The following is a 114,743-nucleotide window of genomic DNA, read 5'->3' as shown; positions in this document are numbered from 1 at the left end:
CCGAAGACGACCTCTATTGGAAAGCCTATCTCAGCAGTCTCTGGATCGCGCTGGTTTCGACCGCGTTTACCCTGTTGTTCGGCTATCCGATTGCATATGGTATGGCGCGCGCGCCCGAAGAATGGCGTCCGACGCTGATGATGCTGGTGATCCTGCCCTTCTGGACCAGCTTTCTGATCCGGGTCTACGCCTGGATGGGGATCCTCAGCAACGAAGGGTTTCTGAACCAGTTGCTGTTGTGGCTGGGCATCGTCGACACACCCCTTACGATCCTGAACACCAACACAGCCGTCTATATCGGCATCGTCTACACCTATCTGCCTTTCATGATCCTGCCGATCTACGCTGCGCTGGACCGGCTGGACGGATCGCTGATCGAGGCCGCCGAGGATCTGGGATGCTCGCGTCTGCTGGCCTTCTGGCTGGTGACCATCCCGCTCAGCCGCAATGGGATCGTCGCCGGCTGCTTTCTTGTCTTTATTCCGGCCCTGGGGGAATTCGTGATTCCCTCGCTTCTGGGCGGATCGGGCACTCTGATGATCGGCAAGGTTCTGTGGGAAGAGTTCTTTTCCAACCGCGACTGGCCGGTCGCCTCGGCAGTGGCAGTCGTATTGCTGCTGATCCTGGTGATCCCAATCGTCCTCTTCCAGCGCAACCAGCAAAAGCAGGCGGAGGCCGAACAATGATACACCTCCACCGAACACGCAACGATATCCCCGCTGAGCCTTCCCTGATTCCGGCGACAAGAGGCAAACCATGCGCCTGAGTTGGTTCAATGTAGTTTCGCTGACCCTTGGGTTTGCCTTTCTGTACATTCCAATGGTCATCCTGGTGATATTCAGCTTCAATGAAAGCAAACTGGTGACCGTCTGGGCCGGCTTCTCGACCAAATGGTACGGTGAGTTGGTGCAAAACGAGGCATTTCTGAACGCTGCCTGGGTGACCGTAAAAGTCGCTGTTTTCTCTTCGACGCTTGCCACCGTTCTGGGCACCATGGCCGCCTATGTGCTGATCCGCGGAGGGCGCTTTTTGGGCCGTACGCTGTTTTCCGGCATGATCTATGCGCCGTTGGTGATGCCCGAAGTGATTACCGGCCTGTCACTCCTCTTGCTGTTCATTGGTCTGGGGCTGGACCGTGGCGTGCTGACAGTCGTGCTGGCGCATACCACATTTTCGATGTGCTACGTTTCGGTGGTCGTGTCGTCGCGGCTCGCCACGTTTGACAGATCGCTCGAAGAAGCCGCGTTGGATCTCGGTTGCTCCCCCATGGAAGCGTTTCGCCTTGTAACTCTGCCAATCATCGCTCCTGCGGTGATTTCAGGTTGGCTGCTGGCGTTTACCCTGTCTCTGGACGATCTTGTGATCGCGTCCTTTACCACCGGTCCTTCCGCAACCACATTGCCGATCAAGATATTCTCGGCCGTTCGCCTTGGCGTCAGCCCGGAAATCAATGCACTGTCGACAATCATGATTGCCATTGTCACCGTCGGCGTGATCACCGCCTCTCTGATTTCAAAGCGCAGCCTTGTACGTCAGAAGAAAGATGAGCAACAGGCCATACGTACGCAGTGAAACGGATCTTTGCAGAGTTTGCCTATGGCCCGGGCCCCCGCGCCGGTTGCTGGTGGGATGAAACCATTGCCGCACCAGCCTGGCCGGTTCTGCAAGGGGCAGTGCACGCGGATGTCGCGATCATCGGCGCCGGTTTTACCGGGCTATCGGCCGCACTGCATCTCGCCGAAGCGGGTGCCACGGTCGCCGTTCTCGAAGCCGGCCCTCCTGGTTGGGGTGCATCAGGTCGCAACGGCGGCTTTTGTTGTCTTGGCGGCGCGCGGATTGGCGCAACCGCCCTGACGCGTAAGTATGGCCATGACGCTGCGCGGAGTTATTTCCAGGCCGAAAAGGATGCCGTCGATCTGGTCGGCCAGCTGTTGAAGCGCCATAATATACAAGCAGACCTTCATTCCAATGGCGAAACCCAGATGGCCCATCGCGCCCGCGACATGAATGGGTTGCGCGCTGCGGCCGAAACACTTTGGCGCAACGGGGGTTCGGCCGAATTGATCGAAGCCGCAGATCTGCCCGCCGCTGGTATGGCCGGACCGTTTCATGGCGCTTTAACGACGAAAGTTGGCTTTGCATTGAATCCGCGCAAATATCTGTTCGGACTGTCCAGAGCCGCCCAGGCACATGGCGCGATCCTGCACCGGGACAGCCCCGCGCAGCGGATCGAGCGGCATGGGGCATCCTATCGGATCGCCACCCGTCAAGGGCACGTTTTGGCGCCAACTGTGCTCATTGCCACCAATGGGTATTCCAGCGAAGACCTGCCCACATGGTTGGCCGGACGCTACATGCCAAGCCAATCCAATGTCCTTGTAACCCGTCCGCTGACAGATGAAGAGATCGCCGCACAAGGCTGGAACAGCGATCAGATGGCATATGATACGCGCAATCTGCTGCACTATTTTCGCCTGATGCCCGATCGGCGCTTTCTGTTCGGCATGCGCGGTGGATTGATGTCTTCGCCCCGGGCAGAACGGCGCGCCCAATACGGCACGCGGCGCAATTTCGAACAGATGTTCCCGGCCTGGCGCGATGTCCCCTCACCCTGGCAATGGTCCGGTATGGTCTGCCTGTCCCGCCACCGTGTTCCGTACGTCGGTCCGGTTCCGGACCACCCGGGTATGTTTGCAGGACTGGCCTATCATGGCAACGGCATCGCCATGGGCAGCTATGCGGGACGCGTGCTGGCTGATCTCGCCCTGTCACGCGAACCTGCAACGCCCTGCCTGTCAGTAATCGCATCGCCAATGAAACGCTTTCCATTTGGCAGTTTACGCCGGGTATTGATGCCTGCGGCATACCTTTTTTACGGCTTGCACGATATCTGAATCCGGGGGTTCGGCATGTTGACAGGCCGGTTATCCTGCACCAAGGGTTCAAAGGGCTGGGCAAGAGGTTTGAGGCATGAAAATTGCGATGATTGGAACCGGATATGTCGGGCTGGTTTCCGGCGTGTGCTTATCGGATTTCGGTCATAATGTAGTCTGCGTGGACAGCGACGCCAGAAAAATCGCGCTGCTGCGGACGGGCAAAGTCCCAATCTATGAACCCGGATTGGACGATTTGATGGTCCGGAATGTCGAAGCGGGCCGCTTGTCCTTTTCCGACGACCTGAACGCCGCCGTGAACGGCGCCGCCGCTGTCTTTATTGCGGTCGGCACCCCAACCCGACGCGGCGATGGCCACGCGGACCTGACCTATGTGACCGCGGCAGCAAAAGAGATCGCCGCCGCCCTGACCGATTATGCGGTTGTGGTTACCAAGTCGACAGTACCTGTCGGCACAAACCGCATGGTCAAGCAGGTCATCACGGAATCCAATCCGGGCGCTGAATTCGACGTCGCTTCGAACCCCGAGTTTTTGCGTGAAGGGGCCGCAATTGACGATTTCATGCGCCCCGATCGCATCGTGGTCGGGGTTCAGAATCAACGCGCCGCTGAGGTGATGAATGACATCTACCGTCCGCTCTACCTGCGCGATTTTCCGATCCTGAACACCGATCTGGAAAGCGCCGAAATGATCAAATACGCCGCTAATGCGTTTCTGGCGACCAAAATAACCTTTATCAATGAAATCGCTGCGTTGTGCGAACGCACCGGGGCAGACATCAAATTCGTCAGCCAAGGCATGGGGTTGGACGGGCGTATTGGCAGCAAGTTCCTGCACGCCGGACCAGGATTTGGCGGCTCTTGCTTTCCTAAGGATACGAGGGCATTGGCTCGGATTGGTCAGGAATTCGGCCTGCCAATGCAGATTACGGAAACGGTGATCAAGGTAAATGAAGAACTGCGCCGCCGTATGGTCGGCAAGGTGATGGACATGTTGGACGGTCATGTTGCTGGCAAGACAATCGCGGTGCTGGGGGTGACGTTCAAACCCAACACCGACGATATGAGAGAGTCGCCCTCCCTGACGGTCATTCCCGCGTTGATCGGCGCCGGGGCCAAGGTGCGCGTGGTTGATCCCCAAGGCCAGCGGGAAGGTGTCGACCTGCTGCCCGGCGTGCACTGGTTTGCCGATGCCTACAAAGCCGCGAAAAATGCTGATGCTCTGGTGATTCTGACCGAGTGGAATGAATTCCGTGCGCTGGATCTAAAACGATTGGCAAAACGAATGGCATATCCGGCCCTGGCCGATTTGCGAAACATCTATTCGGCCCGTGACGCGCGACGCGCCGGATTTTCCCGCTATGTGTCCGTCGGGCGGGCAGATTATACCGCCGATACCTGAGCGACCGACGTCAGAGAGCTTTTGTTGGCTACGCGCCTCTCGCTACAACCGATTTTGCGCTGTCTCAAGGTTTGGTTCATCCTTCCGAAACGGTCGGGAATTTGACCACCAAAAGTTTTGACTGAACACCTAGCAAATCGCCTGCCGGGTAACGGTACGTGGCGCTCCCGTGACGAACTTGCCCCATGTCGCTTCCTTCCAGTCCTGAAAAAGGATCGCACCATCAAACCATGGGATCAAACGCCCAGCTGCCCCTTTCCCTGGCGGACTTGTCCCACGACCGTCTGTGACGGGTATTCCGGGTGCGGTGCAGCCGTTCTTAACGGCGATACGGACCTGGACCTCGAAAATCTGGCGTTCGAAGCCCCCGCCATGAGGCGCTGCCCCAGCAGTTTCATGCAGCGCATCTTCGTCTCGACCCTGCTTTGTCGGTGGTACCCGCTCCAGTTTCGCCAGTGCGCGCGACCAAGGCATTTCGTAGATCGCAGAGCCTCGTTTCTGGCCATCTCACCTGCAGTAATGGCTTTGAACGGGTTGGCATTTTGCGGGCGGGATAACGGCATTCGCACCCCTGTCGGCAATTGCATCGTGGCACTTGCGTGTGTCACAGGCACCGTCAGCGGTGACGGTGCGATCTCTTTGCCGGCTGGGGTCTGGCGGGGCAGATCGGCGAGAACCGGCGCGTCGCCAGTGTGGTCCCCCCCTGATCTCAAAGGCCCGAACCTCCAGTGTGCGCTCGTCGGTCCCGAGATGGATTTTGCGCCAAACGCGTCGTTTGGGACCGCCATGCTTGCCTGCGGTCCACTCGTCTTCAAGCCCCAGACTGTCAACGAGCCGCAGCACTCGAGCGCTTCAATATAGACCAGCCAGATCTTGGTCTTGTAGGTAGGGGGTGTTGGTCTGCTCATGTTTCCCAGCTACCGCACTGGATTGACGACAAGAATCCCTCCCGGGATTTATGCACAGGACCCACCATCAGCCGAAATTTATAGTCAATGGCCGAGAAGACATTCGCAGGCGACACAAAGCTAGATTTCAGACCTCGACACATCCCGATCTGACAGGATCAACTTGGTTCGCGCAATGCCGTTACCGAAGTGGAAGGAATGGCTTGGCCGCCGTCGAGAACCAATACAATTTCTCCATCCTGGATCTGCGCCTCGGTGATGCGACCATAGATTTCTGCTGGCTCAGATTGGATCATCTTGCCATTAGCGTAGCTTTCGACCGAAAAGCTGTAAGTTCCGTTCTTAAAAGGCGAGCCCCCATCATCCACGCCAGCCCATTGGACAGGAGCCGTAGTAGTGGGGATACTCAAACGCTGTACCTCCTTGCCCTGGACGTCGGACACAACCAAAAAGGCTTGATCGGCTGTCCGAGCGGGATTGGGTGCGATCGTAATCGGTTGCCCGCTGAATTCCATGGGTGTCTGCGCTCTGGCCTCCATTCCGACCCAACCTGCCACCGACGCCATACTTCCCGACCCTAGCTGCATAAGCAGAGCAGACAGATTGTCGTTGGTCTGAACTTGCTGTTCGACCATCGAGAATTGCGCCAGCTGAGCCGAGTATTCCGTCGAATCAATCGGCTCTAACGGGTCTTGATACTTGGCCTGCGCTGTCAGCATCTTGAGGAACGTTTCAAAATCCGAAGTCAAACCGCTTGCTTTTGGAGTAGCCGTCTTAGAGGGCGTTGCCCCCGCAGAGGGAGTGGACGCTGTCGAATTTGTGGAGTCAATCATGGATCACAGCCTCAGATCGAGCCCGGTTGAAACCGGGCGGGGATTGGATGCTGGTGCCAAGGCGCCAGCGGACGTTTCTTCGGCTACGACATAGGCCTCGCCTTCACGCCTGTGAGGCGCGTCGCCCGTGGCTTCCTCGCCGAACTGGAAATTGGTGCTCTCGTAACCTAGGTTGCGGAATTCCTGAGCCAACTGGTCTATGTTGCGGCGCATCAGATCCAGGGTTTCAGGGCGATCGGAAAGGATGACGACAGTCACGCCAACCTCTGTGGTCGACAGTGCCATTCGAACTTTTCCGAGTTCTTGTGGGTTCAAAGTGATTTCAACCGGCTTCCCCGGTTGGCGCACAAAGACCTCGACGGCCTGTGCTGCCGCGCTGCGAACCGTCTCTGCACGCTGCAAACCCAGTTCAGATGCGACCGAACCCGTTGCCACCGGACCCGTATCCGCGCGCCCGGGCAAGCCTTGGAACGTTTCGCGTCCCAAAGATCCGGGCCCAAATTGCGGTTCTGAATCCAATAGCGAAAAATGGGACATCCCAAGCGTACCGGCGTCTGTCATTTTAGGTGCAAGCCTGTGGGTCATGCGCTCGGCAGCTTCTGCCGCTACATGGTTTTTCTGACCCTCAAATAGTTCGGAAGTCCCGCGCGCAGATCTGACCTTTACGTTCTTATCCTGTGAGGCAAATTCACCAACTAATGCCGACCCGACCTGCTCTGGTATGCGTGCCCGGTTCTCATTGCCCTCACCCGACCTTTCCATATCTGCACTGGACCATTCGGTCCTAACCCACACACCCTGTTGTCTCGTCCCTCTGGCCACACCCGCCGGATCCGAATCGAGTGATTTCACACCATCGGCGCTATCCGACTTGCCATTAGAAACCGGTGTCGCGCAAACTTCACCAGCAATCTTTTCCCCTATGGCCCCCGCCACGGGGTCAGGCGATATGGCTTGCTGATTTTCTCCGACAAGCCAATCCGTGTCGGCCTCACCCGAATCGTTAAGGTCCGCATCAAACACGAGATCTGCGTCGTCTTCGGGTTCGGTGTGTATCTTCTGATCCCTCACCATCGGCGTTGCGTGGATTTCAGTGGGCAACACCTCGGCGTCGTCTGGTGCTTCACCACATGCTTCATCCGGGGCGGCGTCTGCGCTCGCCTCAATTGGCAACTCATCGTCAGACGTACTGTCAAACAAAGCACCGAATGTGGGAGTTTGCCTTCGCAATTCGCTCTTTGAACTGGCCGAGGCCATTTTTTCGTTTATTGAATCGCCCGTCGCTGGCGATGGCATGACACTGATATGCATGTTGCCCCGGAATTCTATCGCGTTGCCCACATTGTTATTCATACCGGTTACGTTTTTTTTAACCGGATCCGCCCCATGCTCAGAAGATCCGAGCAATTCGAGGCAAATCATGACTCCAATCTCACCAACGCCACCGACTACGCTGTCTGGGGTGGCACCCGCTAAAGATCCGCTGCGCCAAGCCGCAACCGACCTAGAGGCGGCCTTTCTGACTGAAATGCTGAAATCTGCCGGTTTGGGCAAGAGCCGTGACATCATGGGGGGAGGGGCCGGCGAAGATCAGTTCGGGTCGCTCCTTGTACGTGCACAGGCGGATCAAATCGCGCGCAGCGGGGGCATCGGCCTGGCCGAATCGCTTTTTAACGCCCTGAAGGAGGCAGAACATGACAACTGAAGACCCACGGGACCTGATTGACGAATTGGACAACGCACTGGATCGCGAGCGGAATGCGTTGCTGCAGGGAGATCTGGAGCAGATTGGCGAGCTGATGCTGGCCAAGGAGAGGTTGATCGAGAACATCAATGCATTGCAATCCATCGAACAACAGCAATTGGCAGCGGTCCAGAAAAAGGTAACGCGTAACCAGGCCCTTTTGGCCAGCGCACTAGACGGCATTCGGGCGGTCGCAAACCGCATGGCCGATCTGCGTCGGGTGCGCAGCGGGCTGGAAACCTATGACCATCAGGGCCAGAAGCAAAGTTTCGGTATGCAAACCCGACCAAATGTCGAGAAACGCGCCTGAATTCCAGATTTAGGAAAATGCGAAACAAGCACATTGCCGCCTTTAGGACTCCATTAGGACCTGCCGCTGCATGGTAACGATGCACTTCAAGACGAAGTGGCGCGAAACCGGATGATCGGTGGTCGCAGTAGTCAGAAAGACGTTTAGCCCGCCCAAACAGGGCGGAAATCAACCGGGCGGAACTTGCCCAAGTGACTAAAGGAAAGTGCTATGTCAAGCATTCTGACGAACAACAGTGCAATGGTTGCGCTGCAAACCCTGAAATCCATCAACTCGAACCTGGCGAAAACCCAGGATCAGATTGCCACGGGTAAAGATATCGTAGGCGCCAAGGACAACTCCGCCATCTGGGCAATCTCCAAGGTGATGGAATCGGACGTGAGCGGTTTCAACGCCGTTTCCGACAGCCTTGCGATTGGTGAGTCGACGGTTGCTGTTGCGTCCGCCGGGGCAGAAGAAATCGTCAACGTTCTGAAAGAAATGAAAGAGCTTGCAATTTCCGGAGCAAGTGAAACTGCCGATTTTGCCAAAATAGAAGCTGATATGGCGGAAAAGGAAGCCCAGATCACGGCGATCATCGGAGCTTCCCAATTCAACGGGGTGAACCTGTTGAAAACGGATGCGGATGGTAATGGCGGAACTCAGTTGACGGTGATCTCCTCGCTTGATCGCGCCGGGGCCAATACATCTGCCAACGGCAATGCGCCGACCATTTCGACGATCGATGTAGCGACTGCAGACTTCGAAGCGGGTCTGGCTGTCGCGGGACGGACTGCAGTTGCCGATGCGGCCGATGCACAAACAGCGCTGACTGAGATCGAAGGGTTTCTGCAAGTCGCCATTGAAGGCGCTGCTGCGCTGGGCGCTTCCGGCAAACGAATCAGCGACCAAAACTCGTTTGTTGGCAAGCTAACCGATGCCATGAAGGCCGGTATCGGGTCTCTGGTGGACGCTGATATGGAAGAAGCTTCAGCACGATTGCAAGCCCTGCAAACTCAGCAGCAGTTGGGTGTACAAGCCCTGTCGATCGCCAACCAGGCACCGCAGACCATTCTGTCGTTGTTCCGCTAACAGCGCTTGCCGGGGCGTATTGCGCCCCGGCTTCTCACCTCAATTACCCCTAATCGTGAGGACATGACTTGAACGCTCTTTCCCAAGCGCATCGTGCCTACTCCGCCGCTTCTACTCCAACGCGTACGACTCGTGGCACAGAATACGAAGCGGTTGCCCGCATCACAACTCGCATGAAATCATCCCATGAAATGGGTCCGGCAGGCTTCACGTCCTTGGCTGAAGCTTTGCATGACAACAGAAAACTATGGAATATCTTTGCAATCGATGTTGCCGATCCCGGCAACTCGCTGCCCAAAGACCTGAAAGCAAGATTGTTCTATCTCGCCGAGTTCACGAATCATCACACCAGCAAGGTCCTGGCGCGCCAAGCGTCGGTCGAGCCCTTGCTCGAAGTCAACACAGCCATCATGCGCGGCCTACGCAGCCGGGGCAGCCAGAGATGAGCGGGTTGGTTCTTAAGTTGGCTCCTAAGGAACGCGTCCTGGTCAATGGTGCCGTCATTGAAAATGGCGACCGCCGTAGTCGGCTCTCGATCGTGACGCCCGATGCCAAGATTCTCAGGTTGCGAGACGCGATTCACCCAGAAGAAGCGAACACACCGGTTCGTCGGGTCTGCTATGCGGCCCAACTCATTCTGACAGGTGACAGCGATCCGGAAACCGCCCGTTTCGCATTGCTACGCCGGATTGAAGAACTGAGTCAGATATTCACCGATCCCGATAGCCGGGCATGTCTCGCCCAGGCGACAGAATCCTTGATCCAGGAACATCACTACAAATGCCTTAAAGCGCTGCGCACGCTGCTACCGCGCGAAGACAGGCTGTTCGCGGCACGCCCGTCATGAGCTACCAGCCGGTAATACCAAGTACCGGACTGGTTGGCTGGCGGTTTCTGCAACGCACCCATGAAGCCCAATTCGAGGCGTTCAACGCATCGTCACAGATTCAACGAGAGATCGATTACTTTAATGAGAACATCGGCGATATGCGTTCTGCAGAAGACCTCGTAAAAAATCGCCGATTGCTAGGTGTCGCTCTTGGTGCCTTTGGGTTGCAGGACGACATAGACAACCGCTATTTCATTCAAAGAATACTCTCGGATGGAACTAGCAGCGACGATGCGCTTGCCAATAAGTTGACCGATGAACGGTACCGAAAACTGAGTGAAGCTTTCGGATTCGGCCCCGGCGCAGCCGTCACAACTGGCTTTTCCGAAAATATGAACGATATCGTAGCGCAGTACCAAACGCATTCGTTCGAAGTCTCCGTCGGCGAACAAGACGACACGATGCGAATAGCGCTGTATGCGCAACGTGAACTGGGCGAGTTGGCGGACAAGGATATCAGCGAGGATACCAAGTGGTTTTCATTGATGGGTCTTCCCCCATTGCGTTCCATGTTTGAAACCGCTCTGGGGCTTCCAAGTGCTTTTGGCCAAATCGATATTGATCAACAATTGAAAGTATTTCGCGAGAAAACTCGCGCTATTACTGGCGACGACACGGTTTCACAATTCTCGGACCCTGCAATGGTCGAAAAGTTTACGACATTGTACTTGGCGAGATCGCAGATTGCTGAAATGAATGTCGCTAACTCATCGAGCGCCAATGCCCTGACGTTGCTACAATCTAGCTGACTTTCTCCCCGAAATTTCCCGCGTTTTAGGTGTTCAGTCCCGGCATCTGGTGGATCGGGTCCCAGATGAATCTGTCTGGATCCGATGTCCAGTTTTGCAGATGTATTCACAGCGCGTGAGGCCGCCGAGGGTCTTCAGGCGGCGCGCGAAGCTGTAGGCGTCCACGACGTCGGCGAGATGCGCGCGCCGCCGATCATGGCTCTCGTAAAGGAAGCGTTTAACTGTCGCGCCCTGAATTGTTCGGTTCCGTTGCCCGGCAGGCGATTGCGCCGCAATCTGCCGAGAAGAGGGCGCTCGACCTGGCCGTTGGTCCAGGGGTGGCTCGGCGTCGTCAGCCGATGCCCAACTCCATTGGCTTCGCAGATCCTATCGAAGCGCATTGGTCTGGAGTAGGCAGTGTTCCGGTTCCGGGAGGGCTCGGCGAACTGGACGCCGATATCTGTCAGAAGAGTGTGAACCTGGTAAGGCACGGCTTCGAGCATGTGCTGGAGGAACTCTCAAGCAGTGCGCCGGTCGGCCTTTTCAACGAGCTGGGTCACAGCGAACTTGCTGGTGCGGTCGATACCGACGAGTAGATGTAGCTTACCTTCAGCCCTCTGAACTTCGGCGAGGTCCCCTCTCGTGCATGCAAACATGCACGGCCGGACAGTGGGTAGCCGAGATAGAAGACGCAGTGTTGCCGATCGAATATTGCAGGAGCTTATCCGCCCCCAATAAGCCCCCGCACCGGCTGCGGTTCATTTGGAAAGGTTCGGATCATAAGACGACTCTTCGCGTTAAAGCGATCCCGTCTGGGAGACAGGGAGATCAAAGCGTGGACTTTCAATTCCACAAAAGGTCCTTTGGGATAGGTGGTGTCAGTCCGGGCGGCCCAGATGCTCCGCACCGCGTGCGCGGGTCAGGCGGATCTGTTTCTGCCGCTCCCGAAACCGGTCTTTGTCCGATGCCGAAGTCTCGTGGATACAGTGATGGCAGGAGACGCCGAGTTCATATTCAGGCCGTGAGGTATCGCTGGGCAGCAGCGGGCGACGACACCCGTGGCACAACGCATGGGGACCTTCACGCAGCCCGTGCCCTACGCTGACCCGATTGTCGAAAACAAAACACTCGCCCTGCCAAACACTGTCTTCGGCTGGGATCTCTTCAAGGTATTTCAGAATTCCACCTCTAAGATGGAAAACGTCCGTCACGCCTTGCCCCAGCAGGTAGTTTGTGGATTTCTCGCACCGGATCCCGCCAGTACAGAACATCGCGATCCGCTTGTTGTGAAACCGCTCACGGTTGGCTTCCCACCAGGCCGGGAATTCGCCAAATGAGCGTGTTTGCGGATCAATGGCCCCATCAAACGTGCCAATCGCCACCTCATAATCGTTGCGTGTGTCGATCACTGCCACGTCCGGGCTTTGGATCAGGGCATTCCAATCCTGTGCTTCGACATAGTGCCCAACCCGCGCGCGCGGGTCGACATCCGGTTGCCCCATGGTCACGATCTCTTTCTTCAGACGCACCTTGATCCTGCCAAACGGGGGCTTGGCGCTGGTGGATTCTTTCCACTCCAGGGTGTCGCACCCCGGCAAACCGCGGATATGGGCGAGAACGGCATCAATGCCCGCGCGTGGCCCGGCGACGGTTCCATTTATTCCCTCTTGCGCCAGCAACAGGGTTCCTTTGACGGATTGGCTCTGGCACAGATCCAGCAAAGCCGGTTTCAGGTCGGCAGGAGAAGCAAACCGGGTGAAATGGTAGAGCGCGGCGATTGTGTACATGGACGACGATCTAGCCCCGCAAGTTGTCCCGATCAAGGCCCGCATTGACGCAGCGCAAGCGCAACCTTACCCATGTAGAGCAAAGCAAGGAAGACCCCCATGAGCCAGGCCCTGATCGTGATTGATGTGCAGAATGATTTCTGTCCCGGTGGTGCGCTGGCGGTGCCTGGCGGAAACGAAGTCGTGCCTATCATCAACGCGATGATCGAAAATTTCGACGCAGTCGTGCTGACGCAGGACTGGCATCCATTCGCGCACCGCTCGTTCGCATCATCCCATCCGGAGAAATCCGCTTACGAGGTTGCAGAAATGCCATATGGGCCGCAGGTTCTGTGGCCAGATCACTGTGTGCAAGGCAGCGTTGGTGCCGGTTTCCATCCGGATCTACGCACCGACGGAAACCTGATACTGCGCAAGGGCTTTCGCAGCGAAATCGACAGCTATTCGGCTTTCTTCGAGAATGACCGAACCACACCCACCGGGTTAGACGGATATCTGCGCTGCCGTGGAATCACGGATCTGACACTGGTCGGTTTGGCAACGGATTTTTGCGTTCATTTTTCTGCCGTCGATGCTGCGCGGTTGGGATATTCGGTAGCCGTGGATCTGTCGGCCTGCCGGGCAATCGACTTGGATGGATCGCTGGACCGGGCCCTGAAAGCGATGCGTTCGGCTGACGTCCGCCTGTAAGCCGGGCACGCCTGTTCTGGACATACGCACGCCCCCTTGATCTAACGGGGAAAACCGCAAGGAGCGCGCCGTGGACATCGCAACCCGCGTCTATAATCACAAGTGGAAGATCGACCCTATTGTGCGGTCGCTTATCGATACGGATTTTTACAAGCTGCTGATGTGCCAATCGGTATTTCGCAACAAACCCGATACCGAAGTCACGTTCTCGCTGATAAACCGATCCAAGGCTGTCCCTCTGGCGGATCTGATCGACGAAGGCGAGCTGCGCGAGCAACTCGATCACATCCGGTCTCTGTCCCTGTCCCGAGGTGAAAGCACATGGCTGCGCGGCAACACATTCTATGGCAAACGCCAGATGTTCCGGTCAGATTTCATGGAGTGGTTCGAAGGCTTGCGTCTGCCTGCCTATCATCTTGAACGGCGCGGCGATCAATACGAGCTGACATTCGAAGGCAGATGGCCCGAAGTCATGCTGTGGGAAATTCCGGCGCTGGCCGTACTGATGGAATTGCGGGGACGGGCGGTGTTGAACGTGATGGGCCGGTTCGAACTGCAAGTGCTGTATGCCCGCGCGATGACCCGGGTCTGGGAAAAGATCGAACGTCTGCGACCGCTGGAAGCGCTCGGCATCGCCGATTTCGGGACCCGCCGTCGCCATTCCTTCATGTGGCAGGACTGGTGCGTTCAGGCAATGCGCGAGGGGCTGGGGAAAAAATTTACCGGCACGTCGAACTGCTTGATCGCCATGCGCCGCGAAGTGGAAGCAATTGGCACCAACGCGCATGAACTGCCGATGGTCTATGCCGCGCTGGCCAAAGACGATGATGCCCTGGCCAAAGCGCCGTATGACGTTTTGTCGGATTGGCACGAAGAACACGAAGGCAACTTGCGGATCATCCTGCCGGATACATATGGCACCCAGGGCTTTCTGGACAACGCCCCCGACTGGCTGGCCGGCTGGACCGGAATGCGCATCGACAGCGGCGATCCCGCCAAAGGCGCCGAGATCGCAATTGACTGGTGGCGGTCGCGCGGCGAGGATCCGATGGCCAAGCGCGTGATCTTTTCCGACGGGCTGGACGTGGACAAGATCATCCAACTGCAACAACAGTTTTCCGGGCGCACCAACGTGTCTTTTGGCTGGGGGACACTGCTGACCAACGATTTTCGCGGGTTGGTGCCAGACGACGCGCTGGCACCCTTTTCGCTGGTTTGCAAGGCCGTCACCGCAAATGGCCACCCGACGGTCAAGCTTTCGGACAATCCGGAAAAGGCCATGGGACCGGCGGACGAGATTGCACGCTATAAGCGGGTCTTTGGCGTAGGCGAACAGGAACGGCTGAAAGTGGTTGTCTGACCCGGATCAGCTGGCGTCCTTGCGGTCGTCTTGGTGATCTGGCGGCATGTCACCGTCTTGGACATCGCCATCGCCCACTTGCGCATCGAACACGTCAATGTCCGACTCACTCTCAGGTTTTCCTACGATCAACGGCAGCATGTGAACTCCGGTCGCGCTGTTGATGTCGCTGGTCTGCGGGGTTTGCCAACTCAGCGTATCGAAGCTCTCGCAGTGTTCACAGACCGGTGCCCACGCCGTATGGAGGTGATGGCAAGACTCGCAGACCCATTGCGGGCCGCGCGGCGCATTCAATGCCTTGGCCAACCAACCCTGAACCACGGCGTCCGACGCACCTTCGCCACGTTCGATGGCCGCCATTAGCGTAAAGGCCCGCGCGTCACCGACCGTTTCGACAAGATCACCCAACGCGCGTCGCGCTTCGGGGAAATCTTCGGCAACGATATTCAGTTCCGCCAGAACCAAACGGGTTTCCGGGTCTTGCGGCTGAATCTTGGTCAGGACCGTGAAGCGCTTGAGCCGCTCGTCCGGGGTCTCATTGGGTTCGATCTCGGCGAAGGCTGCTGCCAGATCCGGGTGAGGCTGAACGCTCCATGCTTTCTTCAGAACCCGAACCGCATTGCGCGGTTTGCCTTTGGCGATATAAGAGCGCGCCGCCATGGCAGCGGCTGGAACCAGATCCGGCGACAGCCGATTGGCTTCGATTGCCCGTTCGCGGCTTTCGATGGTGGCGTCATCCGCAATCACATCCTGTGCCTCGGACAGGGCCAGGACCGCCTCGCGCCGGGTATAGACATCGCGCGGCAGGCTGCCGGACTTCAGCTTGGCGTTCAGGGTGTTGCGTGCCCCCGCCCAATCCCGCGCCTGAGCCTGCAGCTTGAGCAACACATCCTGCGTTTCTTCGTGCCGCGGCTTCAGCTCGAACGCCTTTTCAGCCAGTTTTCGCGCGGTTTTGGTATCGCCCTCGGCCAGCTTTTGTTTCATGATCCCGCGCACACCGACGAACCGCGTGGTATCGTTCTTGATCAGCTGCTTGTAAGTCTCTGTCGCCTTGCGGGTATCCCCGGTCAATTCAGCGGCCTGTGCAGTCAGCAGGTTCGTCAAGTCGGGTTTGTGCAGGTATTTTTCGGCCTTGGCCGCCTTGGACATGGCCACCTTGCCCTCGCCCGACGCCAGTGCCAGCAACCCATCCGACAGGGCCTGATAGCCTTTGCGTTCCCGATTGCGGTCGAAATACCGCGACAGGGCCGTTTCATCACCGTTCAGAAATTTCAGTGTGGCCACCAGCAGGCTCAGTAGTTTCAGCCCCAGCCAGACCAGAAAGACAAGGATCGCAGCAGCAATCACGGATTGCAGCGGGCCGAACGTGTATTCCGTACCGGCCAAGGTGATCTGAACCCCGCCTTCGGATTCCATAAGATACCCGGCCCCAATGGCGAGCAGCGCAACGATCGTAACAAAAATGAGGATCTTGATCAGTGACCACAGCATGGCACGTCCTTCAATTGGTATTCAGGCTTGCGGCCAGAGCATCGGCGGCCTTGACGGTGTCAACACGGGTCTGGGCGGTCGCGACCCAATCGGACATGGCGGCGCGGGCCGGTTCAGGCAGTTTGGCGATTTCCGCCAGTGCAGTCTGCAAATCGCCTTGGGCCACTGCCGCCTCGGCCCGCGATAGGACAGCGTCCGGGTCATCGCCATCGCGCGGCGCGACAGAACGCGCGCCCAGTTGTCGTTCCAGGAACGAGGTGATGCTGCGATCCGTATCATTCTGTGCCCGGGCCGCCGACAGGCCCGCCCGGGCGGCTGGTGGAAAGGCCACGCTGAGCGCGGTCAAAGTGGCGACACCGTCCTGTGCCGAACCAGCCAGCTCAGCGGGTATCTCAACCCCGCCCTCAGCCAACTCGGCCGTCCAATCGGCATAGGGCGCACCGGCGTCCAAAGCGGAGCGCAGATGTGCCATCGTCGCCTGGTTCGCCGCATGTTGAGCTGCGGCTGCGGCGTTTGCCTCGAGGTCCCGAGCTTCGGCCTTGATCTTGCGTGCATCCGCGATCAAACCCTCGACCTCGCTGCGCTGCTGGGCCATGGCTGCCTGTAGTTTGGCCAGTTCGTTTTCATAGGCCGCGATTGCGGCTTCTGAAACGCCCTCGGAAATCGGGCGCTTTTCAACGTCGGTCAGCCGCGTGTCCAGATCAGCCAAACGCGGCTCCAACTCAGACAGGGCGGATTGGACCGCGCTCAAATCGGTCTTGAGCGGGGCAATATCGGCTGACACCTGTGCCAGTTCCGCTTGCAACGGCACGATGTCAGGCACCTTTGTCGACGCAACCCTATCGGTCAGCGTGGTAAGGGATTTTGACTGTTCCGAAAATTGACTTTCCAGTTCGGCAATAGATTGCGCGTAATCGTCAGATTTCAGAAACTGCGGCAGCACCGGATCCAGTAAATCGGATCGCGCCGCCAGAAACCCGAGACAGGCCGCGATGACGCCGCCCAACAAGGCCGATCCGAACCCGCTCCGTTTTTCCACGACCTTTTCCACCCGCTCCACGACACGAGGCTCAGGCTCAGGCTCAGGCTCAGGCTCAGGCTCAGGCTCAGGCTCAGGCTCAGGCTCAGGCTCAGGCTCAGGAATTGAATCGACCTCGGCGTCGGTCAAGACAAGCGGTTCTTGCTGCGATTTCCGGTCGGAGGTCACTGTATCGGCGCTGTCAGGCTCTTGGGCGGGCTCCGTCACCTCTGACGACTCCTCGGGCATTTGCAGCTTGTTTTCGTGGTCGGCATCCATGTCCTTGCCGGACGTTTTCTTCGCAGCCACCTTGCAATACCCCTTCGATTCCCAGTTCAGTCAACGCCCGGACAGGGCAGATGTTACTGCGCGCCCCCGGCACTCTCAACCCGGCATAGCAGGTTCAACACGTTTTCGACCTCACGCTTCATGTTGTCCGTATCCGGGCGATTGCACAAGGTTACAGTCAAATTGGGCATGTTGGGCAGAGGTTTCGCTACCGCTGGGCTGAGTGCAATCACATGTAAACGTGCATCCTGGGGGCACTGCTCGAAAAAATGCCGCGCAGTTCTGGCCGAGAACATCGGAGCGATGATCCGCCCCCCTTCGTGAATCAGGACTTGGGCGGATTCGGTCAACTCCAGCAATTTCTGATCATAGACCACCAAGCGCCGCACAAGACAGCCCGCATTTGTCAGTTCACCCGCAATATCACCGCGCACATGTTGCCCGGAAAGATGCAGCAAAGGCCCCACCGCTCGTGACGCCAACATCGTATCGATCAACTCGCGAGCGGTTTCTCCCATCATTTTCGCAGACCACCCGGCCTGGGATGCGGCATCTGCGGTCGCCTTCCCGACGCAATACGCCACAAGACCACAGGGCTGTGTCAAACCCAGGGTTGACGATACCCCATTGACCGAAGTGAAAATGACCCCCTTCACCCTCGTCAGGTCAATCTCTGCATTGACCGGCAAAATTTCCAACAACGGCGAGTAACAGACGCTGACCCGGTGTTTTAGGGTTGCCGGCAAGGCCTGTATAAACCGTTCTGCGGCAACCCGGGGGCGGGTCATTAACAGGGTTACGTTTGCCATCAGGGTTCATCGCACCGGGATTGTTTGCAAAACAATAGGATGATACGCCACCGCAGAACAGGATGAAACGGTCGGCTTGATGTCGCAGACAGTCACTATTTTGGGCTTGGAAAGCAGTTGCGACGATACCGCCGCTGCCGTCGTGCGTCAGACTGTATCCGCAAGGGCAGAGATCCTGTCTTCGGTGGTGTTTGGGCAAACTGAACTGCACAGTCAATTTGGCGGCGTTGTTCCAGAGCTGGCGGCACGCGCCCATGCCGAAAAGCTGGACCAATGCGTGCGCCTGGCGCTGCAGAACGCCGCCCTGTCGCTGACAGATCTGGACGCCATTGCCGTGACAGCCGGCCCCGGTCTGATAGGCGGGGTGCTATCGGGTGTGATGTGCGCCAAGGGTCTGTCTGCCGCATGTGGCCTGCCGCTGATCGGTATCAACCATCTGGCAGGTCACGCTCTGACCCCACGTCTGACCGATGGCATCGATTTTCCCTATCTGATGTTGCTGGTGTCGGGTGGCCACTGCCAATACCTGATCGCGCGCGGGTCGGATGAATTTGTCCGTCTGGGGGGCACCATCGACGATGCCCCCGGCGAAGCATTCGACAAGACCGCGCGCCTATTGGGGCTGGCACAGCCCGGCGGCCCCTCGGTTCAGGCAGAGGCCCGCAACGGCGATCCGAACCGTTATCGCTTTCCCCGCCCGTTGCTGGACCGGCAGGATTGCAACCTGTCATTTTCCGGGTTGAAAACCGCGCTGATGCGCCAACGCGACCAGATTGTTACACAAAAGGGCGGGCTGACACGTCAGGATCGCGCCGACCTGTGCGCCGGCTTTCAACAGGCCGTGGTCGATGTTCTGGCGGAAAAGACCCGGCGGGCCCTTCGCCTGTATCTGCAAGAGGCGCCGACGCGTCCGACAGTCGCGGTTGCGGGGGGCGTCGCCGCAAACACCGAGATCCGCATGGCATTGCGGCTGGTCTGCGCCGAGGCTGGTGCCGAATTTATCGCGCCGCCGCTGGACCTGTGCACCGACAACGCGGCAATGATTGCCTATGCCGGGATCGAGAGGTTTCGGTCTGGCGCCCGCGACGGCATGGACATGACCGCCCGCCCGCGCTGGCCGCTGGATCGCATCAGCCCCACCTTGTTGGGTAGCGGACGAAAAGGTGCCAAGGCATGAATATAGGCATCTTGGGCGCGGGCGCATTTGGTACGGCGCTGGCGATTTCGCTGGCAGGAAATGGCCCAGTGACCCTGTGGGCACGCTCGCACACTCAGGCGGCAGCCATGCGGCTGAACCGCGAAAACGCACAGCATTTGCCTGGTGTGAGACTGCCGGACGCCCTGTCCGCCACCTCAGATGTCACGCATCTGGCCGATTGCGACACGCTGTTGCTGGCAGTGCCGATGCAGCAGTTGCGTGGTTTTCTGAACGACCACGCCCAGACCCTTGCAGATAGGGTGCTGGTGGCCTGCTGCAAGGGGATCGAACTGGACAGCGGGCATGGCCCGATCGATGTGATGGACTCTGCCCTTGCGCATCGGCGCAACACCCTGTTGACCGGCCCAAGTTTCGCCCATGACATCGCTAGGGGACTGCCAACCGCGCTGACGCTGGCCAGCGCGGATGACGATCTGGGCCGGATATTGCAGCAGGGCCTGACCACTGCCAATCTGCGGCTTTACCGCACCACGGACGTGACCGGAGCACAGCTGGGCGGGGCACTCAAGAACGTCATGGCTATCGCCTGTGGCGCAGTTATCGGCGCAGGGCTGGGCGACAGCGCCCGCGCCGCGCTGATGACACGCGGCAATGCCGAGATGCAGCGCATGGCAATTGCGTTGGGGGCGCGCGCCGAAACACTGGCCGGGCTGTCCGGTCTCGGCGATCTGGTGCTGACCTGCACGTCCGATCAATCCCGCAACTATCGTCTGGGCCTTTCGCTGGGCCGTGGTGAATCGTTTGATCCCACGGTCACAGTCGAAGGTGCGGCAACCGCCCGCGCCGTTGCCGCCCGGTGCGTGGATTGGAATCTGGACATGCCCATCACCAACGCGGTCGTGGCGATGCTGGACAATGACCTGACAATTCACGACGCAATGGCACAACTGTTGGCGCGCCCACTCAAGGAGGAATGACATGCTGATCGCCCTGACTGCCCGGGACAAGCCCGGTGCCCTGCAGACCCGCAAGGACAACCGCGCCGCCCATCTGGCCTATATCGAAGACACAGGTGTCGTGTCGCAGGCGGGCCCTCTGCTGGATGAAGCGGAGCAGATGATCGGATCGCTGGTGATCCTGGATGTGCCAAACATGCAGGCGGCGCAAGCATGGGCGGAAAACGACCCCTATGCCAAGGCGGGACTGTTCCAGTCGGTCGATCTGGTGGCATGGAAGAAGGTGATTGGCTGATGGCATATTGGCTGTTCAAGTCCGAAACCTCGACCTGGAGCTGGGACCAGCAGGTTGCCAGGGGCGACGCGGGGGAAGAATGGGATGGCGTGCGCAACTATCAGGCACGCAATTTCATGCGCGAAATGAAACTGGGTGATCGCGGGTTTTTCTATCTGTCGCAGAAAGATCGCAAAATTGTCGGCATTGTAGAAGTTTGCGCCGAGGCGCATTCTGACAGCACAACCGATGATGACCGCTGGGACTGCGTCGACATCAAGGCAGTACGATCGTTTGTGACCCCGGTGACGCTGGACCAAATCAAGGCGGATGAGCGGCTGACCGATATGGTTCTGGTCAAGAATTCACGCCTGTCCGTGCAGCCGGTCAGCGATTGCGAATGGCGGATCGTCTGTGAGATGGGACAGACAAACCCCGACTGATCGCCAATATCGGCAGGCGGCGGCAGCAAGGGGGGTTGTATGGAGGCTAATGAATGTGGCTGCGGCGGTGGCAGCATCTTTTGTCTTGCAGCTGTTGATGACTGCGCTGACGCTGTTCTGAAGCGTGTCGGCAAAAAAAACAGCGGGAGGGTCCGGACGTATCTGGACCCTCCCTCTCACCCCGCGTGCTCCCTACTCACCACACGCGTCTCGAAATCTCAGGTCACGACCGTCCTGGCCATAGGGAATAGCTATCCCATTTCCAGGTGATTCCGCAAACCCAAAGCCCAAAAGATACGTTTCAAATGCTAAACGCCCAGTCGCGGAACCGGGCGCTTTGCGACTGAATCGGCGGTCCGGCCTCAGCCGTAGACTGACTCTTTGCCGAAATGCTTGGTCAGCATATAGTAGACCACCGCGCGGTACTTGTTGCGCTCGGACTTGCCGTAAGTTTCAAGAACACTGTCTATCGCCGCCATCAATTCAGGACCATCGGCAAGACCCAGCTTTTTGATCAAGAAGTTGTTCTTGACCGTTTCCAGTTCCGATTTTTGCGATCCGGCGACAGTGGATGCATCCGCATCATAGATTGCAGGCCCGCAGCCAATCGTCACTTTGGTCAGCAAATCCATATCGGGCGTGACGCCACATTTGCCTTTTAAATCATCCGCATACTGCGCGATCAAGTCATCCCGCTTTCCCATATTACCTCCTAAAATTTGCAATCCGGAGCGTCCCGGCCCCATCAAAGGTTAGCCGTCTGCTCAACCGATAAAAAGGGAAAATGCAATTCGCATTCCCCATCGGCGAGTTGCGACTTGGGGTAAAGAAAGGTCACCATCAAACGCGCGCCCCAGCTGTCAGGCCCACCAGGTGCCGCGTTGTCCCAGTACCGCAGACCGCCGCCGATGCTGACGTGGTCCGATCCGATCCGCGTAGCCGTTGTGACCATGAAATTCAACGGAACGGAAGCCTCTTCGGTTTCCCGGCCATAGGAGGGTGCGGTATTCAAGGTAAAGCTCCGCGCCCTCGAAGTCGTGCAGGATACGAACGGCTGCAAATAGGCCGCGTTTATCTTGATCCCCGCATCCGAAGCGCCATCGGACCAGAGGCGATTGGCCAACGCCCCAGATGAGCCCGCCGACCGTAGGCATTTTGGGCGAAAAGAAAAAGCTCTGGGTAATGTCGCCAATGCCGGACTCGCTGTTTGCCGGGATGAATTCGCTCTGGCGGATCACCGGCAGAATTGTGCGCGATATCAGGCTCCAGTTGTCGCCCAGCGAAATCGGAACGACGGCCCGAATGGTCCCGAACGACCGTTTTCCATCGCCCGTGGCACCATAACTGTCATCATAGTTGAACTGGAATGGAACGCTGTTCAGAAGACTGCGCGGACAATAAAAAGCCGCGCCCTGAAACTGTCAGGGCGCGGCTTGTGAAAATCGGGGAATACGTAATGGTCAGTACCGGTAGTGTTCGGGCTTGAACGGCCCGTCGGGCGCAACCCCGATATAGGCCGCCTGTTCAGGACTGAGCGACGACAGTTTCACGCCGATCCGCGCCAGGTGCAGGCGAGCGACCTTTTCATCCAGATGCTTGGGCAGCACATAGACCTCGTTCTTGTACTGATCCCCCCGCGTCCATAGCTCGATCTGCGCCAGAGTCTGATTGGTAAAGCTGGCTGACATCACAAAGGACGGATGGCCGGTGGCATTGCCTAGGTTCAACAGGCGGCCCTCAGACAGCAAAATGATCCGGTTGCCCGTGGGCATCTCGATCATATCCACCTGTTCCTTGATGTTGGTCCACTTGTGGTTCTTCAGCGACGCGACCTGAATTTCGTTGTCGAAATGTCCGATATTGCCGACGATGGCCATATCCTTCATCTCGCGTAGATGCTCGATGCGGATAACATCCTTGTTGCCGGTAGTGGTGATGAAGATGTCGGCGGTCGAAACCGCATCCTCCAGCGTTACCACCTCGAAACCGTCCATTGCCGCCTGCAAGGCACAAATCGGATCGACCTCGGTCACCTTGACGCGTGCGCCTGCACCGCTGAGGCTGGCCGCCGAGCCCTTGCCGACATCGCCGTAGCCGCAGACCACGGCAACCTTGCCCGCCATCATCGTGTCGGTGGCGCGACGGATGCCGTCGACCAGCGATTCCTTACAGCCGTACTTGTTGTCGAATTTCGACTTGGTCACACTGTCGTTAACGTTAATCGCCGGGAACGGCAGGTGACCTTTCTCCATCATCTGATACAGGCGATGCACACCGGTGGTGGTTTCTTCGGTCACACCCTGGATCATGTGGCGCTGCTTTACGAACCAGCCCGGGCTGGCTGCGATACGTTTTCTGATCTGCGCAAAAAGGGCCTCTTCTTCCTCGCTGGTCGGCACGGCAATCAGATCTTCCTCACCCTCTTCGACCCGCGCGCCCATCAGGATGTACAACGTCGCGTCGCCGCCGTCGTCCAGGATCATGTTGGCTCCGCCCTCGGCGAAATCAAAGATCCGGTCGGCATAGTCCCAGTATTCCGGCAAGGTTTCGCCCTTGACCGCGAAAACCGGCGTACCGGTGGCCGCAATTGCCGCTGCTGCGTGATCCTGGGTGGAAAAAATATTGCAGGACGCCCACCGCACATCGGCCCCAAGATGCACAAGCGTTTCGATCAGCACCGCGGTCTGGATCGTCATGTGCAAACTGCCCGCAATCCGTGCGCCTTTCAGCGGTTTGCTTTCGCCGTATTCCTCGCGCAGCGCCATCAGGCCCGGCATTTCGGTTTCGGCAATATCCAGCTCCTTACGGCCATATTCCGCAAGGCCGATGTCTTTGACAATGTAATCCTGAGCCATTGGGCCACCCTTTGCTTCCTGTTGGCGCCCCCGTAGCAGGTTCAGGGTGCATTCTCAACGCCCGGCAAAAAACCGGTTTTCAGCAATGCCGCTTCGTGGGATGTACGGCGCGTCCACGACACGCCGATCGAAAAAGGAAGTGCTGCATGGCCAAACAACCCCGCGCATGGCAGCGCATGCTGTCAGGTCGCCGTCTGGATCTGCTGGATCCCACTCCTCTGGATATCGAAATCGAGGACATTGCCCACGGGCTGGCCTTTGTCGCGCGCTGGAACGGGCAGACCATCGGCGATTTCGCCTATTCCGTCGCTGAACATTCGTTGCTGGTTGAGGCCCTATTTGGCCGAATTTCCCCAAACGCCCCGGCCAAATGGCGACTGGCGGCGCTGTTGCATGACGCGCCCGAATATGTGATCGGCGACTTGATTTCACCGGTCAAGGCCGCTGTCGGGTCAGGATATGGGGAACTGGACGACCGGCTGGTGGCGGCAATTCACATCCGGTTCGGCCTGCCCGCAACGATCCCCACGACCATCAAGCGGCAAATCAAAAAGGCCGACCGCATCAGCGCGTGGATGGAAGCGACGCGGATCGCGGGGTTTTCCGTCACCGAGGCCAACAAGTTCTTTGGCAAACCCGATCCCACCCTGATTACCGATCTCGATATTCGGCTGCGCCCTCCGGTTCAGGTGCGTTCGGACTACACCAATCGTCACAATACCCTGTTGCGGCAACTGACCTGACTCTCAGCGAGGGCTGCGCTTCGCCAGGATCCGCTGCAGAGTGCGCCGATGCATGTTCAATCGGCGTGCGGTTTCGCTGACGTTGCGATCGCACAGCTCGTAGACCCGCTGAATATGCTCCCAGCGCACGCGATCCGCGCTCATCGGGTTTTCCGGTGGCGGCGGAAGTTCATCGCCATTGGCCAACAGCGCATTGGTGATATCGGTCGCATCTGCGGGCTTTGACAGGTAATCGGTCGCTCCGATCTTGACTGCCGCCACAGCCGTGGCAATTGCGCCATAGCCGGTCAGAACCACCACCCGACTGTCGGGCCGCTTTTCACGCAGCACTTCGACCACATCCAGCCCATTTCCATCCTCCAACCGAAGGTCCACAACCGCAAAGGCCGGTGGGCGCGCTGTAGCGATGGCTCTGCCAGCCGCGACCGACGAGGCCGTTTCGATTTCGAAACCACGCTTTTCCATTGCCTTGGCCAGCCGCCGCAGAAAGGGTTCGTCGTCATCCACCAGCAACAGGGATTTGTCAGGTCCGATCTCATGCGCTGCTGGTTCGGCCATTCGGGTCCTCCAAGGATGTGGTAGCTGCAAAAGCGATTGATCGAGTATTAACGTCGTCACCACAAAGGTCAAACGCCGTGTCGCGTCAGGAATTTTCCAGAAAACACCCAATCTGATCGGCCATTTCGTCAGGCGAGACGTCGCGGCGAAAAAACTCGACGAACCCGTAGTCGGGCAGGACCAAATAACTGAAGGTCGAATGGTCCACCAGATAGAACTCGTCTTCCGCCTCGTGCGCCTTGTAATAGGTCTTGTAGGCTTGGCTTGCCGCCTTGACCTGCTCGGGCGATCCGGTCAGCCCAATCATCCGCTCATGCAGGTTGACAGCAAAATCGCCGACGGCCTCGGGCGTATCCCGCGCCGGATCTATCGAGATGAACACCGGCGTCACCATCTGATCGCGTTCTTCCAGAATATCGATAGCAACCGCATTGCGCGCAACGTCCAGCGGGCAAACATCCGGACAGAACGTATATCCGAAATAGATCAGCGACGGTTCAGTTAAAACGTCCTTGTCGGTGACTGTCTGACCCTGTGAGTTTACGAGCTCGAACGGTCCGCCGATCTGGTCGGAACCACCTGCAATCTGGCTGCTGCGGCACTCTGCAAATCGATCGTCCGGGGTTCGCCCCACCGTAAGCAACCACAGGGCCGCGATCAGAATGGCGATAAATGCGGCGGCAACAATCGCATAAATGCGTGTCATGTCAGAAATACTCCGGCACCGGGAACGGTTGACGTTTCGGCACGGACTCCTATCAACTTGGTCAGCCGTTGCAACCGGGTTGAGACGCCAATGACCGATTTTGACATGGGCCTTTTGCGCGGGCAATCCCGCAACAACTGGATTCGGCTGCGCACGCTTATCCTGTTGCGCTGGTTCGCCATAGCAGGTCAGCTGACGGCAATCACCGTAGCCCAGCACCTGTATCACCTGCAGCTGAATCTGGGTCTGTGCTATATGGCGGTTGGAATTTCGGTCATCGCCAATCTGGTCGCCATTTTTGTATTTCCCGAAAACAAGCGCTTGTCGGAGACCGAAAACTTCCTGATGGTGATGTTCGACCTGATGCAGCTTTCATTTTTGCTGTATCTTTCAGGCGGGCTGAACAATCCGTTTGCGCTCCTGCTTCTGGGTCCAGTTACGGTTTCCGCAAGCGTCATGGGGCTGCGCTCGACCGCATTGATTGGCAGTACGGCGATCGTTCTCGTGACTTTTCTGGCACAGTTCTACCTGCCGCTGCGGACTGAACAAGGTTTCGTGCTGCGCGTGGCGGATGTGTTCATATTCGGAAACTGGGCGGCCATCGTCATCGCCATCATCTTCATGGGTGCCTATTCGCGACGTATCAGTTCCGAAATGCGCTCGATGAACCACGCCCTGATCGCCACCCAGATGGCCCTTTCACGCGAACAGAAGCTGACCGATCTGGGCGGCGTCGTGGCCGCTGCCGCACACGAGTTAGGCACGCCGTTGGCGACCATCAAGCTGGCCAGTGCCGAACTGATCGAAGAGCTGGAAAGCCGACCGGAACTGCGCGAGGATGCCGAACTGATCCGCCAGCAGGCGGATCGCTGCCGGGACATCCTGCGCGACATGGGCCGTGCCGGCAAGGATGACCTGCATTTGCACCAGGCCCCTCTGAGTACGATCATAAACGAAGCCGCCGAGCCTCATGCGCACCGTGGCAAACATCTGCACTTCGAAGAAGGCCCCGGCGCGGGCGGAAGCCCTCAGCAACCTTCGGTGCTGCGTAAACCGGAAATAATCCACGGTCTGCGCAATCTCATTCAAAATGCGGTCGACTTTGCGCACGCCAATGTGTGGATCGAAGCGACTTGGACCGATGATGTGATATCGGTCCGAATTCTGGATGATGGCCGCGGGTATCCCCCCCAAATGATCGGGCGCATCGGCGATCCGTTCATGCGGCACCGCCGCAGCGACTCGGACCGCAAGAAACGCCCCGAATACGAAGGCATGGGGTTGGGTCTGTTCATCGCCAAGACACTGCTGGAACGCTCGGGTGCCGAATTGAGCTTTGCCAATGGCTCCGACCCCTATCGAGCGGACAAGCAAAACACGAACCGGCGCGGCGCCATCGTCGAAGTCGTCTGGCCACGCGGCAAAATCGACGCGCAGTTTGGGGAAAACGCGGTGCCGATCGGCCTGAATCAGCCGATCGAGATCTGACTCTCGACGACCCGAATTAAGCCGCCGTTAACCATTTGGGCGACACAATGCTGCGGGACCAATTCAGGGAAAAAGCTGCAGAATGCAGGAATTCTCAATCATCGAATGGCTTGCGATGGCAACGATTTGCCTGACCGCAGCTCTGGCGGCCGTTGCGCTGATGTCGCCGCGACTGCAACAGCGGCGGACCGGGCCAAAGTCGACCAGCGAGGTGATCTGGATCTTCGACGGTACCGACCTGGTGGACGCGACAGTCCTGGCACGCAAGCTGATTGGCGACTCTGACGCCCCCTGCGAATGGCGAGATCTGCATCGAGAGCTCTGCACCGGCTATCCGACATTTCCGAAATCCCCGCGGGACGTGGAAAAAGTGGGGTCGGTCGTTGCGCCCTCACTTGAAAGCGCCGAACCCAAAGAGGTGGTCTGCGAATGGATCGGGGGCATCACCCGGGTTCATCTGCGACAACGTCAGGACCACACCGTCCCGCCGCCAGATGCCGCACGGGTTCTGTCCGCGGCCTCTCACGAACTCGAAACACTGCGCTTCGCGCTGAACAATGCCCACTACCCGGTCTGGCGCGTCAGCGACAAGGGCGAGGTAATCTGGTTCAACAAGGCCTATGAAGATCTGTGCATGTCGGTTCTGGGCAAGAAACCCGGTCCCGATACCGCACTTTTCAGTGCCTCATACGACATCCCGATTCCGACCAAGAAGGGTCGGCGCAGCGTGACGATTCCAGCCACCGGCAAGAAATTGTGGTTCGATGTCACCATCGTGCAACATAACAACGGTACCCTGATTTATGGCGTCGACATAAACGCTGTGGTGGATGCCGAACAGGCGCAGCGCGATTTCGTTCAAACCCTTGCCAAGACCTTTGCCCAGCTGTCGACCGGCCTTGCGATCTTTGACCGTGATCGCCAGCTCGTGCTGTTCAACCCTGCCTTGATCGACCTCACCGCCCTACCCGCCGAGTTCCTCAGCGCGCGACCGACTCTTTTCTCATTTTTCGATCGTCTGCGCGATCAGAGGATGATGCCGGAACCCAAGAACTATGGCAGCTGGCGTGACCAGCTGGCCGATCTGGTCGCCGCGGCGACCGATGGGCGGTATCAGGAAACCTGGTCTCTGGCCTCGGGGTCGGTCTATTCCGTCAGTGGCCGTCCGCATCCCGACGGAGCCATCGCCTTCCTGTTCGAGGATATCACTGCTGAAATCACCCTGACCCGCAGGTTTCGGTCGGATCTGGAACTGGGGCAGGCGATCTTCGACCGGCTGGACGATGCCATCGCGGTATTTTCGATGGAAGGCACCCTGACCTTTTCGAACGCAGCTTATCACGCCTTGTGGGACGTGGATCCGGAAATGTGCTTTGCCCAGACTTCGATCCTGGATTCGGTACGTGTCTGGCAGGCCGGCTGCATGGCCACCCCGGTCTGGGGCGACATTCGTGACTTTGTCGGATCACAGGAAAACCGGGCCGAATGGTGGGCCAAGGTCACGATGAACTCTGGCGAGGCGCTGGTCTGCAGTATCCATCCGATCCAGAGCGGTGCGACAATGATCAACTTTACCCGTCCGACGGTCGATGCTCCCGTTGCGCTTCAAAAGGCACCGGCCCTGACCGCCGATTGACAATCCCGCTTGCGGCCAGAATCGCCGCCCGGCATTGTGGCGCAATGAACCCTGCGTCCATCTCCATGACCCTGCGCTCCCCAGACGCCACCGCCGATCTGGCCGTCGCCATAGGCGCGTGCCTTGCCCCCGGCGAATGCCTGCTGCTGGACGGCCCAATCGGCACCGGTAAAACCCATTTTGCCCGCCATCTGATCAAATCACTGCTGTTGGAAAACGAGGACGTGCCTTCGCCAACCTTTACTCTGGTTCAAACCTATGACACCCGCGCTGGCGATCTCTGGCATGCCGACCTATACCGTCTAAGCGCGCTGGACGAGATCGAGGAACTGGGCCTGAGTGACGCATTTGACTCTGCAATCTGTTTGGTCGAATGGCCTGCGAAACTCGGTCCTCTGGCACCCGAATCCGCATTGACGATACGGTTCCGCCTGGACGATACCGCCGAAGAGTCGCGCCAGGTCGAGCTGCAGTGGAGCGATGCAAAGTGGGGCCGTAAACTGGAGATGCTGCAAAATGTCTGAACGCGACGGCCTGGCCCGTTCCTTTCTGGACGGCACAGAGTGGGCCAATGCCCGCCGTTCGCCACTGGCCGGAGACGCATCGAATCGGCGGTACGAACGGCTGACACAGCCAACAACAGGGAAAACGGCGGTGTTGATGGATGCCCCGCCGGACAAAGGTGAAGATGTCCGCCCCTTTTTGTATATCGCGCGTCACCTTTGCGCCATCGGCCTGAGCGCACCCGAGATATTGGCCGAGGATTGTCACAACGGCTTTCTTCTGATCGAAGATCTGGGAGATGCATTGTTTGCACGGGTAATCCCGGTGCAGCCGCAGCTTGAGCCGACGCTATATGCCGCCGCAACCGATGTTCTTTTGACATTGCACGGCGCCGGACTGCCTCAGCTGGACAGCTATGACACCGGGCTTATGACAGAAATGGCCGCCCTGGCCTTTGCCAAATACCGTTTTGGAATCATGGGCGACGCAAATGGAGAATCCCAATTCCGCGATGCGTTTTCTGCCCTCCTTGACTCGGTCACCCCCGCACGGCCCGTCCTGATTCAGCGCGATTATCACGCCGAGAATCTGTTGTGGCTGCCAGACCGACAGGGTGTGGCGCGGGTCGGATTGCTGGATTTTCAGGATGCGATGGCCGGACATCCTGCCTATGATCTTGTGTCGCTTTTGCAGGACGCCCGCCGTGATGTGCCCGCTGAAATCGAAACAGCCATGATCACCCGCTACCTGCAAGGGTCCGGGCTGGCGCGCAATGCGTTTGAAACCGCCTATGCTGTGCTGGGTGCCCAGCGGAACCTGCGGATTCTGGGTGTGTTTGCGCGCTTGGGGCAGGACCGTGCCAAGCCGCACTATGTCGATCTGATTCCACGCGTCTGGGCCCATCTGATGCGAGATCTTGAACACGCCGCGCTGGCTCCTGTGGCTGAATTGTTGCATGATGCCCTGCCGCCGCCGACCCCGGCCAACCTGCAAATGCTCAAAGCGTCATGATCCATAGTCCACAAGCGGTCATGCTGTTTGCGGCAGGGTTTGGCACCCGGATGGGTGCATTGACGCAGGATCGGCCCAAGCCTCTGATCCATGTCTCAGGGCGGCCTTTGATCGATTATACGCTGGACCTGGTGCATGCGCTGAAACCCACACGGATCGTGGCCAATACCCACTATCTGCCGGACCAGATCGAGGCACACTTGCAACCGCAAGGGGTCACGATATCAACCGAACTGCCAACGATTCTGGAAACCGGCGGAGGCTTAAAGGCCGCGCTGCCGCTGCTGGGTCCGGGTCCTGTTTTCACTGGCAATACCGATGCGATCTGGCGCGGTCCGAATCCGTTTCGTCTGGTGCAACAGGTCTGGCAGCCCGACAGGATGGACGCGTTGCTGGTGTGTGTGCCCATCGCCGAGGCCATGGGACATGGAGGGCACGGCGATTTTATCCCGAACGAGGATGGACGTCTGACGCGGGGGCCTGGCTGGATCTATGGCGGCGTGCAGATTATCAAGACAGATCGGTTGGCCGAAATTCCGGACCGGGTCTTTTCTTTGAATCGTCTGTGGGATCTCATGTTGGAAGACAAGCGTCTTTTCGGTCTGCCCTATCCGGGAAAATGGTGCGATGTGGGCAACCCGCAAGGCATCGGCCTGGCGCAGAGCTTGCTGAACGCCACCAATGTTTGATCCCTGGCCTGTTGCGCGCGTCTTTGCCTTGCCTCCCGGCGTCGATTTTCCAAAGGCGCTGGTACACGGTCTGGTCGAGCGGTTCGCCGAGAAGCCGCCCGAAGCGCTGGCGCAGGTGCATCTGATCGTCAACACGAGCCGCATGGCGCGCCGCATTCGCGAACTGTTCGACGCCGGACCTGCCCGCCTGCTGCCACGCGTGTCGTTATTGACTGAAGTCGACCGCCACATCGCCGCAACCGACTTGCCGCCACGCATGCCTCCGCTGCGGCGGCGGCTGCAACTGGCACAGCTCATCAGCCACCTGTTGGATCGCGAACCCGACCTCGCCGCGCGTTCGTCGATCTATTCGCTGGCCGACAGCCTGGCTGGGCTGATGGACGAAATGCAGGGAGAAGGGGTGCCGGCGGACGTCATCTGCGGGCTGGACGTCAGCGATATGTCTGGTCACTGGGCGCGCGCGCAGCGGTTTTTCAAAATTGCCGAAACCTATTTACACGATCTTGACGGCCAGACGATGGATTCTCAGGCCCGAATGCGCCAGGCCGTTATTGGATTAATCGCAAGCTGGCAGAAAGCGCCACCTGCAAATCCGATCATTCTTGCGGGCTCGACCGGATCGCGCGGCACAACCGCGATGCTGATGGCCCAGATCGCGCGACTGCCGCAGGGGGCAATAATTCTGCCGGGGTATGATTTCGACCAACCGGAATCGGTCTGGGCCGGGCTCGACAGCGCCCTCCATTCTGAGGATCATCCGCAATACCGCTTTAAACGTTTGATGCAGATGATGGGGGTCGGGCCGTCGGATATTCACCCCTGGACCGATGCACGCCCACATTCGCCTGCGCGTAACCGACTGATTTCCCTGTCTTTGCGCCCCGCTCCGGTGACCAATGCCTGGTTGACCGAAGGCCCCGGCCTGAGAGATCTAGACCGGGCCACCCAAGATGTGACCCTGGTGCAGGCCCCGGATCCGCGCAGCGAAGCATTGGCCATTGCTCTGCGGCTGCGCCAGGCGGCAGAAACCGGACAAACGGCTGCCTTGATCACGCCGGACAGGATGTTGACCCGCCAGGTCGCGGCGGCATTGGATCGGTGGGATATCCTGCCCGACGACAGCGCCGGTTTGCCACTGCAACTGTCACCGCCGGGGCGGTTCCTGCGCCATGTCGCAGGCCTGTTCGCGCATCGGCTGACGGGCGAGATGTTGCTGACCCTGCTCAAGCACCCGCTGTGCCACGCCGGTGACGGTCGCAACACTCATATGCTGCACAGCCGCGATCTGGAATTGCGCCTGCGTCGGCACGGCCCGCCGTTCCCGGCGGCACAATCGCTCGGCGACGCCTGCTCCAGCCTGAGCAGCTTGCCGCCACAGACCTGGATCGACTGGCTGACCATGCAATTCTGCGCGCGTGACACCACCGCCGCCCTGCCCCTGACGGACTGGGCCGCGATGCTGCGTCAAACAGCGGAAACACTGTCTGCGGGCAGTTGCGCCGCAGGCAGTGGCACGCTTTGGGAAAAGAACGCCGGGCAAAAGGCGCTGGCCGTTCTGGATGATCTGGACTCAGAAGCCAGGAACGGCGGCACCATGAACGCCCGCGACTTTGCAGATCTGCTGGGGGCGTTGCTGAGCAGCGAAGAGGTCCGGGACCGCGACGCCCCGCATGAGCGGATCATGATCTGGGGCACATTAGAAGCACGGGTGCAGGGTGCCGACCTTTTGATCTTGGGTGGGTTGAACGAAGGCAGTTGGCCAGAAGCGCCCGACCCCGACCCGTGGCTGAACCGGGCATTGCGCGACCGGGCCGGACTGCTGTTGCCTGAACGCCGGATCGGGCTCGCCGCGCATGATTTTCAACAGGCGGCGAATGCGCCCGAAGTCTGGCTGACCCGCGCACAACGCTCTGATGATGCCGAAACGGTCCCTTCGCGCTGGCTGAACCGGCTGATGAACCTGCTGAACGGCCTGCCCGATCAGAACGGTCCTGACCTGTTGCGCGGCATGCAGACGCGTGGCCAGATCTGGCTGGATTGGGCCGCCGAACTGGATGCCGTCGACGAGAGTCGGCCCGCAATACGGCCCTCCCCCCGCCCGCCGGTGGCGGCGCGACCCCGCCGTCTGTCAGTGACCGAGATCAAGAAACTGATCCGCGATCCTTACGCGATTTATGCCCGCCACGTGCTGCGGCTGAAGCCGTTGGACCCGCTGGTCAAGGCACCCGACCCGTTGCTGCGTGGCATCGTGGTGCATGATTTTCTCGAAGAATTCATCAAAGCCAGCGTAGCGCAGCCAGAAATCCTGACCCGCAGTGCATTTCTTGAAATGGCCGATCAGGTGTTGGCCCGGTCCGTTCCCTGGCCCGCGACCCGGCGGTTATGGCTGGCGCGACTGGACCGGGTGGCCAGTAGCTTTCTGGAGAATGAACGTGACAGGCAATCGGTCGCGATGCCGGTCGAATACGAGGCGGGACTGGATTTTCAGCTGGCACCACTGGATTTCAAGCTGGTCGGGCGGGCGGACCGGATCGACCGGGACACCGCTGGCGCGCTGCGGATCTATGACTATAAGACAGGCGCGCCGCCGTCGAAAGCGGAACAGGCCCTGTTTGACAAACAACTGCTGATCGAGGCCGCCGTGGCCGAAGAAGGTGGGTTTGCCAAACTGGGGCCCACCCCGGTCGCCGCCGCCGAGTTCATTCGTGTCGGCGCACCTGGCAACGACGTTCCCGCCCCGCTGGACAGCGAGCCAACCGCGAAGGTGCTGGCGGAACTGCGACGCCTGATTGCGGCCTATTTTGACCCCGAACAGGGGTTCACCGCGCGCCGGATGCTGCAAAAAGACACGGACGTCAGCGACTACGATCAATTGGCCCGGTTTGGCGAATGGGACCGCACCACAATCCCGATTCCCGAGGACCTGACATGAGTCCCCGTGACGAGGCCACCCGGCAACAGGTGCGCGCCGCGCGTCCGGATGCCTCGACCTGGCTGGCGGCCAATGCCGGCTCGGGCAAGACCCGCGTTCTGACAGATCGGGTTGCCCGGTTGCTGCTGGATGGGATCCACCCCGAGCATATCCTGTGCCTGACCTACACCAAGGCCGCCGCCAGCGAGATGCAGAACCGGCTGTTCCGGCGACTGGGCGACTGGGCGATGTTGGACGACACCCGCCTGAGCGAGGCGCTGAACGAACTGGGCTCGGATACCGCTCCCGATGTCGACCGGCTGAGCCACGCCCGCACCCTGTTTGCCCGCGCCATCGAAACGCCCGGCGGATTGAAGATCCAAACCATCCATTCCTTTTGCGCGGCCCTGCTAAGGCGCTTTCCCCTCGAAGCCGGCGTCAGCCCGCAGTTCGCCGAGATGGAAGACCGCGCCGCTGAATTGTTGCAAGCCGAAATCGTCGAGGATATGGCCGAAGGACCACATGCCTATCTGGTTGATGCAGTTGCAAAATATATCTCTGACACCGGGTTCGGCGCGCTGACCAGCGCATTGGTGCATCGGCGCGATGCGTTTCAGGCGCACTCTCATCCCGACTTGCATCAGGCATTGGGCCTGCCTGATGATTTTGACGACTCGGCATTGGCACAGCAGGTATTTCTGGGCAGCGAAACCGATCTGCTGGCGCGCCTTGTGGCGGCACTGAAGACCGGATCAACCATGGATCTGAAAAACGCCGCCAAGCTGGCGGCAATCGCCGCCCCGACCGTGTCCGATCTACCCATTCTGGAAGGCGTCTTTCTGACCGGGGCCGGTGCCAAGGCCCCGTTTACCGCCAAGCTGGGCAGCTTTCCCACCAAGGCGGTACAAAACGCCCATGCCGATCTAATGCCCGAGGTCGAAGACCTGATGCGGCGGGTCGAAGCCGCACGCGCCCTGCGGTTGGGCGTGAATGCGTTGCACAAAACCCGTGCCCTGCATAATTTTGCCGCCACTTTCCTGCCGGAATATGCCCGCCGCAAACAGTTGCGCGGCTGGCTGGATTTCGACGACCTGATTCTGAAGGCCCGGCAGTTGCTGAATGATCCGGCTGTGGCCGGGTGGGTGCTGTATCGGCTGGACGGCAGCATCGACCATATCCTTGTCGACGAAGCTCAGGACACCAGCCCGGTGCAGTGGGACGTGGTGGAAAAGCTGGCACAGGAATTCACCAGCGGGCTGGGTGCGCGCGACAACACGCGGCGCACCCTGTTTGTCGTCGGCGACAAGAAACAATCGATCTATTCGTTTCAGGGCGCTGACCCGGCCGCGTTTGATAGGATGCAGGCCGAATTCGGGCGCAGGCTGGCGGATACCGCCAACGGGCTACAGGATCTTTCGCTTGAATTTTCATTCCGATCCTCAGATGCGATCCTGCGCCTGGTCGATCTGGTCTTTGTTGGACGGTCCGATGCCGGATTTCCGGCAACCGGCCGCCACCGGGCATTCAAGACCGATCTGCCCGGACGGGTCGATTTGTGGCCGGCAGTGGACAGGGTCGCCGACGAGGAAGACCGCGAATGGACAGATCCCGTGGACCGGCCCAGCCCCGAGCATCACAACGTGGTTCTTGCCAATCGGATCGCAACAACGATCAAATGCATGATCGACGACGGCGAAACTATCCCTATCGATGGCGACACCCCCGGTCAGATTTTTCGGCGTCCGGTGTGTCCGGGCGATTTCCTGATCCTGGTTCAGCGGCGCTCTGACCTGTTTGCCGAAATCATCCGGGCCTGCAAGTCTGCCGGATTGGCTGTGGCCGGGGCTGACCGTCTTAAGGTGGGCGCGGAACTGGCGGTCAAGGATCTGGCCGCGCTGCTTGGGTTTCTGGCCACGCCCGAAGACAGTCTTGCGCTGGCTACGATCCTGAAATCGCCACTGTTCGGGTGGAATGAGCAGGAGCTGTTCGATCTGGCTCATCGGCGAACCGGCCGGTTCCTGTGGCCTGCCCTGCGGGACCGGGCCAGCGAATTCCCTGAAACCATGCGAATCCTGGACGATCTGCGCGGTCAAACCGACTTTCTGCGCCCCTATGATCTGATCGAACGCATCCTGACCCGCCACGGCGGGCGTCGCAAACTGCTCAGCCGCCTGGGTCCCGAAGCCGAAGACGGCATCAACGCACTGCTATCGCAGGCATTGGCCTATGAGCGCACCGATATTCCCAGCCTCACGGGCTTTCTGGTCTGGATCGAAACCGATGATCTGGAAATCAAACGTCAGATGGGCAGCGCCGGAGACATGGTGCGGGTGATGACCGTTCACGGTGCCAAAGGGCTGGAGTCGCCCATCGTCATTCTGCCTGACACCGGACCGCGCAAACCGCCTCAGCCTGGTGAAATCATGATGGTGGGTGATCTGCCCATGTGGCGGGTGAACACCGATCAGATGCCTGAATCGATGGCCGCGGCGCGCGATGGTGCCCGGCAAGCACAGATGAACGAGCGTCTGCGCCTGTTGTATGTGGCGCTGACGCGGGCGGAAAAGTGGCTGATCGTGGCCACTGCCGGCGATTTGGACCGCAATGGCGACAGCTGGTATCAGATGGTTCAGGCCGGTCTGGTTCTGGCCGATGCCGCGCCGCACGCGTTTCACGGCGGCCCCGGATTGCGGCTGGATCACGGCGACTGGACAGCACCTCCCTTGCGACTCGCATCGACACTGGCGCAACAGAGGGTTCCGGCTCCGGGGTTCATTCACCGCCCTGCCCCACCTCCGGTTCGTGCAGTGGAAACGCTTAGCCCCTCGGTCGATCTGGGAGGCGCCAAGGCGTTGCCGGGAGACGCCGGGCTGGAGGAACAGGCCGCCAAGCTGCGCGGCACCCGGATCCATCTGCTGCTGGAGCATCTGCCCCTGTTGACGCCTGCGGATTGGCCGGATGCTGTTGTCCGGCTGTTGCCTGACCTGCCTGCATCAGACCGCACCTTGCTTCTGGACGAAGCCGCTGCGGTCTTGACCGCTCCGGATCTGAAGGATTTGTTTACAACCGAAGCCTTGGTCGAGGTTCCCTTGACTGCTGAAATTCACGGACTCCGGATGCACGGGGTCATCGACCGCCTGATTGTGGCTCCGGGCCGGATCCGGGCGATCGACTTCAAATCCAACATGACGGTTCCTGAAAATGTGCGAACCTGTCCCGACGGGCTATTGCGGCAGATGGGGGCCTATGCCGCGATGCTGGACCGGATTTATCCTGGTCAACACATTGAAACGGAGATCCTTTGGACCCGGACCGCCACCCTGATGGTGCTGCCACACGATCTGGTGACCAATGCCCTGTTTCGCGCGCCGCGTCTTGACGGGACCGATATGGGTTCATAGTTTCCTCTTCCGACACAGATATTCATTCAGGAGCCAGAATATGTCCACCGTTGCCGTCACGGACGCCACCTTTGACGCCGAAGTCAAGAATTCCAAAGTCCCCGTCGTGGTGGATTTCTGGGCCGAATGGTGCGGGCCCTGCAAACAGATCGGCCCGGCTCTGGAAGAGCTGGCCGCTGAATATGGCGACAAGATCAAGATCGCCAAGGTCGATGTCGACAGCAACCCGAACTCCGCTGCTGCAATGGGCGTTCGCGGGATCCCTGCGCTGTTCATCTTCAAGGACGGCCAGGTCGTGTCCAACATGGCAGGCGCCAAACCCAAGGCGGCATTGCAAAGCTGGATTGACGACTCGATCTGAGCCAACTCGTTACAGACAAAACAGGGGCGCCCCGTCACGGGCGCCCTTTTTGCGTGACTGGGGCGGTCCTCTTGTGCCTTTGGCAGTCCGGCTCCATATAGGCAGCCAACGACAGGAGGCAGCATGAGCAACGAGTCATTTCCGGGCTGGCACGGCACCACAATCATCGGTGTCAAAAAGAACGACGAGGTCGTGATTGCAGGCGACGGGCAGGTGTCGCTGGGACAGACCGTGATCAAGGGCACCGCGCGCAAGGTGCGGCGCCTGTCGCCGGGCGGGTTCGGCATCGTGGCTGGATTTGCCGGATCGACCGCCGATGCGTTCACCCTGCTCGAGCGGCTAGAAGCGAAACTGGAAGCGACCCCCGGACAGCTGGCGCGGGCCAGTGTCGAGCTTGCCAAGGACTGGCGCACGGACAAATACCTGCAAAAGCTCGAGGCGATGCTGATCGTATCGGATGGCAAGGACATCTTTGTCATCACCGGAGCCGGCGACGTACTGGAGCCTGAACATGACGTAGCGGCGATCGGATCGGGTGGAAACTATGCGCTCGCCGCCGCGCGCGGCATGATGGACAGTGATCGCACAGCGGAACAGATCGCACGTGACGCCATGGCCATCGCCGCCGATATCTGCGTTTACACCAACGGCAACCTGACCGTGGAGAAGATTTCAAAATGACCGACCTGACCCCCCGCGAAATCGTCAGCGAACTGGACCGGTTCATCATCGGGCAGAAGGACGCCAAACGTGCTGTTGCCGTCGCTCTGCGTAACCGCTGGCGACGCAAACAACTGCCTGACGATCTGCGCGACGAGGTCTATCCCAAGAATATCCTGATGATCGGGCCAACTGGCGTCGGCAAGACAGAGATCAGCCGCCGGTTGGCGAAACTGGCCCGCGCGCCCTTTATCAAAGTCGAAGCCACCAAGTTCACCGAAGTCGGATATGTCGGCCGCGACGTGGAACAGATCGTGCGCGATCTGGTGGACAGCGCCATTGCCCAGACCCGCGATCACATGCGCGACGAGGTCAAGGCCAAGGCCCACAAGGCCGCAGAGGAACGGGTGATCAGCGCCATCGCCGGGGAAGATGCCCGTGAAGGCACGCGCGACATGTTCCGCAAAAAGCTGAAATCCGGCGAGCTGGACGGCACAGAGATCGAACTGGATCTGGCCGACACGTCGAACCCGATGCCGAGCTTTGAAATTCCCGGTCAGCCTGGCGGCAGCATGGGAATGATGAACCTGGGCGACATTTTCGGAAAGGCGTTTGGGGGCCGCACGGTACGCCGAAAGATGACCGTGTCCGAGAGCTATGAAATTCTGATCGGCGAAGAGGCAGACAAGCTGCTGGACGACGAGACCGTAATCCGCTCTGCGCTTGAATCCGTGGAACAGAACGGTATCGTTTTTCTGGACGAAATCGACAAGGTCTGCGCCCGCAGCGATGCACGCGGCGGCGACGTCAGTCGCGAAGGCGTGCAGCGCGATCTGCTGCCGCTGATCGAAGGCACCACCGTCAGCACCAAGCATGGCCCCGTCAAGACCGACCATATCCTGTTCATCGCCTCGGGCGCGTTTCATATCGCCAAACCCAGCGATCTGCTGCCGGAATTGCAGGGCCGCCTGCCGATCCGCGTCGAGCTGCGGGCGCTGACCGAAGACGATTTTGTCCGCATCCTGACCGAAACCGACAACGCGCTGACCCTGCAATACACCGCCCTGATGGGCACAGAACAGGTCGAGGTCGGCTTTACCGAAAACGGGATCGCCGCGCTGGCCAAAATTGCCGCTGATGTGAACCACTCGATCGAGAATATCGGTGCGCGACGGCTTTATACAGTCATTGAACGGGTGTTTGAGGAACTGTCTTTTACTGCGCCGGACCGCGCGGGCGACAAAATCGTCGTGGATGCCGCGTTTGTAGAGGCAAATCTGGGCGAACTGACCCGTTCCACCGATCTGAGCCAATATGTCCTGTAACAACGCGCTGACGGTCCTGAACCGGCAGTGATATCCAAGCTTCGGGGTCTGCCCCATCGGCAACCATCCCGGGCGCACGCCCTGGGTCCCGTGGTGCTGATCGGTTTGGCGCTGGCCTGTATTGCGATGGCGCTCAGTCCGGTTGCCCGGGCCTTGCCAGTGGTCATATTTGCCCTGCGCCTGTTCGGACGAGGGATGGCAGTCACATTGCAGTTGTGGCCATGGCACGCTGGTTCGTGGTTACGCGGGGAAGTGCGTTGCCGATTGTGACGCTCGGATTTACTGTCGGCGAGGCCCGTCTGCCAGTTGCCTTCGTTGCGGCGATGGCGGCGATGGCGGTGATGGATTGGCACCTGTTGTGGCTGGTCGCCGCCATGATCTGCATGTCAGGCGTGCCATGTTTGGATGCCCCCTTCAATGCAAGGATTCTCTGACTTTCTGAGCGTGTGATCGGGTGCGGTCATGTTTCAGGCCTCTCTGGTGCGGCCATGACATGCCGCGGGCCGGTATGGTGATGCGCGGATCGGAGGCCTCATCAAAATTCCGAGCTCGAGCTCGTTGCACGCCACAGGCTTCCCCGTTCCGGATCTAGTCGATCATTTGCCCATACAGATCGTCGTCCTCCTCACATCGCCGACACTCCGGCAGTCTTGGTCAGCAAACCGCGCCAGCCGGATCTCGGTATTCTTCATTTCGAACAAGCATGGCCCAGACCATTCGAGCCATCTTGTTGGCCAGGGCGATGGCGACCAGCATTCGTGGTTTACGAGCCAGCATTCGAGAAAGCCACGAACCTGGCCGACCTCCATCTCGGCCCCGCCAATGCACGACGGACATGGCGCCCACGATCAGCAAGCGCCTGATGTCGCGCTGGCCCATCTTCGACGTGCGGCCAAGTTTCTGCTTTCCGCCGCTTGAGTGCTGCCGGGGAACAAGACCGAGCCAGGCCGAGAAATCGCGAGCCCGGCGGAACTCGCGCAAGTCGGGCGCGAAGGTTGTGATCGCCATGGCGCAAATCGGTCCAACCCCCGGCATCGTCTGAAGCTTGCGCGCGACATCGCTTTCCTTCGCCGCAGCCGCAATGCGGGTGTTCAGATTGTCGATTTCGGCGCTTAGTCCGGCGATCCGGTCGAGGTAGAGCCGCGCCATGTCTCTGACAAGGCCTGGAAGGCTTTTATCTTCTTCGATGCGCACGGCGAGGTGATGGACATTGCCGATACCTTTTCCCAGAACGATACCATGTTCGGCAAGGTGCCCCCGGAGTGCATTCACCAACTGGGTGCGCTGTCCGACAAGCAGATCGCGGGTGCGGAAGAGCATTGCCTGCGCTTGCTGTTCGGCAGTTTTCACCGTGACACCGCGCATCGTCGGGCGCTGCGCGGCCTCGGCGATAGCCTCGGCATCAGCCGCATCGTTCTTTTGGCGTTTTACGAAGGGCTTCACATAGATTGGCGGAATAAGCCGAACCTCATGGCCGTGCCGTGTCAGTTCCCGGCCCCAGTAATGTGCGGTCCCGCAGGCCTCCATTGCCACGACGCACTGCGGCAAACCCGCCATAAACTTCAGAAACTGCGGCCGTGATAACTTCTTGCGAAACAGGACCCTCCCATCCGCCGCAGCTCCGTGAACCTGGAAGACCTGTTTTGCCAGATCAACGCCAACGATGCTAACCTCATCCATGGATGCCTCCTCTTTCTATGGTGACTTCAACATCACCATCTTGGCACATTGCGATGCCGTCGGGTGGGGGCATCCACTCCATCAATATTGACGCTTTTGCTGCGCCGCGGACGTACGCCGCAAAGCATGGCACAGGAATTCTCCAGCCTTGGGATGACCGGTGGCGCGAACTCGGCTTTGCACAATGCATTTCTGGGCTGAATTTACGGCAACGCCCACATCGGCGCGATCGAGGCCATGGCTGCGACAGTGAAGGTTCCGGGCTCGGCCATCGGGCCGGGTATCGCCGGTGTGATGATCGGCAATAGACCTCTGCATGATGAGAGGATTCCCATGGTTTGTTTCGTTTGGTATGGTTTTGGAGAAGTTTCCGGGGGATTTTGATGGATCTGTTCTTGCGAGAAGCGACGGATCGGATCGGGGCAGAAGATGCTCTGGCCAAGATTGATGCGTTGATGGATTGGCGGTCGTTTTCACCCATCCTCAAGCGTGGTCTTGGGCGATCCGGGTTCGGCCCACGAGGGTATGATGCACTGGTCCTGTTCAAGTGCCTGTTGATTGGTCAATGGCACGGTCTTAGCGACCCGAAGCTGGAACGCGCACTGAAGGTTCGTCTGGATTTCATGATCTTTTGCGGGCCTGATCTGCATGCTGCAGTACCGGATGAGACGACCCATTGCCGCTTTCGCAACGCTTTGGTGAAGGGCGGTGTTTATGACGACCTTCTGGCCGAAGTCTGCCGCCAGATCGAAGATCACGGGCTGAAACTCAAGGAGGCTGAGGCCGCGATTATCGACGCGACTTTGGTAGAAAGCGCAGCGCGGCCCCGTACGCATATAGACGCCCCTGAAGATCGTGCCGAGGGCGAGGCATCGGATGATCCGCAGATGCATTTCAGCGCCGATCCCGATGCACGTTGGGTGAAGAAGGGCTCGAAAAGCACGCTTGGTTACAAAGCCTTCGCCCGCACCGACGAGGAAGGCTTTGTCGATCGTATTCACACCAAGCCCGCCAACTGCGCCGAAAGCCCGGAGTTTGGGCACATGATTGAAGGCGCAAAGGCCCAGCGTGTGCTTGCGGACAAGGCCTACGCATCCAGGGCCAACCGTGCCATCCTACGCGGCCAACACCGCGACGGGATCATGAGGAAGGCTGCTCGTAATCGCCCGCTGCGGGCCTCCGAAAAGCGCTTCAACAAAATGATCTCCAAACGCCGGTTTCGGGTGGAGCAATGTTTCGGAACCATGAAGCGCCTCTTTGGGCTGCACCGCGCCCGCTACTTTGGCGTCGACAAAACCCATGCCCAACTGGCGATGGCGGCGATCGGGCAAAACCTGCTCAAGGCTGCAAACAAGATCACCCTCAACCGGCAAACCCTCGCAATCGCATAACCGAACCCCTCAAACGCTCTGTGTCCGCTGAAAAATCAGCGGACCAAAACGAGTGAGCACAGTCCTGAAACCACAAAAAAATGACCCGTTACGCAGACGTCTTGGCAAAGGGCTGGGCCTGGAACGGCAGTTCATTGGGATATCGCTATATTTTCCAATCGCACCGCTGTTGATGCGGATCGGAAGCCGCCGGGCCCGCATCGATCTGGTGATTTAACGTGCGCGTCGCAGATAGACATAGAATGCGCCTTCGCCGCCGTGGCTGGCATGCGCCTCCTGCACCTGCAACACTGCCTGCGCCAGCGGTGCCATTGCCAGCCACAACGGTACATTGCGCCGCAGGATACCCCGCTGTGCCGGGGCTGGCCAGGTTTGAACATCCCGCTTACCCTTGCCTGTGATCACCAGAACCAACCGCCGCCCTTTGGCATGCGAAGACAGCACAAACCGCGTCAACGCCGGGTGGGCGCGATCCAGCGTCATGCCATGCAGATCGATCCGCGCCTCGGGAACCAGTTTGCCGCGTTTCATCCGGCCAAACGCCTTTTTGTCCATCTGAACCGCAGCGTCGGGCAGTCTGATTGTTATCGGTTTGGCCGGTGACGAGGCGGCACGGGGAATCGCTGCGCGGCGGGCCGTTGGTTTGGGCTTGGGCAATGGGCTCGCAGGGACGGCGTTTGGATGCAGTCGGTCCGCCTTTTCAACCACCTTGTACCAAAGGTCGATTTCCTCGGGGGTCAGCCGTCGCCGGGTCATCACACGCCATCCGGATTAAGGGCATAGGCCCGCTGTATGGGCAACAAGACCGCCATCCGGCCCGGATCGCGCAAGCGGCCAGCCGCCAAGCCGGCGTCATCGCCTGTTCCGAAAAACACATCAGCACGCTGAGCGCCCTTGATGGCCGAACCGGTGTCCTGAGCGATCATCAACCGCCGCATCGGGTCGGCCCCGTCTTTTTCCAGCCAAACGGGCACGCCTAACGGAACAAAGGCCGGATCCACCGCGACGCTGCGCATCGCGGTGACTGATCTGTTCATCGCGCCAAGAGGGCCCTGATCGGCGCTGACATTGTCCAATTCTCGAAAGAACACATAGGACGGGTTGTGAAACAGCAACGAACGGCCTTGCTCGGGGTTCTGGCGCACCCAGTTCTTGATAACTTGCGCGCTGACCTGATGTGCCTGGAATAACCCACGCCGGACCAGCTCAACTCCAACCGAGCGATAGGGATGCCCGTTGGCGCCGCCATATCCGACCCGTAGCACCCCGCCACCGGGCAGGCGGATACGGCCAGAGCCCTGTATTTGCAGAAAGAACAGTTCTACAGGGTCATCGACCCAAACAATTTCAAGACCCCGGTTCTCCATCACCCCACTGTTGAGAATATCCTCGCGCGACAGCCAGGGGCTAGCCTCGGCAGCCTCGGGCGGTCTCTTGTACAACGGAAAGCGGAATGCGCCGCCGGGATGGCGCGCACCCCGCAACTCGGGCTCGAAATACCCGGTGAACAGGGCAGGCTTGCCGTCCTCTATCAGAACCGGGCGAAAGAACAGTTCAAAGAATCGCCGGGCACCGGATGGGTCCTGAGACCGGGCTAGGGCGCACAGGGCCACCCAGTCCGGATCCTTTAAATCCGCACATGTGTTTAGGAACACAGACAGCGCGGCAGCATGGTCATCCCGATCCCAGCCGTCCAGATCGTCAAATCCCAGGATCTGATGGGTGGTATCTGCCGCCGCCGAACTGAGCATCGTGACCGCCCCCGCCAGAACCGCCGCGCGCAGCGCTGCAATCATGCGTCCGTGGCGACAAGAAGCCAGTTGGGGTCATCCGCACCCATGACACGGGCAAAGGTCCAGGTGTCCTTTTGCCGCTTGATCTGCGACGGACTGCCTTCGATGATATCGCCGCCTTTGTCGCGTACAACCGAGGTCAGTTCGCCGACGAACCGCATAGTGATCTCGGCGCGGTTGGTATCTTTGTCAAACCTGACATCCTGCAGCGAGGTTTCGCGCACACCGACAAATTCGGCCTCGATCTTCAGGCCCTGATCCTCGCGCGCTGACACCACATCGACAAAAGTCTCAAAAACGTCTTCGGCCAAGAAGGGCTGAATATCGTCCAGGTTGCCACGCTCAAAGCCCATCACGATCATCTCATAGGCTCCGCGCGCACCCTGCACGAACTGACCGACGGAAAATGACGGTTCGATCCGTTTCATCGCAGCCAGTTCCTGCGCCTGCGGGCTGTCCTCGGGTACGTGATCGGTAATGTCATGGTCAGGTCCGCCTTCGATCACCTCGAAACCCGGGCGCTCACTTTTTTGCGACGGCTTGGGAATCGGGGGCTTTTCGAATCCATCACGCGTACCCAGAACGCTTTTCAGGCGCAGGATCAGGAAGATGGCGATGCCTGCCAGCACCAAAAGCTGGATAATGGGCGAATTCATTTGGACCTCGTGGATGAGATGGGCTTTGTAAGCTGTGTCTATGGCCCTTATGTAGGTGCCGGGCGGGGTCAAGTCTACCGTCCGGCGCAAGAGAAAGGAAAGACGCAATGTACCTGTTCCTGGCGTTCCTCATGGTTCCGCTGATCGAAATCGCGCTGTTTATTCAGGTCGGCGATCTGATCGGGCTGTGGCCGACCCTTGCGATTGTAATTTTGACCGCCGTGCTGGGTACCTGGCTGGTGCGCACTCAGGGCAGGATCGCGATGGGTCAATTGCGGTCTTCCTTCTCGGAGTTGAACGATCCGACCGAACCTTTGGCGCACGGGGCGATGATCTTGCTGTCCGGGGCTTTACTTCTGACGCCGGGGTTTTTTACCGATGCTGTGGGCTTTGCGTTGCTGGCCCCGCCGGTACGCAACGCAATGTTCCACTATTTGCGAGCCCGCGTGGTGGTCCGCGACTTTCAGATGGGTCCACGCCCGGCACGCAGCCGCACGGCAGACGTGATCGATGGGGAGTTCGAAGAGGTGTCGCCCGAGACCGACCCGCGAGCAGGGCCATCGGGTTGGGTCGATCCGCCCAAGCGCCATTGAGATGAGCCCACCAAGCTGCTAAGCAGCGGCCAAATCTGAACGAGGAGAGATCGCATGTCGGAAAACGGCGCAGCAGGGGCAAATGGCAACGAGCAGCCCCCGCAAATCAAGATGAATATCCTGGGGCAGTTCGTGCGCGACCTGTCGTTTGAAAACGTGATGGCACAAAAAGGTGCCACGGGCGAAATTCAGCCCAATATCAATGTCCAGGTCAACCTGGACGCCAAAAAGCGCGCGGCCGAGCACCAGTTCGAAGTCTCTATCAAGCTGAATATCGATTCCAAATCCAAAGCCGACAACGATCAGCTGTTTCTGCTGGAAATCGAGTATTGCGGCGTTTTCCACGTCGAGGGCGTGCCGGAAGAACAACTGCATCCGTTCCTGATGATCGAATGCCCGCGCATGCTGTTTCCGTTCCTGCGCCGCATTGTCAGCGATGTAACGCGCGATGGCGGCTATCCGCCGTTAAACCTGGAAAATATCGATTTCGTCCAGATCTATCGTGCCGAGCTGGCACGTCGCCAAGGCGAACAAGGCGGTCAAACCGCCAACGCCTGATATCTGTGTGCGCCTGACCCGCTCAGGCGCGCCACAGGGCTTTTTCGCCCAGCTTTTCCACAAAAATCTCATGTGCCGTACGTTCGGCCTGTGTCAGACGGGGGGGCAAGGGGATTGATCGTAGTGCAGGGCGCCAGTTGTCATCGCTCACCTCCTCCGAGCCGGACGAGCCCGCCGACAGCGCAAAATCCGGTTGCCGCCCGCCGATCAATTCCAAATAGACCTCGGCCAGAATTTCCGAGTCCAACAACGCCCCATGCAAGGTCCGGGACGCGTTGTCGATATTGAACCGACGGCACAGCGCATCCAACGAGGCGGGCGAACCGGGAAACCGTTTGCGCGCAATGGCAAGTGTGTCGATTGCCTGTTCCCAGGGCAATTGAGGCAGCTTTATCCAACCCAGCTCGGCATTCAAGAATTTCATGTCAAAGGCCGCGTTGTGGATCACCAGTTTGGAATCCTTGACGAAATCCAGAAACGCCTGCCCAATCTCTGCGAATTTAGGCTTGTCGCGCAGGAAATCATCGCCCAAACCATGCACTTCAAATGCCTCTTGCGGCATTGAACGTTCCGGGTTGATGTATTGGTGATAGGTCCGCCCGGTGGCGACATGGTTCATCAGCTCTACGGCCCCGATCTCGACAATGCGATCCCCGGATTCCGGATCGAACCCGGTAGTTTCCGTATCCAGCACAATCTCACGCATCTGCCTGCCTCGCTCTGATCTGGTTTACGATATCCTGCACCTGCTCGCGCGCATGGTCTATGCTGTCTGTCACGATCACAAAATCAGAACGGGCGCGCTTTTCGGCATCGGGCATCTGTTTGCTTTTGATCAATTCAAACTGCTCACGGCTCATTGTGCCGCGTTCCAGCACACGGCGTCGCTGTATTTCGGGGGGGGCGGTCACACAGGCGACCGCATCCATTGCAGCGTCGCCTCCGGTTTCAAACAACAGGGGTATATCAAAGACCAGGATGTCTGCGGTGGCGCGTGCCTTGAACGCCGCACGGTCCTGCGCGACCAAAGGATGTACAATCGCCTCGATCTGGGCAAGGGCACCGCATGTTTCTGCAATGATCCGTTTCAATTCAGTACGATCCACCATCCCGTCCCGAACCGCTGTGGGAAAAGCTCGCTTCAATGGTTCAGCCGCCGCGCCGCCAGGGCCATACAGCCTATGCACCGCCGCATCCGCATCCCACAATTCACACCCAAGATCGACAAACATGCGTCCCGTGGTGCTTTTGCCCATGCCGATGGAACCGGTCAGCCCCAGGCTAAACCTCATCGCAGGGCGGCCTCGCGGGTAGCTTCATCGACAGTGGGGCGATGGCCAAACCAACGTTCAAAGGCCGGAACAGCCTGATGCAGAAGCATGCCCAACCCATCCACCGTAATGCAGCCTGCCTGTTCCGCAACCGTCAGAAGCCGGGTTCTGAGCGGCGAATACACCAGATCGGTCACCACGGTTCCTTTTTGCAACCCGTCCAGAGGCACGCGCAGGTCCGGCTGACCCGACATGCCCAACGAGGTGGTATTGACCACCAACGCGGCATCCTCCAACACATTGCCTGCCTGAACCCAGTCGACCACCCGCACCCTCTGTCCAAAATCGTCCCGCAGACGCTCGGCGCGCGCCCGTGTCCGGTTGGTCAGAATGATTTCGCGCACGCCTGCATCCGACAGCGCGGCAATCACCGCCCGGGCCGCGCCCCCGGCACCCAGCACCACAGCGGGTCCGGCCTGTGGATCCCAGGTCGGTGCGCCATTGCGCAAGTTTTCGAGGAATCCGTAACCGTCTGTATTATCGGCATGAATTGTACCGTCTTCACGGAAAACAAGTGTATTTGTGGCGCCAATCAGGGTTGCCCGGTCGGTGATCTTGTCCGCGATATCCATCGCGTCTTCCTTGTGGGGCACCGTCACGTTGACGCCCACGAACCCCATCAGGGGCAAGCTGCGGACCACCCGTTCCAAATTGTCACGGGTGACGTCCATGGGGATATAGAACCCCCGTATCCCGTAGGTGCCCAGCCAGTGGCGATGGAGCTGGGGTGACCGCGAATGCGCGATGGGCGATCCAATCACTCCAGCCAAAGGAATTCGCGTTTCGGTCATTGTTCAATTACCCCCCGCAGCGTCAGAAAATTCAGCAGTTCCAATAGGGGCATACCCAAAACATTAAAATAGTCGCCGTCAATAGAACTGAACAGACGCACACCCTCTTCTTCCAGCTTGTAAGCCCCGACGGTGTGACGGATACTATCCCAGTTCCGTTTAACATAATTCTCGAGATATGTATTGGTCGCTGCACGCATCCGCAGTCTGACCTGTCCCATGTGACGCCAGATCGGCTGACCGTCCTGACAGATCACAGCCGCTGATAGCAACATGTGTTTTTGTCCGCACATATCGGTCAACTGGCGCAGCGCTTCTTGGGGCGTAGCCGGTTTGGACAGCATTCTCCCAGAAAACTCCAACACCTGATCGCAGCCGATCACCATGGCGCCGGGGTGTTTATTGCTGATCTTGCGCCCCTTCATCTCGGCCAGGGCGTCAGCAATATCACGTGGCTTTGCCTGTTCCGCTATCAGCGCAGATTTTACCATCTCTTCATCAACACGCGGTACCTGCACTTCAAACGCAACCCCCGCATTCTGCAGCAACTGCGCACGAATGGTGGAGCCAGATGCAAGGATGACGGGGACAGACATGTGGAAAACCGCGTGTGCAAGTGATGGATCAATACGGGACGACTTGTAGGGGTTTTGCCCGTCCACGCAAGTCCCGGGATATCCGGGCATTTTCACCTGCCGCCATGGGTTTCATACAGCCGGGATAAGGACAACTCCAAACCCCGACATAATGAATTGAAAATCATGTTATTCCCGACTTATCCTCAGTCTTGTCAGGAATATTTTATACCTAACATATTGAATTATAGTATTTTTTATATTTAGACACCGGAAAAAAGGAATTTTTCCTAACAGTCCGACCTCTTGTGGAGAACCAGCGGCACAAGTGAATAATCCACTGTTTGGTGTGATGCCTACAAAACCATCTATCTATCTTCTTATATATTTTTTTATTAGTAAGACCCGGTACAGAACTGAGAACCCTATGACTGATTTCCTGATTACCCTCTATCCCTGGACCAAAGCCCTTCATATCATGTCGGTGATCACGTGGATGGCAGGGCTGTTTTACCTTCCACGGCTGTTTGTTCATCACGTGGAACAGACCGGAACGTCCAGTGAGATGGCAGCCGTGTTTGAGATGATGGAAGTCAAGCTGCTTCGGCTGATCATGAATCCTGCCTTTGTTGCCACCTGGCTGTTCGGGTTGTGCCTGGTTTTTACCCCCGGTATTGTCGACTGGTCCCAGATCTGGCCATGGACCAAAGCCATAGCGGTTTTGGTTATGTCCTGGTTTCATCATTGGCTGGGGTGGCGTCGCAGGGATCTGATGAACGGCACCAACACGTGGTCAGGGCGTCAGTTTCGCATGATGAACGAACTGCCAACGGTTCTGATGGTAGTCATTGTTCTGTCGGTGGTTATCCGCTTTTGAACAGCGTTTGACATCAGGCCTTACTTTGTCTAATAAACACGATATCTGCCCGTCCGGGCATGACTGTTTCCCACTCTATATTGCACGCACCCGGCGCCAATCGGCTGCAGACAGGCAGTTACAATTATGACCGTTGAAAAGTTAAATCTCTCTGATCTCAAGGCAAAAAGTCCAAAAGACTTGCTCTCGATGGCCGAGGAACTCGAGATCGAGAATGCCTCCACCATGCGCAAGGGCGACATGATGTTCCAGATTCTACGCGAGCGCGCAGATGAAGGATGGGAGGTTTCGGGCGACGGTGTGCTCGAAGTATTGCAGGACGGTTTCGGTTTCCTACGGTCGCCCGAAGCGAACTATTTGCCCGGTCCGGACGATATCTATGTTTCACCCGAAATGATCCGTCAGCACAGCTTGCGGACCGGCGATACGATCGATGGTGTCATGAAAGCGCCTGACGATAATGAGCGGTATTTTGCGCTGATCAATGTCACGCAGATCAATTTTGAGGAGCCGGAGAAGGCCAAGCACAAGATTGCCTTCGATAACCTGACGCCCCTGTATCCGGATGAACGTCTGAATATGGAAGTCCAGGATCCCACGATCAAGGATCGCACAGCCCGTATCATCGATCTGGTTGCACCGATTGGTAAAGGTCAGCGGTCGCTGATCGTAGCCCCGCCGAGAACCGGTAAGACGGTAATATTGCAGAACATCGCCAATTCGATCGAAAAGAACCATCCGGAATGCTACCTGATTGTTTTGCTGATCGATGAACGACCTGAGGAAGTTACCGACATGCAGAGGTCGGTTAAGGGTGAGGTGGTATCCTCGACCTTTGACGAACCTGCGACACGGCATGTGGCGGTTAGCGAAATGGTAATTGAAAAAGCCAAACGTTTGGTCGAACACAAACGAGATGTAGTAATTCTTCTGGATTCAATCACCAGACTTGGTAGGGCATTCAACACGGTTGTCCCTTCGTCAGGGAAAGTTCTTACGGGCGGCGTTGACGCCAATGCGTTGCAGCGCCCCAAGCGGTTCTTTGGCGCGGCGCGAAACATCGAAGAAGGTGGCTCGCTGACCATCATTGCTACGGCTTTGATCGACACCGGGAGCCGGATGGACGAAGTGATTTTCGAAGAATTCAAAGGGACCGGCAACTCTGAAATTGTTCTCGATCGCAAGATCGCGGACAAGCGGGTGTTCCCGGCGATTGACATCCTGAAGTCGGGTACACGAAAAGAGGATCTCCTGGTCGACAAGGTGGATCTTCAGAAGACTTTCGTGCTACGCCGGATCCTGAACCCGATGGGAACCACGGACGCCGTCGAGTTCTTGATTTCGAAGTTGAAGCAAACCAAATCAAACAGCGATTTCTTCGATTCTATGAATACCTGACACAGGTCCTGTCTGACGGGGTTTTTCCATGGATACCATTTTTGCTTTGGCCAGCGCCCAGGGCAAGGCAGGAGTGGCAGTCATTCGTGTGTCTGGCCCCATGGCTTTGGCCACGGCGCAATCCTTGTGTTCCGGAGGTCTTCCGGCCCGTGGCATGTCGCTGCGTACCCTTCGCGATAGCACAGGAAACCAGTTGGATGACGCACTGGTTCTGACTTTCTCAGCACCGGCTAGCTTCACTGGCGAGGATGTGGTCGAATTGCATCTCCATGGCAGTGTTGCGGTGGTGTCGTCGGTTTTACGGGTGTTATCCGATTTCAAAGGACTCAGATTGGCGGAACCCGGGGAGTTCACCCGTCGGGCAATGGAAAACGGGAGGTTAGATCTCTCTCAGGTTGAAGGTCTTGCCGATCTGATTGATGCCGAAACAGATGCTCAGCGGCGGCAGGCACAGAGGGTTCTGGCTGGACAATTAGGCGACTTGGCAGAATCCTGGCGTCAAGATCTGATACGCGCGGCGTCATTGATTGAAGCCACAATTGATTTTGCGGATGAGGATATCCCCGAAGACGTTACGCCGGAGGTCAGAATTTTGATCGATAGGGTGCAACATGACTTGATCCGTGAGACTGCTGGCGTTGTGATCGCCGAGCGCATCCGCTCCGGATTTGAAGTTGCGATTATTGGCCCCCCAAACGTTGGAAAATCAACATTGCTCAACGCTTTGGCAGGGCGTCAGGCGGCGATCACGTCCGAATATGCTGGCACTACGCGTGATGTAATCGAAGTTCGGATGGAACTATCGGGGCTTGCCGTTACCTTTCTGGATACAGCTGGTTTGAGGGAAACCACTGATATCATTGAAGATATGGGAATTTCTTTAGCTCTAGACCGAGCGGAACGTGCGGATCTTCGGGTTTTCCTGGCGGATTCAAAAGAAGAGCTGGGTGTTTGTTTTAAGGGTGGTGATATTTTAGTGCACCCCAAAGCAGATATGCGTCTGGATAAGATCGATTCCGTCTCGGGGATCACAGGTGAAGGACTGAGCGAGCTTGTGGATCGTATAGCGGCCGTACTCAAGGACCGATCAATTAGTGCAGGGCTGGCGACACGTGAACGCCATAGGATTGCCATGGAGCGGGCCAAGGAATCGCTTGAAGCGGCGTCTCTATTTCTCGATGCTGGGACCAATCAATACGAGATCGCTGCGGAAGAAATGAGAGTAGCGATTAGATCCCTTGAATCGTTGGTTGGGCGAGTCGATGTAGAGAACTTGCTGGACGAGATCTTTTCCAGCTTCTGTTTGGGTAAGTAAGGAGTGTTTCACGTGAAACATTGTGACGTGATCGTTATCGGAGGCGGGCATGCAGGGTGCGAAGCTGCACATGCCGCAGCGCGGATGGGTGTCAAAACCGCGTTGATCACGTTGAAACGTGAGGGGATAGGTGTCATGTCTTGCAATCCCGCCATTGGAGGGCTGGGAAAAGGGCATCTGGTTCGGGAGATTGATGCCCTGGACGGGGTAATGGGGCGGGTTGCTGACAAGGCAGGTATTCAGTTTCGTCTCTTGAATCGGAGAAAAGGCCCGGCAGTCCAGGGACCGCGTGCACAAGCCGACCGGAAGATCTATCGCGAGGAAATGCTGAGCGAAACCGAATGTCGGATTGGATTGGAAATTCTTGAAGGGGAGGTGATCGACCTGCTCATGCAGGGAGATCGGGTCTGTGGAGTTGTCCTGGCAGACGGGTGTGAAATTTCTGCGGACGCTGTAATTCTAACAACCGGAACATTTTTGCGGGGGGTCATTCATATTGGCAATATCGCTCGCGCCGGCGGTCGATTGGGGGACAGACCTTCGGTGCTTTTGGCTCAGAGGTTGGAGACTTTCGGCTTGCCGATGGGCCGATTGAAGACCGGAACTCCACCGAGATTGGATGGCCGTAGCATCGATTGGTCCGGTTTGGAAATGCAGCCGGGAGACGAAAATCCCGTGTTATTTTCGTTTCTTTCCAAATCGGTTAGTGCACGTCAGATTGAGTGTGGGATTACGCATACAAACAGTCAAACACATGATATAATAGAGAAAAACCTAAATCGTTCGGCAATGTATGGGGGGCATATTGACGGCATCGGCCCCAGATACTGTCCGTCCATAGAAGATAAGATTGTCCGTTTCTCCGAGAAAGAGTCGCACCAGATCTTTCTTGAACCCGAAAGCTTGAGTGACCACACCATATATCCCAACGGAATTTCCACGTCATTGCCCGTGGAAGTACAGGAGGCTTATGTACATTCGATCAAGGGCTTGGAACGGGCTGAAATTCTACAGCCCGGATATGCCATTGAGTACGATTTTATCGACCCCAGATCTCTGAGACCAAGCTTAGAGCTAAAGGATGTACAAGGGCTGTTTTTGGCTGGGCAAATAAACGGAACGACGGGCTATGAAGAGGCGGCTGCACAAGGGTTGGTCGCAGGATTGAATGCCGCTCATATAGTTCGTGGAAAAGAGGCTATCGTGTTTGGACGATCTAACAGCTACATTGGGGTTATGATTGACGATCTCACATCGCGAGGGGTTAGCGAGCCTTATCGGATGTTCACATCACGCGCCGAATTCCGACTGTCGCTGCGTGCGGACAATGCGGATCAACGGTTGACGAAGCTTGGATTGGACCTTGGGTGCATTGGGGAAGACAGAAAAGCTATTTTTCTAGAAAAGATGGAACAACTAGATCGTGCAAAGTCCATTCTGTCTACCACTACATATACGCCAACTCAGTTGAATGCGGCGGGTATTGGTGTCAGTCAAGATGGGAAGCGGCGCACGGGCCTGGACGTCCTGGCATTTCCGAACGTTCATGTTGAAGATCTTCAAAGTTTGATACCCGAACTCTGCGATATGGCGCCCGCGATCCGGGTTCAAGTTGAATATGATGCGCTCTATGCGACTTATATCAGCCGACAGGCCAATGACGTGGATGCATTGAAACGGGACGAAAGGCACGCGATCCCCAGTGATTTTGATTTCGCTTCCATTATCGGGTTGTCCAACGAATTGAAGCAGAAATTGGTTGGTGCCCGACCGACGAGCCTCGCCCAGGCAGCTCGTATCGACGGAATGACACCCGCCGCGTTGGCTTTGATTCTTGCGAGATTGAAGCGCGGGAATAGGGCGATCCGAGCGTGACCGGTCTAATCGATCTTCCGGATGGGGTATTGAATGTTTCACGTGAAACACTCGAGCGGTTGCATATATTGGAATCTCTTGTCCAGAAGTGGAACCCAAAGATAAATTTGGTATCCCGCAACAGTTTAGAAGAGTTTTGGATGCGGCATATTGTAGATTCGATCCAGGTTTTCCGCATAGCCGAGGCAGATGGAAAGTGGGTAGATCTGGGCAGTGGCGGAGGGTTTCCAGGCCTGGTCGTGGCGATAATGGCCGCGTGTGAGCGCCCTGAGACCCATGTGACCCTGATTGAAAGCGATCAGCGCAAGTGTGCCTTTTTACGGACAGCGGTTCGAGAAATGGGGATAACCTGTCGGGTATTGGCTGAAAGGATTGAACAAGCAACGCCGCAGCAAGCTCGAATTCTATCCGCAAGGGCACTGACGGATTTGAATGGACTTCTCGGCTATGCAGATCGCCATTTGTGCGCGGGAGGCATTGCATTGTTCCCGAAGGGGGTCACCTGGAAAAAAGAGGTTGACGACGCCCGTAGGTCATGGCGTTTCGAGGTTGAAACGATTAACAGCATGACAGAAGCTGGGTCTGTAATTTTGAATATCACAGGAGCATCGCGTGTCTGATCGTCCGCACTCACATGGTGTGCAAATCATTGCGGTGGCCAACCAAAAAGGGGGCGTAGGTAAAACTACCACGTCGATAAACTTGGCTGCCGCGCTTGCGGAGATTGGGAAACGAGTGCTGGTCGTCGACCTTGATCCGCAAGGTAACGCATCGACTGGTTTGGGTATTGAAGTGGCGGATCGAAAGCTTACGGCATACGAATTGTTAGTGGGCGATATTGCGCTAAAGGATGTAATTCTAAAAACCGATGTTCAGAACTTATCAATTATTCCGGCCACGGTCGATCTGAGTTCGGCGGATATCGAATTGATTTCAAACAAGAATCGAAGCTCTCTTCTTAAGCGCGCTTTGCGCCAGGCTGCAATGGATGATTTTGAGTGGGATTACATCCTGATTGATTGTCCGCCGTCGCTGAGCTTGCTGACGGTGAATGCAATGGTCGCCGCGCATTCCGTGTTGGTGCCTTTGCAAAGTGAATTCTTTGCGCTTGAGGGTCTATCGCAATTGATGCTGACGATGCGCGAAGTGCGCCAAACCGCCAATGCAGAGTTGCGCATCGAGGGAATCGTGCTGACAATGTACGATAGGCGCAATAATCTTTCGCATCAGGTGGAGCAGGATGCTCGTGAAAACCTGGGTGAATTGGTTTTTCGGACACTGATCCCGCGGAACGTGCGATTGAGCGAGGCACCATCCTTTGCGATGCCGGTGCTCAGCTATGACGGTGCGTCCCAGGGAGCCAGGGCATACAGAGAACTGGCACAAGAAATATTGAGCAACCACAAACAGATGGCTGCATGAGGAGGGCACAGAATGGACAAGAGAACAAAGCCTCGCGGTCTGGGGCGCGGATTGTCGGCGTTGATGGCAGATGTAACGCTGGAGCCGGAAGCACAACACGACAGCCGTCGTAGCCCGGACATTCTGGTACCAATCGAAAAATTGGTGGCCAATCCAAATCAGCCGCGCCGCACATTCGTGCAGGACGATCTGGATGATCTGACGGCTTCGATCAAAGAAAAGGGTGTTCTACAACCGCTCATCGTGCGGCCAAGCGCGAACGGAATGTACGAAATTGTGGCTGGAGAACGCCGCTGGCGTGCTTCGCAGCAGGCCCAGTTGCATGAAATCCCGGTTCTCGTGCGGGAGTTTGACGATGTCGAGGTGCTTGAAGTAGCGATCATCGAAAACATCCAGCGTGCCGATTTGAATGCCATGGAAGAGGCGGCGGGCTATCGTCAGTTGATGGAGAATTTCGGACATACGCAGGAAAAATTGGCAGAAGCACTGGGTAAGAGCCGCAGTCATATTGCGAATCTGATGCGGTTGCTGAACTTGCCCGCAGATGTTCAGACTTTGGTACGGGATGGGAAACTGTCCGCAGGTCATGCGCGGACGCTAATCACGGCGCCAAACCCTTCGGACCTGGCTCGGGCGATTTTGCAGGGCGGATTGTCTGTGCGGGCCACCGAGGCGTTGGTCAAGAAACAGATGAATCCGACTTCCCGCTTTCCAAAGATCAAAACGAAACCGGTCGAAAAAGATGCTGACACTAAGGCGCTTGAAGGCGATCTGTCAGCTAACTTGGGGATGAAAGTGTCGCTTGCGCACAAGCCGGGGCAAGAAGCGGGTGAATTGACGATCAAATACGCGTCTCTGGACGATCTGGATACGCTGTGCCGTTTGCTTAGTAACGCCTAATCAGTCAGAAATTCTGACGTTATTGCGTTTAAGATCATAAACCCTTGTTTTTTAACAATTATACGGTCTCCAAAATCTGAAATCATGCCCAGATCGACCAGCGACTTCCGAGTCGCCATGTTCAGTTTCCGCCCAGACAAATCCTCATAGCGCTTGACGTCTATGCCTGAAGTCAAACGTAAACCCATCATCAGGTACTCTTCGGCCCGCTCAAGCCCAGACAATGGCTGGCGCAGGCAATCTCCGTTTCCCGTCGCGACGGCCTTCAACCAATCTTGAGGCCCGCGGTAGCATTCGGTGGCATAGCGAGAACCGTCCAAGGTTAAACGTCCATGAGCCCCGGGTCCGATCCCGGCATAGTCGCCGCCCTGCCAGTAGATCAGATTATGCCGGGATTCCGCGCCGGGGCGGGCATGATTGGACACTTCGTACATCGGCAATCCGTGTAAATCGCACAATTCCTGAGTCACTTCGTACATATCGGCGGATAGATCGTCGCCAGGCAAGCCACGCAGCGTTCCCGCAGCGAAACGGTCGCCAAAGGCGGTCCCGGATTCGATGGTCAACTGGTATAGTGAAAGATGATCCAGGGTCATTGACAGCGCTTCGGTCAATTCGGAGCGCCATTGATCCAGCGTTTGGTCTTGGCGTGCATAGATCAGATCGAAACTGACCCGGTTGAAACAGGCACGGGCGATATCAAAGGCCGTGCGCGCTTCGGCTACACTGTGGATCCGGCCAAGACGGCGCAAATCGGTATCGTTCAGGGCCTGTACACCCATCGAGATGCGATTGATGCCCGCATCGCGAAACCCGGAAAATCGACCGGCTTCGACCGACCCTGGATTGGCCTCCAGTGTGATCTCGATGTCATTGCCAAATGTCCAGTGTTTGCCAGCGGCCTGAATAATCGCGGCAACTGTGTCGGGCTCCATCAGGCTGGGTGTGCCCCCGCCGAAAAAGATCGACCGCAAGACCCGGTTTGGTGTCTGGGCGGCGACACGGTTCAGCTCGGACAGGTAAGCGGCCATCCATTCGGAGTGATCGATTTGCCGCGACACGTGGCTGTTAAAGTCGCAATAGGGGCATTTGGCCTGACAGAACGGCCAATGGACATAGAGGCCAAAGCCCCCTTGTTGCCAATCCTCAACCAAAACAGCCGGCGACGAATTGTTCGACAGCCTTGGCTCGGTGGCTGATCCGGTTCTTTTCCCAACGATCCATCTCGCCGAACGTCACGTCATACCCTTCAGGTACAAAAATCGGGTCATAGCCATGTCCCCGATCGCCGCGCATCGGCCAGATGACATGGCCGGGCATCACGCCGGGAAATACCTCGTCATGGCCGTCGGGCCAGGCCAGAACTAGCGTACAGCAGAACCGGGCGATACGAGGGTGGGGGGCGTATACGGCTTCCAACTCGTCATGGGTGCGCTGCATTGCCATCACAAAATCGCGCCCGCCGGCAGTCGCGGCCCAATCTGCCGTATAGACACCAGGCGCCCCGCCAAGGGCGTCAATCTCGATACCGGAATCATCGGACAGGGCAGGCAGACCGGTGGCTCTGGCGGCGGCGTGGGCCTTGATCCTGGCATTGCCGACAAAGGTGGCTTCCGTCTCTTCCGGTTCGGGCAGATTCATTTCACCGGCGCCGATTACTGAAACGCCATGGGGTTTCAGTAAATGGGCCATCTCTTCCAGTTTGCCCGCGTTATGCGTGGCTATCAGAAGCCGGTCGCCGGTGAATTTGCGCGTCATGTCGCCGCCTGTTGCGCCGATACCAGTTCCCCGACACCCTTTTCCGCCAGATCCATCAATTTGTTCATCTGGTCGCGCGAAAATACAGAGCCTTCGGCAGACATCTGCACTTCGATCAGCTTGCCCGATCCTGTCATGATGAAATTGCCGTCGACTCCGGCTTCGCTGTCCTCGGGATAGTCCAGATCCAACACCGGCTGACCGGCATAGATGCCACAGGATACCGCCGCGACCGGATCGACCAGAGGATCGCTGATCACGTCGCCCGCTTTCATCAGCTTGTTGACGGCCAGGCGCAATGCGACCCAACCGCCAGTGATCGACGCACAGCGGGTTCCGCCATCGGCTTGCAGCACATCGCAGTCTACCGTGATCTGGCGTTCGCCAAGGGCAACACGGTCCACGCCGGCCCGCAGCGCACGGCCGATCAGGCGCTGGATCTCCACGGTGCGACCGCCTTGCTTTCCGGCGGCCGCCTCGCGCCGCATTCGGGTGTTGGTTGCGCGCGGCAGCATACCGTATTCCGCAGTGACCCAGCCCAACCCGGAGCCCTTGATAAAGGGCGGTACACGGTCTTCGATTGTGGCGGTGCACAGAACATGGGTGGCCCCGACCTTGATCAGGCAAGAGCCTTCGGCGTGTTTCGTGAATCCCGTTTCGATTGAAACGGCGCGCATTTCGCTTAGATCTCGTCCAGAAGGTCGCATAGAAATTCCTTTGTGTGTCCGGGCCGCAATATCGTCCCACCGACCAATGATGCAACCCCGATTGACCTTTGTCGCCTGTGGACTTTAATGCCGATCCGGCCAAGGATGATGTACATGAACGGTGCCACAAAAATTCTTGACGAAATGAACGACCGCTCGCGCGAGGTGTTCCGTCTTGTTGTCGAGTCGTATCTGAACACGGGCGATCCGGTTGGCAGCCGGACGCTGACCCGAACGCTGAGCGAAAAGGTCAGCGCCGCCACGATCCGCAATGTCATGCAGGATCTGGAATATCTGGGCCTGCTGAACAGCCCGCATGTCAGCGCCGGACGAATCCCGACGCAGATGGGGTTGCGGATGTTTGTCGACGGATTGCTCGAGGTTGGCGATCTGGATGCGTCGGACCGCCAGAAACTGGACGATACCCTGCAGCGCAATAGTCCGGATGTCGGTGGGATGCTCGACCGGTTGGGATCGGCTCTTTCGGGTGTGACCCACGGCGCGTCACTGGTTCTGACCCCCAAACACGAAGCCGCCATTCGCCATATTGAATTCGTTTCTCTGGCACATGACCGCGCGCTGGTGGTCATCGTGTTTTCGGATGGTCATGTCGAAAACCGCCTGTTCACGCCGCCGATGGGGCAAACTCCGAGTTCGATGCGTGAAGCGGCGAATTTTCTGAATGCGCTGATCGAGGGCAAAACCCTGACCGAAGTGCGCCGCACGATCCAGAATGAAATTCGGCAACGACGGCGTGAAATCGATGATCTGGCCAGCCAGATGGTCGAAAGCGGGCTGGCAGTCTGGGAGGGCGATGGCGAAGAAGCGGACCGTCTGATTGTGCGCGGCCGGGCGAATCTGTTGGGCGGCGAAGATGACGACCGCGAGCTCGAGCGCATTCGCACGCTGTTTGACGACCTCGAACGCAAACGCGATATCGCCGATTTTCTTCAGTTGACCGAAGAGGGCGAAGGTGTGCGCATTTTTATTGGCTCGGAGAACAAACTTTTCTCACTTTCGGGTTCCTCTTTGGTGGTGTCTCCCTATATGAACTCTGATCGAAAGATCATTGGCGCGGTGGGTGTGATTGGCCCGACGCGCCTGAATTACGGGCGGATTGTGCCGATTGTGGACTACACGGCGCAGCTGGTGGGACGGCTCTTATCCGACCGCAGTTAGAGGTGAAGAATGGCAGACCCCAAGAACGACGATTTTCTGGATGATCTGGCGGCTATGGAAGCCGAAGAACAGGCCGAAGAACAGGCCGAACTGGAACCTGAGGCAATCGAGGTAGATTCGCTGCGCGCCGAGCGTGACGAATACCGTGATCGCTATATGCGCGCGCTGGCCGAGGCTGAAAATGCGCGCAAGCGCTCGGATCGTTCGCGGCGCGAGGCCGAGCAATATGGCGGCAGCAAGCTGGCGCGCGATGTGCTGCCGGTCTACGATAACATGAAGCGCGCGCTGGAAACGATCACCGACGAACAGAAGCAGGCCTCCGCTGCTTTTATCGAAGGTATCGAGTTGACCATGCGCGAACTGGTCAATGTTTTCGGCAAACACGGTATCCAGGTGATTGCGCCCGCGGTCGGCGATCGGTTCGATCCGCAGATGCATGAGGCGATGTTCGAAGCTCCGGTGCCAGGTACAAAATCCGGGGATATCATTCAGGTGTCCGCCGAAGGGTTCATGTTGCATGACCGTCTGTTGCGTCCGGCGCAGGTCGGGGTGTCCTCAACGCCTGCGTCCTGAGCAAAGCGCGCAGACAGCTCGCAAACCCATGTCCTGCAAAAAATCAGGATCGAGCCGCCTCTTTCAGTTTGTAGATCAGGTCCAACGCCTGTTTTGGCGACAATTCATCCGGGTGAATGTCGTGTAACAGATCCAGCGCGGGCGAAGGTTTGACCGCCACTGGCGGCGGCGGTGCGGTCGAGAACAACGGCAGATCTTCGATCAGCGCTTTCTGCGTCGCACCGCCCTCGCGTTCGCCCTGCTCCAGCGCCTTAAGCACCACACGTGCGCGATCCAGGACGGATTGCGGTAACCCGGCCAGCTGCGCCACCTGCACCCCATAAGAACGATCGGCGGCTCCCATTTTGACCTCGTGCAGAAAGATCACCTCGCCCTGCCATTCTTTGACCGTGACGGTGGCGTTTTCGACCCCAGTCAACTTGCCAGCCAAAGCGGTCAGCTCATGGTAGTGGGTCGCAAACAAGGCGCGGCACCTGTTTGATGCGTGCAGGTGTTCCAGCGTGGCCCAGGCAATGGACAGGCCATCGTAAGTTGACGTTCCGCGCCCGATTTCATCCAGAATCACAAGTGCCCGGTCATCGGCCTGATTGAGGATTGCGGCGGTTTCGACCATTTCGACCATGAAGGTCGAGCGACCCCGTGCCAGATCGTCCGACGCGCCGACCCGGCTGAACAGCTGGCTCACCAGCCCGACATGGGCCGAGGCGGCAGGTACATAGCTGCCGATCTGGGCGAGCAGGGCGATCAAGGCGTTCTGGCGCAGAAAGGTGGATTTACCCGCCATGTTCGGCCCGGTCAGCAACCAGATCGCCGCATCCCCATTGGCTGAAAGGTCACAGTCATTGGCGATGAAGCTCTCTCCACCCTGTTGGCGCAAGGCGTGTTCCACCACGGGGTGGCGTCCGCCAGAGACGGCAAAGGCGCGGCTGGTGTCAACCTTGGGGCGGCACCAGTTCTCGCCACTCGCGAGATCGGCGAGACTGCTTGCCAGATCCAGTTCCGCCAGCGCGCGCGACGCCAGTCCGATCCTGGCTGCAACATCCAGAATGGCGGCGCGCAGCCTTTCGAACAGCTGTTTTTCGAACTCCAGTGCGCGGTTGCCGGCGTTCAGGATGCGGGTTTCCATCTCGTTCAGCTCGACGGTGGTGAACCGGACCTGATTGGCGGTGGTCTGGCGATGAATATAACTGTCCGACATCGGCGGGGTTTGCATTTTCGCAGCGTGGGTGGACGTCGTTTCGATGAAATAACCCAGCACGTTGTTATGCTTGATCTTCAGGCTGGTGATCCCGGTGTGCTCGGCATACCGTTTTTGCATCTGGGCGATGACGGATCGGCCCTCGTCGCGCAGGGTGCGGGCCTCGTCCAGTTCGGTGTCAAAACCGACGGCGATAAACCCGCCGTCTCGGGCCAACAGCGGTGGTTCGGCAACCAGTGCGGTATTTAGTAAAGCCGTCAGGTCATCGAAACCGGACAGGTCGCGGGCGGCTGTGCTCAACAACAGGGGCAGTTCGAAGGCATCACACAGATCGGCAATCACCTGCGCCTGCGCTAACCCGTTGCGCACAGCCGCAAGATCGCGTGGACCGCCCCGATCCAGCGACAGGCGCGACAAGGCGCGGTCCAGATCCGGCGTCTTGCGCAGAGCCGAACGCAGATCGCTCGCCCATTGGTCGTGATCCAACGCAAATGTGACTGCATCGAGCCGCGATTGCACCAGCTCCACGACGCGCGAGGGGCTGGACAGCCTTTGTTCTAACAGGCGTGCGCCGCCAGGGGTTACCGTGCGGTCGATCACCGATAACAACGACCCGCTGCGGCTACCGGACAGAGAGCGGGTCAATTCAAGGTTCCGACGGGTCGCAGCGTCGATCTGAACCACACGGTCTTCGGCGTCGCGCTGGGGTTTTTGCAGCAGTGGCAGCTTGCCCTTTTGAGTGATCTCAAGATAGTCGATCAGCGCACCCATGGCTGAAATCTCAGCCCGCTCGAACATGCCAAAGGCATCCAGTGTCCCCACGGCAAACAACGTGCACAGACGCTTGGCGGCGGCGGTGCTGTCAAAACTGGCGCGGCTTAGCGGCGTCAGTGCAATTCCAAGTTCTTCGGCGACCGCATACAGGCGCGCATCCGAACTATCCGATACGATCAACTCCGAGGGCGCAAGACGCGCCAGTTCCGGACCCAGTCGCGCCACGCTCAGGGGCATGACGTGGAACGCGCCGGTGGAAATATCGGCCCAGGCAAGCGCGGCCTGATCGCGAACCTCGGCGAAAACGGCCAGAAAGTTGTGCCGCCGCGCTTCTAACAATGCATCTTCGGTCAGGGTACCGGGGGTGACAAGGCGCACGACCTCGCGCCGAACCACAGATTTGGACCCGCGTTTCTTGGCCTCGGCGGGGCTTTCCATCTGTTCACAGACGGCCACCCGAAACCCTTTGCGGATTAAGGTCAGAAAATAGCCCTCGGCGGCGTGAAAGGGGACGCCACACATGGGGATATCGGCACCGTCATGCTTGCCGCGCTTGGTCAAGGCGATGTCCAGCGCCTGGGCTGCCGCCACCGCATCATCAAAGAACATCTCGTAGAAATCGCCCATGCGATAGAACAGCAGGGCGTCGGTATGGTCTGCCTTGATCTCGAGATACTGCGCCATCATCGGCGTGACATTCGACACGGATAACCCCCCCGGATTTCGGATCAAGGGCGACCTTACAAATGCTGCACGTGCGGCGAAAGGCAAAAACGCATTGCTGTTGAGGCCACGCGGGCCACGCGGTATGACACCGGAACCGCATAAGCAAAAGGCACCCTCAATGGCCAAGACCAAATATACCGCAGAAGAGGCGCTGGCCTTTCACCTCGAACCAACGCCGGGCAAATTCGAAATTCAGGCGACGGTGCCGATGAACACCCAGCGCGACCTGAGCCTGGCCTATTCGCCCGGTGTTGCGGTGCCTTGCGAAGAGATCGCCAGGAATCCGGAAACCGCCTATGACTACACCAACAAGGGCAACCTTGTGGCGGTGATTTCCAACGGCACTGCCGTGCTGGGTCTGGGCAACCTTGGCGCATTGGGCAGCAAACCGGTGATGGAGGGTAAGGCCGTCCTGTTCAAACGGTTCGCGGATGTAAACAGCATCGATATCGAACTTGACACAGAAGAGGTCAGCGAATTCTGCAAGGCGGTCAAGCTGATGGCACCGACATTTGGCGGCATCAACCTGGAAGACATAAAGGCGCCCGACTGTTTCATCATTGAACAGCAACTCAAGGAAGAGCTGGACATCCCGGTATTCCACGACGATCAGCACGGTACTGCGGTGATCTGTGCCGCAGGTTTGATCAACGCGCTGCATCTGTCGAACAAACGGATCGAAGACGTCAAGATCGTTTTGAATGGCGCAGGGGCCGCCGGGATCGCCTGTCTGGAACTGCTCAAGTCGATGGGCGCGCGGCCCGAGAATTGCATCATGTGCGACACCAAGGGCGTCATCTATCAAGGCCGCACCGAAGGCATGAACCAATGGAAGTCCGCCCACGCGGTCAAGACCGAAGCGCGCGACCTGGCCGAAGCGATCAAGGGTGCGGACGTGTTCCTGGGAGTCAGCGTCAAAGGTGCTGTGACCCAGGATATGGTAAAATCCATGGCCGACAATCCGGTGATATTCGCCATGGCGAACCCCGATCCGGAAATCACGCCGGAAGAGGCCCACGAGGTGCGGATGGATGCCATCGTTGCCACCGGGCGCAGTGATTATCCCAACCAGGTCAATAACGTGCTTGGGTTCCCCTATCTGTTCCGCGGGGCGCTCGACATCCATGCCCGTGCGATCAACGATGAGATGAAGATCGCCTGTGCCCATGCGCTGGCCCAGTTGGCACGCGAAGATGTGCCGGATGAGGTGGCGCTGGCTTATGGTGAAAACCTGACGTTCGGGCGCGACTATATCATCCCGACTCCGTTTGATCCGCGACTGATCCACCGTATTCCGCCTGCCGTGGCTCGGGCCGGGATGGACACCGGCGCGGCGCGGCGCCCGATCATCGATATGGACGCCTACGAACTGACACTAAAGGCCCGGATGGATCCAACCGCAAGCATTCTGCGTGGTTTGAATGCACGGGCGCGTATTGCGCAGGCCCGCATGGTGTTTGCCGAGGGCGATGACCCCCGTGTCTTGCGTGCGGCGGTAAATTACCAGCGGGCGGGGTTGGGAAAGGCGCTGGTCGTCGGGCGTTCCGAGGACGTCCGGGAAAAGCTGGAAGCGGCCGGTATGGGTGATGCTGTGCGCGAACTCGAAGTCGTGAACGCGGCCAATACGCACCATTTGGAAACCTATAAGCAGTTCCTGTACAACCGGCTGCAGCGCAAAGGTTTTGATGCACAGGACATCCACCGTCTGGCGGCACGGGACCGGCACGTGTTTTCAGCATTGATGCTGGCGCATGGGCACGGCGACGGGCTGGTCACGGGGGCAACGCGCAAATCCGCCCATGTGCTGGAACGGATCAGCCATGTGTTCGATGCAGATGCTGCACATGGGGTGGCCGGGGTCACGGCGCTGTTGCACAAGGGTCGGATCGTTCTGATCGCGGATACGTTGGTGCATGAATGGCCGGATGCCGAGGATCTTGCGACCATCGCTGAGCGTGCCGCCGACGTGGCCCGTCACATGGGGCTTGAGCCGCGCGTGGCCTTTGTCAGCTTTTCGACCTTTGGATATCCGGTGTCCGAACGGGCCGAAAAGATGCACCGCGCACCCAGTGTACTCGAACGCCGCGGCGTGGATTTCGAGTTCGAAGGCGAAATGACCGTCGACGTGGCGTTGAACGCCAAGTCGCAGGCGGCCTATCCGTTTTCCCGTCTGAGCGGACCAGCCAATATTCTGGTGGTGCCCGCGCGGCATTCGGCCAGCATTTCGGTCAAGCTGATGCAGGAAATGGGCGGAGCAACCGTGATTGGACCGATCCTGTCCGGATTGGACAAACCGATTCAGATCTGTTCATCCGTATCCACAGCCAATGACATCCTGAACATGGCGGTTCTGGCGTCCTGCAAGATCGGATAACGCTAAGGGGCCGGGTCAGCTGCCGACAAAGGGTGCTGCGTCGCCCCACAGTTGTTTGACCCGCGCGTCGCGCCCGCACGCCTTGCGGTAGAACTTATAGGCGCTGGCCTGCGATTTCGGGCCGCCCCGCGTCAGGACCAGATCGGTGCCCTTGTAGTAATCCTGATGATAGCTTTCTGCCGGATAAAACCGTGCCGCAGACAGGATGGGGGTAACGATTTTCTGCCCCAGGGCGCTCTCGGCCTGATCCTTGGCGGTTTGCGCCAGAGCTTTTTCTTGCGCGTCCGAGACAAAGATCGCGGTGCGGTAACTGTTGCCCCTGTCGCAGAACTGTCCGCCAGCGTCGGTTGGATCGACCGAGCGCAGGAACATGTTCAGCAGCGTCGCACGGCTGATAACGTCGGGATCAAAGCTGATTTGCACGGCCTCGTAATGCCCGGTGCCGCCACGTGTGACCTGTTTATAGGTTGGGTTTTCGCTTGTACCGCCAGTATAACCCGAAACAGCGCCGCTGACACCTTGCACCTTTTCGAAATCGGCCTCGACACACCAGAAACAGCCTCCGGCTACGGTCAGGGTCTCGATCTCGGCTGCTTTGGCCGATTGGCCCTGAATCAGGGTCGCCACAGCGATCAGGGCCACCAGGGCCATAGGTTTGATATTGTCCAATACGGTCATCGCACTCTCCATTTGCGGGGATGCTGGCTTGTCGCTAGGCGCACCGCAAGCTGTGGACATGAAATGTCACGGCGAGGTGACTGGATTTTACCGCTTGGCCTTGGCGGATTCCGGCCCTAGCGTGCGCCCAAACGGAGGATGTCATGAGCGAAAAAATGACCACGCATCAGGCTGCCGAGGATGCGCGGAACGAGAAGATCCTGATTTATCTGAACGGCCGGGTCGTGCCCAAGGATCAGGCGGTGGTCAGTGTTTATGACAGCGGTTTCATGCTGGGCGATGGAGTCTGGGAGGGGATCCGGCTGTATAACGGCACCTGGGCGTTTCTGGGTGAACATATCGATCGGTTGTTTGAGGCGGCAAAGGCCATCGATCTGGATATCGGGTTGGATCGCGCCGGCGTGATCCAGGCCATACGCGACACCCAGGTCGCGAATGACATGCAGACTGATGCCCATGCCCGCCTGATGGTCACACGCGGACCCAAGGTCCGCCCCTTTCAGCATCCCGCGCTCAGCCAATCGGGGCCGACTTTGGTGATTATCATGGAACATTCCCGGCCCAGCCTGCCGCGACCGATCCGGTTGGCCACAGTTGCGCATATGCGCGGATTGCCGATGACCCAGGACCCCAAGCTGAACAGCCATTCGAAACTGAATTGTATCATCGCCTGCATTGCGGCCGAAAAGGCAGGTGCGGACGAGGCCCTGATGCTGGATGTGAATGGTTTCGTGAACACGACTAACGCCTGCAATTTCTTTATCGTGCGCAGGGGGGCGGTCTGGACCAGTACAGGCGATTATTGCATGAACGGCATCACCCGGCAAAAGGTGATCGACCTGTGTCGCGATAACGGGATTCCGGTGTTCGAACGCAACTATAGCCTGGTGGACACTTATGGAGCAGACGAAGCGTTTCTTACCGGTACGTTCGGCGCCCAGACGCCCGTTGGTGAAATTGACGGACGCCAGATCGGCACTGGTGAGATGGGCCCGATGACAGAACGGATCCGCAGTTTGTACAAGGATCTGATTGACAAGGAATGCGCCTGATGCGGATTGCAATGTGGTCGGGGCCGCGAAATCTGTCCACGGCAATGATGTACGCCTTTGGCGCACGTGGGGATTGTGCTGTGATAGACGAGCCCTTTTACGCGGCATACTTGGCCAAAACGGGCCTGGCTCACCCAATGAAGGACGCGATCTTAAAGGCTCAACCCACCGATCCCGCGCAAGTGGTCGCACAGATCTCTGGGCCGATCCCCCAGGGCAAGAGGCATTTCTACCAGAAGCACATGACGCAACACATGCTGCCCGACATGCCGCGAGACTGGATGCGCGATATGGTCAACGTCTTTCTGATCCGCCATCCTGCGCGGGTCATTGCCAGCTACGCGGCCAAGCGAGAGAACCCGACGTTGCCTGATATCGGTTTTGTTCAGCAGGCCGAACTGTTTGATGCAGTTAATAGCTGGCAGGGCAGTCCGGTGGTGATTGACAGCACCGACATCCGAATAGACCCTGAAAAGATGCTGAGGCGATTGTGTAAGTCCATCGGATTGCCATTCATGCCCGAGATGCTGAGCTGGCCACGGGGCGGACATCCCGAAGACGGTGCCTGGGCGCCACACTGGTACGGATCGGTTTGGAAAAGCACCGGGTTTGACGCTGCCGAAGGTCCATTGCCGACCGTGCCCGGACATCTGAAAGAAGTCCTTTCTCAGGCAATGCCCCACTTTAACAAGTTAAAGGCGGTCGCCCTCTAGCTAATGGCCCGCAGTGTTGTCTGGCACCGCCGACCATCGAAAAAGGCATCCAGAACCTGTTCGAATTCAGGCGGCGCGTCCGGCACGGCGGCAAACAAGGTCATGCTGGACTGTAGTTTTTGCGCGTCGAGAGTGCCCAGAATGACGTCAACCGCAGTGCCTTGGTGGGTCAGCATCAATGTGCTGACATGAACCAGCCGTGCACGCAGATCGGAATGGGCCAGATAGGCGCGTGCCTCGGCAAGATCATGGATGCCATACAGTTGGGACATGTCCGAGCGACCCAGCTCCGCCAGCTGTGGAAACACGAACCATATCCAATAGCCGGTCTTGCGACCCGCCTTCAGTTCGGCAACCACGGACTGCCAGACGGAATCCTGTGCCTCCAAAAAAAGGTCGGCATCGGTTTCGTCGGGCCAGTCTGAATTCATTTCAGACGACGGTTCCGCATCGCGATCAGTCGCAGGCGCAACGCGTTCAGCTTGATGAACCCGGCGGCGTCCTTCTGATCATAGGCCCCGGCATCGTCCTCAAACGTGACATGCTCTTCCGAATAAAGCGAGCGATCCGACCAGCGCCCGACGGTGCGGGCCAGTCCCTTGTACAGTTTCAGGCGAACTGTGCCCATCACATGTTCCTGGCTTTTGTCTATTGCCGCCTGCATCATTTCGCGTTCGGGGCTGAACCAGAAGCCGTTATAAATCAGCTCGGCATATTGCGGCATCAGCTGATCCTTCAAGTGCATCGCGCCGCGATCCATGGTGATTTGCTCGATGCCCCGATGTGCCTCGAGCAAAATCGTGCCGCCCGGCGTTTCATAGATACCGCGCGATTTCATACCTACGAACCGGCCTTCAACCAGATCCAGACGCCCGATACCGTGTTTGCCACCCAGTTCGTTCAGTTTGGTCAGAATGGTCGCGGGGCTCATCATTTCGCCATTGATACTGACGGCGTCGCCCGCTTCGAACCCGATCTCGACAAATTCCGGCTCGCTCGGCGCGTCTTCGGGGTTCACCGTGCGCTGATAAACATAGTCCGGCGCATTCTCGGCAGGGTCCTCCAGAACCTTGCCTTCCGAACTGGTGTGCAGCAGATTGGCATCCACCGAGAACGGAGCTTCGCCGCGTTTGTCCTTGGCAATTGGAATCTGATTTTTCTCTGCGAAATCAATTAGTCTGGTGCGGCTTGTCAGATCCCATTCACGCCAGGGGGCGATAACCTTGATGTCTGGATTCAGCGCATAGGCAGCCAATTCGAACCGAACCTGATCGTTACCCTTGCCTGTGGCGCCATGGGCAACCGCGTCCGCGCCGGTTTCTTCTGCGATCTCAACCAGCCGCTTGGAAATCAGCGGGCGCGCAATCGAAGTGCCCAGCAGGTACAGCCCTTCGTAAACAGCGTTGGCACGGAACATCGGGAACACGAAGTCGCGCACGAATTCTTCGCGCAGATCCTCGATATATATGGCGCTCGCACCCATCATTTCGGCTTTCTTGCGAGCCGGTTCCAGTTCCTCTCCCTGGCCCAGATCGGCGGTAAAGGTTACCACTTCGCAACCGTACTCGGTTTGCAGCCATTTCAAGATGATCGACGTGTCCAGGCCACCTGAATAGGCGAGAACGACTTTCTTTGGCGCAGACATTGGAATTCCTCTTAATCTGGGGTCGGCTGCGGATTATCGGGTTTTGCCGCAGGGGGCAAGCCAAGCTTGCGCAGGCGGACGCGCTGGTTCACACAGGGAAAATGACCGATTTTCAAGATAAGGCGCGCGCTGCAGAAGCCGCCATGCGCGCAGTGTTCCCGCAGACCCCATTGCTGCGCAACGTCCATCTGTCCGATCGTTTTGGTGCCGACATTTGGCTGAAGCGCGAGGATCTGAGTCCAGTGCGGTCCTACAAGCTGCGCGGGGCGTACAATGCGATGCGTAAACTGCCAGAGCAGGAGCTTTTCGTCTGCGCCAGCGCGGGCAATCACGCGCAAGGTGTGGCCTTCATGTGCAAGCATATGGGGGTTCGGGGGGTAATTTTCATGCCGGTGACGACGCCGCAGCAAAAGATCCAGAAAACCCGGATGTTCGGCGGCGAGCAGATCGAAATTCATCTGGTCGGGGATTATTTCGATCACACGCTCACGGCGGCGCAGGACTGGTGTACCCAATCTGGTGGCTATTTCCTCTCACCGTTCGATGATTCCGATGTGATCGAGGGGCAGGCCTCGGTTGCGGTTGAAATACATGATCAACTGGGGCGGGCACCGGACGTGGTGATCCTGCCGGTCGGCGGGGGCGGTATGTCGTCGGGGGTTTCAACCTATTTCGGGGCCGACGCGCGCTGTCTTTTCGTCGAACCCAAGGGTGGCGCGTGTTTCAAGGCAGCGCTGGCGGCGGGACGACCGGTGACGCTGTCGCATGTGGATACGTTTGTCGATGGTGCCGCGGTGGGACGGATCGGCGAGAAGCCTTTCAATCTTTTGCAGGCAACGGCACTGTCAGACGTGATTGTCCTGAGTGAAGACCGAATCTGCACGACGATGATCGAAATGCTCAATGTCGAGGGGGTTGTTCTGGAACCTGCTGGTGCCCTGTCGGTTGAGGCGCTGGGAGAAGTGCAATCGCAAATCCGAGGTAAGTCGGTGGTATGCGTTACCTCAGGCGGCAATTTCGATTTCGAACGCCTGCCCGAGGTCAAGGAGCGCGCACAGCGTTATTCGGGGGTCAAGAAATACCTGATCCTGCGCCTGCCGCAGCGACCTGGCGCGTTAAGGGAATTCCTGACAATTCTCGGACCAGATGACGATATCGCACGGTTCGAGTATCTCAAGAAGTCAGCACGCAACTTTGGATCTGTCCTGATCGGCATTGAAACCGTGAAGGCGGAAAATTTTGAAAGGTTGTTTGCGCATCTGGACGATGCAGGGTTCAGCTATCGTGATATCACCAACGATGAAACTCTGGCCCAGTTCCTGATCTGAAGGGCGCGTTTCAGGCGGCGATGCGCTGCTTCACTTCAGACAGGAATACTGTCTTTGAGGCGTCGAACTCTGTAACAATCTGTTCAACGTTCACGGTTTCGGCCAGGCCCTGCGCCGATTTGCGCTCGCCATCCTGGCACAGAACGGAAAAGGTCTTGAAGCCCAGGCTCAAGGCGCTGCCTTTGAGAAAATGCAGGTCTTGCTCTAAATTTTCGGGGTCTGGACCCTGTTGAAGGCGGTCAATCACCTCTCCGACTTCTTCCAGAAAAAGCTCTATGACTTCGTCGAAATCCTCGGCACCGACTTCTGCGCGCAATTCGATTACCCGTGACCAATCAATCATGTACATTCCCATTGAACCAAACGCAACGCCTGTAACAGCGTCTACATTTGCGACGTAAACACTCGGTTAATCTCTAGATCGGGATTGGGAAAAATTCGATCTTTCACTCCAAGTTAATATGGGTGGTCGAAGTTAGGGCGGTTCAAAATGTGTAGAGTATTCAAATATGTCCAATATTGCGCCTGAGCCTGATATACAGGCTGAATCCACACCAACGTCGGATTTGGGTGCGATCCGCCGCGTGTTGGTGGTGGACGACAGCCGACTGCAAAGGCGTATTCTGGTTGCATCATTGAAAAAATGGGGATTTGAGGTCATAGAGGCGGACAGTGGCGAGGCCGCGATGGCCATTTGCGAGGCGTCGTCGCCGGATCTGGTGCTCAGTGACTGGATGATGCCAGGGATGAATGGGCTCGAGTTCTGTCAGGCGTTCCGCAAAATGCCGGTCGATTGTTACGGCTATTTCATCTTGCTGACATCCAAGAGCGAAAAGAACGAAGTGGCCGAAGGATTGGGCGCAGGAGCAGACGATTTTCTGACCAAACCCGTCAATGCCGATGAATTGCGCGCGCGGATCTCGGCGGGTGCGCGCATTCTGGACATGCAGCGTCAGTTGTCAGACAAGAACCGTATGATCCTCGAAACGCTGGATCAACTACAGGCGGCCTATGATACCATCGACAAGGATCTGATTCAGGCCAAGAAGATCCAGGAATCGCTGGTGCCAGAGCGATCCCGCAACTTTGGCAAGTCGTGTGTCAGCCTGTTGCTGAAGCCCTGTGGCCATATCGGGGGGGATCTTGTGGGTATGTTTTCGTCTGACCAGGATCAAATCGCATTCTACTCCATTGACGTGTCGGGGCACGGAATCACGTCAGCAATGATGACCGCACGGCTGGGCGGATATCTCAGCAGTTTCTATTTCGACCAGAACCTGGGCATGCAGCGGCAGTTGAACGGCACCTATACGCTGCGTGAACCGGCCGAGGTGGCCGCGATGCTGAATGAAAGGTTCCTGGCGGACACCGGGATCGAGGAGTATTTCACGATGGCCTATGCCGTGGTCGATCTGAAAACCGGATTGCTCAAAATGGTGCAGGCGGGACATCCGCACCCGATGCTATTGCGTCCAAACGGCGAAGCCGAGTTCGTTGGCGAAGGCGGCGTTCCCATCGGGTTATTGCCCGACGTCCCATATGAACAGTTCGAGTTGCAGATGGATCCGGGTGATCGGCTGCTTCTATACTCGGACGGATTCACCGAGGCCCGCTTGATAGATGGCGAAATGCTCGAAGAGCAGGGCCTGGTGGACCTGATCGACAAGACGGGTTCCAGGCAGTCGGGGCACGAGTTTCTGGAGGATCTTTACTGGGCGTTGACCCAGATCATGTCGCCGCAATACGGTTTGGAAGACGACGTTTCCGCAACCTTGTTCGAATACAACGGCTAGCTTTGGGTCTTGGCGTAACGTCTGGCATAGTATCGGTCTCCTGCATTGCCCAACGCCTTGGCTGCGGTGCGTGCGTCCATCCAGCGGGCCGTGTGACCGGATTCGGCAGGCGGGCCCAGGCGCAGAACCGGTTGCGCCAAATAGATCAGACATATTTTTTCCGCCCACAGATCATATTCCGGCATATAGACGAACCGGCGAAAGACCCCGACGCGGCGGGGTGCCGAAATGCGCCAGCCGGTTTCCTCGAGGACCTCGCGATGCAGAGCCGCCACCGGTGATTCGCCGGGATCGACACCGCCTCCGGGCAGTTGCAGATCCGGCTCGGGATCGCTTTGACAGGTCAGCAACAACTGTCGACCACGTGGCAATAGCGCGTAAGCGCCGGGCCTACGTCCATAGCTGCGCCTGGGCACGGGGGGCTCTCCAAAGCGTCGGATCATCGGTTTTACCCTTACATCATCGGTTGCTGCACCTATATAGCCGCAGTATTCCAACCTCCGATGCTGAAGGAAACCCCATGACCCTTGGATCGAAACTCGCGTGGGACGATACCGTTCTGCCATTTCAGCTGGACGCTTCGGACATTCGTGGTCGCGTGGCCCGGTTGGACGGCGTTCTGGACGGCATCCTGAAACAACACGACTACCCGCCTCAGGTCGAGGCGCTGGTGGCTGAAATGGCCCTGCTGACCGCGCTGATTGGGCAGACTGTAAAGCTGCGTTGGAAGCTGTCCTTGCAGGTTCAGTCCAAGGGGGCCGTGCGGATGATCGCGACCGACTACTACGCGCCAAAAACTGAAGGCGAGCCAGCGCAAATTCGCGCCTATGCCAGCTTTGATGCCGACCGGCTGACAGACGAAGCGCCATTCGCGCAGGTGGGAGAAGGATATTTCGCCGTCCTGATCGATCAGGGCAAGGGCAGCACGCCCTATCAGGGCATCACGCCGCTTACGGCAGAATCGTTGACTTATTGCGCCGAAGCCTACTTCGCTCAGTCCGAACAGTTACCTACCCGATTTTCGCTAAGCTACGGGAGATCATCCGAGCCCGGCGTGCCCGAGCACTGGCGGGCGGGCGGCGTGATGTTGCAGCATATGCCCAAGGCGTCACCTTTTGTCGCCAGCGAGGCCGGAAGCGAGAATGTGTTGACGGCAGATGACCTGGTGGATGGTGATGAGGGCGAAAACTGGAGAAGGGCGAACATTCTGCTGGACACGGTGGACGATCTTGAGTTGATCGGCCCGGTCGTGCCGCCGACCGACCTGTTGGTGCGATTGTTCCACGAGGAAGGGCCGCGGGTTTTTGACGCTCAGGCAGTGCGGTTCGGCTGTACCTGCTCGGAGGATCGGGTGCGCCAGAGCCTGTCGATTTATTCCGCGGCAGATATCGAAAAGATGACCACCGACACGGGCCGGGTGACTGCCGATTGCCAGTTCTGCAGTGCACATTACGACCTGGATCCAGCGACGGTGGGTTTCGAGGCAAAAGAGCCAGACTGTGAGTGATATCGTCGACAATCTGACGGCCGCTCTGGCGCGGCGGGGCCACGGATCATCGGATTTTGATCTTAATCCGGATACTGTGTTGCCGGCAGGGCGCATGTTGCGTCCAGCCGGGGTGCTGATCGCGGTGACGCTCGATGGCCTCGAGCCTCGGGTGATCCTGACCAAACGGTCGTCGGCGCTGAAACATCATCCGGGGCAGATCGCCTTGCCAGGTGGCAAGCAGGACGATGGCGACCGCGATGTGATTGACGCCGCCCTACGCGAAGCCCATGAGGAAATCGGTCTGCCGCGCGATCTGCCTGCAGTTTTGGGCACCTTGCCAGAGCATGAGACGGTCACCGGATTTCGCGTTACGCCGGTTCTGGCGGTGGTGCGCCAAGGCTTTGATGTCATACCCGAGCCGGGCGAGGTTGCCGAGGTGTTTACGGTGCCGCTGGACCACCTGATTGATCCCGCCAACTATCTGATCGAATCGCGGCGTTGGAGACGGCAGAGGCGGTATTACTATACCGTTCCCTTCGGACCCTACTACATCTGGGGTGCAACTGCACGGATGCTGCGGGCTCTGGCAATGCGAATGCAGGCATGATGCGGATCACCGAGAGCTGGATCTCGCACCCCGCGACTCAGGCGGTTTGCACCGCCTTGTCGGCGAAAGGCGCGCAGGTCTTGTTTGTCGGCGGGTGCGTGCGCAACGCGCTATTGGGTGTGCCGGTCAGCGATATCGACATCGCAACGGATGCCATACCGCAGGTGGTCAGCCAATTGGCCCGGGCGGCAGGAATCAAAGTCGTTCCCACCGGAATTGAACACGGCACCGTTACGTTGGTAAAAGACGGTTTGGCATATGAGGTCACAACCTTTCGCCGCGATGTCACCACCGACGGACGGCGCGCCGTTGTGGCGTTTTCCGGCGATATCGCCAAAGATGCGATGCGGCGCGATTTCACCATGAATGCGCTGTACGCCCGTCCCGATGGCACAATTATTGATCCTCTTGACGGGTTGCCGGATCTGCGCGCGCGACGTGTGCGCTTTATCGGGCAGGGTGCTGACCGTATCCGCGAGGATTACCTGCGCAGCCTGCGGTATTTCAGGTTTCACGCCTGGTACGGCGATCAGACCGCCGGCTTTGATCCCGACTCGTTGGCGGCGATTGCCGCCAATCTGGACGGGTTGGCGCAATTGTCCCGCGAACGGGTCGGTGCCGAGATGCTGAAACTTTTGGCGGCACCCAACCCGGCTCCGTCGCTGGCGGCCATGCGGTCTAGCGGGGTACTGGCGCAGTTGCTGACCGGGGCAGATGATCGGGCGCTCGCGCCGCTGGTACACCTTGAGGAGGCGGCAGGCGCCGCACCGGATCCACTGCGCCGGCTGGCAGCCTTGGGCGGCACGGAGATAGCCGCCGATTTGCGTTTGAGCCGGGTTCAGAACAACCGTCTGGCCGCGCTGCGCGACGGTGCGATATCTCAGGCTGGAATTGCCGAACTGGGATATCGAATGCCCGTCGATCAGGCGTATGACGCGCTGTTGCTGCGTTGTGCGTTGTTCGAACAACCCTGGCCGGAAACTGCGGCACATCAATTGCAGACAGGCGCGTCTGCCAGGTTCCCGATTTGCGCAAAGGATCTGATGCCCCGCCTCACAGGTGCGGCGCTGGGCGATGAGCTGAGGCGGCTGGAGGCGGCGTGGATCGCATCGGATTTCACCCTGGATCGGGCCGCTTTGTTAAGTTTATGACATTTTGCCGTGACAAAACAACGATCATCGGCTAACCCGTAAGCGCGAAATACGGAGGATGCAAAATGTATTACGGGATCTGGAACAGCCGCGGCTGAAATCCCTGACCCGTTTGGGGGATGGTCTGCCGACACCCTCATTGCATTTTGACGCCCGCTCACCAGGAGCATCCGCTATGTTTCGTTTCTTTGAAAATCTCGTTGACCCTTATTGCGACTATCCCGAACAGGACCGCCCGCCGACCCGGCTGTGGCCCTTCATGCGTGCCTATGCCGAACCCTTTCGCCGGGTGTTTTTCTGGGCCGGGGTGTTGTCGGTCGTTGTGGCTGCGATTGAAGTCGGTCTGATTTATTACATGGGCCGGGTGGTCGATCTGTTGGGTGGAGAGCCCGGTCAGGTGATCGCCCAGTACGGCTGGGAACTGGTTGCGGTCGCCATGTTCATCGTGCTGGTGCGTCCGGCGTTGCACATGCTGGATGTGGCGCTTTTAAACAACGCGATTTTGCCGAATTTCGGCACCTTGATCCGCTGGCGTGCGCACAAGCATGTATTGCGACAGTCTGTCGGCTGGTTCGAGAATGACTTTGCCGGGCGTATTGCCAACCGGATCATGCAAACCCCTCCGGCGGCGGGCGAGGTGGTATTTCAGGTTTTTGACGCGATTTCCTTTTCACTGGCTTATTTTGTTGGCGCGGCGATCCTGTTGGTTGTGGCGGATGTCCGCCTTTTTGTTCCTCTGCTGATCTGGCTGGTATTTTATGCGGCGCTGATCCGCTGGACCGTGTTGCGGGTGGGTCCTGCATCGCAGGCGGCATCCGATGCACGCTCGACCGTGACGGGGCGGGTCGTGGACAGTTATTCCAACATTCATTCGGTCAAGATGTTCGCCCATCACGACCACGAACTGGACTATGCCCGCGAGGCGATCGAAAATACACGCCGCACCTTTCAGACCGAAATGCGAATTTTTACCGTCATGGACATTACTCTGGTGGGTCTGAACGGTTTGTTGATCGTCGGTGTCGTGGGTTGGGCGATCTGGCTGTGGTTTCATGGCCAGACCAGCGTAGGTGCCGTGGCTGCGGCAACGGCGCTGACCCTGCGGTTAAATGCGATGACTGGCTGGATCATGTGGGCGCTGACCACGTTCTTCCGCGAGCTTGGTGTGGTTTCCGAGGGCATGGAGACCATCGCTCAGCCGATCGATCTGGTCGATGACCGCAAGGCCAGTGCCTTGCAGCTGCGCGAGGGACGGATCGAAGTGAGGGATCTGTCACATCACTATGGTCGTGAGGTCGGTGGGTTGGACGGGATTAATCTGACCATTCAGCCGGGCGAAAAGATCGGTCTGATCGGGCGGTCTGGTGCGGGTAAATCCACGTTGGTCAAGCTGTTGTTGCGGTTCTATGATGCCGAAGGCGGGCGGATCTTGATCGACGGTCAGGATATTGGCCGCGTTACACAGGACAGCCTGCGCAGCCATATTGGCATGGTTCAGCAAGACAGCGCGCTGTTGCACCGTTCGGTGCGCGACAACATTCTGTATGGGCGTCCGGATGCCAGCCAAGAGATGGTGATCGCCGCCGCCAAACAGGCCGAGGCGCATGAGTTCATCCTTGATCTGGCAGACCCCGAGGGGCGAACAGGATATGACGCCCATGTGGGCGAGCGGGGCGTCAAGCTGTCCGGCGGCCAGCGCCAGCGAATAACCTTGGCGCGGGTCATTCTGAAGGATGCGCCGATTCTGCTGCTGGACGAAGCCACCAGCGCGCTGGATTCTGAGGTCGAGGCGGTGATTCAGGATACGCTGTACGGCATGATGCAGGGCAAGACCGTTATCGCGATTGCGCACCGGCTGTCCACTATTGCCCAGATGGACCGCATTCTGGTTATGGACCGGGGCCGTATCGTGGAACAGGGCAGCCATTCAGAGCTTTTGGCTCGATCCGGCCTATATGCGCAATTCTGGGCGCGCCAATCCGGCGGGTTCTTAAACGTCGAGGCGGCAGAGTGAAACTTGGTAACCTGATAGATCCGTTTGTCTTCACGGACACGGCCCCACCCCAACGGCTGGGCGCGTTCATCGGCTGGTGTCTGGCCGGGGCCTGGCCGATGCTGTTCATTGCAGCGCTGTTTTCAGGGTTGGCCGGCGGGATGGAGGCCGGCACGGCCTGGATGCTGGGGCTGGTGGTCGACACGGCGATGACCGGAGGTCCCGACGGGCTGTTTTCCGGGCCGAATCTGGTGCGGATCGGGGTGGCGGTGGCGTTCTTTATGCTGGTGCGTCCGATGTTGTTCGGGCTGTCCTCCCTGGCCAACAATTATGTTGTCATGCCCAACGTGACTCCACTGGTTCTGTCCAAGCTCAACCGCTGGACTCTTGGGCAATCGGTCAGTTTCTTTGATGACGATTTTGCTGGTCGCATTGCACAAAAACAGATGCAGACCGCAAATGCGATGACGTCGATTGTGTCCGAAGTGATCAGCGCCATCGTGTTCTCGTTGGCTTCGCTGGTGGGATCGCTGTTGTTGCTCAGTTCGATCCACCCGGCGGTCATGTTGCCATTCGTGGTCTGGCTGCTGGTCTATTTCGCGTTGATTTACTGGTTCCTGCCGCGCATTCGCGTGCTGTCGGCCGCACGGGCCGGGGCGCGGGCGATGGTCACCGGCCAGATCGTGGACACGATCACCAACATCAAAACCGTCAAACTGTTCGCGCATGCGGAACACGAAGACAGCGCTGCCCACGATGCGATGGCCGAACTGCGACACAGGGCGCTGAAGTTCGGAAGCCTGTCGGCCGCGTTCAGGTTTGCGCTGATGACGCTGGCGGGGGTGTTACCGGTGGTCCTGATTGGCGCAACCCTGTTGCTGTGGCGCGATGGCGTCGCTACGACCGGTGATATCGTGGCCGCCGGGGCGATCTCGATCCGCATCGCACAGATGACCGGTTGGGTCAGCTTCACACTGATGGGGATTTATGCTCATGTCGGCGAGGTCGAGAACGGCATGCGAACCCTGACAGCGCGCAACCGGATCGAGGATGCAACAGGTGCCCCCGATTTGCAGGTACCCCGTGGCGAGATTGTGTTTGACGCGGTCGAATTTGCCTATGGTCGCGATGTGGGCGGTGTCCAACGCCTTTCTCTGACGGTCGGGCCGGGCGAAAAGTTGGGCATCGTCGGGGCATCGGGCGCGGGAAAATCGACCCTGGTCGCCCTGTTGCTGCGGTTGTATGACCCCGAAAGCGGACGCATTTCCATCGACGGGCAGGACGTCACAAAGGTCACGCAGGACAGCCTGCGCAGACATATTGGCATGGTCACGCAGGAAACCGCGATGTTCAACCGTTCGGCTCGCGACAACATTCAGTATGGCCGGACCGATGCCGACCACGACGACGTAATCGAAGCTGCGAAACGGGCCGAAGCGCATGAGTTCATTGGCGATTTGCAGGATTTCATGGGGCGCACGGGCTATGACGCCCATTTGGGCGAGCGCGGCGTCAAGCTGTCTGGCGGTCAGAGGCAGCGCATTGCACTGGCGCGCGCCATTCTCAAGGACGCGCCAATTCTGGTTCTGGACGAAGCGACCAGCGCACTGGATTCCGAAGTCGAGGCGTCGATCCAATCGGCGTTGCACCGGGTGATGCAGGGCAAGACGGTGCTGGCGATCGCGCACCGCCTGTCCACCCTGTCCGAGATGGATCGGATCATCGTCATGGACGCCGGGCGCATCGTGGAAAGTGGCAATCACGCCACGCTGCTGGCCAAGGGCGGGCTGTATGCGCAGTTCTGGAATCGCCAATCGGGCGGTTTCATCCAGACCGAGGCTGCGGAATAGGGGCTGTCGCCCTGACCCGGCTTTGGCTATGACGCGCTGATGAACACTCAGCACAAAATCCTGCGGCTTGGCCATCAAGGTGACGGTGTGGCCGATGGCCCGCTCTTTGCGCCGCGTACCCTGCCGGACGAGGTCGTCAGCGGCGCTGTCCAGGGCAATCAGCTGACCGATATTCGCATTGATATCCCATCGCCGGATCGGGTCGCGCCGCCATGCCGCCATTACCGGTCTTGTGGAGGCTGTCAGTTGCAGCACGCCAGTGACCAATTTGTGGCAGAGTGGAAGCAGCAGATGGTGGTTTCGGCGCTATCTGCGCAGGGGTTGTCGGCACAGATGCTGCCAATCGCAATCTCTGCTCCGCGCTCGCGTCGCCGGGCGACCCTGTCGGTGCGGCGCACCAAAAAGGGGGCGCTGGCCGGGTTTCATGCCCGCGCCTCTGACGTCATCACCCAGATTCCCGACTGCCAATTGCTGGATCCCGCGTTGCTGGACGGTCTTCCGGTTGCCGAGGCGTTGGCCATACTGGGCGGAAGCCGCAAGGGCGAACTTTCGGTGACCGTGACCGTAACCGATTCGGGTCTGGATGTAGCCGTTACCGGCGGCAAGTCGCTGGATGGGCCGTTGCGCGCCGCATTGGCGCAGGCGGGCGACGCGCATAAACTGGCGCGCCTGGCTTGGGACAGCGAAACCATCGTGCTGCGCGCGCCGCCAGCACAAACCTTTGGCAACGCCCGGGTCGTGCCTCCTCCAGGCGCCTTTCTGCAGGCCACGCCACAAGGCGAAGCGGTTTTGTTGGAGATGGTTCAGGACATCACCAAAGACGCGGCAAGCATTGCAGATCTGTTTGCCGGATGTGGCACTTTTGCCCTGCCGCTGGCACAAAATGCCCGTGTTCATGCTGTCGAAGGTGATGCTGAAATGGTCGCGGCCCTGGATCGGGGCTGGCGTCGGGCGCAGGGTTTGAAACAGGTCACAACCGAGACTCGCGATCTGTTTCGCCGTCCGCTGATGCGCGACGAACTGGCCCGATTTGACGCGGTCGTTCTGGACCCTCCGCGCGCGGGGGCCGAGGCCCAGGTGGCCGAGCTGACTCGGTCACAGGTTGCCTGCATTGCCTATGTGTCCTGCAATCCGGTTACATTTGCCCGCGACGCGGCCCGTCTGGCCGCTGCGGGTTATCGCCTCGGCCAGCTGCGGGTGGTCGACCAGTTCCGGTGGTCGACCCATATCGAGTTGATCGCGGCCTTTTCACTGCTGGACCGGGCCTGAAGCGGCGCTCTGCCGCAAAAAGTGATTTTGTTTTTTGGCCATACTTGGGTATTCCAAAGATGAGGCAAACAAAAAAACGAGAGCGGTAAATGAAGCGGCGGGTATTCGGGCTTGGAGCGGTTGCAGCACTGGCGGCTTCCGGATGCAGCACAAGTTCAAAATTCAAGGCGTATAATGGCCCCGAGGTCACATCGATCGTAGTAAACAAGGGCGCTCGGCGGTTGTATCTGTTGCACAATGAGCAGATTCTGAAGGACTATAAATTCGAACTGGGATTTGCCCCCGAGGGTCACAAGCAGTTCAGAGGCGATGGGAAGACTCCCGAGGGAAGCTATCTGGTCGACCGGCGCAATCCACGCAGCGCCTTTCATTTGTCAGTGGGCATTTCCTATCCGAATTCGCGCGACATCGCCTTTGCCAAAGCGATGGGCAAGGAACCGGGCGGAGACATATTTATCCACGGGCAGCCCAACCGGTCCAAGGCCAAAGGCCGGGACTGGACCGCAGGCTGTATCGCGGTGCAGAATCACGAGATTGAAGATATCTATGCCATGGTTCCAACGGGCACGTTGATCACCCTGCGCGCCTGATGCGTCAGCCGCCCATCAACAGCGTCCACCAGATCTTACCGGTTCGTTCCTGATACCAGGAGAAGCCCATGTTTGTGGCCTTTGGGTCCATGATGACCTGCCGGGTGCCCGGCTTATCCATCCAAGCGGCGAGGGTCTGCATTTCGGTTTCGAAGGTTTCCGAGATATTTTCACCCAGCATGGTGCCGCCGTAACCTGCGCGCTGTACCCGGTCGATCGGCGATGAGCCATCCGAGCCAAAGTGCCAGGGGCGCTGTTGCACCGACATATCGCGTGAATGGGTCGCGGCCGCAGCGGTCAGCTGCGAATTCAGTTGCACTGGGGCCGCTCCGGCGGCGGTGCGCAGGGCATTTACCGAATCCAGCACCCGATACTGGATCTTGGAGGTGTCGCTGGTCCGAATCTTGTAGGGTTTGGGCAGTGGCATCCCATCGGCACCGACGCGCCCAGACGGGCCTTGTTCGGCGCACCCGGCCAAAACCAGAAAACTGGCCAACAATATCGACAGAACGCGTGCCATGCATCACCTTGCAAATTAAATCATTGTTGCAGATACCCTGCTTTATGGGTGCGCGCAAACTCACAAAACCGGCAACATCTGCCATGACAGCGGTTTGATTTGCGACTGCGACATTCTGGCAATAATATGGACGGCGAGTCGACAACTGAACAGACAGAGGCATTCGAAATGGCACCCAAGCACTTTCCGAACCCGTCGCGCCGTGCGTTCCTTGCGGCCGGGGCGGCCTTTGTCGGCGCACCGGCGCTGGCGCAGGACGTTGTTGCAGAGGATCCGCTGCGCCCGGCACCGGAACCAGAAGCACCGGTCCGGCATAATATTTCAAGCTTTCGCGCCCAGGATTGGCGCTCTCATTTCAGTTCGCTGAACAATGGGGCGATCCTGGTCGATACCACATCACGGGCGTTGCATTACTGGTCCGAGGGTGGCGGCACTTACAAGCTTTACCCCTCTAGCGTACCTCTGAACGAGGAAATGACCCGCCGTGGTCGCACCAGTGTGATTCGCAAGGTCGAAGGCCCCGGTTGGAGTCCGACGCCGTCAATGCTCAAACGAAATCCGGAATGGCCTGCCTATATCCCGCCGGGGCCGGACAATCCGCTTGGCACCCATGCCTTATACCTGAGCTGGAAATACTATCGTATCCACGGTACTCACGACACACGCAAGATCGGACGGCAGTCCTCGAACGGCTGTATCGGCCTGTATAACGAGCATATTGCCGAGCTTTTCGGGATGGCAAATGTCGGAACACAAGTGTTGCTAATTTGACGACATCGCCGGGTTCCTGAGTTGGGACATCACAACAAGCAATTGCAATGTCTGCGTATTGCTGGTTAGAAAAATGCACGAGGTAAGTCTTGGTGCGCGGTTCCCGATGTGGGCCGCGCGAACTCTGGAGGTTAATATGAAGAAACTCGTTCTCGCCGCTGCACTGGCTGCTGCTGCTTCGTCCGCCACCGCCGGCAACTTGGCCGAGCCGATTGTTGAAGCACCGGTCATTGTTGAAGAAACACGCAGCTCGTCGAGCGGCATCTGGCTGCCGCTGATCCTGCTGGTTCTGGTTGGTGCCGCAGTCGCATCCAGCTAAGCTGAGCGTCATGAAATTGAAAAAGGCGGTGGATCTTCCACCGCCTTTTTTGTTGTGTGGGGGTCTGTGGATCAGCTCAGCCAGCCTTGCAGGTTTTCGTCAATGATCTGTGTCAGCGCCGAGATATGCGCATCGTCGTCGTTCAGGCACGGAATATAGGTAAAGGTCTGGCCGCCTGCCGCAACAAAGCTGTCTTTGATTTCTTCGTTGATCTCTTCCAGGGTCTCGATGCAGTCGGCGGAAAAGGCCGGAGCGCAGACCGCTATGTTGGTTTTACCCTGCTTGGCCAGCCGTGCGACTTCTTGCACTGTATAGGGCTGCAGCCACTCCTCGGGTCCGAACTGGGACTGAAAGGTTGTGGTGATCGCGGCATCCTCCCAGCCCAACCGTTCCTTCAGCAGACGCGTGGTTTTCTGACACTGGCAATGATACGGATCGCCTTCGGTCAGATAGCGGATCGGCAGCCCGTGGTAGGAGCAGACCAGAATATCAGGGCGTGTCTGCAAGCCATCATAGGTGCGCTCGACGGATTGCGCCAAGGCATCGATATAGGCCGGTTGGTCGAAATAGGGCGGCACGGTACGCGTCGCTGGTTGCCACTTTTCATCCATCAGGGCCCGAAAGAAAGCATCATTTGCAGTGGCTGTCGTGGCCCCGGCATATTGTGGATACAGCGGAAAAAACAGGATCTTGCGGCACCCCGCATCGATCATGGCGCGGAGCCTGGATTTGGTCGACGGGTTGCCATAGCGCATGGCATGGTCAACCATGACCCGGTCGCCATAGTGTTGTCGCATGGTTTCGGCGATCTTGGCGCTCTGCTGCTTGGTGATTGTCATAAGCGGGCTTTCCCCCGCCTCGTGATTCCAGATCGATTTATAGGCCGCGCCGCTGGTAAAGGGCCGTTTGCTCAGAATGACCATTTGCAGGAGGGGTTGCCATTTCCACTTGGGATAGTCGATCACCCGCTGGTCTGACAGAAACTCACTGAGATAGCGGCGCATGGACCAGTAATCATAATTGTCCGGCGTCCCGAGATTGGCCAGCAGAATGCCGACTTTTTCGCCGGGCAGCGCCGGATGGTCGGCGGGGGCGTGCGTGGGTCGCTTGGGTGCGTCGGGCATGTGCGGGGTCCTGATAAGTCTGGGTTGGGAAGCAGATAGGCGTTTTGGTCGTGTGTTCAATCTGACAGTTTGCCCTCAGTGGTTCGCAGGGCATCGGCCAGCCGCGCCTGGGCCGAACCGGGCCGCAGCGGTTTCGGCTGGCTTTCGTCCGGTGCCCAGCCAGTCAGGCAGATCAGTTCGAAACTGGCGGGCAGCAGACCCGCTTCCGTGCCGAACAATTCAGCATAGAGCGTGTCTGCCGCCTGAAACACGGTGCGGCGGGTGGGGCGGCGCAGCCTGCCGGACAGGGCGTTGGTCTCGCCCATGCCGCGCAGATCGTGCATCAGGTGGCCCAGATCGCGGTACTGCGCCACGCTGATCACGTTGTCGGCCACCGGCAATGCCAGACCTGCGCGCTGCAGCAGGGCACCGCATTCGCGGATTTCCGCCATCGGGGCGACGCGGGGGGACAAGCCGCCGGTCATGCGGCTTTCGGCCTGGGACAGAACCGTGCGCAGTTGATGCAGGGTCTGCCCGCCCAGGAACAATGCCAGGAACAATCCGTCCGGTTGCAGCGCCCGTCGGCACTGAATGATCTGCCCAACCGGGTCGTTGGCCCAGTGAAGGCTCATCGCGTGGATGACCAGGTCATGCGATTCTGCCTGAAGATCCAAGGTTTCGGCGTCCGGAACCAACCGGGCATCGGGCATCGCCGCCGACCAACGATCGGCAAAACCAGTCACGACAGCGGGTGCTGTAAACGCCCTGTTAACCATGGAGAGGCGATCCTGCACCTCTTCCACTGCCATCTGCTGCAGGAACAGGTCGTCCTTGCGCGCGCGTCGACGGTGACGCAACAGGGCAGGGCGGTCAAATATACCGGGTGTGTCGCTCATGAGTGCTAACTAGGCAAATGCTGGCAAGGATTCAAACCGCAGTTTCGTTGTTGTACCCGCCGCGCTGTCTGGGGTGCGGGGCGATGGTGGACAGCGACTTCGGCCTGTGCGGCACCTGCTGGCGCGATACGCCGTTTATTGGCGGCACGATTTGCGAAAGCTGCGGTACCCCGGTGCAGGGCGGAGCCGACGGCTTTCGAATCGAGTGTGACGACTGCATGAAAGCCGACCACCCCTGGTCCGAGGGCCGCTCGGCTTTGCTGTACAAGGACCGGGCTCGCCGTATGGTGCTTGCACTGAAGCACGGAGATCGACCTGAAATCGCGCGCCCGGCGGCGCTATGGATGGCGCGCGCGGCGCGTCCGATGCTGCGTGACGGTATGTTGATCGCGCCCGTGCCGCTGCATTGGACGCGCCTGCTTAAGCGTCGCTACAATCAGTCCAGCCTGTTGGGGCAGGCGCTGGCGCGGGAAACCGGGTTGGCGCAATGCCCCGATTTGCTGGTGCGCAATCGGAAAACGGCCATGCTGGACGGCAAAACCGCGACACAGCGCTTTGACGAGCTTTCCGGAGCCATAAAGGTACATCCGAAACGTCGGCATCGCCTGATGGCGCGGCGGGTGTTGCTGGTGGATGATGTCATGACCACAGGCGCAACCCTTGGAGCCTGTGCGCGGGCCTGTCTTGATGCCGGAGCCGATGACGTTTGCGTACTGACGCTGGCGCGTGTTGCAAAGGCTTCTTAAATCTCCGACAAACGCATTCACACGCAAGGGGCCCAGACATGCAACCGGTCGAAATCTACACCTCTCCTTTATGTGGCTTTTGCCACGCCGCCAAGCGGCTGCTGAACCAGAAAGGCGTCGACTTTTCCGAAATCGACGTGTTGGCGCAACCGGATCGCAAGCCCGAAATGATCCAGCGTGCCAATGGCGGGGCGCACGGTGCCGCAGATTTTTGTTGGCGATCTTCACGTCGGGGGCTGTGACGATCTTTTTGCGCTGGAAAGGGCGGGCAAGCTGGATGCCCTGCTGGAGGCATGACCAGAACGGCGCTTGTCCAGCTGACGTCCGGAGACGATCCGGCCAAAAACCTGCCGATGATTCAGGCCATGGTGGCTGAGGCGGCGGCCAGGGGGGCGGCATTTGTGTTGACGCCCGAGGTCAGCAACTGCGTCTCGACCAGCCGTACGCGGCAGAATCAGGTGCTGCACCATGAAGCCGACGACCCGACACTGGCCGCCCTGCGCCAACAGGCGCAGGATCTGGGCCTCTGGTTGCTGATCGGATCTTTGGGGCTCAAGACAGAGGATTCGGACGGACGGTTTGCCAACCGATCCTTTCTGATTGCGCCGGATGGCTCGATTCGGGCACGGTATGACAAGATCCACATGTTCGACGTTCAGGTCACACCCGAAGAAACTTATCGCGAATCCGACGGTTACCGGCCCGGCGATGCGGCGATTCTGGCCGACACGCCGTTTGGGGCAGTTGGCATGACGATCTGTTATGATGTGCGCTTTGCCCATCTTTACCGCGCTCTGGCGCAAGCGGGCGCGCGCATCCTGACGGTTCCGGCGGCGTTTTCCCATGTGACCGGTGGGGCGCATTGGAATACGTTGCTACGGGCCAGAGCGATCGAAACCGGGTGTTACGTTCTGGCTCCGGCGCAATGCGGACAGCATGCCGCGACCCGAGGCCAGCAGCGGCGCACATTTGGCCACAGTCTTGCGGTGTCGCCTTGGGGCGAGGTGTTATTGGACGGCGGGACTGAGCCTGGCGTGTATGTTTTCGACATGGACGATACGGCGGTCACCGAGGCCCGGCGCAAGATTCCGTCGCTCGGGCACACCCGCCCGTTCAAGGATCCAGAGGCGCAGGGGCGCGCATGAGCGAAGACACCAACGCCCTCGCGGTCACGCTGTTCAGTGAGATCCTGACCGCAGATCAGTTGTTACGATACCGCCTGTCCAAGGTCCTGCCCAAGGGCATGGAAATCTCGCATTTTTCGGTACTGAACCATTTGGCCTTTGTTGGCGACGAACGCTCGCCCGCCCAACTGGCCAGCACATTTCATGTCACCCGGGGGGCCATGACCAACACGCTGAACAAGCTGGAATGGGCCGGATATGTTCATATTCGCCCCGATTGGGACGATGCGCGGCGCAAGATGGTGGCGATCAGCCCGGCGGGCCGTCAGGCGCGCGACCAGGCGATTGCGGCGTTGACCCCGATGATCAATCAGGTTGTGGGCGAGCTTGGAGCCGACAAGGTCCGGACTGTCCTGCCGGTGCTGCGCGAGCTGCGTGCGCGGCTGGAAACCCCTTAGCTGCCTATGGATGTCAGGGCGGTCGAGCGACCCAGGCGTTGGAGCATATCCAGACATAGGCTCAATTGATCCAGGCTGACGAATTCATCCGGTTTGTGCGCCTGATCGATCAAACCCGGGCCGCAAACCGCAACCGACATGCCCATCTGCTGAAACAGACCGGCTTCGGTGCCGAATGGCACTACGTCTGCGCCACTTGCCCCGACCAGACTGGCCACCAGGTCGCGGGCAGCGTTTTGGGGCATCACTTCTAACCCGATCACCTCTCCGATTACTTTGGTTACGATGTTCGCAGAGGGGTGAACCGCCCGCATCATCGGCAACAGATCCTGTTCCACCACCCGCGCCATCGAGGATTTGACAAAGGCGGCGTCATCGTCCTGAACGGGGCGCATCTCCCAATCGACCTCGGCTTTGCCGGCGATCACGTTATGCGCGACGCCGCCAGAGATTCGTCCGACGTTCAGGGTGGTCCAGGGTGGCTCAAAGCGACTGTCGGCGGGCGCGCGCAGCATAAGTTCGCCGCGCAATTGCAACAGCGCATTGACGTAGCGTGCCGCGTATTCCGCAGCGTTCACCCCCCGTTGCGGGGATGACCCGTGCCCTTCCAGTCCCGTGAATCGCGCGGTATATTCACAACACCCCTTGTGACCTTCGATCACCCGCATACCTGTCGGTTCGCCGATAATCGCCATGGCAGGCTGCACACCGCAGCGCTGCAGCTCGGGCACCAGCGCTCGCGCACCCAAACACCCTACTTCTTCGTCATAAGTATAGCTGAAGTGCACCGGCTTGCGCAGATCCAGCGTGGCAAATTCCCGTGCCATGACCGTTGCGGCGGCGATAAAGCCTTTCATATCGCAGCTGCCGCGCCCGTGCAGCCGGTTACCGTTCCGATGCAGCGTGAAGGGGTCGCTGTTCCAGTCCTGATCGGTCACGGGCACCACGTCCGTGTGCCCGGACAGAACCACGCCGCCCGGTTGGTCCGGACCCAAAGTGGCAAACAGGTTGGCCTTGGCTCCGCCCTCGTTCTGAAACAGATCCACGCGCGCGCCGCAATTTTCCAGCCGCGTGGCCAGCTCGGCGATCATCGTCAGATTGCTATCCGCGGAAACGGTGGGGTGGGCGATAAGTTTCTCCAACAGATCGATGGTATCTGGCAGGTGCGTATTCATGGCTTGGCAATCTTGTATTTCGCAGGGCAAAAAGACCTTTGCCGGTGCCGCAAGGCACGCGGTTCGCTCACGAAGATTTCTCGGGGTTCCATCGCGGCGCAAGTCAGCAGCGCACGACCGTCGCGACGTGCGGTGTCAAAGGGCAGAAACAAAAATGGCATCTCAAAATCTCTATCTTTACTAGGGGCAGAAAACCAACTCGGGTGCCGGTTTACCCGAATTGAGGGATCGAACGTATTGCAAATCTGTGAATTTCGTCAGTTTTTCGCGAGAAAAAGATCAATAAATCCAAAAGAAAGAACGAAATTTTTCGATTTGGTTGCATGTTCACCACTCGATGTGCTTACAATCATACATCAAAACGCAGAGCAAACTGCGAAAAGTCCAAGGGGAGCCGAATTTGGCTGACACGCAATCGCCGGGAGCGTTCGTTGAATTCGAACGTGTCCAGAAGAGCTATGATGGCGAGAATCTCGTCGTCAAGGATCTCAACCTGATCATGCCCAAGGGCGAGTTTCTGACAATGCTCGGGCCTTCGGGTTCGGGCAAGACAACCTGTCTGATGATGTTAGCGGGATTTGAGACGGCCACCCATGGCGACATTCGCCTGGACGGGGTGTCAATTAATAATATACCGCCGCACAAACGCGGTATCGGCATGGTATTCCAGAACTATGCCCTGTTCCCGCACATGACAGTGGCCGAGAACCTGTCCTTTCCGCTGGAAGTTCGCAAGATAGGAAAGTCCGAACGCGAGCAAAAGGTCAAGCGCGTGCTGGACATGGTACAGATGGGAGAATTTGGCGGTCGACGCCCCGCCCAATTGTCCGGTGGACAGCAGCAGCGGATCGCATTGGCGCGCGCTTTGGTGTTCGAAGCCGAACTGGTGCTGATGGACGAACCGCTCGGCGCTCTGGACAAGCAGCTGCGAGAACATATGCAATTCGAAATCAAGCGAATCGCCGACAATCTGGGTATCACCGTGGTGTATGTGACCCACGACCAGACAGAGGCGCTGACGATGTCCGACCGTGTTGCCGTGTTTGACGACGGTCGCATCCAGCAACTGGCGCCGCCGGATAAGCTGTATGAGGCACCGGAAAACAGTTTTGTGGCGCAGTTCATCGGCGAAAACAATACACTGGAAGGCGTGGTCAAGGAAATTAAGGGTGACACAGCGCTCGTGCGTCTGGACGATGGCGAACTGATTGATTGCAAGCCGGTCAACGTGACCCAGCCCGGAGAACGCACCCGCGTATCGATTCGCCCTGAACGCGTTGAATACAACAAGAGCCGCCTGCATGCGGACGCCCATACGCTGAAGGCCGAAGTTCTGGAGTTCATCTACATGGGCGATATCTTCCGCACCAGACTGCGGGTGGCTGGAAATGAAGATTTTATCATCAAGACCCGCAACGCGCCCGACCAGGTGCGCCTGCAGCCGGGCACCCAGATCGAAATCGGTTGGCTGCCCGAGGATTGCCGCGCCCTGGATGCGTAGCGCGACCTTCAATTGCCCCGCCGGATCGGGGCGATGGAAATCGAGGCCGGACAGTTGCCCGTTGTGCTGGCCTCACACGCAAACCGACAACGGGAAAAGCACAGGGAGAATGCTTGTATGACACCGATGAAAACAATTTTGACGACCACAGCGCTGACATTTGCGGCAGGGTTTGCCAACGCTCAGGACATGGCCAAGGACATGACGCTTGTGTCATGGGGAGGAGCCTATCAGAAAAGCCAGGACCTGGCTTATGTACAGCCTTATCTGGAAATGCATCCCGAGGTCAGTGCGACTTGGGATTCCAGCTCGAACGAGGCCGTTGCCAAGCTGCGGGCGATGAACGAAGCCGGGAACGTGACCTGGGATGTGGTCGACGTGGTCGCATCGGATGCGATCCGGCTGTGCGACGAAGGTCTGGCGATGGAAATCGATCCGGACACCCAACTGGCTGCGGCCCCCGATGGCACCTCGGCCGCGGATGATTTCGGCGACCTTCTGGTGTCGGACTGCTTCATCCCGCAGATCGTCTACTCCACTACTGCAGCCTACCGGCCCGATCTGCTGCCGGCTGACGCGCCTGCGCCCGACTCGATCTGTGCGATGTTCGATATGGAAACCTATCCGGGCAAGCGAACCCTGGAAAAGCGCCCGATCAACAACATGGAATGGGCCCTGCTTTGTGACGGCGTCGCAAAGGACGAAGTCTATGATGTTCTGGCGACCGAAGAGGGGCAGCAGCGCGGACTGGCCAAGCTGGACACCATCAAGGACCAGGTGGTCTGGTGGTCCGCCGCAGCCGAGCCGCCGCAGTTGCTGGCCGATGGCGAGATCGTGATGGGAACCTCTTATAACGGGCGCTGGTTCTCGGCGATCGAAGAGCAGGGCCAGCCGTTCAAGATGCTGTGGGACGCGCAGGTGTTCGATCTCGACGGCTGGATCATTCCCGCCGGCTTGAGTGACGAGCGCAAAGCGCGCGCGCTTGATTTCATCATGTTCGCAACCGACACCCAGCGTCTGGCGGACCAGGCGGCATATATCTCGTACGGTCCGGCACGCGCCTCATCGGCTCCGCTGGTCGGCCAGCATGCTGAACTGGGTATCGACATGGCGCCGCACATGCCGACCGATCCGAACAATGCCAAGAACACGTTCCTGTACAACTACGAGTTCTGGGCCGACTATCGCGACGACATCGACGCGAAGTTCCAATCCTGGCTGGCCAAGTAAGTCATCGATCCGAAAACTGTCCAGAGGCGGTGTGCCGCCTCTGGATCGCGAAAAGGCCGGCGCAGACCGACCCGGCCCGCTGCCCAGCAAGGAATGACGGACCATGAGCGATCAAACCACTTCCGGCCGTGTACTCGCCGCAGACGGCACGCCGCTCAAGACCAGCCTCGCGCGGGCTTTGCGGAGGCAGAAACTGCGGGCCCTCGCCCTGATCGCCCCCTTGCTTCTGTTTGTCCTGATAACATTCATTGCCCCGATTGCGGACATGCTGTTCCGCTCGGTGGAAAACCAGATCGTGGTCGAAACATTGCCACAGACCGTATCGGCGCTGGCGGACTGGGATCCGGAGTCGGGTGACACTCCTGGCGAAGACGTTTACCGCGCGCTGGCGGCCGATCTTAAGATTGCAGCCAAGGCCAAGACACATACCCGTCTGGGAACGCGCCTGAATTATGAGTTGACCGGTGCCTCGTCCTTGTTCCGCAAATCCGGACGCCAGGTCAAGAAAATGGACCTCGAAGGCGATGCGTCGATCAAGGACGCATTCATCAAGATCGACAAGGACTGGGGTAAGCCGGATATCTGGCGCACCATTCAGACCTATTCGCCGCGCTATACAAACGGCTATTTCCTCAATGCGGTGGATATGCAGAAAGGGCCTGACGGTCCCGAAGCGCGCCCGGAAAACCAGCAGATCTATCTGATGCTGTTCGGGCGTACCTTATTCATGAGCTTGATGATCACCGGGTCATGCATCCTGTTGGGGTATCCGGTGGCGTGGATCCTCGCCAATCTGCCAGCCCGATCTGCCAACATGTTGATGATCCTCGTGTTGCTGCCATTCTGGACCTCGCTTTTGGTTCGAACCTCAGCCTGGAAGGTGATGTTGCAGCAACAGGGGGTAATCAACGACGTGCTGGTCTGGCTCGGACTGGTCGGAGATGACGCCCGGCTGGTGATGATCAACAACCAGTTTGGCACCATCGTTGCAATGACCCACATCCTGTTACCATTCATGATCCTGCCGATGTATTCGGTGATGCAGACCATCCAGCCGACCTATCTGCGAGCCGCCAAATCTCTGGGTGCGACGAACTGGACAGCGTTCTGGCGGGTCTATTTTCCGCAATCCGTGCCGGGCATCGGCGCGGGCAGCATCCTGGTCTTCATCCTGTCAATCGGCTATTATATCACGCCCGAAATCGTCGGCGGCAACACCGGCACCTTTATTTCGAACCGGATCGCCTATCACATCTCCAGTTCGCTGAACTGGGGGCTGGCGGCGGCGCTCGGGGCAATCCTGCTCGCGGTGGTTTTGCTGCTCTATTACGCCTACGACAAGATCGTCGGCATCGATAACGTCAAGCTGGGGGGTTGAGATCATGACCGCACTGACACCGATTTCCCGTACCCCGACCTCATTTTACGTGCCCGTTGTTGCCGCGGCCGGCGCGTTTGCCGGACTGTTGGTCGGTACCTCGCAGGGCAGTTCGGTCCTGGGAGTTGTGGTTGGAGCCGCGCTGATGGGGGTCGTGGCCCTATTGCTGACACAGGTATTGGGCAACGAAAAGATCGGGCGTTGGGGGCTTTTCGGCCTGTTGCTGATCGCAGGCATTTTCATGGCCGGGATTCCCGGCGCCATCGTCGGTGCCTTGTTCGGCTGGTTCTTTGGCTGGTTTACATTCTGGCTGTTCGAAGGCCGCTACCGCGCCAAGCTGGCACCCTATCTGACTCCTGGGCAGGTGCTGTGGCATTTCGCTTTCAGGGTGATCTGTGGTGCCATATTCGTTTTCCTGATCACGCCGATTTTGGTGGTCATGCCGTTGTCGTTCAACGCCGAGAACTTCTTTACCTTCACGCCCGAGATGCTGCGGTTCGATCCTGCGGGGTATTCTTTGAAACACTACAGGGATTTCCTGACCAATTCCGACTGGCAGAATGCGCTGCGTAACTCCATTTTGATCGCGCCGGCCGCGACCGTTCTGTCGGTCGGCTTTGGCACACTCGCCGCCATAGGCCTGAGCCAGCCGCACGTGCCATTCCGCCGGGCAATAATGGCCATCCTGATTTCGCCGATGATCGTACCGCTGATCATTTCGGCTGCAGGGATGTACTTTTTTTACTCCCGCATCGGGCTACAAGGCACCTACTTCGGTGTGGTTCTGGCGCACGCCGCATTGGGCATTCCGTTTGTCATCATCACCGTGACGGCCACGCTGGTCGGGTTTGACCGTTCGCTGACCCGGGCGGCGGCAAACATGGGGGCGAATCCGGTGACCACGTTCTTTCGGGTGCAGATGCCGCTGATCCTTCCAGGCGTCATCTCGGGTGCGCTGTTTGCCTTCATTACGTCGTTTGACGAGGTTGTGGTGGTACTTTTCGTCGGTTCCGCCGGGCAGAAGACACTGCCGTGGCAGATGTTCACCGGTCTGCGCGAGCAGATCAGCCCGACGATCCTGGCGGTGGCGACCATCCTTGTTGCCGTCTCAATCGTTCTGCTGACCGTGGTGGAAATGCTGCGCCGACGCTCGGAACGTCTGCGCGGGATGAGCCCCGGCTGACACATGGCATGCGCCACCCGAGAACCGGCCCTGGCTAATTGGCTGCGGCTTTCTCTTGCTTGGCGCAGTAGTCCCAGTGCTTGCAGATCACCTTTGGGGTGTAACGTTGAACGGTCTTTTTGATCGCCTTTGAGACAACACTTTTCTCGTTCTTGGGGTCAAGTGTCCATTTTACGCTGCGTGCCTGCCATTTGCGGGCGATCTTGGCCTCACAGACCATCTCCATTTCCTTGTCCACCGTCTTGCAGGCGGCCATCAGGTCATTTTCATAGGCCTTCAGATCCTTGCTGGCCTCTTCTGCGGCCTTGGCAATATCCTTGCCAGTGTTGATCGCCGTCTCGAGATGTTTCAGCGACTTCTTGAGCGTTTTTGGCACTTCGCCGCCCATCTTTTCGATATCGCCGATGAACTTGTTGATGTCCTTCAATTGAACCTTGATCTTCTTCTTGTCTTTTTCGGTCAGGCCCTTCTCCGCCATTACATGCTCCTCTGAAAACCTATGTGAAACATGGTCAGCATCGCATGGCCCATAGGGTGGATCACAGTCCGGAATTCCATACGGCGTTTCAAGCGGATCTGAAACGCCGGGATATCGGAATATGCCGTGTCCCGCTAACGCAGACGGTTCAGCAGGTTCAGTGACGCGTACCCGTCGGGCGTCATGCCCGAAGCCACCTGATAGGCCCGCACCGCGTCGATGGTCAGCGGTCCGATGCGTCCGTCGATACCCTGGGTATCAAAGCCTTTGGCGGTCAGGCGCTTCTGCATTTCCTTGCGTTCCTTCAGGGTCAATGCCCTGTCGCTGCGCGGCCACTGGGCCTGCAAAGCAGGGCGGCCGCCAATGCGATCGGACAGGTGACCGACCCCGATGACATAGGCATCGGCGGTATTGTAGCGTTCGATCACGCTGAAGTTCTTGAAGATCATGAAAACCGCGCCGCCGCTGCCCGCAGGCATCAGGATCGATGCGGGGCCGTGATCGGGAACCGGGTTGCCGTTCATCGAAACCACGCCCATCCGCGCCCAATCGGCGGCGGACCTCTGGATCTTGCGATCCGCCAGACGAAAATCGAAATCACCCGGTACCGTCACCTCGACGCCCCAGGGTTGATCCTTGACCCAGCCAAACCGGGCCAGGTAGGCTGCAGTCGAGGCCAGTGCATCTGTGGGATCGTCCGACCAGATGTCACGGCGACCGTCGCCGTTAAAATCGACGGCATAATCCAGGTAGGATGTCGGGATGAACTGTGTGTGGCCCATCGCTCCGGCCCAGCTGCCGGTCATGTTGCGCGCCGTGGTATCGCCATTCTGCAGGATTTTCAGTGCCGCAACCAATTGGGTTTCAAAGAACGCGCTGCGGCGCGCGTCAAATGCCAGCGTGGACAGGGCGCGGATGATATCGGTCTTGCCGCGATAGGTGCCATAGGCGCTTTCCAGCCCCCAGACCGCGATCACAACCTCTTTGTTCACGCCGTAACGCGATTCGATCGCCTCAAGTGTCGCGCGGTGCTCGCCCAGAGCCGCCTGACCGTTTCGGATGCGGGTATCGCTGGCTGCGCTGTCCAGATAGTCCCAAATTGTCTTTGTGAATTCGCTCTGATTTCGGTCGCGCCGAATGATATCAGCGTCATAGGTGACACCGTCAAACGCCTGTTGCAAAACCGCTGAGCTGATCCCCTGTTCCCGGGCGCGCGTTTTGAAGGCCTGAACCCAGTTTTGGAACCGCTGGTTTGACTCGCCTTCCGGCACCGGTGCCTCGCTTGCCTTGATCGATTTCGGGCGCAGTACGGGCCGCAGCGAAATGTCGACCTCGGCGGACGCCATGCGGATTTCGGTGGCATGTACTTTTGGTCTGTTTTCCGGGTGGATCGAATGATCGACGGTGCCTGCCGCCAAGTCGCCTGCCATCGCCAGGTACAATACCCCGGCACCTTTCCAAACGCGCATCGTTGTTACCCCGATTATCTGCTCTCCGTCAGTTTAGTTCAAAACCGAGATTCTCAAAAGCGTTCAATCGGTGGAAGTGCGGTCTTCCGCTGACTTTCGGGTGATCGCCTGACATTTGATCCGGACATTTTCCGTGCGCAACGAAGACATCCGGTTTGAGCTGAAACCGTCCTGTGTGACCGCCAATTCCGCCATTCGGTCCACTCGAAACGCCCGAAAATGCCGGCGCAGATGGCAGCAGGCGATCTGAACGGTGGAGCGGTCCATACAAGAGGGCCGCCCAACGGCTGAACGCGTCGATCACCGCGCCGAGCCTGCGCAGGCATTGCATCAACTGGAACAGGCAAGCGGTGCGAGGGATACGGTAGCGTATCCTGGCTCATCGACAGAATCTGTGATGAGACGATGCACGGGCGTGGCCATAATTTGCAGCAACCTTCAGAAAGACGTCTGCGTAACGGGTCATTTTTTTGTGGTTTCAGGACTGTGCTCACTCGTTTTGGTCCGCTGATTTTTCAGCGGACACAGAGCGTTTGAGGGGTTCGGTTATGCGATTGCGAGGGTTTGCCGGTTGAGGGTGATCTTGTTTGCAGCCTTGAGCAGGTTTTGCCCGATCGCCGCCATCGCCAGTTGGGCATGGGTTTTGTCGACGCCAAAGTAGCGGGCGCGGTGCAGCCCAAAGAGGCGCTTCATGGTTCCGAAACATTGCTCCACCCGAAACCGGCGTTTGGAGATCATTTTGTTGAAGCGCTTTTCGGAGGCCCGCAGCGGGCGATTACGAGCAGCCTTCCTCATGATCCCGTCGCGGTGTTGGCCGCGTAGGATGGCACGGTTGGCCCTGGATGCGTAGGCCTTGTCCGCAAGCACACGCTGGGCCTTTGCGCCTTCAATCATGTGCCCAAACTCCGGGCTTTCGGCGCAGTTGGCGGGCTTGGTGTGAATACGATCGACAAAGCCTTCCTCGTCGGTGCGGGCGAAGGCTTTGTAACCAAGCGTGCTTTTCGAGCCCTTCTTCACCCAACGTGCATCGGGATCGGCGCTGAAATGCATCTGCGGATCATCCGATGCCTCGCCCTCGGCACGATCTTCAGGGGCGTCTATATGCGTACGGGGCCGCGCTGCGCTTTCTACCAAAGTCGCGTCGATAATCGCGGCCTCAGCCTCCTTGAGTTTCAGCCCGTGATCTTCGATCTGGCGGCAGACTTCGGCCAGAAGGTCGTCATAAACACCGCCCTTCACCAAAGCGTTGCGAAAGCGGCAATGGGTCGTCTCATCCGGTACTGCAGCATGCAGATCAGGCCCGCAAAAGATCATGAAATCCAGACGAACCTTCAGTGCGCGTTCCAGCTTCGGGTCGCTAAGACCGTGCCATTGACCAATCAACAGGCACTTGAACAGGACCAGTGCATCATACCCTCGTGGGCCGAACCCGGATCGCCCAAGACCACGCTTGAGGATGGGTGAAAACGACCGCCAATCCATCAACGCATCAATCTTGGCCAGAGCATCTTCTGCCCCGATCCGATCCGTCGCTTCTCGCAAGAACAGATCCATCAAAATCCCCCGGAAACTTCTCCAAAACCATACCAAACGAAACAAACCATGGGAATCCTCTCATCATGCAGAGGTCTATCAGAGGTGCATCCGGTGCATCCGGTGCGCCGGCAACCAGGCGACAAACGAACGACCGGTTGCATTGCGGTCGCGCGATGCTCTGTGACGGGAAAGGGTCTGTTGTGCGGCAGTTGAAGCACACAGAAAATGGGGCGGCTATGTGCCGCCCCGGTCGGTGGTGCTGCCCGGTGGGCTATTTGCCGGGAACCGAGCTCAGATCGTCGATGGGCAAGGTTTCGTTGACCCGGGCCTCGTCCCTGTGAAATATCGGGTAGATGTACAGGAATGCCGCTGCGATCAGATAGCCCAGGCTGACCGCACTTATCACGGGCCAATGCAGGCTGCCGGAATGGATGATCCCGACGGCGGACATGGCAAAGGCCGCCAATGCAAAGCCGCCTGCGTTGCGGAACCGCCCGTCGATGACGCTGGCGACGATTGCGCCCCAGATCAAACCGGTCAGGATAGCGCCTTGGCTCAGCGCCAGATGTCCTTCGAAATGCGCACCTTGCTGCAACAGCGCCGCAGTCAGGTCCGGGTCTCCCAGCTGTGGCAGACCGGCGACCCCGATGGCTCCTAACGCGCCCAGCATCGATCCCCATTTGATGATCAGGAAGGACGAGACATGCGGCATCATCGCGATGGTAACCGCAGCCATGTGGTCGGTCTTGACCGCGTGGGCGGTGTTTGTGATCAGGCTGAGAGCGACAAAAACCAGAACCGGCGCGGCGGCGGCCACCGGGATCAGGTTGTTCAGAAACGCCAGCAGACCGAAGAAGGCAGCAAGCGGGATCACGATCCCGACTCCCATGATGTACCCGGCATGCGCGCCCATACGCTTATAGGCGGGATGGCCGATATAGGCGGTGGTCGGAAATGGCGAGCCAAACACCGCGCCCAGCATCGTGCCCAGCCCATCGGTAATCTGACAGGTGGCCACCGGATAGTGATCGCCCGCAGCCTCGGCGCTTTCGACGTTGTTCATGGTTTCGATGAAATTGTAGATCTGCACCGGCACCAGAACGAGGAACAACTCGGGGTTGGCAAACAGATGCTGGATCCCGGCGATCAGGTCGCCGACATATGGCATTGGCGGATAGAAACCGACGCCTTCGGTCGAAATACGCGCCTCACCGATCATCAGGGCCACGACCGTCCCGACACCCAGCGCCAGCAGACCGGCGGGAATGTTGAACGGCAGGCGGAACCGGCCGACCAGCCCCCAGAGGATGATGATCATCGATGCGAAGCCCACAAGCGGGTTCTCGAACACGGTGGCCAGCGGCACTGTGCCGATGAACACCAGCGCAATGCCGCACAGCGTACCCAGCATGCCGGCACGCGGCGTAACCCTCTTCAACCAGGGACCGACGATGGCACCCAGCCCGGCGACGATGCCGCCCATGAAGCCCGCGCCGATCCCGACTTGCCAGGCCAGCACCGGGTCTTCGGTGGCCCAGTAGATCGGTCCGATCACACCAAAGAGATAGACGAACATCACCGGGGTGCTGATACCATAAGGCAGGGCGGTCACGTCGCGGCCCGATTTTTCGGCCGCGCGCTTGGCCAGCAGCACATAGACCGCGATTCCCGCCAGGATGGCCACCGCGGCACCCGGGACGATACGTCCGAACACGATTTCGGCAGGCATCTGAAAGACGAACTGACAGACACCGGACAGCACGATCAGGTTGATCAGGTTGTCGGTGAACAATGCCCAGAACGCGCTGAAATCATGGCGTACGAATAGTTTATACGTATAGCTTGGCGCGGTCATCCCGGCCTCCTCCTCCAAAATGGTCGCGAAATCAGATCCTTGTCTGCCTGATTTCTGCGTTCTGTTGTCGGCCCCTCCCGGACCGGTCCTTGTTCCCTTGCGGGGTGGTTGCGGCAGTTTCAGAGGTCAGTTTGGCGATCACCTCGGCCGCCACGAAGGCGGCGATGACGCCGGGCCGCTTATCGCGGCTGCCGCTTGCCCCGATGGGGCAAATCAGGGTGTCGATGGACAGGCCATCGCATTGGGTTCTGCACCAGTTGCGGAACTTGGCGCGTTTCGTGACCGAGCCGATCATCCCGACATAGGCTGCGTCCTTACGCGCCAACGCTGCGCTGGTCACCAGAAAGTCCAGCGCATGATCGTGAGTCAGCACGACAAAGGCGCTGCCTGGCGGCGCGCGGTCGACCTCGAATTCAGGGATCGGGGTCAGACGGGTCTCGACGGCGGATCTGCAAAGGGCCAGTTCCTCTTTGCGCGGATCCACTATGATGGTGCGCACCGGTAGATGTTGCAGCAACTCGGCAAGGGCACGGCCGACATGTCCCGCCCCCATGATGTAAACATGCGGCTGAGCGTCCCGCCGGGCGGTTGCACGTGAGATGGCTTCCCGCTTGTCACCGTGACCCATGCGGTTCAGCGCCAGTTCCACCCGTCCGCCACAGCATTGGCCGATTTCCGGTCCCAGCGGGATGTCCAGTGCGGCGCTGACTTCGCAATTGTCGAACATTTCACGGGCGCGCTGAATGGCGCGGTATTCCAGTTGTCCGCCGCCGAGCGTTCCCCACTGACCCGTCGGGGCGACGAACATTTCGGTGCCGACGTTGCGCGGGGACGAGCCGCGCACCCGCGTCAGCACCATCCGCACAACCCTGTCGTGCCGGGCAAAGAATTCCGAAAGCATCACAATGCGCTCTGCAGGCGCTCAACCGCCATCAGTACCCGTTCGGGCGTGGCCGGCGTGTCCAGGCGCGGGCAGGTTCGGTACCCATCGACGCTGGACACAGCCATCGACAGGGCTTCGAGTACCGAAATACCCAGCATAAACGGCGGCTCGCCCACGGCTTTCGATCGCTTGATGGTCAGTTCGCGGTTCTCGGACCAATCTGCCAGATCGACGTTAAAAATGCGCGGACGGTCCGATGCAAGCGGGATCTTGTAAGTGCTGGGGGCGTGGGTGCGCAAACGCCCGGCCTCGTCCCACCACAGTTCTTCGGTGGTCAGCCAGCCCATGCCCTGGATAAACGCGCCTTCGACCTGGCCCTTGTCCAGCACCGGGTTCAGCGACTTGCCCACGTCATGCAGGATGTCGGTGCGCTCAACCCGGTATTCACCGGTCAGCGTATCCACCGAGACTTCTGAACAGGATGCGCCATAGGCATAATAATAGAACGGCCGCCCCTTGCCCGAACTGCGATCCCAATGGATCTTGGGCGTCTTGTAAAAACCAGCCGCCGACAGCTGCACCCGCGCCATGTAAGCCTGTTTTATGAAGTCATCAAAGCTGAGGCGGGTTTCGCCGATCTGAACCGTATTGGGCAGAAATTTCACCTGGTCGGGTGCAACATCCCATTTTGCGGCGGCAAATTCGACCAGCCGGGCCTTGATCTGTTCACACCCGTCCAGCGCCGCCATGCCGTTCAGATCGGTGCCGGAAGAGGCTGCGGTCGCGGATGTATTGGGCACCTTTTCGGTTGTGGTCTTGGTGATCTTGATGCGGTCGAAATCGACCTGGAATGCCTCGGCCACCACCTGTGCAACCTTGGTGTTCAACCCCTGCCCCATTTCCGTGCCGCCGTGGTTGAGATGGATCGAGCCGTCATTATAGACGTGGATCAGCGCACCGGCCTGATTGTACCATGTGGCGGTAAAGGAGATACCGAACTTGACCGGGGTCAGCGCGATGCCCTTTTTGATCACGGGCGATGTCGCGTTGAAGGCAAGAACCGCCTCGCGCCGTGCCCGGTAATCCGCCGATGTTTCGAGATCGCCGATCAGCCGGTCGAGAATATTGTCATCGACCTCCTGATGATAGGGTGTCAGGTTGCGCCCGTCCTGACCGTAAAAATTCGCCTTGCGGATCTCAAGCGGGTCCTTGCCAAGGGCAAAGGCGATTTCCTCGATCATCCGTTCGGCGGCCACGACGCCCTGCGGTCCACCAAAGCCGCGAAAGGCAGTGTTGCTGACGGTGTTGGTTTTCATTGGGTGGCTGACCAGCCGCACGGCGGGATAATAATAGGCATTGTCGGCGTGAAACAGGGCCCGATCGGTGACCGGCCCGGACAGGTCCGAAGAAAATCCGCAACGGGCGACAAAGCTGCCATCCACCGCCTGAATCCGGCCTGCATCATCAAATGCGACGTCATAGTCGATGACAAAATCATGCCGCTTGCCGGTGGCGGTCATGTCCTGATCGCGGTCGGGGCGAATCTTGACCGCGCGGTTCCATTTCTTGGCGGCAATCGCGGCGACAGCGCAAAACAGGTTCATCTGGCTTTCCTTGCCGCCAAACCCGCCGCCCATGCGCCGCACGTTTACCGTGACTGCGTTGGATGGCACGCCCAGAACATGCGCCACCATGTGCTGTGCCTCGCTGGGATGCTGTGTCGAGCAATGCACGACCACGTCGTCATCTTCGCCCGGGATGGCAAAGGCAATATGGCCTTCGAGATACATGTGGTCCTGCCCGCCCACGGTGATCTGGCCCTTGATCCGATGAACGGCGTTTTCAAAGCCCGTGGCCAGGTCACCGCGTTCGAGCTTCAGCGGGTCGGTGACATTGGGATAGCCCGCCTTCTGCGCGGCGACGGGATCCAGTGCATGAGGCAGGGTTTCATAGCGAACCTGCGCCAGGTCGGCGGCCCGCCGCGCCGCATCGCGGGTTTCGGCCACGACGGCAAACAGCGGCTGGCCGTGGAATTCGACGGTCTCGGTTGGAAACACCGGTTCGTCATTGCGCCCGGTCGGGCTGATGTCGTTGGTGCCCGGTATGTCGTCGGCGGTCAGAACGCCGATCACGCCGGGTGCCGCGCGGACAGCGGACAGGTCCATGGCGGTGATACGGGCATGGGTCACGGACGAACACCCCAGATAGGCATGCAGGGTGCCCGCCGGTTCCGGGATGTCATCGGTATAGTCGGCTCGCCCGGTGACATGCTTGATTGCGCTGTCATGGATGCGGTCCGTATGAGTGCCGCCCTTGATGGTAACGTTGTCTTTCATCTCGGTTCCCCTTTCTCAGGCTGTGGCAAGTTGCACCGGCGTATCGGTCGCCGCGTCATGTTCCAGATAGAAGCGCAGCAGCAGGTTCCGGGCCGACAGCATTCGGTAATCGGCAGAGGCCCGCATGTCCGTGAGCGGAGAGAAATCATCGCTCAGGGCCTGGGCGGCCGCCCGAAACACGGCCTCGCCCCAGGGTTGATTGCGCAGGGCGGCCTCGGCAGCGTCCGCGCGCTTGGGAGTGGCCGCCATTCCGCCATAGACAATGCGGCAGTCCCGAATGGTGCCGCCTTCGACACTGACGCTGATCCCTGCCGCCACCGAGGAAATATCTTCGTCCCGCCGTTTCGAAATCTTGTAGGCCGCGTCCAGCTGCCCCGCCGTTGCCTGTGGAATATGGATAGTTTCCACGAACTCACCCGGCGCGCGGTCCTGTTTGCCGTAGTCGATGAAAAAATCCTGTAGCGGAAGAGAGCGCCGGTCATTGCCGCGCCGCAGGGCGATCTGCGCGCCAAGCGCGATCAGCACCGGAGGCGTATCCCCGATGGGAGAACCATTGGCGATATTGCCGCCCACAGTGCCCATGTTGCGCACCTGCCAGCCCGCAATGCGATCCCAATAGGCCGCCAGGTGCGGAAACATGCCGGTAATCGCGTCCTGACACTCGGAATAGGTCACGCCCGCGCCAATGGTCAGTCCGGCGTCGGTGATCTCGATATTTTTCAACCCGTCCAAGTGGCCGATGAACACGGCGGGGCTGATCGGGCGCAGGAACTTGGTGACCCACAGACCCACATCGGTCGATCCGGCGACAATGGTCGCTTCGGGGTTTTCTGTCAGTACCGTGGCCAGATCATCCACGCTGGCGGGCAGGATGGCGCGATCCTGCGCGGGGCCGGTGACGATGCGCCTGCCGTCCCGCAGTGCGGTCAGGCGCGTGGTGACGGCATCGCGTTCCGCAATCAGATGATCCGAGGCCGGGGTACCATACCGGCTGACCGCAACAGCGGCGCGCACGATCGGTTCATACCCGGTGCAGCGACACAGGTTGCCTTGCAACGCGGTTTCGACCTGGGCTTCGCTCGGTTCGGGCGTTTGCATCCACAGTGCGTAGAGCGACATGACAAACCCCGGCGTGCAGAACCCGCATTGGCTGCCGTGGTGTTCGACCATCGCCTGTTGCACCGGATGCAGCCGCCCATCGGGGCCGGACAGGTGTTCCACCGTTACCACGTGGCATCCATCCACCGTGGCCAGGAAGCGAATACAGGCGTTCACCGTTTCATAGCGCAGCCGATTGTTATGCAGACGCCCGACCAAAACCGTACAGGCCCCGCAATCGCCCTCGGCACAGCCTTCTTTGGTTCCGGTCAGGCGCCGGTCCAGCCGCAGAAAGTCCAGCAAGGTCTGGCTGGCCCCGACATCGGGCAAGACAATGTCGCGGCCATTCAGCAGAAAGCGGATTTCGTCACGGTGTGTCATTGGACCTCCAGATCGGTTGCGGCGGTGGTTTCGGTTCAGTCAGGGAGTGTCAGGCAGAATACCGGATTTTATTTTACCTGGATACGTCGCCAGTCGGGAAATACTTTCAACGATCTGTTGAAAGTGATAGCATGCGGTCCATGCGGTAGAAGGCAGCAAAGGGAACACGCCATGCCATATGTCGAAAGCCTGCGCGTCTTTACCCGTGTGGTCGATTTGGGCAGCATCACGTCAGGCGGGCGGGATTTGCGGCTGACACCGGCGGTGGCCAGCAAGCGGATCAAGGAACTCGAGAAACACCTGGGGGTGCGGCTGTTCAACCGGACCACGCGATCACTGACACCGACCGAAGTGGGCAAGACCTTTTACGACCATGCCCGCAAGGTTCTGGAGACAATAGACGATGCAGAATCGGTGGTTGCAAACTTTTCCGGCTCGCCGCGCGGCGTGATCCGGTTGACTGCGCCCCTGGGGGCGGGCCGGCGTATCATCGCGCCTCTGGTTCCTCGTTTTGTCGAGTCCTATCCGGAAACGCGGGTGCAGATGCGTCTGTCGGATCGGGTGGTGGACATATTGGCGGACAAGCTGGACCTGGCATTCTTTATCGGCGCACCACGGGATTCAAACCTGAAGCTGCGCAAAATCATGGACTGCCAACGCATTCTCTGCGCGTCGCCAGCCTATCTGGAACGATACGGCATGCCGCAGACCCCTGACGATCTTGTGTCCGGCGATCACAACTGTTTGCTGCTGCGCTATCCGCGCTCGCCAGAGTATTTTTGGGTTCTTGAGACGGAAGCCGGGCGGCGTAAATTAGATGTGGCTGGCAAGTATGACGCCGATGATGGCGATGTGTTGACGGATTGGGCGCTGGGGGGACACGGCATCGCAAACAAGCCCCGGTTCGATGTGGCGGAGCATCTGAGCGACGGGGCGCTGGTCGAGGTCTTGCCCCAAACGCCGCCTGCTTCAGCAATCTTTGGCTGCCTTTACCCACATAGAAAGTTGCAGGATCCCAAGATCCGCCATTTCGTCGATTTTGTCATTCGCCACGCGGGCGACGCCTTGGTTTCCTGAAATCTGGCAATTGGCATGCTCTTCCCGCCCGCGACCGGCCTCAGGAACGAGGGTCAGGCGAAATGGCATTCGCCGTGTCCAGAAGGGCTGGTACGATCCGCTCGCGCAGGCCTTCTTCGGTCCAGCGCGATGCCGATACCGAGCACTGTATCGCGGCTCTTGACGGCTCTCCGCCCGGGCTGCGGATGGGGGCGGCAATTCCAATCTCGTTCAGGATCACCTGTTCGCGAGCGATGGAAAATCCCTCTTGCCGGGCCTGTTCGACCTGCTCGGAGATCAGGCTTCGCTCCATTATGGTGCGAGGAGTGAACCGCGTGAGCGGCCAGGTCACGACTGCCTCGGCGCTGGTGTCGACGTCACAGGTCGACAGCATCGCAAGGCCCGACGAGGTGCTGAGCGCCGGAATCCGGCGGCCTACCACGCTGGCCGCGAAATAAGTGTGCTGGCAGGGCAGGCGACTGACATATATGATGTGGTCGCCCGAGGCTTCGGCCAGGTTGACGGTCTCTCCCAGGCGCTGGGATAGATCGATCATCTTGGGCAGGGCAATGGGTACCAACCGGTCAGACCAGTAATAGGCATAGGCCAGTTGCAGCCAGGCATGCGATGGGCTGAAGCGGCGGGTGACCGGGTTTTTGTTCAGCATACCTTCGAGATGCAGTGTGTTGGCCAACCGCTGCACCGCACTGCGCTCCAGCCCGGTACGCACGGTCATCTCGGTGAGAGTCAGTTCGGAGTGTCTGTCATCAAAGGCACGTAACAATTGCAAACCCTTGGCCAGGGAAGACACATAGAGAGTGTTTTGCTTTTGCTGCATTCCGTACGGCTCCTGTTGCCGGGTTGTTGGCCGCGAGCGTTAAGAAAGGGCTTGCCGAGTCGCTTTGAACTTGCTTACTTTGTTATATACCAATGTTTGATATTACAATGTAATACAAGCCGAAAGAATGCCGACCAAACCGGCGTCGATACTCAGGGAGAAGACATGAAATACGCACGATCAAATTGGACTGCGGCGGCCACGGCAATTTGCGTGGCCTGTGCCGGATCCGCATGGGCAGGCAAGGCGGACGACACGCTGAATGCGGCCTTTACCAAGGAGTTGGAGAACGTCGACAGCTATTTCAACTCGTCCCGCGAGGGCGTGGTGTTGCAGCGGGCGATCTGGGACGGGCTGATTTATCGCGATCCGGCGACCAATGAATACAAGGGCAATCTGGCCACGTCCTGGGAATGGATCGACGATACCACGCTGGAATTCAAACTGCGCGAGGGCGTCACCTTTCACAACGGCGAGCCATTCAACGCGGACGATGTGGTCTATACTGTCAATTTCGTCGCAGACGAGGCCAATGGAGTAAAAACCCAGCGCAACGTGAACTGGATGAAATCGGCTGAAAAAATTGACGAATACACCGTTCGCATTCTGCTGAAAGAACCTTTTCCTGCGGCAATCGAATTCCTGTCGGGGCCGGTGTCGATGTACCCCAACGAGTATTATGCCGAGGCGGGACCATCCGGCATGGGGCTGAAACCGGTTGGAACCGGTCCATATAAGGTGATCGACGTTGTACCCGGCGCACATTTCGTGCTGGAGAAGAACGAGACATATCATGACAGCCCCAAGGGTCAGCCGGAGATCGGCAAGGTCGACATCCGCACCATTCCGGATGTGAACACCCAGATCGCCGAGCTGTTTTCCGGCAGCCTGGACCTGATCTGGCAGACCCCGGCGGACCAGGCCGAGAAGCTGGCGACGATGGACCAGTTCACGGTCGCCAATGAAAGCACCATGCGGATCGGATATCTGACGCTCGATGCCGCCGGACGCACCGGAGAGGACAACCCGTTTACCAAACTCAAGGTGCGGCAGGCCGTGGCCCATGCCATCGACCGCGAAGCGCTGGTCAATGCGCTGCTCAAAGGCAAGAGCCAGGTGATTTCCACCGCTTGTTATCCCAGCCAGTTCGGGTGTGACCAGAATGTAACCAGCTATGAATACGATCCGGAAAAGGCCAGGGCACTGCTGGCCGAGGCCGGGTACCCGGACGGGTTTTCAACTGACTACTATGCTTATCGCGACCGGGACTATGCCGAGGCGATTTCGTCCTTCCTGAACGCGGTCGGGATCGAAACCAACTTCAACATGCTGCAATACTCGGCCCTGCGTGAATTACGGATGAAAGAGGGTTCGCCGGTGTCGTTCCAGACCTGGGGATCGTATTCGATCAACGACACATCCGCGATCACCAGCCAATTCTTCAAGTTCGGGTCGCTGGATGACTCTCGCGACCAAGAGGTCAAGGACTGGCTGGACATCGCCGACAGCTCGACCGACCCCGAAGTGCGCAAGGAACACTATTCCAAGGCACTGAAAAAGATTGCGGACCAAGTGTATTGGGTGCCGATGTTCAGCTACAATACCAACTACGTCTTCACCAAGGACGTTGATTATACGCCCACACCGGACGAAGTTCTGCGCTTTACCACGATGCGCTGGAACTGAATATTCCGGGGGGCTGAACCGGCCCCCCGTCCACGCCTACAGGGGCAATACCCGTGCTTCAATTCATTCTGAAACGACTGGGCCTGGCTCTGCTGGTAGCTCTGACCGTGTCGATCATCAGCTTTTCACTGCTGTTTCTGTCGGGCGACCCGGCATCCGCCATCGGTGGCGAGACAGCGACCGACCAGGACATCGAAGCGATCCGGGTTCTGTACGGCTTTGACCGGCCGCTGGTCGTGCAATACTGGGACTGGCTGTCCAGCGCGCTGACCGGCGATCTGGGCGAGAGTTATTACTTCAAGCTTCCGGTCGCCAGCCTGATCGCGGACCGCCTTCAGATTACCATGATCCTCGGTGTTTGTGGGATCTCCTTCGCGCTGCTGACGGCAGTTCCGCTGGGCGTTGCAGCCGCGATACGCCCGAATTCGTTCATCGACCGGCTGGCGCTGTTTCTGTCGGTGGCCGGGCAAGCGATGCCGTCGTTCTGGTTCGGATTGATCCTGATCGTGGTCTTTGCGATCCAGTTGGGATGGCTGCCACCATCAGGTGCGTCCAGCCCGGTGCATTTCATAATGCCAACCATCGTTCTGGGATATTATGCCATGCCCGCGATCATGCGCCTGACCCGCGCCGGGATGCTGGATGTGTTGTCGTCCGACTATATCCGCACAGCACGCGCCAAAGGCGCGTCCGAAGGTCGGGTGCTGTTCAAGCATGCGCTGCGCAATGCAATCATCCCCGTGGTCAGTCTGGCCGCAGTTCAAATGGGCTTTATGCTGGGCGGCTCGATCGTGGTCGAAAGCATTTTTGCGCTGCATGGCGCGGGCTATCTGGCGTGGGAAAGCATTGCCCGCAACGATCTGCCGACGGTGCAGGCGCTGATCCTGGTGTTCTCGCTGTTTTATATCATCTTCACCTTCCTGTCGGACGTGCTGAACGCCTGGCTGGATCCGCGTATGAGGGCGGGCTGACATGGCAGACATGGCAACCGATCCGCTTTTGGCGGATATCACAGGGCCGACACCGGGGCAGATGCTGCGGAAACGGATCTTTGGCCATCAGGGGCTGTTGATCGGCGCGGTGGTGTTGGGAGTGCTGGTATTGGTGGCGATCTTTGCCCCTTGGCTTGCACCGCATGACCCCTATGCCCAAAGCCTGATGGCGCGGATGCAGCCGCCGGTGTTTCTGGGCGGAAGCTGGGAGCACCCCTTGGGTACGGATCACCTGGGCCGGGACTACCTGTCGCGGCTGATTTATGGCGCGCGGGTGTCGCTGTTGATCGGCACTGTCGCGGCGCTGATTTCAGGGGTGATCGGCACGGCCATGGGCGTTGCGGCCGGGTATTTTGGCGGCCGGGTCGATGCGGTCGTGACCTTTCTGATCAACGTGCGCCTTGCGATGCCCGTGGTTCTGGTGGCGCTGGCTGTGGTTGCCATCATGGGCGGGTCGCTGCAGGTGGTGATCGTGGTTCTGGGCCTGCTGCTATGGGACCGGTTTGCCGTGGTGATGCGCTCCAGCACCTTGCAGGTCCGGGGCCGCGAATATGTGGCCGCCGCCCGTGCCGTGGGGTGTTCCACACCGCGCATCCTGATGTCGGAAATCATGCCCAACATCGTCAATAACCTGATCGTGGTGGTGACGCTGGAAATGGCCCACGCCATTCTGTTGGAAGCGGCGTTGTCGTTTCTGGGACTGGGGGTGCAACCGCCAACGCCAAGCTGGGGGCTGATGGTGTCCGAAGGCAAGAACATGATGCTGTTCGAGCCCTGGATGGTGATGATCCCTGGGGTGGTGCTTTTTGTGCTGGTGTTGGCGATCAACCTGATGGGTGACGGTTTGCGGGACGTCACCGCACCCGAAAACAGGAGCTGATCTGATGGGTGATACTCTTTTGACCGTGCGGGGCCTGACCATCAACATCCCGGTTGGCGGCGGAACCCTGCATGCGGTACGTGGCATCGATTTCGACGTGGATCGGGGTGAGACCCTGTGCATTGTCGGCGAAAGCGGGTCGGGCAAGTCACTGACCTCTTTGGCGCTGATGGGTTTGCTGGGCGGGCGCATCGACCGGCGCGCGACCGAGATGCAGTTTGATGGCATCGACCTGACCCGCGCCAATGCACGTACCATGCGCGCCCTGCGCGGAGATCGCATGTCGATGATCTTTCAGGAGCCGATGACGTCGCTGAACCCGGCCTATACCATCGGCGATCAGCTGACCGAGGCGCTGTTGCTGCACCGCGATGTCGGACGCGAAGCCGCCCGCGCCCGTGCCGTCGAGCTGTTGGAAAAGGTCGGGATCACAGCCGCCGCCAGCCGGTTGGGCCAGTATCCGCACCAACTGTCCGGCGGGTTGCGCCAGCGGGTGATGATCGCGATGGCCCTGATGTGCGAACCGGAACTGATCATTGCGGATGAACCCACCACCGCGTTGGACGTCACCATCCAGGCCCAAATTCTGCGGCTGCTGGTCGATCTGGGCCGAGAGATGAACATGGCGATGATCCTGATCACCCATGATCTGGGCGTTGTCGCTCGCGTCGCCGACAAGGTGGCGGTCATGTATGCTGGCGAGCTGGTGGAAACCGGCAGCGCATCCGAAGTGTTCAACGCGCCAATGCATCCCTATACGCGCGGCTTGCTGCGCTGCATTCCGCAGCCGGGCAAGACCGAACGCGGCGCACGTCTGGGCACCATCCCCGGTATCGTGCCCAGCCTTGTGGGCGGGGTGACGGGCTGTCCGTTCCGCACCCGCTGTGATCAGGTAGTGGACGCGTGCCGTCAGGCCATACCCCGTCGCAACCCCGGCAGCGGCAACCATGAATTCCGTTGCGTGCATGAAACCGGTCATCGCATGGCCGAGGAGTCCCCGGCATGAGCGACGTGAACAAGGATGCGCCGGTACTGGAATTGCGGGGCGTGACCAAGACCTATAGCGTCAAGCAGGGGTTGTTCGGCGCACCCAAACCGCTGACTGCCGTCAATGACGTGACCCTGACGCTGGGCCGGGGCGAGGTGCTGGGGCTGGTCGGGGAATCCGGTTGCGGCAAGTCCACGCTGGCCAAGATCCTGCTGGGGCTTGAGGCCCCGACACAGGGCGAGGTTCTGGTCGATGGCGAGCGTATCGATGCGACCGACCGTCGCCGTCTGGCGCGGCGCATCCAACCGATCTTTCAGGATCCGTATTCTTCGCTCAATCCACGCAAGAGCATCGAGGATATCGTGTCCCTGCCGTTGTTGGTGCATAATGTCGGTGACGCCGCCAGCCGGACCAAGGCGGTACGCGAGATTCTGGACATTGTCGGCCTGCCGGCGCGGGTGATGCAGACCTATCCCAGTCAGATGTCCGGCGGCCAACGCCAGCGCGTTGCCATTGCACGGGCACTGATCATGAAGCCCGAGATCGTGATCTGCGACGAGCCGACCAGTGCGCTTGACGTGTCGGTCCAAAGCCAGATCCTGAACCTGTTGGGCGATTTGCGGTCCGAATTCGGGCTGACCTATCTGTTCATCAGTCACGATCTGGCGGTGATCGAGCATCTCGCCACCCGTGTCGCGGTGATGTATCTCGGACGCATCGTAGAAGAAGCCGATGTGGCGGGTCTGTTTGATCAATCACGCCATCCCTATACTCAGGCGCTGCTGAAATCGGTGCTGACGCCCGATCCGGGCATGGGTGTGCCGGATACGGAATTGGGAATGGAATATCCCAACCCGATCGCGCCACCACCGGGGTGCCATTTTCACCCCCGCTGCCCAGCGGCGATGGACCGGTGCAAGATTATCGCTCCGCTTCCCATCCCGACGCCTGATGGCCATGTGGAATGTCATCTTTTTGACGGTGACGGTCCAGAACCCGTGCGGAGCATATCGTGATTTCGAACCTTTCCGACAGCCAGACGATCACCAAGACGGTGATCGAAACCGAGGGCGGCGTTGTGGCCGCCCAGCATTCGCGCGCCGCGCGTATCGGTGCGCAAGTGTTGGCTGCCGGTGGCGATGCAGTCGACGCAGCGGTGGCCGTGTCCTTTGCGATTGGGGTGGTTGAGCCTTGGATGTCCGGCCCTGCGGGGGGTGGTGCCATGATGCTGTGGCGTGCGAATGAAGAGCGGGCCTATGCGTTGAATTACGGCATGCGGTCGCCCAGGGGATTGAATCCTGACAACTATCCGCTATCGGGTGAGGGTATTGCTGGCGATCTTTTCCCGTGGGAGCGGGTGGTCGAGGATCGCAATGTGCAAGGCGCAAGCGCCATCGCGGTGCCTGGACTGGTTGACGGGGTCGGACAGGCCCATGCGCGGTTCGGCAAGGTGCCATGGCGCGATCTGTTGCAACCAGCGGTCGATCTGGCGCGCGAAGGACTGCATGTGGATTGGTATGCGGCGCTGATCATCGCGTCGACCACGCGCGAACTGGCCAAGGATGCCGATGCCGCAGCGCTGTTTCTGGAAGACGGGCGATGGCCCACCATTGCCGGTTGGACCAGCCTTTCGGATAAGCGGCTGGATATGGGCGCGATGGCGGCTTCGTTGGCGGAACTGGCGGACAAGGGCGCGCGCGAATTCTATGACGGTGACATCGGCGCGGCGCTGGCGGCGGATGTCCAGGCCAAAGGCGGGTGCCTGACCCATGACGATCTGCGCGCCTATCATGCCCGGTTTGTCGATCCGCTGAGCTTTGCGCATGGCGCGGGCGGCTTTCACGTCATGCCAGGTCTGACAGCGGGTCCGACCTTTCGCGATGTATTCGCCGGGCTGAAAGATCTGGGTGGTAAGACCCCTGGCGCGCAGGCCTATGCAACCTATGCCGCCGCGTTGAAAACCGCCTATGCCAGGCGTCTGTCGGGCATGGGTGACGATGGCGAAACCCCTGACGCGCCGGGCTGTACCACGCATTTCTCGGTTGTGGATCGCCATGGCAACATGGTGGCCCTTACCCAGACCCTGTTGTCGATTTTTGGCAGCCGGGTGGTATCGCCCCGCACAGGTTTCCTGATGAACAACGGCGTCATGTGGTTTGACCCGGTGCAGGGACGCCCCAATTCGCTGGCTCCGGACAAGACCTGCCTGATGAATGTCTGCCCGGTGATTGGCGAGGCCGGCGACGGCACACGGTTTGCTTTTGGCGCATCCGGCGGGCGCAAGATTGTCTCGGCGGTGGCCCAGTTGTCGTCCTTTGTGACCGATTTCGGCATGGATGTGGGGGCCGCGTTCCACCAGCCCCGCATCGACATGTCCGGCGGGCCGGTCGTTGTGGCCGATGACAGCCTGCCCGACGATGTGATTGCCGCCCTGCGCGCGGATCACAAAGTCACCACCACGCGGCGCACGGTCTTTCCCTATGCCTTTGCCTGCCCGGCGGGGGTGATGCGGCGGGATGGGCGCAACGCCGGATGCACCGAAATCATGTCGCCGTGGGGCGACGCCATTTCCGAGGACCAGACATGAGCCGCGACGCCGCCATTTCCCGCATTTCCGACTATTTCGACGCCGGAACCTTTCAGGCTGAACTGGCCGATCTGGTGGCCCATCCCACCGAAAGCCAGAATTCCGACAGCGCGCCGCACCTGTACCGCTATTTGCGTGAAACGATGCAACCGCGCCTGCAGGCTGCCGGTTTTACGTGCGAGATCTTTGACAACCCGACCCCCAAAGGTGGCCCGCTGCTGGTCGGCGAACGGATCGAAGGCGACGACCTGCCGACGGTTCTGACCTATGGTCATGGCGATGTGATCCGTGCCCAGACCGACCAATGGCGCGACGGGCTGCATCCGTTTCAACTGGTTGAAGAGGGCGAGCGGCTGTATGGCCGTGGCACCGCCGACAACAAAGGGCAGCACCTGATCAACATCGCGGCGCTCGAAGCCGTTCTGGCCGAACGCGGCAATCTGGGCTTTAACGTCAAGATCGTGATCGAAATGAGCGAAGAGACCGGTTCGGCCGGGCTGCCCGAGTTTTTTGCCGCGCAAAAGGATCGTCTGGCAGCCGATGTGCTGATCGCGTCAGACGGGCCGCGCCTGCAGCCAGAGACGCCGACGATGTTCATGGGCAGCCGGGGCGGTGTCAGTTTCGATCTGCACCTCGATCTGCGCGAAGGTGCGCACCATTCCGGCAATTGGGGCGGCCTGCTGGCGGATCCGGCCATGATCCTGGCGCATGCGCTGGCCAGTATTACAGACGTGCGCGGCCAGATCGCGATCCCCGAATGGCGGCCCGACAG

General features: G+C 58.8%; 110 protein-coding genes and 2 pseudogenes (2 of these 112 cut by a window edge). 70 read left to right on the top strand and 42 right to left on the bottom strand.

What is annotated here, in order from left to right:
- The 4 genes from NANH_RS0114335 to NANH_RS0114320 form a co-directional block, all read left to right on the top strand.
- Window positions 1-686: the 3' portion of an ABC transporter permease subunit gene (locus NANH_RS0114335; RefSeq protein ID WP_027262664.1), read on the top strand. Its footprint begins 196 nt before the window's first position; 686 of the gene's 882 nt are visible here — the last part of the coding sequence; its start codon lies off the left edge, out of view; it ends in the stop codon at window positions 684-686.
- Window positions 687-756: 70 nt separating this feature from the next.
- Window positions 757-1,572, top strand: coding sequence for an ABC transporter permease (locus tag NANH_RS0114330; RefSeq protein ID WP_027262663.1), 816 nt, complete (start codon window positions 757-759; stop codon window positions 1,570-1,572).
- Entirely contained in the window at window positions 1,569-2,894 is a 1,326-nt protein-coding gene (locus NANH_RS0114325) for an NAD(P)/FAD-dependent oxidoreductase (protein ID WP_027262662.1), read from the top strand. The genes NANH_RS0114330 and NANH_RS0114325 overlap by 4 nt, the downstream gene beginning before the upstream one ends.
- Window positions 2,895-2,970: 76 nt before the next feature.
- A complete protein-coding gene (locus tag NANH_RS0114320; protein WP_027262661.1) occupies window positions 2,971-4,296 on the top strand; it encodes a UDP-glucose dehydrogenase family protein in 1,326 nt (441 codons plus the stop codon).
- 507 nt (window positions 4,297-4,803) lie between these two features.
- Here NANH_RS0114320 and NANH_RS29820 read toward each other — a convergent pair.
- The 3 genes from NANH_RS29820 to fliK form a co-directional block, all read right to left on the bottom strand.
- Window positions 4,804-5,139, bottom strand: coding sequence for a transposase (locus NANH_RS29820; RefSeq protein WP_154665580.1), 336 nt, complete (start codon window positions 5,137-5,139; stop codon window positions 4,804-4,806).
- Between the two features lie 223 nt (window positions 5,140-5,362).
- Window positions 5,363-6,037, bottom strand: a complete 675-nt coding sequence (locus NANH_RS0114310; protein ID WP_027262660.1) for a flagellar hook capping FlgD N-terminal domain-containing protein — start codon at window positions 6,035-6,037, stop codon at window positions 5,363-5,365.
- Between the two features lie 3 nt (window positions 6,038-6,040).
- Window positions 6,041-7,459, bottom strand: coding sequence for a flagellar hook-length control protein FliK (fliK, locus tag NANH_RS26250; protein ID WP_036049867.1), 1,419 nt, complete (start codon window positions 7,457-7,459; stop codon window positions 6,041-6,043).
- Here fliK and NANH_RS0114300 point away from each other — a divergent pair.
- The 6 genes from NANH_RS0114300 to NANH_RS0114275 all read left to right on the top strand — a co-directional run bounded on the left by NANH_RS0114300 (window position 7,458) and on the right by NANH_RS0114275 (window position 10,800).
- Entirely contained in the window at window positions 7,458-7,742 is a 285-nt protein-coding gene (locus NANH_RS0114300) for a rod-binding protein (RefSeq protein WP_027262659.1), read from the top strand. The genes fliK and NANH_RS0114300 overlap by 2 nt on opposite strands.
- Window positions 7,732-8,091 carry a hypothetical protein gene (locus NANH_RS0114295; protein ID WP_027262658.1) on the top strand — a complete coding sequence of 120 codons (360 nt, stop codon included), beginning with the start codon at window positions 7,732-7,734 and terminating at the stop codon, window positions 8,089-8,091. The genes NANH_RS0114300 and NANH_RS0114295 overlap by 11 nt, the downstream gene beginning before the upstream one ends.
- Window positions 8,092-8,301: 210 nt before the next feature.
- Complete coding sequence (locus NANH_RS0114290; protein WP_027262657.1) at window positions 8,302-9,162, top strand: flagellin N-terminal helical domain-containing protein; 861 nt, start codon at window positions 8,302-8,304, stop codon at window positions 9,160-9,162.
- 68 nt (window positions 9,163-9,230) lie between these two features.
- The gene (gene flaF, locus NANH_RS0114285; RefSeq protein WP_027262656.1) at window positions 9,231-9,608 is read left to right on the top strand and encodes a flagellar biosynthesis regulator FlaF; all 378 of its coding nucleotides are present in this window, start codon (window positions 9,231-9,233) and stop codon (window positions 9,606-9,608) included.
- The gene (gene flbT / locus NANH_RS0114280; protein WP_027262655.1) at window positions 9,605-10,009 is read left to right on the top strand and encodes a flagellar biosynthesis repressor FlbT; all 405 of its coding nucleotides are present in this window, start codon (window positions 9,605-9,607) and stop codon (window positions 10,007-10,009) included. The genes flaF and flbT overlap by 4 nt, the downstream gene beginning before the upstream one ends.
- Entirely contained in the window at window positions 10,006-10,800 is a 795-nt protein-coding gene (locus tag NANH_RS0114275) for a DUF1217 domain-containing protein (protein ID WP_027262654.1), read from the top strand. Before flbT ends, NANH_RS0114275 begins: the two co-directional genes overlap by 4 nt.
- 25 nt (window positions 10,801-10,825) lie before the next feature.
- Here the strand turns inward: NANH_RS0114275 and NANH_RS29345 are convergent.
- Window positions 10,826-11,414, bottom strand: a pseudogene (locus NANH_RS29345) (IS481 family transposase); the annotation flags it as partial.
- A gap of 243 nt (window positions 11,415-11,657) precedes the next feature.
- On the bottom strand, window positions 11,658-12,566 hold the full coding sequence (gene trhO, locus NANH_RS0114265) for an oxygen-dependent tRNA uridine(34) hydroxylase TrhO (RefSeq protein ID WP_027262652.1): 909 nt from the start codon (window positions 12,564-12,566) through the stop codon (window positions 11,658-11,660).
- A 99-nt stretch (window positions 12,567-12,665) separates the two neighbouring features.
- On the opposite strand from trhO, the gene pncA reads away from it, so the two are divergent.
- A complete protein-coding gene (pncA, locus tag NANH_RS0114260) occupies window positions 12,666-13,256 on the top strand; it encodes a bifunctional nicotinamidase/pyrazinamidase (RefSeq protein ID WP_027262651.1) in 591 nt (196 codons plus the stop codon).
- Window positions 13,257-13,326: 70 nt separating this feature from the next.
- Window positions 13,327-14,616, top strand: coding sequence for a nicotinate phosphoribosyltransferase (gene pncB, locus NANH_RS0114255; RefSeq protein WP_027262650.1), 1,290 nt, complete (start codon window positions 13,327-13,329; stop codon window positions 14,614-14,616).
- Between the two features lie 6 nt (window positions 14,617-14,622).
- On the opposite strand, the gene NANH_RS0114250 is transcribed toward pncB, so the two are convergent.
- Genes NANH_RS0114250 through NANH_RS0114240 form a run of 3 tightly spaced genes read right to left on the bottom strand, consistent with a single transcriptional unit; the run spans window position 14,623 to window position 18,201 of the window.
- Window positions 14,623-16,107 carry a heme biosynthesis protein HemY gene (locus NANH_RS0114250; RefSeq protein WP_027262649.1) on the bottom strand — a complete coding sequence of 495 codons (1,485 nt, stop codon included), beginning with the start codon at window positions 16,105-16,107 and terminating at the stop codon, window positions 14,623-14,625.
- 10 nt (window positions 16,108-16,117) lie between these two features.
- Window positions 16,118-17,434, bottom strand: a complete 1,317-nt coding sequence (locus NANH_RS26245) for a COG4223 family protein (protein ID WP_036049864.1) — start codon at window positions 17,432-17,434, stop codon at window positions 16,118-16,120.
- Window positions 17,435-17,487: 53 nt separating this feature from the next.
- Window positions 17,488-18,201 (bottom strand): uroporphyrinogen-III synthase, encoded by a 714-nt coding sequence (locus NANH_RS0114240; protein ID WP_027262648.1) that lies wholly within the window; start codon window positions 18,199-18,201, stop codon window positions 17,488-17,490.
- 100 nt (window positions 18,202-18,301) lie between these two features.
- Here NANH_RS0114240 and tsaD point away from each other — a divergent pair, with 100 nt between their 5' ends.
- The 4 genes from tsaD to NANH_RS0114220 are packed head-to-tail and all read left to right on the top strand — an operon-like array spanning window position 18,302 to window position 21,054.
- Window positions 18,302-19,399 carry a tRNA (adenosine(37)-N6)-threonylcarbamoyltransferase complex transferase subunit TsaD gene (gene tsaD / locus NANH_RS0114235; protein WP_027262647.1) on the top strand — a complete coding sequence of 366 codons (1,098 nt, stop codon included), beginning with the start codon at window positions 18,302-18,304 and terminating at the stop codon, window positions 19,397-19,399.
- Window positions 19,396-20,358: an NAD(P)H-dependent glycerol-3-phosphate dehydrogenase gene (locus tag NANH_RS0114230; RefSeq protein WP_027262646.1), complete on the top strand. Its 963-nt coding sequence runs from the start codon at window positions 19,396-19,398 to the stop codon at window positions 20,356-20,358. The genes tsaD and NANH_RS0114230 overlap by 4 nt, the downstream gene beginning before the upstream one ends.
- A gap of 1 nt (window position 20,359) precedes the next feature.
- A complete protein-coding gene (locus NANH_RS0114225; protein ID WP_027262645.1) occupies window positions 20,360-20,632 on the top strand; it encodes a YciI family protein in 273 nt (90 codons plus the stop codon).
- Entirely contained in the window at window positions 20,632-21,054 is a 423-nt protein-coding gene (locus NANH_RS0114220) for an EVE domain-containing protein (protein ID WP_027262644.1), read from the top strand. Before NANH_RS0114225 ends, NANH_RS0114220 begins: the two co-directional genes overlap by 1 nt.
- Before the next feature lie 362 nt (window positions 21,055-21,416).
- Here the strand turns inward: NANH_RS0114220 and NANH_RS0114215 are convergent, their stop codons facing one another.
- The 3 genes from NANH_RS0114215 to ahcY form a co-directional block, all read right to left on the bottom strand.
- Window positions 21,417-21,758 carry a DUF2853 family protein gene (locus tag NANH_RS0114215; RefSeq protein WP_027262643.1) on the bottom strand — a complete coding sequence of 114 codons (342 nt, stop codon included), beginning with the start codon at window positions 21,756-21,758 and terminating at the stop codon, window positions 21,417-21,419.
- A gap of 41 nt (window positions 21,759-21,799) precedes the next feature.
- The gene (locus NANH_RS27470; RefSeq protein WP_139236419.1) at window positions 21,800-22,066 is read right to left on the bottom strand and encodes a hypothetical protein; all 267 of its coding nucleotides are present in this window, start codon (window positions 22,064-22,066) and stop codon (window positions 21,800-21,802) included.
- A 448-nt stretch (window positions 22,067-22,514) separates the two neighbouring features.
- Complete coding sequence (ahcY, locus tag NANH_RS0114205) at window positions 22,515-23,909, bottom strand: adenosylhomocysteinase (protein ID WP_027262642.1); 1,395 nt, start codon at window positions 23,907-23,909, stop codon at window positions 22,515-22,517.
- A 146-nt stretch (window positions 23,910-24,055) separates the two neighbouring features.
- On the opposite strand from ahcY, the gene NANH_RS0114200 reads away from it, so the two are divergent.
- Window positions 24,056-24,652: an HD domain-containing protein gene (locus NANH_RS0114200; protein WP_027262641.1), complete on the top strand. Its 597-nt coding sequence runs from the start codon at window positions 24,056-24,058 to the stop codon at window positions 24,650-24,652.
- Window positions 24,653-24,655: 3 nt separating this feature from the next.
- Here the strand turns inward: NANH_RS0114200 and NANH_RS0114195 are convergent, their stop codons facing one another.
- The gene (locus NANH_RS0114195; RefSeq protein WP_027262640.1) at window positions 24,656-25,210 is read right to left on the bottom strand and encodes an ActR/PrrA/RegA family redox response regulator transcription factor; all 555 of its coding nucleotides are present in this window, start codon (window positions 25,208-25,210) and stop codon (window positions 24,656-24,658) included.
- An 85-nt stretch (window positions 25,211-25,295) separates the two neighbouring features.
- On the bottom strand, window positions 25,296-25,916 hold the full coding sequence (locus NANH_RS0114190; protein WP_027262639.1) for an SCO family protein: 621 nt from the start codon (window positions 25,914-25,916) through the stop codon (window positions 25,296-25,298).
- 90 nt (window positions 25,917-26,006) lie between these two features.
- Between NANH_RS0114190 and regB the strand changes: the two genes are divergently transcribed.
- The 11 genes from regB (at window position 26,007) to NANH_RS0114135 (ending at window position 40,336) form a co-directional block, all read left to right on the top strand.
- Window positions 26,007-27,404, top strand: a complete 1,398-nt coding sequence (regB, locus tag NANH_RS0114185) for a sensor histidine kinase RegB (protein WP_027262638.1) — start codon at window positions 26,007-26,009, stop codon at window positions 27,402-27,404.
- Between the two features lie 82 nt (window positions 27,405-27,486).
- Window positions 27,487-29,040, top strand: a complete 1,554-nt coding sequence (locus NANH_RS0114180) for a PAS-domain containing protein (RefSeq protein ID WP_027262637.1) — start codon at window positions 27,487-27,489, stop codon at window positions 29,038-29,040.
- A 44-nt stretch (window positions 29,041-29,084) separates the two neighbouring features.
- On the top strand, window positions 29,085-29,564 hold the full coding sequence (gene tsaE, locus NANH_RS0114175; protein WP_027262636.1) for a tRNA (adenosine(37)-N6)-threonylcarbamoyltransferase complex ATPase subunit type 1 TsaE: 480 nt from the start codon (window positions 29,085-29,087) through the stop codon (window positions 29,562-29,564).
- On the top strand, window positions 29,557-30,555 hold the full coding sequence (locus NANH_RS0114170; protein ID WP_027262635.1) for an aminoglycoside phosphotransferase family protein: 999 nt from the start codon (window positions 29,557-29,559) through the stop codon (window positions 30,553-30,555). The genes tsaE and NANH_RS0114170 overlap by 8 nt, the downstream gene beginning before the upstream one ends.
- Window positions 30,552-31,244 carry a nucleotidyltransferase family protein gene (locus tag NANH_RS0114165; protein WP_027262634.1) on the top strand — a complete coding sequence of 231 codons (693 nt, stop codon included), beginning with the start codon at window positions 30,552-30,554 and terminating at the stop codon, window positions 31,242-31,244. The genes NANH_RS0114170 and NANH_RS0114165 overlap by 4 nt, the downstream gene beginning before the upstream one ends.
- A complete protein-coding gene (gene addB, locus NANH_RS0114160) occupies window positions 31,237-34,176 on the top strand; it encodes a double-strand break repair protein AddB (RefSeq protein WP_027262633.1) in 2,940 nt (979 codons plus the stop codon). The genes NANH_RS0114165 and addB overlap by 8 nt, the downstream gene beginning before the upstream one ends.
- Window positions 34,173-37,556 (top strand): double-strand break repair helicase AddA, encoded by a 3,384-nt coding sequence (gene addA / locus NANH_RS0114155; RefSeq protein WP_027262632.1) that lies wholly within the window; start codon window positions 34,173-34,175, stop codon window positions 37,554-37,556. Before addB ends, addA begins: the two co-directional genes overlap by 4 nt.
- A 40-nt stretch (window positions 37,557-37,596) precedes the next feature.
- Window positions 37,597-37,917, top strand: a complete 321-nt coding sequence (gene trxA, locus NANH_RS0114150; protein ID WP_027262631.1) for a thioredoxin — start codon at window positions 37,597-37,599, stop codon at window positions 37,915-37,917.
- A 123-nt stretch (window positions 37,918-38,040) separates the two neighbouring features.
- The gene (hslV, locus tag NANH_RS0114145; RefSeq protein WP_027262630.1) at window positions 38,041-38,598 is read left to right on the top strand and encodes an ATP-dependent protease subunit HslV; all 558 of its coding nucleotides are present in this window, start codon (window positions 38,041-38,043) and stop codon (window positions 38,596-38,598) included.
- Window positions 38,595-39,902: an ATP-dependent protease ATPase subunit HslU gene (gene hslU, locus NANH_RS0114140; protein WP_027262629.1), complete on the top strand. Its 1,308-nt coding sequence runs from the start codon at window positions 38,595-38,597 to the stop codon at window positions 39,900-39,902. The genes hslV and hslU overlap by 4 nt, the downstream gene beginning before the upstream one ends.
- A 221-nt stretch (window positions 39,903-40,123) precedes the next feature.
- A complete protein-coding gene (locus tag NANH_RS0114135) occupies window positions 40,124-40,336 on the top strand; it encodes a hypothetical protein (protein ID WP_027262628.1) in 213 nt (70 codons plus the stop codon).
- Window positions 40,337-40,556: 220 nt separating this feature from the next.
- On the opposite strand, the gene NANH_RS0114130 is transcribed toward NANH_RS0114135, so the two are convergent.
- Window positions 40,557-41,582, bottom strand: a complete 1,026-nt coding sequence (locus NANH_RS0114130; RefSeq protein ID WP_027260448.1) for an IS110 family RNA-guided transposase — start codon at window positions 41,580-41,582, stop codon at window positions 40,557-40,559.
- Window positions 41,583-41,965: 383 nt separating this feature from the next.
- Between NANH_RS0114130 and NANH_RS0114120 the strand changes: the two genes are divergently transcribed.
- A complete protein-coding gene (locus NANH_RS0114120; RefSeq protein WP_027260401.1) occupies window positions 41,966-42,973 on the top strand; it encodes an IS5 family transposase in 1,008 nt (335 codons plus the stop codon).
- Between the two features lie 213 nt (window positions 42,974-43,186).
- Here NANH_RS0114120 and NANH_RS0114110 read toward each other — a convergent pair whose 3' ends face one another.
- Genes NANH_RS0114110 through NANH_RS0114100 form a run of 3 tightly spaced genes read right to left on the bottom strand, consistent with a single transcriptional unit; the run spans window position 43,187 to window position 45,422 of the window.
- Window positions 43,187-43,729, bottom strand: coding sequence for a Smr/MutS family protein (locus NANH_RS0114110; RefSeq protein ID WP_027262627.1), 543 nt, complete (start codon window positions 43,727-43,729; stop codon window positions 43,187-43,189).
- Window positions 43,729-44,769 carry a murein transglycosylase A gene (mltA, locus tag NANH_RS0114105; RefSeq protein WP_027262626.1) on the bottom strand — a complete coding sequence of 347 codons (1,041 nt, stop codon included), beginning with the start codon at window positions 44,767-44,769 and terminating at the stop codon, window positions 43,729-43,731. Before mltA ends, NANH_RS0114110 begins: the two co-directional genes overlap by 1 nt.
- Entirely contained in the window at window positions 44,766-45,422 is a 657-nt protein-coding gene (locus NANH_RS0114100; protein WP_027262625.1) for a Tim44/TimA family putative adaptor protein, read from the bottom strand. Before NANH_RS0114100 ends, mltA begins: the two co-directional genes overlap by 4 nt.
- Window positions 45,423-45,529: 107 nt before the next feature.
- On the opposite strand from NANH_RS0114100, the gene NANH_RS0114095 reads away from it, so the two are divergent.
- Window positions 45,530-46,015 carry an FxsA family protein gene (locus tag NANH_RS0114095; protein WP_027262624.1) on the top strand — a complete coding sequence of 162 codons (486 nt, stop codon included), beginning with the start codon at window positions 45,530-45,532 and terminating at the stop codon, window positions 46,013-46,015.
- Window positions 46,016-46,069: 54 nt separating this feature from the next.
- Window positions 46,070-46,573, top strand: coding sequence for a protein-export chaperone SecB (gene secB, locus NANH_RS0114090; RefSeq protein WP_027262623.1), 504 nt, complete (start codon window positions 46,070-46,072; stop codon window positions 46,571-46,573).
- Between the two features lie 22 nt (window positions 46,574-46,595).
- Here the strand turns inward: secB and dnaQ are convergent, their stop codons facing one another.
- The 4 genes from dnaQ to NANH_RS0114070 are packed head-to-tail and all read right to left on the bottom strand — an operon-like array spanning window position 46,596 to window position 49,291.
- Window positions 46,596-47,279: a DNA polymerase III subunit epsilon gene (gene dnaQ / locus NANH_RS0114085; protein WP_027262622.1), complete on the bottom strand. Its 684-nt coding sequence runs from the start codon at window positions 47,277-47,279 to the stop codon at window positions 46,596-46,598.
- Complete coding sequence (gene coaE / locus NANH_RS0114080; RefSeq protein WP_027262621.1) at window positions 47,272-47,865, bottom strand: dephospho-CoA kinase; 594 nt, start codon at window positions 47,863-47,865, stop codon at window positions 47,272-47,274. The genes dnaQ and coaE overlap by 8 nt, the downstream gene beginning before the upstream one ends.
- Window positions 47,862-48,695 carry a shikimate dehydrogenase gene (locus tag NANH_RS0114075; RefSeq protein WP_027262620.1) on the bottom strand — a complete coding sequence of 278 codons (834 nt, stop codon included), beginning with the start codon at window positions 48,693-48,695 and terminating at the stop codon, window positions 47,862-47,864. Before NANH_RS0114075 ends, coaE begins: the two co-directional genes overlap by 4 nt.
- On the bottom strand, window positions 48,692-49,291 hold the full coding sequence (locus NANH_RS0114070; RefSeq protein ID WP_027262619.1) for a Maf family protein: 600 nt from the start codon (window positions 49,289-49,291) through the stop codon (window positions 48,692-48,694). Before NANH_RS0114070 ends, NANH_RS0114075 begins: the two co-directional genes overlap by 4 nt.
- A 406-nt stretch (window positions 49,292-49,697) precedes the next feature.
- Here NANH_RS0114070 and NANH_RS0114065 point away from each other — a divergent pair, with 406 nt between their 5' ends.
- From NANH_RS0114065 to NANH_RS0114035, 7 genes are all read left to right on the top strand, one after another.
- Window positions 49,698-50,147: a CopD family protein gene (locus tag NANH_RS0114065; RefSeq protein ID WP_027262618.1), complete on the top strand. Its 450-nt coding sequence runs from the start codon at window positions 49,698-49,700 to the stop codon at window positions 50,145-50,147.
- Between the two features lie 126 nt (window positions 50,148-50,273).
- Complete coding sequence (gene rho, locus NANH_RS0114060; RefSeq protein WP_027262617.1) at window positions 50,274-51,545, top strand: transcription termination factor Rho; 1,272 nt, start codon at window positions 50,274-50,276, stop codon at window positions 51,543-51,545.
- 28 nt (window positions 51,546-51,573) lie between these two features.
- Window positions 51,574-52,860 (top strand): tRNA uridine-5-carboxymethylaminomethyl(34) synthesis GTPase MnmE, encoded by a 1,287-nt coding sequence (gene mnmE, locus NANH_RS0114055; protein WP_027262616.1) that lies wholly within the window; start codon window positions 51,574-51,576, stop codon window positions 52,858-52,860.
- A gap of 3 nt (window positions 52,861-52,863) precedes the next feature.
- Window positions 52,864-54,735 carry a tRNA uridine-5-carboxymethylaminomethyl(34) synthesis enzyme MnmG gene (gene mnmG / locus NANH_RS0114050; protein WP_074920694.1) on the top strand — a complete coding sequence of 624 codons (1,872 nt, stop codon included), beginning with the start codon at window positions 52,864-52,866 and terminating at the stop codon, window positions 54,733-54,735.
- Window positions 54,732-55,355, top strand: a complete 624-nt coding sequence (gene rsmG, locus NANH_RS0114045; protein WP_245601457.1) for a 16S rRNA (guanine(527)-N(7))-methyltransferase RsmG — start codon at window positions 54,732-54,734, stop codon at window positions 55,353-55,355. The genes mnmG and rsmG overlap by 4 nt, the downstream gene beginning before the upstream one ends.
- Window positions 55,348-56,157 (top strand): ParA family protein, encoded by an 810-nt coding sequence (locus tag NANH_RS0114040; protein ID WP_027262613.1) that lies wholly within the window; start codon window positions 55,348-55,350, stop codon window positions 56,155-56,157. The genes rsmG and NANH_RS0114040 overlap by 8 nt, the downstream gene beginning before the upstream one ends.
- 12 nt (window positions 56,158-56,169) lie before the next feature.
- Window positions 56,170-57,057, top strand: coding sequence for a ParB/RepB/Spo0J family partition protein (locus NANH_RS0114035; protein WP_027262612.1), 888 nt, complete (start codon window positions 56,170-56,172; stop codon window positions 57,055-57,057).
- Here NANH_RS0114035 and hemW read toward each other — a convergent pair.
- The 3 genes from hemW to rph are packed head-to-tail and all read right to left on the bottom strand — an operon-like array spanning window position 57,054 to window position 59,522.
- Window positions 57,054-58,211 (bottom strand): radical SAM family heme chaperone HemW, encoded by a 1,158-nt coding sequence (hemW, locus tag NANH_RS0114030; RefSeq protein WP_027262611.1) that lies wholly within the window; start codon window positions 58,209-58,211, stop codon window positions 57,054-57,056. The two genes, NANH_RS0114035 and hemW, sit on opposite strands and share 4 nt — an antisense overlap.
- Entirely contained in the window at window positions 58,204-58,815 is a 612-nt protein-coding gene (gene rdgB / locus NANH_RS0114025; protein ID WP_027262610.1) for an RdgB/HAM1 family non-canonical purine NTP pyrophosphatase, read from the bottom strand. Before rdgB ends, hemW begins: the two co-directional genes overlap by 8 nt.
- Window positions 58,812-59,522, bottom strand: a complete 711-nt coding sequence (gene rph / locus NANH_RS0114020) for a ribonuclease PH (RefSeq protein ID WP_027262609.1) — start codon at window positions 59,520-59,522, stop codon at window positions 58,812-58,814. Before rph ends, rdgB begins: the two co-directional genes overlap by 4 nt.
- A 114-nt stretch (window positions 59,523-59,636) precedes the next feature.
- Here rph and hrcA point away from each other — a divergent pair, with 114 nt between their 5' ends.
- Complete coding sequence (gene hrcA / locus NANH_RS0114015; RefSeq protein WP_027262608.1) at window positions 59,637-60,701, top strand: heat-inducible transcriptional repressor HrcA; 1,065 nt, start codon at window positions 59,637-59,639, stop codon at window positions 60,699-60,701.
- 9 nt (window positions 60,702-60,710) lie between these two features.
- Window positions 60,711-61,274 carry a nucleotide exchange factor GrpE gene (locus tag NANH_RS0114010; RefSeq protein ID WP_027262607.1) on the top strand — a complete coding sequence of 188 codons (564 nt, stop codon included), beginning with the start codon at window positions 60,711-60,713 and terminating at the stop codon, window positions 61,272-61,274.
- Window positions 61,275-61,317: 43 nt separating this feature from the next.
- On the opposite strand, the gene mutS is transcribed toward NANH_RS0114010, so the two are convergent.
- Window positions 61,318-63,933, bottom strand: coding sequence for a DNA mismatch repair protein MutS (gene mutS, locus NANH_RS0114005; protein WP_036049855.1), 2,616 nt, complete (start codon window positions 63,931-63,933; stop codon window positions 61,318-61,320).
- Window positions 63,934-64,090: 157 nt separating this feature from the next.
- On the opposite strand from mutS, the gene NANH_RS0114000 reads away from it, so the two are divergent.
- On the top strand, window positions 64,091-66,346 hold the full coding sequence (locus NANH_RS0114000) for an NADP-dependent malic enzyme (protein WP_027262605.1): 2,256 nt from the start codon (window positions 64,091-64,093) through the stop codon (window positions 66,344-66,346).
- Between the two features lie 15 nt (window positions 66,347-66,361).
- Here the strand turns inward: NANH_RS0114000 and msrA are convergent, their stop codons facing one another.
- Complete coding sequence (msrA, locus tag NANH_RS0113995) at window positions 66,362-67,024, bottom strand: peptide-methionine (S)-S-oxide reductase MsrA (protein ID WP_027262604.1); 663 nt, start codon at window positions 67,022-67,024, stop codon at window positions 66,362-66,364.
- A gap of 143 nt (window positions 67,025-67,167) precedes the next feature.
- Here msrA and NANH_RS0113990 point away from each other — a divergent pair, with 143 nt between their 5' ends.
- Together NANH_RS0113990 and NANH_RS0113985 are read left to right on the top strand one after the other, a co-directional pair.
- On the top strand, window positions 67,168-68,076 hold the full coding sequence (locus tag NANH_RS0113990) for a D-amino acid aminotransferase (RefSeq protein WP_027262603.1): 909 nt from the start codon (window positions 67,168-67,170) through the stop codon (window positions 68,074-68,076).
- Window positions 68,076-68,789, top strand: coding sequence for a sulfotransferase-like domain-containing protein (locus tag NANH_RS0113985; RefSeq protein ID WP_027262602.1), 714 nt, complete (start codon window positions 68,076-68,078; stop codon window positions 68,787-68,789). Before NANH_RS0113990 ends, NANH_RS0113985 begins: the two co-directional genes overlap by 1 nt.
- Here NANH_RS0113985 and NANH_RS0113980 read toward each other — a convergent pair.
- Together NANH_RS0113980 and NANH_RS0113975 are read right to left on the bottom strand one after the other, a co-directional pair.
- Window positions 68,786-69,220, bottom strand: coding sequence for a DUF1810 domain-containing protein (locus NANH_RS0113980; protein WP_027262601.1), 435 nt, complete (start codon window positions 69,218-69,220; stop codon window positions 68,786-68,788). The genes NANH_RS0113985 and NANH_RS0113980 overlap by 4 nt on opposite strands.
- Window positions 69,217-70,434, bottom strand: a complete 1,218-nt coding sequence (locus NANH_RS0113975) for an argininosuccinate synthase (RefSeq protein ID WP_027262600.1) — start codon at window positions 70,432-70,434, stop codon at window positions 69,217-69,219. Before NANH_RS0113975 ends, NANH_RS0113980 begins: the two co-directional genes overlap by 4 nt.
- A 101-nt stretch (window positions 70,435-70,535) precedes the next feature.
- On the opposite strand from NANH_RS0113975, the gene ilvA reads away from it, so the two are divergent.
- Complete coding sequence (gene ilvA / locus NANH_RS0113970) at window positions 70,536-71,762, top strand: threonine ammonia-lyase IlvA (RefSeq protein ID WP_027262599.1); 1,227 nt, start codon at window positions 70,536-70,538, stop codon at window positions 71,760-71,762.
- Window positions 71,763-71,772: 10 nt separating this feature from the next.
- Here ilvA and NANH_RS0113965 read toward each other — a convergent pair whose 3' ends face one another.
- Complete coding sequence (locus NANH_RS0113965) at window positions 71,773-72,105, bottom strand: Hpt domain-containing protein (protein WP_027262598.1); 333 nt, start codon at window positions 72,103-72,105, stop codon at window positions 71,773-71,775.
- A gap of 166 nt (window positions 72,106-72,271) precedes the next feature.
- Here NANH_RS0113965 and NANH_RS0113960 point away from each other — a divergent pair, with 166 nt between their 5' ends.
- Window positions 72,272-73,555 carry a PP2C family protein-serine/threonine phosphatase gene (locus NANH_RS0113960; RefSeq protein ID WP_081710463.1) on the top strand — a complete coding sequence of 428 codons (1,284 nt, stop codon included), beginning with the start codon at window positions 72,272-72,274 and terminating at the stop codon, window positions 73,553-73,555.
- Here the strand turns inward: NANH_RS0113960 and NANH_RS0113955 are convergent.
- Complete coding sequence (locus NANH_RS0113955) at window positions 73,552-73,998, bottom strand: NUDIX hydrolase (protein WP_027262596.1); 447 nt, start codon at window positions 73,996-73,998, stop codon at window positions 73,552-73,554. The genes NANH_RS0113960 and NANH_RS0113955 overlap by 4 nt on opposite strands.
- 77 nt (window positions 73,999-74,075) lie before the next feature.
- Between NANH_RS0113955 and hslO the strand changes: the two genes are divergently transcribed.
- The 7 genes from hslO to NANH_RS0113920 all read left to right on the top strand — a co-directional run bounded on the left by hslO (window position 74,076) and on the right by NANH_RS0113920 (window position 82,504).
- Window positions 74,076-75,062: an Hsp33 family molecular chaperone HslO gene (gene hslO / locus NANH_RS0113950; RefSeq protein ID WP_027262595.1), complete on the top strand. Its 987-nt coding sequence runs from the start codon at window positions 74,076-74,078 to the stop codon at window positions 75,060-75,062.
- Window positions 75,055-75,651: a CoA pyrophosphatase gene (locus NANH_RS0113945; RefSeq protein WP_027262594.1), complete on the top strand. Its 597-nt coding sequence runs from the start codon at window positions 75,055-75,057 to the stop codon at window positions 75,649-75,651. Before hslO ends, NANH_RS0113945 begins: the two co-directional genes overlap by 8 nt.
- Window positions 75,651-76,802, top strand: a complete 1,152-nt coding sequence (locus tag NANH_RS0113940) for a CCA tRNA nucleotidyltransferase (protein ID WP_027262593.1) — start codon at window positions 75,651-75,653, stop codon at window positions 76,800-76,802. The genes NANH_RS0113945 and NANH_RS0113940 overlap by 1 nt, the downstream gene beginning before the upstream one ends.
- 175 nt (window positions 76,803-76,977) lie before the next feature.
- Window positions 76,978-78,816: an ABC transporter ATP-binding protein gene (locus tag NANH_RS0113935; protein ID WP_027262592.1), complete on the top strand. Its 1,839-nt coding sequence runs from the start codon at window positions 76,978-76,980 to the stop codon at window positions 78,814-78,816.
- Entirely contained in the window at window positions 78,813-80,645 is a 1,833-nt protein-coding gene (locus NANH_RS0113930) for an ABC transporter ATP-binding protein (RefSeq protein WP_027262591.1), read from the top strand. Before NANH_RS0113935 ends, NANH_RS0113930 begins: the two co-directional genes overlap by 4 nt.
- 39 nt (window positions 80,646-80,684) lie before the next feature.
- Complete coding sequence (locus tag NANH_RS0113925; RefSeq protein WP_027262590.1) at window positions 80,685-81,914, top strand: class I SAM-dependent RNA methyltransferase; 1,230 nt, start codon at window positions 80,685-80,687, stop codon at window positions 81,912-81,914.
- Between the two features lie 89 nt (window positions 81,915-82,003).
- On the top strand, window positions 82,004-82,504 hold the full coding sequence (locus NANH_RS0113920; RefSeq protein ID WP_027262589.1) for a L,D-transpeptidase family protein: 501 nt from the start codon (window positions 82,004-82,006) through the stop codon (window positions 82,502-82,504).
- A gap of 4 nt (window positions 82,505-82,508) precedes the next feature.
- Here NANH_RS0113920 and dalA read toward each other — a convergent pair whose 3' ends face one another.
- Window positions 82,509-83,024 carry a divisome-associated lipoprotein DalA gene (gene dalA, locus NANH_RS0113915; RefSeq protein WP_027262588.1) on the bottom strand — a complete coding sequence of 172 codons (516 nt, stop codon included), beginning with the start codon at window positions 83,022-83,024 and terminating at the stop codon, window positions 82,509-82,511.
- Between the two features lie 168 nt (window positions 83,025-83,192).
- Between dalA and NANH_RS0113910 the strand changes: the two genes are divergently transcribed.
- Both NANH_RS0113910 and NANH_RS0113905 read left to right on the top strand, forming a co-directional pair.
- A complete protein-coding gene (locus NANH_RS0113910) occupies window positions 83,193-83,795 on the top strand; it encodes a L,D-transpeptidase (RefSeq protein ID WP_027262587.1) in 603 nt (200 codons plus the stop codon).
- A gap of 136 nt (window positions 83,796-83,931) precedes the next feature.
- Entirely contained in the window at window positions 83,932-84,114 is a 183-nt protein-coding gene (locus NANH_RS0113905; RefSeq protein WP_027262586.1) for a hypothetical protein, read from the top strand.
- 71 nt (window positions 84,115-84,185) lie between these two features.
- Here NANH_RS0113905 and hemH read toward each other — a convergent pair whose 3' ends face one another.
- Complete coding sequence (gene hemH / locus NANH_RS0113900) at window positions 84,186-85,238, bottom strand: ferrochelatase (RefSeq protein WP_027262585.1); 1,053 nt, start codon at window positions 85,236-85,238, stop codon at window positions 84,186-84,188.
- 56 nt (window positions 85,239-85,294) lie between these two features.
- Window positions 85,295-86,113, bottom strand: coding sequence for a methyltransferase domain-containing protein (locus NANH_RS0113895; RefSeq protein WP_027262584.1), 819 nt, complete (start codon window positions 86,111-86,113; stop codon window positions 85,295-85,297).
- Window positions 86,114-86,130: 17 nt separating this feature from the next.
- Between NANH_RS0113895 and NANH_RS0113890 the strand changes: the two genes are divergently transcribed.
- The 4 genes and pseudogenes from NANH_RS0113890 (at window position 86,131) to NANH_RS0113875 (ending at window position 88,441) form a co-directional block, all read left to right on the top strand.
- Window positions 86,131-86,859, top strand: a complete 729-nt coding sequence (locus NANH_RS0113890; protein WP_027262583.1) for a ComF family protein — start codon at window positions 86,131-86,133, stop codon at window positions 86,857-86,859.
- 38 nt (window positions 86,860-86,897) lie between these two features.
- Window positions 86,898-87,156, top strand: a pseudogene (gene grxC / locus NANH_RS26235) (glutaredoxin 3).
- Window positions 87,153-88,004 (top strand): carbon-nitrogen hydrolase family protein, encoded by an 852-nt coding sequence (locus NANH_RS0113880; protein ID WP_027262582.1) that lies wholly within the window; start codon window positions 87,153-87,155, stop codon window positions 88,002-88,004. The pseudogene grxC and the gene NANH_RS0113880 overlap by 4 nt, the downstream one beginning before the upstream one ends.
- Window positions 88,001-88,441, top strand: a complete 441-nt coding sequence (locus NANH_RS0113875; RefSeq protein WP_027262581.1) for a MarR family winged helix-turn-helix transcriptional regulator — start codon at window positions 88,001-88,003, stop codon at window positions 88,439-88,441. Before NANH_RS0113880 ends, NANH_RS0113875 begins: the two co-directional genes overlap by 4 nt.
- Here the strand turns inward: NANH_RS0113875 and argE are convergent.
- A complete protein-coding gene (gene argE, locus NANH_RS0113870) occupies window positions 88,438-89,616 on the bottom strand; it encodes an acetylornithine deacetylase (protein ID WP_027262580.1) in 1,179 nt (392 codons plus the stop codon). The two genes, NANH_RS0113875 and argE, sit on opposite strands and share 4 nt — an antisense overlap.
- 400 nt (window positions 89,617-90,016) lie before the next feature.
- Between argE and NANH_RS0113860 the strand changes: the two genes are divergently transcribed.
- The 4 genes from NANH_RS0113860 (at window position 90,017) to NANH_RS0113845 (ending at window position 94,908) form a co-directional block, all read left to right on the top strand.
- On the top strand, window positions 90,017-91,117 hold the full coding sequence (locus tag NANH_RS0113860; protein WP_027262579.1) for an ABC transporter ATP-binding protein: 1,101 nt from the start codon (window positions 90,017-90,019) through the stop codon (window positions 91,115-91,117).
- 117 nt (window positions 91,118-91,234) lie between these two features.
- On the top strand, window positions 91,235-92,347 hold the full coding sequence (locus NANH_RS0113855) for an extracellular solute-binding protein (protein ID WP_027262578.1): 1,113 nt from the start codon (window positions 91,235-91,237) through the stop codon (window positions 92,345-92,347).
- A gap of 103 nt (window positions 92,348-92,450) precedes the next feature.
- The gene (locus NANH_RS0113850; protein WP_027262577.1) at window positions 92,451-93,725 is read left to right on the top strand and encodes an ABC transporter permease; all 1,275 of its coding nucleotides are present in this window, start codon (window positions 92,451-92,453) and stop codon (window positions 93,723-93,725) included.
- 4 nt (window positions 93,726-93,729) lie between these two features.
- Window positions 93,730-94,908, top strand: coding sequence for an ABC transporter permease (locus tag NANH_RS0113845; RefSeq protein WP_027262576.1), 1,179 nt, complete (start codon window positions 93,730-93,732; stop codon window positions 94,906-94,908).
- 34 nt (window positions 94,909-94,942) lie between these two features.
- On the opposite strand, the gene NANH_RS0113840 is transcribed toward NANH_RS0113845, so the two are convergent.
- From NANH_RS0113840 to xdhA, 7 genes are all read right to left on the bottom strand, one after another.
- Window positions 94,943-95,386 carry a hypothetical protein gene (locus NANH_RS0113840; RefSeq protein WP_027262575.1) on the bottom strand — a complete coding sequence of 148 codons (444 nt, stop codon included), beginning with the start codon at window positions 95,384-95,386 and terminating at the stop codon, window positions 94,943-94,945.
- A 134-nt stretch (window positions 95,387-95,520) separates the two neighbouring features.
- Complete coding sequence (locus NANH_RS0113830; protein ID WP_027262574.1) at window positions 95,521-96,855, bottom strand: lytic murein transglycosylase; 1,335 nt, start codon at window positions 96,853-96,855, stop codon at window positions 95,521-95,523.
- A gap of 546 nt (window positions 96,856-97,401) precedes the next feature.
- Complete coding sequence (locus NANH_RS0113820) at window positions 97,402-98,409, bottom strand: IS5 family transposase (protein ID WP_027260401.1); 1,008 nt, start codon at window positions 98,407-98,409, stop codon at window positions 97,402-97,404.
- Window positions 98,410-98,662: 253 nt separating this feature from the next.
- Window positions 98,663-100,246 (bottom strand): permease family protein, encoded by a 1,584-nt coding sequence (locus NANH_RS0113815; RefSeq protein ID WP_027262572.1) that lies wholly within the window; start codon window positions 100,244-100,246, stop codon window positions 98,663-98,665.
- A gap of 31 nt (window positions 100,247-100,277) precedes the next feature.
- Window positions 100,278-101,147, bottom strand: a complete 870-nt coding sequence (gene xdhC, locus NANH_RS0113810; RefSeq protein ID WP_027262571.1) for a xanthine dehydrogenase accessory protein XdhC — start codon at window positions 101,145-101,147, stop codon at window positions 100,278-100,280.
- Window positions 101,147-103,465: a xanthine dehydrogenase molybdopterin binding subunit gene (xdhB, locus tag NANH_RS0113805; RefSeq protein ID WP_027262570.1), complete on the bottom strand. Its 2,319-nt coding sequence runs from the start codon at window positions 103,463-103,465 to the stop codon at window positions 101,147-101,149. Before xdhB ends, xdhC begins: the two co-directional genes overlap by 1 nt.
- Window positions 103,466-103,480: 15 nt before the next feature.
- Complete coding sequence (gene xdhA / locus NANH_RS0113800; RefSeq protein ID WP_027262569.1) at window positions 103,481-104,944, bottom strand: xanthine dehydrogenase small subunit; 1,464 nt, start codon at window positions 104,942-104,944, stop codon at window positions 103,481-103,483.
- 171 nt (window positions 104,945-105,115) lie between these two features.
- Here xdhA and NANH_RS0113795 point away from each other — a divergent pair, with 171 nt between their 5' ends.
- Window positions 105,116-106,021, top strand: coding sequence for a LysR family transcriptional regulator (locus NANH_RS0113795; protein WP_027262568.1), 906 nt, complete (start codon window positions 105,116-105,118; stop codon window positions 106,019-106,021).
- Window positions 106,022-106,061: 40 nt separating this feature from the next.
- Here the strand turns inward: NANH_RS0113795 and NANH_RS0113790 are convergent, their stop codons facing one another.
- Complete coding sequence (locus tag NANH_RS0113790) at window positions 106,062-106,838, bottom strand: IclR family transcriptional regulator (protein WP_027262567.1); 777 nt, start codon at window positions 106,836-106,838, stop codon at window positions 106,062-106,064.
- A 165-nt stretch (window positions 106,839-107,003) separates the two neighbouring features.
- Here NANH_RS0113790 and NANH_RS0113785 point away from each other — a divergent pair, with 165 nt between their 5' ends.
- The 7 genes in view from NANH_RS0113785 to NANH_RS0113755 are tightly spaced (at most 53 nt apart) and all read left to right on the top strand, a layout consistent with a single transcriptional unit that may run on beyond the window.
- Window positions 107,004-108,524, top strand: a complete 1,521-nt coding sequence (locus NANH_RS0113785; RefSeq protein ID WP_081710462.1) for an ABC transporter substrate-binding protein — start codon at window positions 107,004-107,006, stop codon at window positions 108,522-108,524.
- Window positions 108,525-108,577: 53 nt separating this feature from the next.
- Window positions 108,578-109,495: an ABC transporter permease gene (locus NANH_RS0113780; RefSeq protein WP_027262565.1), complete on the top strand. Its 918-nt coding sequence runs from the start codon at window positions 108,578-108,580 to the stop codon at window positions 109,493-109,495.
- 1 nt (window position 109,496) lies between these two features.
- Window positions 109,497-110,396, top strand: a complete 900-nt coding sequence (locus tag NANH_RS0113775) for an ABC transporter permease (RefSeq protein WP_027262564.1) — start codon at window positions 109,497-109,499, stop codon at window positions 110,394-110,396.
- Between the two features lie 4 nt (window positions 110,397-110,400).
- A complete protein-coding gene (locus NANH_RS0113770; RefSeq protein WP_027262563.1) occupies window positions 110,401-111,402 on the top strand; it encodes an ABC transporter ATP-binding protein in 1,002 nt (333 codons plus the stop codon).
- Entirely contained in the window at window positions 111,399-112,400 is a 1,002-nt protein-coding gene (locus tag NANH_RS0113765; RefSeq protein ID WP_027262562.1) for an ABC transporter ATP-binding protein, read from the top strand. Before NANH_RS0113770 ends, NANH_RS0113765 begins: the two co-directional genes overlap by 4 nt.
- Window positions 112,400-113,971, top strand: coding sequence for a gamma-glutamyltransferase (locus tag NANH_RS0113760; RefSeq protein ID WP_027262561.1), 1,572 nt, complete (start codon window positions 112,400-112,402; stop codon window positions 113,969-113,971). The genes NANH_RS0113765 and NANH_RS0113760 overlap by 1 nt, the downstream gene beginning before the upstream one ends.
- On the top strand, window positions 113,968-114,743 hold the 5' portion of the coding sequence (locus NANH_RS0113755) for a M20 family metallopeptidase (protein WP_027262560.1). The gene runs 610 nt beyond the window's last position; 776 of the gene's 1,386 nt are visible here — the first part of the coding sequence; it begins with the start codon at window positions 113,968-113,970; its stop codon lies off the right edge, out of view. The genes NANH_RS0113760 and NANH_RS0113755 overlap by 4 nt, the downstream gene beginning before the upstream one ends.

Origin of the sequence: Sedimentitalea nanhaiensis DSM 24252 (assembly GCF_000473225.1) — a bacterium.
In the GTDB taxonomy this organism is placed as follows: domain Bacteria; phylum Pseudomonadota; class Alphaproteobacteria; order Rhodobacterales; family Rhodobacteraceae; genus Sedimentitalea; species Sedimentitalea nanhaiensis.
The sequence above is the reverse complement of the archived record's forward strand: the minus strand, read 5'-3'. Positions and strand labels throughout refer to the sequence as shown.

Coding starts and splice junctions, on each gene's coding strand:
- NANH_RS0114330 (WP_027262663.1), top strand. CDS start 757: ATGCGCCTGAGTTGGTTCAATGTAGTTTCGCTGACCCTTGGGTTTGCC.
- NANH_RS0114320 (WP_027262661.1), top strand. CDS start 2,971: ATGAAAATTGCGATGATTGGAACCGGATATGTCGGGCTGGTTTCCGGC.
- NANH_RS0114310 (WP_027262660.1), bottom strand. CDS start 6,037: ATGATTGACTCCACAAATTCGACAGCGTCCACTCCCTCTGCGGGGGCA.
- NANH_RS0114300 (WP_027262659.1), top strand. CDS start 7,458: ATGACTCCAATCTCACCAACGCCACCGACTACGCTGTCTGGGGTGGCA.
- fliK (WP_036049867.1), bottom strand. CDS start 7,459: ATGATTTGCCTCGAATTGCTCGGATCTTCTGAGCATGGGGCGGATCCG.
- NANH_RS0114295 (WP_027262658.1), top strand. CDS start 7,732: ATGACAACTGAAGACCCACGGGACCTGATTGACGAATTGGACAACGCA.
- NANH_RS0114290 (WP_027262657.1), top strand. CDS start 8,302: ATGTCAAGCATTCTGACGAACAACAGTGCAATGGTTGCGCTGCAAACC.
- flbT (WP_027262655.1), top strand. CDS start 9,605: ATGAGCGGGTTGGTTCTTAAGTTGGCTCCTAAGGAACGCGTCCTGGTC.
- NANH_RS0114275 (WP_027262654.1), top strand. CDS start 10,006: ATGAGCTACCAGCCGGTAATACCAAGTACCGGACTGGTTGGCTGGCGG.
- trhO (WP_027262652.1), bottom strand. CDS start 12,566: ATGTACACAATCGCCGCGCTCTACCATTTCACCCGGTTTGCTTCTCCT.
- pncA (WP_027262651.1), top strand. CDS start 12,666: ATGAGCCAGGCCCTGATCGTGATTGATGTGCAGAATGATTTCTGTCCC.
- NANH_RS0114250 (WP_027262649.1), bottom strand. CDS start 16,107: ATGCTGTGGTCACTGATCAAGATCCTCATTTTTGTTACGATCGTTGCG.
- NANH_RS0114240 (WP_027262648.1), bottom strand. CDS start 18,201: ATGACCCGCCCCCGGGTTGCCGCAGAACGGTTTATACAGGCCTTGCCG.
- tsaD (WP_027262647.1), top strand. CDS start 18,302: ATGTCGCAGACAGTCACTATTTTGGGCTTGGAAAGCAGTTGCGACGAT.
- NANH_RS0114230 (WP_027262646.1), top strand. CDS start 19,396: ATGAATATAGGCATCTTGGGCGCGGGCGCATTTGGTACGGCGCTGGCG.
- NANH_RS0114225 (WP_027262645.1), top strand. CDS start 20,360: ATGCTGATCGCCCTGACTGCCCGGGACAAGCCCGGTGCCCTGCAGACC.
- NANH_RS0114220 (WP_027262644.1), top strand. CDS start 20,632: ATGGCATATTGGCTGTTCAAGTCCGAAACCTCGACCTGGAGCTGGGAC.
- NANH_RS0114215 (WP_027262643.1), bottom strand. CDS start 21,758: ATGGGAAAGCGGGATGACTTGATCGCGCAGTATGCGGATGATTTAAAA.
- ahcY (WP_027262642.1), bottom strand. CDS start 23,909: ATGGCTCAGGATTACATTGTCAAAGACATCGGCCTTGCGGAATATGGC.
- NANH_RS0114200 (WP_027262641.1), top strand. CDS start 24,056: ATGGCCAAACAACCCCGCGCATGGCAGCGCATGCTGTCAGGTCGCCGT.
- NANH_RS0114195 (WP_027262640.1), bottom strand. CDS start 25,210: ATGGCCGAACCAGCAGCGCATGAGATCGGACCTGACAAATCCCTGTTG.
- NANH_RS0114190 (WP_027262639.1), bottom strand. CDS start 25,916: ATGACACGCATTTATGCGATTGTTGCCGCCGCATTTATCGCCATTCTG.
- regB (WP_027262638.1), top strand. CDS start 26,007: ATGACCGATTTTGACATGGGCCTTTTGCGCGGGCAATCCCGCAACAAC.
- NANH_RS0114180 (WP_027262637.1), top strand. CDS start 27,487: ATGCAGGAATTCTCAATCATCGAATGGCTTGCGATGGCAACGATTTGC.
- tsaE (WP_027262636.1), top strand. CDS start 29,085: ATGAACCCTGCGTCCATCTCCATGACCCTGCGCTCCCCAGACGCCACC.
- NANH_RS0114170 (WP_027262635.1), top strand. CDS start 29,557: ATGTCTGAACGCGACGGCCTGGCCCGTTCCTTTCTGGACGGCACAGAG.
- NANH_RS0114165 (WP_027262634.1), top strand. CDS start 30,552: ATGATCCATAGTCCACAAGCGGTCATGCTGTTTGCGGCAGGGTTTGGC.
- addB (WP_027262633.1), top strand. CDS start 31,237: ATGTTTGATCCCTGGCCTGTTGCGCGCGTCTTTGCCTTGCCTCCCGGC.
- addA (WP_027262632.1), top strand. CDS start 34,173: ATGAGTCCCCGTGACGAGGCCACCCGGCAACAGGTGCGCGCCGCGCGT.
- trxA (WP_027262631.1), top strand. CDS start 37,597: ATGTCCACCGTTGCCGTCACGGACGCCACCTTTGACGCCGAAGTCAAG.
- hslV (WP_027262630.1), top strand. CDS start 38,041: ATGAGCAACGAGTCATTTCCGGGCTGGCACGGCACCACAATCATCGGT.
- hslU (WP_027262629.1), top strand. CDS start 38,595: ATGACCGACCTGACCCCCCGCGAAATCGTCAGCGAACTGGACCGGTTC.
- NANH_RS0114135 (WP_027262628.1), top strand. CDS start 40,124: ATGGCACGCTGGTTCGTGGTTACGCGGGGAAGTGCGTTGCCGATTGTG.
- NANH_RS0114130 (WP_027260448.1), bottom strand. CDS start 41,582: ATGGATGAGGTTAGCATCGTTGGCGTTGATCTGGCAAAACAGGTCTTC.
- NANH_RS0114120 (WP_027260401.1), top strand. CDS start 41,966: ATGGATCTGTTCTTGCGAGAAGCGACGGATCGGATCGGGGCAGAAGAT.
- NANH_RS0114110 (WP_027262627.1), bottom strand. CDS start 43,729: ATGACCCGGCGACGGCTGACCCCCGAGGAAATCGACCTTTGGTACAAG.
- mltA (WP_027262626.1), bottom strand. CDS start 44,769: ATGATTGCAGCGCTGCGCGCGGCGGTTCTGGCGGGGGCGGTCACGATG.
- NANH_RS0114100 (WP_027262625.1), bottom strand. CDS start 45,422: ATGAATTCGCCCATTATCCAGCTTTTGGTGCTGGCAGGCATCGCCATC.
- NANH_RS0114095 (WP_027262624.1), top strand. CDS start 45,530: ATGTACCTGTTCCTGGCGTTCCTCATGGTTCCGCTGATCGAAATCGCG.
- secB (WP_027262623.1), top strand. CDS start 46,070: ATGTCGGAAAACGGCGCAGCAGGGGCAAATGGCAACGAGCAGCCCCCG.
- dnaQ (WP_027262622.1), bottom strand. CDS start 47,279: ATGCGTGAGATTGTGCTGGATACGGAAACTACCGGGTTCGATCCGGAA.
- coaE (WP_027262621.1), bottom strand. CDS start 47,865: ATGAGGTTTAGCCTGGGGCTGACCGGTTCCATCGGCATGGGCAAAAGC.
- NANH_RS0114075 (WP_027262620.1), bottom strand. CDS start 48,695: ATGACCGAAACGCGAATTCCTTTGGCTGGAGTGATTGGATCGCCCATC.
- NANH_RS0114070 (WP_027262619.1), bottom strand. CDS start 49,291: ATGTCTGTCCCCGTCATCCTTGCATCTGGCTCCACCATTCGTGCGCAG.
- NANH_RS0114065 (WP_027262618.1), top strand. CDS start 49,698: ATGACTGATTTCCTGATTACCCTCTATCCCTGGACCAAAGCCCTTCAT.
- rho (WP_027262617.1), top strand. CDS start 50,274: ATGACCGTTGAAAAGTTAAATCTCTCTGATCTCAAGGCAAAAAGTCCA.
- mnmE (WP_027262616.1), top strand. CDS start 51,574: ATGGATACCATTTTTGCTTTGGCCAGCGCCCAGGGCAAGGCAGGAGTG.
- NANH_RS0114035 (WP_027262612.1), top strand. CDS start 56,170: ATGGACAAGAGAACAAAGCCTCGCGGTCTGGGGCGCGGATTGTCGGCG.
- rdgB (WP_027262610.1), bottom strand. CDS start 58,815: ATGACGCGCAAATTCACCGGCGACCGGCTTCTGATAGCCACGCATAAC.
- rph (WP_027262609.1), bottom strand. CDS start 59,522: ATGCGACCTTCTGGACGAGATCTAAGCGAAATGCGCGCCGTTTCAATC.
- hrcA (WP_027262608.1), top strand. CDS start 59,637: ATGAACGGTGCCACAAAAATTCTTGACGAAATGAACGACCGCTCGCGC.
- NANH_RS0114010 (WP_027262607.1), top strand. CDS start 60,711: ATGGCAGACCCCAAGAACGACGATTTTCTGGATGATCTGGCGGCTATG.
- mutS (WP_036049855.1), bottom strand. CDS start 63,933: ATGATGGCGCAGTATCTCGAGATCAAGGCAGACCATACCGACGCCCTG.
- NANH_RS0114000 (WP_027262605.1), top strand. CDS start 64,091: ATGGCCAAGACCAAATATACCGCAGAAGAGGCGCTGGCCTTTCACCTC.
- msrA (WP_027262604.1), bottom strand. CDS start 67,024: ATGACCGTATTGGACAATATCAAACCTATGGCCCTGGTGGCCCTGATC.
- NANH_RS0113990 (WP_027262603.1), top strand. CDS start 67,168: ATGAGCGAAAAAATGACCACGCATCAGGCTGCCGAGGATGCGCGGAAC.
- NANH_RS0113985 (WP_027262602.1), top strand. CDS start 68,076: ATGCGGATTGCAATGTGGTCGGGGCCGCGAAATCTGTCCACGGCAATG.
- NANH_RS0113980 (WP_027262601.1), bottom strand. CDS start 69,220: ATGAATTCAGACTGGCCCGACGAAACCGATGCCGACCTTTTTTTGGAG.
- NANH_RS0113975 (WP_027262600.1), bottom strand. CDS start 70,434: ATGTCTGCGCCAAAGAAAGTCGTTCTCGCCTATTCAGGTGGCCTGGAC.
- ilvA (WP_027262599.1), top strand. CDS start 70,536: ATGACCGATTTTCAAGATAAGGCGCGCGCTGCAGAAGCCGCCATGCGC.
- NANH_RS0113965 (WP_027262598.1), bottom strand. CDS start 72,105: ATGATTGATTGGTCACGGGTAATCGAATTGCGCGCAGAAGTCGGTGCC.
- NANH_RS0113960 (WP_081710463.1), top strand. CDS start 72,272: ATGTCCAATATTGCGCCTGAGCCTGATATACAGGCTGAATCCACACCA.
- NANH_RS0113955 (WP_027262596.1), bottom strand. CDS start 73,998: ATGATCCGACGCTTTGGAGAGCCCCCCGTGCCCAGGCGCAGCTATGGA.
- hslO (WP_027262595.1), top strand. CDS start 74,076: ATGACCCTTGGATCGAAACTCGCGTGGGACGATACCGTTCTGCCATTT.
- NANH_RS0113940 (WP_027262593.1), top strand. CDS start 75,651: ATGCGGATCACCGAGAGCTGGATCTCGCACCCCGCGACTCAGGCGGTT.
- NANH_RS0113935 (WP_027262592.1), top strand. CDS start 76,978: ATGTTTCGTTTCTTTGAAAATCTCGTTGACCCTTATTGCGACTATCCC.
- NANH_RS0113925 (WP_027262590.1), top strand. CDS start 80,685: ATGAACACTCAGCACAAAATCCTGCGGCTTGGCCATCAAGGTGACGGT.
- NANH_RS0113920 (WP_027262589.1), top strand. CDS start 82,004: ATGAAGCGGCGGGTATTCGGGCTTGGAGCGGTTGCAGCACTGGCGGCT.
- dalA (WP_027262588.1), bottom strand. CDS start 83,024: ATGGCACGCGTTCTGTCGATATTGTTGGCCAGTTTTCTGGTTTTGGCC.
- NANH_RS0113910 (WP_027262587.1), top strand. CDS start 83,193: ATGGCACCCAAGCACTTTCCGAACCCGTCGCGCCGTGCGTTCCTTGCG.
- NANH_RS0113905 (WP_027262586.1), top strand. CDS start 83,932: ATGAAGAAACTCGTTCTCGCCGCTGCACTGGCTGCTGCTGCTTCGTCC.
- hemH (WP_027262585.1), bottom strand. CDS start 85,238: ATGCCCGACGCACCCAAGCGACCCACGCACGCCCCCGCCGACCATCCG.
- NANH_RS0113895 (WP_027262584.1), bottom strand. CDS start 86,113: ATGAGCGACACACCCGGTATATTTGACCGCCCTGCCCTGTTGCGTCAC.
- NANH_RS0113890 (WP_027262583.1), top strand. CDS start 86,131: ATGCTGGCAAGGATTCAAACCGCAGTTTCGTTGTTGTACCCGCCGCGC.
- NANH_RS0113880 (WP_027262582.1), top strand. CDS start 87,153: ATGACCAGAACGGCGCTTGTCCAGCTGACGTCCGGAGACGATCCGGCC.
- NANH_RS0113875 (WP_027262581.1), top strand. CDS start 88,001: ATGAGCGAAGACACCAACGCCCTCGCGGTCACGCTGTTCAGTGAGATC.
- argE (WP_027262580.1), bottom strand. CDS start 89,616: ATGAATACGCACCTGCCAGATACCATCGATCTGTTGGAGAAACTTATC.
- NANH_RS0113855 (WP_027262578.1), top strand. CDS start 91,235: ATGACACCGATGAAAACAATTTTGACGACCACAGCGCTGACATTTGCG.
- NANH_RS0113850 (WP_027262577.1), top strand. CDS start 92,451: ATGAGCGATCAAACCACTTCCGGCCGTGTACTCGCCGCAGACGGCACG.
- NANH_RS0113845 (WP_027262576.1), top strand. CDS start 93,730: ATGACCGCACTGACACCGATTTCCCGTACCCCGACCTCATTTTACGTG.
- NANH_RS0113840 (WP_027262575.1), bottom strand. CDS start 95,386: ATGGCGGAGAAGGGCCTGACCGAAAAAGACAAGAAGAAGATCAAGGTT.
- NANH_RS0113830 (WP_027262574.1), bottom strand. CDS start 96,855: ATGCGCGTTTGGAAAGGTGCCGGGGTATTGTACCTGGCGATGGCAGGC.
- NANH_RS0113820 (WP_027260401.1), bottom strand. CDS start 98,409: ATGGATCTGTTCTTGCGAGAAGCGACGGATCGGATCGGGGCAGAAGAT.
- NANH_RS0113815 (WP_027262572.1), bottom strand. CDS start 100,246: ATGACCGCGCCAAGCTATACGTATAAACTATTCGTACGCCATGATTTC.
- xdhC (WP_027262571.1), bottom strand. CDS start 101,147: ATGCTTTCGGAATTCTTTGCCCGGCACGACAGGGTTGTGCGGATGGTG.
- xdhB (WP_027262570.1), bottom strand. CDS start 103,465: ATGAAAGACAACGTTACCATCAAGGGCGGCACTCATACGGACCGCATC.
- xdhA (WP_027262569.1), bottom strand. CDS start 104,944: ATGACACACCGTGACGAAATCCGCTTTCTGCTGAATGGCCGCGACATT.
- NANH_RS0113795 (WP_027262568.1), top strand. CDS start 105,116: ATGCCATATGTCGAAAGCCTGCGCGTCTTTACCCGTGTGGTCGATTTG.
- NANH_RS0113790 (WP_027262567.1), bottom strand. CDS start 106,838: ATGCAGCAAAAGCAAAACACTCTCTATGTGTCTTCCCTGGCCAAGGGT.
- NANH_RS0113785 (WP_081710462.1), top strand. CDS start 107,004: ATGAAATACGCACGATCAAATTGGACTGCGGCGGCCACGGCAATTTGC.
- NANH_RS0113775 (WP_027262564.1), top strand. CDS start 109,497: ATGGCAGACATGGCAACCGATCCGCTTTTGGCGGATATCACAGGGCCG.
- NANH_RS0113770 (WP_027262563.1), top strand. CDS start 110,401: ATGGGTGATACTCTTTTGACCGTGCGGGGCCTGACCATCAACATCCCG.
- NANH_RS0113765 (WP_027262562.1), top strand. CDS start 111,399: ATGAGCGACGTGAACAAGGATGCGCCGGTACTGGAATTGCGGGGCGTG.